Source organism: Pseudomonas sp. MF7453, assembly GCF_016405455.1.
Lineage (GTDB): Bacteria > Pseudomonadota > Gammaproteobacteria > Pseudomonadales > Pseudomonadaceae > Aquipseudomonas > Aquipseudomonas paralactis.
The window spans coordinates 56463-171542 of record NZ_JAEKCN010000009.1; the positions used below are offsets into that span (position 1 = coordinate 56463).

General features: G+C 60.4%; 100 protein-coding genes and 2 pseudogenes (1 of these 102 cut by a window edge). 48 read left to right on the forward strand and 54 right to left on the reverse strand.

Annotated features, from left to right (window positions below; all coding sequences use genetic code 11):
• On the reverse strand, positions 1 to 762 hold the 5' portion of the coding sequence (miaB, locus tag JFT63_RS15520; protein WP_057703220.1) for a tRNA (N6-isopentenyl adenosine(37)-C2)-methylthiotransferase MiaB. The gene continues 567 nt to the left of window position 1, outside the view; only the first 762 of its 1329 coding nucleotides appear in the window; the start codon lies at positions 760 to 762; its stop codon lies off the left edge, out of view.
• A 129-nt stretch (positions 763 to 891) separates the two neighbouring features.
• Between miaB and JFT63_RS15525 the strand changes: the two genes are divergently transcribed.
• The gene (locus JFT63_RS15525; protein ID WP_003236992.1) at positions 892 to 1218 is read left to right on the forward strand and encodes a DUF1820 family protein; all 327 of its coding nucleotides are present in this window, start codon (positions 892 to 894) and stop codon (positions 1216 to 1218) included.
• Between the two features lie 128 nt (positions 1219 to 1346).
• On the opposite strand, the gene JFT63_RS15530 is transcribed toward JFT63_RS15525, so the two are convergent.
• From JFT63_RS15530 to JFT63_RS15545, 4 genes are all read right to left on the reverse strand, one after another.
• On the reverse strand, positions 1347 to 1901 hold the full coding sequence (locus JFT63_RS15530; RefSeq protein WP_057703221.1) for a tetratricopeptide repeat protein: 555 nt from the start codon (positions 1899 to 1901) through the stop codon (positions 1347 to 1349).
• Between the two features lie 225 nt (positions 1902 to 2126).
• Positions 2127 to 3410, reverse strand: coding sequence for a glutamate-1-semialdehyde 2,1-aminomutase (gene hemL / locus JFT63_RS15535; RefSeq protein ID WP_057703222.1), 1284 nt, complete (start codon positions 3408 to 3410; stop codon positions 2127 to 2129).
• Positions 3411 to 3429: 19 nt separating this feature from the next.
• Positions 3430 to 4053 (reverse strand): thiamine phosphate synthase, encoded by a 624-nt coding sequence (thiE, locus tag JFT63_RS15540; RefSeq protein WP_198706944.1) that lies wholly within the window; start codon positions 4051 to 4053, stop codon positions 3430 to 3432.
• Positions 4054 to 4083: 30 nt separating this feature from the next.
• Positions 4084 to 4881, reverse strand: a complete 798-nt coding sequence (locus JFT63_RS15545) for a hydroxymethylpyrimidine/phosphomethylpyrimidine kinase (protein WP_057703224.1) — start codon at positions 4879 to 4881, stop codon at positions 4084 to 4086.
• 275 nt (positions 4882 to 5156) lie between these two features.
• Between JFT63_RS15545 and JFT63_RS15550 the strand changes: the two genes are divergently transcribed.
• The 4 genes from JFT63_RS15550 (at position 5157) to JFT63_RS15565 (ending at position 11640) form a co-directional block, all read left to right on the forward strand.
• The gene (locus JFT63_RS15550; RefSeq protein WP_198844254.1) at positions 5157 to 7556 is read left to right on the forward strand and encodes a hybrid sensor histidine kinase/response regulator; all 2400 of its coding nucleotides are present in this window, start codon (positions 5157 to 5159) and stop codon (positions 7554 to 7556) included.
• Positions 7557 to 7624: 68 nt separating this feature from the next.
• Positions 7625 to 9277 (forward strand): acyl-CoA dehydrogenase family protein, encoded by a 1653-nt coding sequence (locus tag JFT63_RS15555; RefSeq protein ID WP_198844255.1) that lies wholly within the window; start codon positions 7625 to 7627, stop codon positions 9275 to 9277.
• Positions 9278 to 9460: 183 nt separating this feature from the next.
• Positions 9461 to 10933: an AMP nucleosidase gene (amn, locus tag JFT63_RS15560; RefSeq protein ID WP_167346940.1), complete on the forward strand. Its 1473-nt coding sequence runs from the start codon at positions 9461 to 9463 to the stop codon at positions 10931 to 10933.
• Between the two features lie 71 nt (positions 10934 to 11004).
• The gene (locus tag JFT63_RS15565; RefSeq protein WP_057703227.1) at positions 11005 to 11640 is read left to right on the forward strand and encodes a pseudouridine synthase; all 636 of its coding nucleotides are present in this window, start codon (positions 11005 to 11007) and stop codon (positions 11638 to 11640) included.
• Here the strand turns inward: JFT63_RS15565 and JFT63_RS15570 are convergent.
• Positions 11635 to 11844: a DUF2788 domain-containing protein gene (locus JFT63_RS15570; protein WP_025858220.1), complete on the reverse strand. Its 210-nt coding sequence runs from the start codon at positions 11842 to 11844 to the stop codon at positions 11635 to 11637. The genes JFT63_RS15565 and JFT63_RS15570 overlap by 6 nt on opposite strands.
• Before the next feature lie 228 nt (positions 11845 to 12072).
• Positions 12073 to 12552, reverse strand: coding sequence for an Lrp/AsnC family transcriptional regulator (locus JFT63_RS15575; protein WP_003194418.1), 480 nt, complete (start codon positions 12550 to 12552; stop codon positions 12073 to 12075).
• 425 nt (positions 12553 to 12977) lie between these two features.
• Here JFT63_RS15575 and JFT63_RS15580 point away from each other — a divergent pair, with 425 nt between their 5' ends.
• Positions 12978 to 13934, forward strand: coding sequence for a DUF6515 family protein (locus JFT63_RS15580; RefSeq protein ID WP_198844256.1), 957 nt, complete (start codon positions 12978 to 12980; stop codon positions 13932 to 13934).
• Here the strand turns inward: JFT63_RS15580 and JFT63_RS15585 are convergent.
• Both JFT63_RS15585 and JFT63_RS15590 read right to left on the reverse strand, forming a co-directional pair.
• On the reverse strand, positions 13931 to 14824 hold the full coding sequence (locus JFT63_RS15585; RefSeq protein ID WP_057703229.1) for a cation diffusion facilitator family transporter: 894 nt from the start codon (positions 14822 to 14824) through the stop codon (positions 13931 to 13933). The two genes, JFT63_RS15580 and JFT63_RS15585, sit on opposite strands and share 4 nt — an antisense overlap.
• A gap of 9 nt (positions 14825 to 14833) precedes the next feature.
• Positions 14834 to 15253, reverse strand: coding sequence for a hypothetical protein (locus tag JFT63_RS15590; RefSeq protein WP_057703230.1), 420 nt, complete (start codon positions 15251 to 15253; stop codon positions 14834 to 14836).
• Positions 15254 to 15506: 253 nt separating this feature from the next.
• On the opposite strand from JFT63_RS15590, the gene hrpB reads away from it, so the two are divergent.
• A complete protein-coding gene (gene hrpB, locus JFT63_RS15595) occupies positions 15507 to 18017 on the forward strand; it encodes an ATP-dependent helicase HrpB (protein ID WP_198844257.1) in 2511 nt (836 codons plus the stop codon).
• Positions 18018 to 18102: 85 nt separating this feature from the next.
• Here hrpB and JFT63_RS15600 read toward each other — a convergent pair whose 3' ends face one another.
• The 4 genes from JFT63_RS15600 to JFT63_RS15615 form a co-directional block, all read right to left on the reverse strand.
• Positions 18103 to 19059 (reverse strand): TauD/TfdA family dioxygenase, encoded by a 957-nt coding sequence (locus JFT63_RS15600; RefSeq protein ID WP_198706950.1) that lies wholly within the window; start codon positions 19057 to 19059, stop codon positions 18103 to 18105.
• 31 nt (positions 19060 to 19090) lie between these two features.
• Positions 19091 to 19828 carry a TSUP family transporter gene (locus tag JFT63_RS15605; protein WP_198844258.1) on the reverse strand — a complete coding sequence of 246 codons (738 nt, stop codon included), beginning with the start codon at positions 19826 to 19828 and terminating at the stop codon, positions 19091 to 19093.
• 296 nt (positions 19829 to 20124) lie between these two features.
• Positions 20125 to 22581 (reverse strand): membrane-bound PQQ-dependent dehydrogenase, glucose/quinate/shikimate family, encoded by a 2457-nt coding sequence (locus JFT63_RS15610; protein WP_198844259.1) that lies wholly within the window; start codon positions 22579 to 22581, stop codon positions 20125 to 20127.
• Between the two features lie 373 nt (positions 22582 to 22954).
• Entirely contained in the window at positions 22955 to 23857 is a 903-nt protein-coding gene (locus JFT63_RS15615) for a GntR family transcriptional regulator (protein WP_057703234.1), read from the reverse strand.
• A gap of 190 nt (positions 23858 to 24047) precedes the next feature.
• On the opposite strand from JFT63_RS15615, the gene JFT63_RS15620 reads away from it, so the two are divergent.
• Positions 24048 to 24803 carry a hydroxypyruvate isomerase family protein gene (locus JFT63_RS15620; RefSeq protein ID WP_186559446.1) on the forward strand — a complete coding sequence of 252 codons (756 nt, stop codon included), beginning with the start codon at positions 24048 to 24050 and terminating at the stop codon, positions 24801 to 24803.
• A gap of 3 nt (positions 24804 to 24806) precedes the next feature.
• On the opposite strand, the gene JFT63_RS15625 is transcribed toward JFT63_RS15620, so the two are convergent.
• Entirely contained in the window at positions 24807 to 25895 is a 1089-nt protein-coding gene (locus JFT63_RS15625) for an endonuclease/exonuclease/phosphatase family protein (RefSeq protein ID WP_186559448.1), read from the reverse strand.
• A gap of 41 nt (positions 25896 to 25936) precedes the next feature.
• On the reverse strand, positions 25937 to 26596 hold the full coding sequence (locus JFT63_RS15630; protein ID WP_198844260.1) for a YciC family protein: 660 nt from the start codon (positions 26594 to 26596) through the stop codon (positions 25937 to 25939).
• 182 nt (positions 26597 to 26778) lie between these two features.
• Here JFT63_RS15630 and JFT63_RS15635 point away from each other — a divergent pair, with 182 nt between their 5' ends.
• From JFT63_RS15635 to JFT63_RS15645, 3 genes are all read left to right on the forward strand, one after another.
• Positions 26779 to 27501 (forward strand): DUF2076 domain-containing protein, encoded by a 723-nt coding sequence (locus tag JFT63_RS15635; RefSeq protein ID WP_198844261.1) that lies wholly within the window; start codon positions 26779 to 26781, stop codon positions 27499 to 27501.
• A gap of 120 nt (positions 27502 to 27621) precedes the next feature.
• Complete coding sequence (locus tag JFT63_RS15640) at positions 27622 to 28098, forward strand: LabA-like NYN domain-containing protein (protein WP_003194396.1); 477 nt, start codon at positions 27622 to 27624, stop codon at positions 28096 to 28098.
• Between the two features lie 25 nt (positions 28099 to 28123).
• Positions 28124 to 28735, forward strand: coding sequence for a 3'-5' exonuclease (locus tag JFT63_RS15645; RefSeq protein ID WP_003194395.1), 612 nt, complete (start codon positions 28124 to 28126; stop codon positions 28733 to 28735).
• A gap of 140 nt (positions 28736 to 28875) precedes the next feature.
• Here JFT63_RS15645 and JFT63_RS15650 read toward each other — a convergent pair whose 3' ends face one another.
• The 4 genes from JFT63_RS15650 to JFT63_RS15665 all read right to left on the reverse strand — a co-directional run bounded on the left by JFT63_RS15650 (position 28876) and on the right by JFT63_RS15665 (position 32280).
• Entirely contained in the window at positions 28876 to 29187 is a 312-nt protein-coding gene (locus JFT63_RS15650) for a DUF3077 domain-containing protein (protein ID WP_148854026.1), read from the reverse strand.
• Positions 29188 to 29617: 430 nt separating this feature from the next.
• Entirely contained in the window at positions 29618 to 30259 is a 642-nt protein-coding gene (gene ptuB, locus JFT63_RS29895) for a retron Ec78 anti-phage system effector HNH endonuclease PtuB (protein ID WP_197883740.1), read from the reverse strand.
• Between the two features lies 1 nt (position 30260).
• Positions 30261 to 31718, reverse strand: a complete 1458-nt coding sequence (locus tag JFT63_RS15660) for an AAA family ATPase (protein WP_232104144.1) — start codon at positions 31716 to 31718, stop codon at positions 30261 to 30263.
• Positions 31719 to 31818: 100 nt separating this feature from the next.
• Complete coding sequence (locus JFT63_RS15665; protein WP_198844262.1) at positions 31819 to 32280, reverse strand: Lrp/AsnC family transcriptional regulator; 462 nt, start codon at positions 32278 to 32280, stop codon at positions 31819 to 31821.
• Positions 32281 to 32440: 160 nt separating this feature from the next.
• On the opposite strand from JFT63_RS15665, the gene yedA reads away from it, so the two are divergent.
• Together yedA and JFT63_RS15675 are read left to right on the forward strand one after the other, a co-directional pair.
• A complete protein-coding gene (gene yedA / locus JFT63_RS15670) occupies positions 32441 to 33337 on the forward strand; it encodes a drug/metabolite exporter YedA (protein WP_057703241.1) in 897 nt (298 codons plus the stop codon).
• 48 nt (positions 33338 to 33385) lie between these two features.
• Complete coding sequence (locus tag JFT63_RS15675) at positions 33386 to 34720, forward strand: DEAD/DEAH box helicase (protein ID WP_198844263.1); 1335 nt, start codon at positions 33386 to 33388, stop codon at positions 34718 to 34720.
• 120 nt (positions 34721 to 34840) lie between these two features.
• Here JFT63_RS15675 and JFT63_RS15680 read toward each other — a convergent pair whose 3' ends face one another.
• Both JFT63_RS15680 and JFT63_RS15685 read right to left on the reverse strand, forming a co-directional pair.
• Positions 34841 to 36067, reverse strand: coding sequence for a TIGR03862 family flavoprotein (locus JFT63_RS15680; protein WP_198844264.1), 1227 nt, complete (start codon positions 36065 to 36067; stop codon positions 34841 to 34843).
• 171 nt (positions 36068 to 36238) lie between these two features.
• Positions 36239 to 37159, reverse strand: a complete 921-nt coding sequence (locus JFT63_RS15685) for a histone deacetylase family protein (protein WP_057703244.1) — start codon at positions 37157 to 37159, stop codon at positions 36239 to 36241.
• Positions 37160 to 37235: 76 nt separating this feature from the next.
• Here JFT63_RS15685 and JFT63_RS15690 point away from each other — a divergent pair, with 76 nt between their 5' ends.
• From JFT63_RS15690 to JFT63_RS15700, 3 genes are all read left to right on the forward strand, one after another.
• Positions 37236 to 37805 (forward strand): GNAT family N-acetyltransferase, encoded by a 570-nt coding sequence (locus tag JFT63_RS15690; RefSeq protein ID WP_057703245.1) that lies wholly within the window; start codon positions 37236 to 37238, stop codon positions 37803 to 37805.
• A 159-nt stretch (positions 37806 to 37964) separates the two neighbouring features.
• Entirely contained in the window at positions 37965 to 38834 is an 870-nt protein-coding gene (tesB, locus tag JFT63_RS15695; protein WP_005791655.1) for an acyl-CoA thioesterase II, read from the forward strand.
• The gene (locus JFT63_RS15700; RefSeq protein ID WP_186559468.1) at positions 38831 to 39418 is read left to right on the forward strand and encodes an HAD family hydrolase; all 588 of its coding nucleotides are present in this window, start codon (positions 38831 to 38833) and stop codon (positions 39416 to 39418) included. Before tesB ends, JFT63_RS15700 begins: the two co-directional genes overlap by 4 nt.
• 117 nt (positions 39419 to 39535) lie before the next feature.
• On the opposite strand, the gene JFT63_RS15705 is transcribed toward JFT63_RS15700, so the two are convergent.
• Genes JFT63_RS15705 through JFT63_RS15715 form a run of 3 tightly spaced genes read right to left on the reverse strand, consistent with a single transcriptional unit; the run spans position 39536 to position 41854 of the window.
• Positions 39536 to 40510, reverse strand: a complete 975-nt coding sequence (locus JFT63_RS15705; protein ID WP_198844265.1) for an alpha/beta hydrolase — start codon at positions 40508 to 40510, stop codon at positions 39536 to 39538.
• Complete coding sequence (gene ypfJ, locus JFT63_RS15710) at positions 40511 to 41398, reverse strand: KPN_02809 family neutral zinc metallopeptidase (RefSeq protein WP_198844266.1); 888 nt, start codon at positions 41396 to 41398, stop codon at positions 40511 to 40513.
• 45 nt (positions 41399 to 41443) lie between these two features.
• Positions 41444 to 41854 carry a lipoprotein gene (locus tag JFT63_RS15715; RefSeq protein ID WP_198844267.1) on the reverse strand — a complete coding sequence of 137 codons (411 nt, stop codon included), beginning with the start codon at positions 41852 to 41854 and terminating at the stop codon, positions 41444 to 41446.
• A 184-nt stretch (positions 41855 to 42038) separates the two neighbouring features.
• Here JFT63_RS15715 and JFT63_RS15720 point away from each other — a divergent pair, with 184 nt between their 5' ends.
• The gene (locus JFT63_RS15720; protein ID WP_057703250.1) at positions 42039 to 42917 is read left to right on the forward strand and encodes a DMT family transporter; all 879 of its coding nucleotides are present in this window, start codon (positions 42039 to 42041) and stop codon (positions 42915 to 42917) included.
• A gap of 1 nt (position 42918) precedes the next feature.
• On the opposite strand, the gene JFT63_RS15725 is transcribed toward JFT63_RS15720, so the two are convergent.
• A complete protein-coding gene (locus tag JFT63_RS15725; protein ID WP_057703251.1) occupies positions 42919 to 44253 on the reverse strand; it encodes an MFS transporter in 1335 nt (444 codons plus the stop codon).
• A 225-nt stretch (positions 44254 to 44478) separates the two neighbouring features.
• Here JFT63_RS15725 and quiC point away from each other — a divergent pair, with 225 nt between their 5' ends.
• Together quiC and JFT63_RS15735 are read left to right on the forward strand one after the other, a co-directional pair.
• Positions 44479 to 46380: a 3-dehydroshikimate dehydratase QuiC gene (quiC, locus tag JFT63_RS15730; protein ID WP_057703252.1), complete on the forward strand. Its 1902-nt coding sequence runs from the start codon at positions 44479 to 44481 to the stop codon at positions 46378 to 46380.
• Positions 46381 to 46457: 77 nt separating this feature from the next.
• Positions 46458 to 47123, forward strand: coding sequence for a TetR/AcrR family transcriptional regulator (locus JFT63_RS15735; RefSeq protein WP_014720036.1), 666 nt, complete (start codon positions 46458 to 46460; stop codon positions 47121 to 47123).
• Between the two features lie 141 nt (positions 47124 to 47264).
• On the opposite strand, the gene JFT63_RS15740 is transcribed toward JFT63_RS15735, so the two are convergent.
• Positions 47265 to 48113, reverse strand: coding sequence for a shikimate dehydrogenase (locus JFT63_RS15740; protein WP_420875838.1), 849 nt, complete (start codon positions 48111 to 48113; stop codon positions 47265 to 47267).
• On the reverse strand, positions 48113 to 48559 hold the full coding sequence (gene aroQ, locus JFT63_RS15745; RefSeq protein ID WP_057703254.1) for a type II 3-dehydroquinate dehydratase: 447 nt from the start codon (positions 48557 to 48559) through the stop codon (positions 48113 to 48115). Before aroQ ends, JFT63_RS15740 begins: the two co-directional genes overlap by 1 nt.
• Before the next feature lie 205 nt (positions 48560 to 48764).
• Here aroQ and JFT63_RS15750 point away from each other — a divergent pair, with 205 nt between their 5' ends.
• The 9 genes and pseudogenes from JFT63_RS15750 (at position 48765) to JFT63_RS15790 (ending at position 59464) form a co-directional block, all read left to right on the forward strand.
• Complete coding sequence (locus JFT63_RS15750) at positions 48765 to 49286, forward strand: RNA polymerase sigma factor (protein WP_198706961.1); 522 nt, start codon at positions 48765 to 48767, stop codon at positions 49284 to 49286.
• Positions 49287 to 49349: 63 nt separating this feature from the next.
• Positions 49350 to 50348, forward strand: coding sequence for a FecR family protein (locus tag JFT63_RS15755; protein WP_198844268.1), 999 nt, complete (start codon positions 49350 to 49352; stop codon positions 50346 to 50348).
• Between the two features lie 214 nt (positions 50349 to 50562).
• Entirely contained in the window at positions 50563 to 53220 is a 2658-nt protein-coding gene (locus tag JFT63_RS15760) for a TonB-dependent receptor (protein WP_198844269.1), read from the forward strand.
• Between the two features lie 81 nt (positions 53221 to 53301).
• Positions 53302 to 53922, forward strand: a complete 621-nt coding sequence (locus tag JFT63_RS15765; RefSeq protein ID WP_057703258.1) for a heme acquisition protein HasA — start codon at positions 53302 to 53304, stop codon at positions 53920 to 53922.
• 119 nt (positions 53923 to 54041) lie between these two features.
• Positions 54042 to 55790, forward strand: coding sequence for a type I secretion system permease/ATPase (locus JFT63_RS15770; RefSeq protein WP_198844270.1), 1749 nt, complete (start codon positions 54042 to 54044; stop codon positions 55788 to 55790).
• A pseudogene (locus JFT63_RS15775) lies at positions 55787 to 57113 on the forward strand (HlyD family type I secretion periplasmic adaptor subunit). The gene JFT63_RS15770 and the pseudogene JFT63_RS15775 overlap by 4 nt, the downstream one beginning before the upstream one ends.
• The gene (locus JFT63_RS15780) at positions 57110 to 58438 is read left to right on the forward strand and encodes a TolC family outer membrane protein (RefSeq protein WP_198844271.1); all 1329 of its coding nucleotides are present in this window, start codon (positions 57110 to 57112) and stop codon (positions 58436 to 58438) included. Before JFT63_RS15775 ends, JFT63_RS15780 begins: the two are co-directional and overlap by 4 nt.
• Positions 58439 to 58571: 133 nt before the next feature.
• Positions 58572 to 59000 (forward strand): DUF4160 domain-containing protein, encoded by a 429-nt coding sequence (locus tag JFT63_RS15785; RefSeq protein ID WP_198844272.1) that lies wholly within the window; start codon positions 58572 to 58574, stop codon positions 58998 to 59000.
• The gene (locus JFT63_RS15790; RefSeq protein ID WP_044268845.1) at positions 58997 to 59464 is read left to right on the forward strand and encodes a DUF2442 domain-containing protein; all 468 of its coding nucleotides are present in this window, start codon (positions 58997 to 58999) and stop codon (positions 59462 to 59464) included. The genes JFT63_RS15785 and JFT63_RS15790 overlap by 4 nt, the downstream gene beginning before the upstream one ends.
• Before the next feature lie 125 nt (positions 59465 to 59589).
• Here the strand turns inward: JFT63_RS15790 and trmA are convergent, their stop codons facing one another.
• Complete coding sequence (trmA, locus tag JFT63_RS15795; protein WP_057703264.1) at positions 59590 to 60669, reverse strand: tRNA (uridine(54)-C5)-methyltransferase TrmA; 1080 nt, start codon at positions 60667 to 60669, stop codon at positions 59590 to 59592.
• Positions 60666 to 61961 carry an NCS2 family permease gene (locus JFT63_RS15800; protein ID WP_005791636.1) on the reverse strand — a complete coding sequence of 432 codons (1296 nt, stop codon included), beginning with the start codon at positions 61959 to 61961 and terminating at the stop codon, positions 60666 to 60668. Before JFT63_RS15800 ends, trmA begins: the two co-directional genes overlap by 4 nt.
• Before the next feature lie 188 nt (positions 61962 to 62149).
• Between JFT63_RS15800 and JFT63_RS15805 the strand changes: the two genes are divergently transcribed.
• The 4 genes from JFT63_RS15805 (at position 62150) to JFT63_RS15820 (ending at position 66383) form a co-directional block, all read left to right on the forward strand.
• The gene (locus JFT63_RS15805) at positions 62150 to 62596 is read left to right on the forward strand and encodes a DUF4879 domain-containing protein (protein ID WP_005791635.1); all 447 of its coding nucleotides are present in this window, start codon (positions 62150 to 62152) and stop codon (positions 62594 to 62596) included.
• Positions 62597 to 62692: 96 nt separating this feature from the next.
• The gene (locus JFT63_RS15810; protein WP_057703265.1) at positions 62693 to 63214 is read left to right on the forward strand and encodes a (2Fe-2S)-binding protein; all 522 of its coding nucleotides are present in this window, start codon (positions 62693 to 62695) and stop codon (positions 63212 to 63214) included.
• On the forward strand, positions 63214 to 64203 hold the full coding sequence (locus JFT63_RS15815; protein WP_198844273.1) for an FAD binding domain-containing protein: 990 nt from the start codon (positions 63214 to 63216) through the stop codon (positions 64201 to 64203). The genes JFT63_RS15810 and JFT63_RS15815 overlap by 1 nt, the downstream gene beginning before the upstream one ends.
• Entirely contained in the window at positions 64200 to 66383 is a 2184-nt protein-coding gene (locus JFT63_RS15820) for a xanthine dehydrogenase family protein molybdopterin-binding subunit (protein WP_198844274.1), read from the forward strand. The genes JFT63_RS15815 and JFT63_RS15820 overlap by 4 nt, the downstream gene beginning before the upstream one ends.
• 137 nt (positions 66384 to 66520) lie before the next feature.
• On the opposite strand, the gene JFT63_RS15825 is transcribed toward JFT63_RS15820, so the two are convergent.
• On the reverse strand, positions 66521 to 67759 hold the full coding sequence (locus JFT63_RS15825; protein WP_186559484.1) for an MFS transporter: 1239 nt from the start codon (positions 67757 to 67759) through the stop codon (positions 66521 to 66523).
• Positions 67760 to 68076: 317 nt separating this feature from the next.
• Here JFT63_RS15825 and JFT63_RS15830 point away from each other — a divergent pair, with 317 nt between their 5' ends.
• Genes JFT63_RS15830 through JFT63_RS15840 form a run of 3 tightly spaced genes read left to right on the forward strand, consistent with a single transcriptional unit; the run spans position 68077 to position 70705 of the window.
• Positions 68077 to 69516, forward strand: coding sequence for a cytochrome ubiquinol oxidase subunit I (locus JFT63_RS15830; protein ID WP_198844275.1), 1440 nt, complete (start codon positions 68077 to 68079; stop codon positions 69514 to 69516).
• Position 69517: 1 nt separating this feature from the next.
• Positions 69518 to 70525, forward strand: coding sequence for a cytochrome d ubiquinol oxidase subunit II (gene cydB, locus JFT63_RS15835; RefSeq protein WP_005791627.1), 1008 nt, complete (start codon positions 69518 to 69520; stop codon positions 70523 to 70525).
• Between the two features lie 12 nt (positions 70526 to 70537).
• On the forward strand, positions 70538 to 70705 hold the full coding sequence (locus tag JFT63_RS15840) for a DUF2474 domain-containing protein (protein WP_005791626.1): 168 nt from the start codon (positions 70538 to 70540) through the stop codon (positions 70703 to 70705).
• Between the two features lie 119 nt (positions 70706 to 70824).
• On the opposite strand, the gene JFT63_RS15845 is transcribed toward JFT63_RS15840, so the two are convergent.
• Both JFT63_RS15845 and JFT63_RS15850 read right to left on the reverse strand, forming a co-directional pair.
• A complete protein-coding gene (locus JFT63_RS15845) occupies positions 70825 to 71949 on the reverse strand; it encodes a methyltransferase (protein WP_198844276.1) in 1125 nt (374 codons plus the stop codon).
• 144 nt (positions 71950 to 72093) lie between these two features.
• Positions 72094 to 72804 carry a helix-turn-helix transcriptional regulator gene (locus JFT63_RS15850; protein ID WP_198844277.1) on the reverse strand — a complete coding sequence of 237 codons (711 nt, stop codon included), beginning with the start codon at positions 72802 to 72804 and terminating at the stop codon, positions 72094 to 72096.
• Positions 72805 to 73253: 449 nt separating this feature from the next.
• Between JFT63_RS15850 and JFT63_RS15855 the strand changes: the two genes are divergently transcribed.
• Positions 73254 to 74030 (forward strand): ferredoxin--NADP reductase, encoded by a 777-nt coding sequence (locus tag JFT63_RS15855; RefSeq protein ID WP_057703272.1) that lies wholly within the window; start codon positions 73254 to 73256, stop codon positions 74028 to 74030.
• Positions 74031 to 74070: 40 nt separating this feature from the next.
• Here JFT63_RS15855 and mscL read toward each other — a convergent pair whose 3' ends face one another.
• Positions 74071 to 74490, reverse strand: a complete 420-nt coding sequence (mscL, locus tag JFT63_RS15860; protein ID WP_057703273.1) for a large-conductance mechanosensitive channel protein MscL — start codon at positions 74488 to 74490, stop codon at positions 74071 to 74073.
• A gap of 287 nt (positions 74491 to 74777) precedes the next feature.
• On the opposite strand from mscL, the gene katB reads away from it, so the two are divergent.
• From katB to radA, 3 genes are read left to right on the forward strand one after another with little or no spacing between them, the layout of a single operon-like run.
• On the forward strand, positions 74778 to 76319 hold the full coding sequence (gene katB / locus JFT63_RS15865; RefSeq protein ID WP_057703274.1) for a catalase KatB: 1542 nt from the start codon (positions 74778 to 74780) through the stop codon (positions 76317 to 76319).
• A gap of 57 nt (positions 76320 to 76376) precedes the next feature.
• The gene (locus JFT63_RS15870; RefSeq protein ID WP_198844278.1) at positions 76377 to 76916 is read left to right on the forward strand and encodes an ankyrin repeat domain-containing protein; all 540 of its coding nucleotides are present in this window, start codon (positions 76377 to 76379) and stop codon (positions 76914 to 76916) included.
• Between the two features lie 35 nt (positions 76917 to 76951).
• On the forward strand, positions 76952 to 78319 hold the full coding sequence (radA, locus tag JFT63_RS15875; protein WP_198844279.1) for a DNA repair protein RadA: 1368 nt from the start codon (positions 76952 to 76954) through the stop codon (positions 78317 to 78319).
• Positions 78320 to 78444: 125 nt separating this feature from the next.
• Here radA and JFT63_RS15880 read toward each other — a convergent pair whose 3' ends face one another.
• Positions 78445 to 78813 carry a PilZ domain-containing protein gene (locus JFT63_RS15880; protein ID WP_198844280.1) on the reverse strand — a complete coding sequence of 123 codons (369 nt, stop codon included), beginning with the start codon at positions 78811 to 78813 and terminating at the stop codon, positions 78445 to 78447.
• A gap of 174 nt (positions 78814 to 78987) precedes the next feature.
• Between JFT63_RS15880 and JFT63_RS15885 the strand changes: the two genes are divergently transcribed.
• The 3 genes from JFT63_RS15885 (at position 78988) to yjiA (ending at position 82382) form a co-directional block, all read left to right on the forward strand.
• A complete protein-coding gene (locus JFT63_RS15885) occupies positions 78988 to 81054 on the forward strand; it encodes a carbon starvation CstA family protein (RefSeq protein WP_057703277.1) in 2067 nt (688 codons plus the stop codon).
• Positions 81055 to 81068: 14 nt separating this feature from the next.
• Complete coding sequence (locus tag JFT63_RS15890; protein WP_003194308.1) at positions 81069 to 81266, forward strand: YbdD/YjiX family protein; 198 nt, start codon at positions 81069 to 81071, stop codon at positions 81264 to 81266.
• Positions 81267 to 81422: 156 nt separating this feature from the next.
• On the forward strand, positions 81423 to 82382 hold the full coding sequence (gene yjiA, locus JFT63_RS15895) for a GTPase (protein WP_198844281.1): 960 nt from the start codon (positions 81423 to 81425) through the stop codon (positions 82380 to 82382).
• Between the two features lie 126 nt (positions 82383 to 82508).
• Here the strand turns inward: yjiA and glyA are convergent, their stop codons facing one another.
• The gene (glyA, locus tag JFT63_RS15900) at positions 82509 to 83762 is read right to left on the reverse strand and encodes a serine hydroxymethyltransferase (protein WP_057703280.1); all 1254 of its coding nucleotides are present in this window, start codon (positions 83760 to 83762) and stop codon (positions 82509 to 82511) included.
• A 231-nt stretch (positions 83763 to 83993) separates the two neighbouring features.
• Positions 83994 to 87845 (reverse strand): sensor domain-containing protein, encoded by a 3852-nt coding sequence (locus JFT63_RS15905; protein ID WP_198844282.1) that lies wholly within the window; start codon positions 87843 to 87845, stop codon positions 83994 to 83996.
• Positions 87846 to 88129: 284 nt separating this feature from the next.
• On the opposite strand from JFT63_RS15905, the gene ettA reads away from it, so the two are divergent.
• Both ettA and gdhA read left to right on the forward strand, forming a co-directional pair.
• Positions 88130 to 89794 carry an energy-dependent translational throttle protein EttA gene (gene ettA, locus JFT63_RS15910; RefSeq protein WP_057703281.1) on the forward strand — a complete coding sequence of 555 codons (1665 nt, stop codon included), beginning with the start codon at positions 88130 to 88132 and terminating at the stop codon, positions 89792 to 89794.
• Between the two features lie 348 nt (positions 89795 to 90142).
• Positions 90143 to 91480: an NADP-specific glutamate dehydrogenase gene (gene gdhA / locus JFT63_RS15915; protein WP_057703282.1), complete on the forward strand. Its 1338-nt coding sequence runs from the start codon at positions 90143 to 90145 to the stop codon at positions 91478 to 91480.
• Here the strand turns inward: gdhA and JFT63_RS15920 are convergent.
• The 4 genes from JFT63_RS15920 to JFT63_RS15935 form a co-directional block, all read right to left on the reverse strand.
• Entirely contained in the window at positions 91477 to 91974 is a 498-nt protein-coding gene (locus JFT63_RS15920) for a GreA/GreB family elongation factor (protein ID WP_057703283.1), read from the reverse strand. The genes gdhA and JFT63_RS15920 overlap by 4 nt on opposite strands.
• A 70-nt stretch (positions 91975 to 92044) precedes the next feature.
• Entirely contained in the window at positions 92045 to 92401 is a 357-nt protein-coding gene (locus JFT63_RS15925; protein WP_198844283.1) for a hypothetical protein, read from the reverse strand.
• Between the two features lie 221 nt (positions 92402 to 92622).
• Entirely contained in the window at positions 92623 to 94476 is a 1854-nt protein-coding gene (locus JFT63_RS15930) for an Lnb N-terminal periplasmic domain-containing protein (RefSeq protein ID WP_198844284.1), read from the reverse strand.
• 91 nt (positions 94477 to 94567) lie between these two features.
• Entirely contained in the window at positions 94568 to 95056 is a 489-nt protein-coding gene (locus JFT63_RS15935; RefSeq protein ID WP_003194274.1) for a DUF3015 domain-containing protein, read from the reverse strand.
• A 264-nt stretch (positions 95057 to 95320) separates the two neighbouring features.
• Between JFT63_RS15935 and JFT63_RS15940 the strand changes: the two genes are divergently transcribed.
• Both JFT63_RS15940 and JFT63_RS15945 read left to right on the forward strand, forming a co-directional pair.
• On the forward strand, positions 95321 to 97759 hold the full coding sequence (locus JFT63_RS15940; protein ID WP_198844285.1) for a Lon protease family protein: 2439 nt from the start codon (positions 95321 to 95323) through the stop codon (positions 97757 to 97759).
• A gap of 400 nt (positions 97760 to 98159) precedes the next feature.
• The gene (locus JFT63_RS15945; protein WP_198844286.1) at positions 98160 to 98477 is read left to right on the forward strand and encodes a PA4575 family protein; all 318 of its coding nucleotides are present in this window, start codon (positions 98160 to 98162) and stop codon (positions 98475 to 98477) included.
• A 6-nt stretch (positions 98478 to 98483) separates the two neighbouring features.
• On the opposite strand, the gene JFT63_RS15950 is transcribed toward JFT63_RS15945, so the two are convergent.
• Complete coding sequence (locus JFT63_RS15950; RefSeq protein ID WP_198844287.1) at positions 98484 to 100307, reverse strand: hypothetical protein; 1824 nt, start codon at positions 100305 to 100307, stop codon at positions 98484 to 98486.
• A 162-nt stretch (positions 100308 to 100469) separates the two neighbouring features.
• Between JFT63_RS15950 and JFT63_RS15955 the strand changes: the two genes are divergently transcribed.
• A complete protein-coding gene (locus tag JFT63_RS15955; protein WP_014719996.1) occupies positions 100470 to 100958 on the forward strand; it encodes a TIGR00645 family protein in 489 nt (162 codons plus the stop codon).
• A 15-nt stretch (positions 100959 to 100973) separates the two neighbouring features.
• Here the strand turns inward: JFT63_RS15955 and JFT63_RS15960 are convergent, their stop codons facing one another.
• The 7 genes and pseudogenes from JFT63_RS15960 to JFT63_RS15990 all read right to left on the reverse strand — a co-directional run.
• On the reverse strand, positions 100974 to 102407 hold the full coding sequence (locus tag JFT63_RS15960; protein ID WP_198844288.1) for an ArnT family glycosyltransferase: 1434 nt from the start codon (positions 102405 to 102407) through the stop codon (positions 100974 to 100976).
• Between the two features lie 116 nt (positions 102408 to 102523).
• Positions 102524 to 103549 (reverse strand): hypothetical protein, encoded by a 1026-nt coding sequence (locus JFT63_RS15965; protein ID WP_057703289.1) that lies wholly within the window; start codon positions 103547 to 103549, stop codon positions 102524 to 102526.
• A 106-nt stretch (positions 103550 to 103655) separates the two neighbouring features.
• Positions 103656 to 103910: a DUF6124 family protein gene (locus JFT63_RS15970; protein WP_057703290.1), complete on the reverse strand. Its 255-nt coding sequence runs from the start codon at positions 103908 to 103910 to the stop codon at positions 103656 to 103658.
• Between the two features lie 418 nt (positions 103911 to 104328).
• Positions 104329 to 104862, reverse strand: coding sequence for a hypothetical protein (locus JFT63_RS15975; RefSeq protein WP_057703291.1), 534 nt, complete (start codon positions 104860 to 104862; stop codon positions 104329 to 104331).
• Between the two features lie 128 nt (positions 104863 to 104990).
• Entirely contained in the window at positions 104991 to 105242 is a 252-nt protein-coding gene (locus JFT63_RS15980; RefSeq protein WP_057703292.1) for a DUF6124 family protein, read from the reverse strand.
• 622 nt (positions 105243 to 105864) lie between these two features.
• A complete protein-coding gene (locus JFT63_RS15985) occupies positions 105865 to 106383 on the reverse strand; it encodes a cysteine hydrolase family protein (RefSeq protein WP_198844289.1) in 519 nt (172 codons plus the stop codon).
• 235 nt (positions 106384 to 106618) lie between these two features.
• Positions 106619 to 106855, reverse strand: a pseudogene (locus JFT63_RS15990) (LysR substrate-binding domain-containing protein); the annotation flags it as partial.
• A gap of 296 nt (positions 106856 to 107151) precedes the next feature.
• Here JFT63_RS15990 and JFT63_RS15995 point away from each other — a divergent pair.
• Entirely contained in the window at positions 107152 to 107889 is a 738-nt protein-coding gene (locus JFT63_RS15995; protein ID WP_057703295.1) for a hypothetical protein, read from the forward strand.
• Positions 107890 to 107953: 64 nt separating this feature from the next.
• Here the strand turns inward: JFT63_RS15995 and JFT63_RS16000 are convergent, their stop codons facing one another.
• The 6 genes from JFT63_RS16000 to tnpC all read right to left on the reverse strand — a co-directional run bounded on the left by JFT63_RS16000 (position 107954) and on the right by tnpC (position 115041).
• Positions 107954 to 108277: a YkgJ family cysteine cluster protein gene (locus tag JFT63_RS16000; protein WP_057703296.1), complete on the reverse strand. Its 324-nt coding sequence runs from the start codon at positions 108275 to 108277 to the stop codon at positions 107954 to 107956.
• The gene (locus JFT63_RS16005; RefSeq protein ID WP_057703297.1) at positions 108270 to 109904 is read right to left on the reverse strand and encodes a GTPase; all 1635 of its coding nucleotides are present in this window, start codon (positions 109902 to 109904) and stop codon (positions 108270 to 108272) included. The genes JFT63_RS16000 and JFT63_RS16005 overlap by 8 nt, the downstream gene beginning before the upstream one ends.
• Positions 109901 to 111664, reverse strand: coding sequence for a dynamin family protein (locus tag JFT63_RS16010; RefSeq protein ID WP_198844290.1), 1764 nt, complete (start codon positions 111662 to 111664; stop codon positions 109901 to 109903). The genes JFT63_RS16005 and JFT63_RS16010 overlap by 4 nt, the downstream gene beginning before the upstream one ends.
• 7 nt (positions 111665 to 111671) lie before the next feature.
• Positions 111672 to 112262: a hypothetical protein gene (locus JFT63_RS16015; RefSeq protein ID WP_198844291.1), complete on the reverse strand. Its 591-nt coding sequence runs from the start codon at positions 112260 to 112262 to the stop codon at positions 111672 to 111674.
• A gap of 11 nt (positions 112263 to 112273) precedes the next feature.
• Entirely contained in the window at positions 112274 to 113143 is an 870-nt protein-coding gene (locus JFT63_RS16020) for a GTPase (RefSeq protein WP_198844292.1), read from the reverse strand.
• Between the two features lie 371 nt (positions 113144 to 113514).
• Positions 113515 to 115041 carry an IS66 family transposase gene (gene tnpC / locus JFT63_RS16025; RefSeq protein WP_198844293.1) on the reverse strand — a complete coding sequence of 509 codons (1527 nt, stop codon included), beginning with the start codon at positions 115039 to 115041 and terminating at the stop codon, positions 113515 to 113517.
• Positions 115042 to 115080 lie beyond the last annotated feature (39 nt).

A 115080-nucleotide genomic window follows, 5' to 3' on the forward strand; every position in this document is an offset into this window, starting at 1 on the left:
CTCTGCGTGGGCCTGGATCAGGCTGTCGGAGAACTCCAGCGGATGCGAAGTGGTGTAGCGGATGCGCTCGATGCCATCGACAGCGGCGACCACCCGGATCAACTCCGCCAGGTCGGCCAGGCGCCCGTCGTGGGTCAGGCCGCGGTAGCCGTTGACGTTCTGGCCCAGCAGGGTCACTTCGCGCACGCCGTTTTCAGCCAGGTGGATGATTTCTGCCAGCACATCGTCAAATGGCCGGCTGACTTCTTCACCGCGGGTGTAGGGCACTACACAGAAAGTGCAGTACTTGCTGCAACCTTCCATCACCGACACGTAGGCGCTCGGGCCGTCGATACGCGGCTCGGGCAAATGGTCGAATTTCTCGATTTCGGGGAACGATACGTCCACCTGCGGCAGCTTGGTGACGCGTGCGGCGTCGATCATTTCCGGCAGGCGGTGCAAGGTCTGCGGGCCGAATACCACGTCGACATACGGCGCGCGGTCGCGGATCGCGGCGCCTTCCTGGCTGGCCACGCAACCGCCGACGGCGATCACCATGTCCGGGTTGGCCAGTTTCAATTCACGCCAGCGGCCCAGCTGGGAGTACACGCGGTCTTGGGCCCGTTCGCGGATCGAACAGGTATTGAGCAGGATCACGTCGGCATCTTCGGCGCGGGCGGTGACTTCCAGGGCCTGGTGTTCGCCCAGCAGGTCGACCATGCGCGAGCTGTCGTACTCGTTCATCTGGCAACCGTGGGTTTCGATATAAAGCTTCTTGGCCATGGGAATCGTCAACTGGTGGTAAAGAACCGCGCATTATAGGGGTCATGCCCATCGGTTCCTAGCGCTGTGCATCGGGTGCCATGCTATAGTTCGCGCCCTCTTTATATCCCCATGTGTTCCCCGCCCACCATGACCAAACGCGAAGCTCCAATCTACAAGGTGATTTTCCTCAACCAGGGCCAGGTGTTCGAAATGTACGCCAAGCAGATCTATCAAAGTGATCTGTGGGGCTTCCTGGAAGTGGAAGAATTCGTCTTTGGCGAGCGCACCCAGTTGGTGGTCGATCCGGGCGAGGAAAAGCTCAAGGCCCAGTTCGAAGGCGTGGTGCGCAGCTTTGTGCCGATGCATTCGATTGTGCGCATCGATGAGGTTGAACGCCTGGGTACGCCCAAGATCAGTGAAGCTCGGGGCGTGAGCAACGTGATGCCCTTTCCGATGCCGATGCCTGAGAAGTAGGGCTTTAGACCGAGGTGTGCCTATCGCAGGCAAGCCAGCTCCCACAGTTGACTGCATTCCAGCATTGAAACGCGGTCGAATGTGGGAGCTGGCTTGCCTGCGATAGCGACGTAAGGTCTACAACAAAATCAGGGCAGGGGAGAGAACGGCGAGCGCCCATCGGCACTCTGCAATTCCTGCAGGTAATTACGGAAAATCTGCCCCAGCACCTGGGTCGCCACTTCCAGTTCATCGCGTTGCATGTGCTCGGCGACTTCGTCGGCGGTGTCCAGTGCATCTTCAGCGCCATTGACTGCAGCCATTTTCAGCACGATGTAGGCCTGCACGTTATTGGCCGGCACACCTTCGCCCTTGAAGAACATATTGCCGAGCTGGAATTGCGCCTGGGCGTGGCCCTGTAGCGAAGCCTTTTCGAAGTAGCTCAACGCTTTGTTGAGGTCGACGGCCGGGTTCTTGCTGTCATGGTAGAACTCGCCCAACTCGTATTGCGCTTGCGCATCCCCTTCCTCAGCCTGTTTCTGGCACGCGCTCAGGGCCTCGGCCTGGCTGTCTGGCTGGGTATTGAGGGTGCAACGACCCATCGCTGGGATTAACAACGAGTTGCCGCCTGCCTGGGCATGTGCCAGCAGCGGCTGAAGGAGCAACAGGCAGCCCAGAACCAGGGTGCGGCCGGTGCGTTTCATGGGAATCGACTTACCTCTGACGGGGCGCGCGGACCCTCGGGGAGTCCAATAAGCGCGCATTATGAAATAAGCAGGCCTCTGCTTACAAAGTCTTTACTCGTTTTTATGCTGCTTGGGCAAGTTATCTGCCGGATTGCAGGGCAATTCTCGAAAAAACCAGGAAATTTCTGTAAGCAAGGTAGCAAATCTGACGCTGCCTGGGGGCAACGTCAGAGCGTGCGTCACTTATTTCAGGGCCGCAAAGGCGCGTTCGGCAGCATCCAGGGTCAGTTTCAGCTCGGCGTCGCCATGGGCGATCGAGGTGAAGCCGGCTTCGAAGGCGCTTGGCGCCAGGTACACGCCGCCTTCAAGCATCAGGTGGAAGAAGCGCTTGAACAGGTCGGCATCGCTGCCCATCACGTCATCAAAGGTGACGATGTCGTCGGCGCCGCTGAAGTACAGGCCGAACATGCCACCGGCCTGGGTGGTGACAAACGGGATACCGGCGGCGTCGGCGCGCTGTTGCAGACCATCCAGCAGGCGGGTGGTGTAGTCGGTCAGTTCGGCGTGGAAGCCCGGGCGGCTGATCAGGCGCAGGGTGGTCAGGCCGGCTGCCATTGCCAGCGGGTTACCCGACAACGTGCCGGCCTGGTACACCGGGCCCAGCGGGGCGATGTGCTGCATGATCTCGCGCTTGCCGCCGAAGCAGCCTACTGGCATACCGCCACCGATGATTTTGCCGAAGGTGCTCAGGTCCGGCGTGACGCCATAGTGTGCCTGGGCGCCACCGAGGGCGACGCGGAAGCCGGTCATCACTTCGTCAAAGATCAGCACCACGCCGTGCTTGTCGCACTGTTCGCGCAGGCCTTCGAGGAAGCCCGGGGCCGGCGGTACGCAGTTCATGTTGCCCGCCACCGGCTCGACGATGATGCAGGCCACGTCCTGGCCAACTTCGCTGAGCATTTGCTCGACGGCGGCGATGTCGTTGAACGGCAGGGTCAGGGTGTGCTTGGCGAAGGCCGCCGGTACACCGGCAGAGTTGGGTACGCCCTGAGTCAGCGCGCCAGAGCCGGCCTTGACCAGCAGGCTGTCGGAGTGGCCGTGGTAGCAGCCTTCGAACTTGATGATGTTGTCGCGGCCGGTGAAACCCCGGGCCAGACGGATTGCGCTCATGGTGGCTTCGGTGCCGGAGCTGACCATGCGCACCATTTCCATCGATGGCACGATCGAGCAGACCAGGTCGGCCATCTCGGTTTCCATGGCGGTCGGCGCGCCATAGGACAAGCCGTGTTGCAGCTGCTGGCGCACCGCGTCCAGTACGTCCGGGTGGCTGTGGCCGAGGATCATCGGGCCCCAGGAGCCCACGTAGTCGACGTAGCGCTTGTCATCTTCGTCGGTGACGTAGGCGCCTTCGGCATGTTTGAAGAACAACGGCGTGCCGCCCACGCTCTTGAACGCACGCACGGGGGAGTTCACACCGCCGGGGATGTGCTTTTGGGCATTGGCAAACAGGGTTTCGGAACGGGACATGATGGGCGTCTCTCTGAAATCAGATTTTAAGAAGGGCGTTGAAAGCACGGGCGCGGCGCGTGACTTCCTGAGTGCTGTCGGCGCCGAATAAACCGTGCACCACGGCCAGCAGGTCGGCCCCGTGGGCCACCAGCGGTTCGGCGTTGTCCAGGGTCACGCCGCCGATCACGCAGATCGGCAGCTGCAAGCGCGTGCGGGCCTCGGCCAGCATTTCAACAGTGGCGGCAGGTGCGCCGGGCTTGGTGGTGGAATTGAAGAAGCGGCCGAAGGCGACATAACTGGCGCCTTCCCTGGCGGCCTGTTCGGCCAGTTCGATCTGGCTGTGGCAGGTGGCACCGATAATCGCCCTGGAGCCGAGCAGCGCACGGGCCGGGGTCAGCGGGCCGTCGGTCTGCCCCAGATGCACGCCGACGCCCAGGCGCGCCGCGAGCTCTGCATCATCGTTGATGATCAATTGAGTCTTGTAGCGCGAGCACAGTTCATGCAGCTTTTCGGCCTCACGCAGGCGCCGTGCCTCGTCGCTGCTTTTGTCGCGGTACTGCAACAGGGTGACGCCACCGTCCAGCGCCGCCTCGACGTAGGCGAGGAATTTGCCGGCCAACAGCTGGCTGTCGGTAATGGCGTAAAGGCCGCGTAGTTTCATCGGGCAAACCCCTTGCTGACGAGCGATAAGTTACGAGCAGAAATCCAGCGGCAGTCGGCGCGGCACGAACTGGCCCTGGCCCAGCTGTTCGGCGTCACGCAGGGTGCGCCAGGTGTAATTGAGGGCCGATTGCACCGCGCTGGCCAAACCTTCGCCTTGGGCGAGGCGCCCGGCCAGGGCACTGGCCAGGGTGCAGCCCGAGCCGTGATAACTGCCAGGCAAGCGCTGGCAGGTAAAGGTATGGCGCGTGCCGTCGCGGCTGTAGAGGCGGTTGTGCACTTCGTGTTCGTCGCCATGGCCGCCGGTGATCAGCAGGTGCTTGATGTAGGGCAACAGTTTCTCGGCGCATTCGTCGGCAGTGCCCTCGGGCAATTCGGCGAGGATCCGCGCTTCCGGCAGGTTGGGTGTGGCGATCAGCGACAGGGGCAGCAGCCGCTCGCGCATCGCATAGCCGACTTCGTCCTTGCCCAGGCTACCGCCGCCGCCGGCGCGCAGCACGGGGTCGCAGACTACCGGCAGATGCGGGTGCGCCTGCAGCAGTTCGACCACCGTATCGACCATGGCGGTGGAGCCGAGCATGCCCAGCTTGATTGCCGCGACTTCGGAGTCGCCGAGCACGGCATTGGCCTGGGCCATAACCCACTCACGGTCGAGCACGCGGAAGTCGCTGACATTGACGGTGTTCTGCACGGTCAACGCTGTGACGGCCGGGGCCGCGTGGCAGCCTTGGGCGAGCAGGGCTTCGATATCTGCCTGCAAGCCGGCGCCACCACTGGGGTCGTGGCCGGAGAGACAGAGGACAACGGGGCGAGAGCTGTAGATATTCATGGTGCGCGAGCTTACCACCAAACGCTTTTTGCGTGGCCGTCTGACGAGGGTCGAAGTGTGAGCGCTTGAACGGCGCTTCTCTGGCAATTGAAACAGCCTGAAAATGCGCTGAAAACCACGATTTAGAGCCTTTCAAAAAAATAGTTCAATGGTGTCCAATGGCCTCTAATGGCTATGCTAAAGTGCATTCAAACAACTTACTGTATCGCCGGTGTACGTCTTCTCAAAAGGATGGGGGGCTTTTGACATAACCGGACAGGCCACGCTGGGGCTCTATGCGCTATTTGCTGATCTTTATATTGTGCGGGCTACCCTTGCTCGCCGGCGCCGTCGAGTTCAACCAGGACACGCGAAGCCTGCCGTTGGGCCGGGTCATGCAAGTGCTTGAAGATCCAACCGACGCCCTCACCATCGCCGATGTCAGTTCCCCCGCCTACGCCGCCCAGTTCAAGACCCATGACAAAACCACCCTCAACGCCGGCTATTCGCGCTCGGTGTTCTGGCTCAAGGTCGACCTGCATTACACCGCCCAGGACGCCCGCGCACCGCGCACCTGGTTTCTGGAGCTGGCTTACCCGCCGCTCAATCGCCTGGACCTGTACCAGAGCGACGGCACCGGGCACTACCGCCTGAGCGCCCGCACCGGCAGCGCCTTGCCGTTTTCCAGCCGTGAGGTGAGCCAGAGCAATTACCTGTTCAAGCTCAACTTCCTGCCCGACCAGCAACAAACCGTCTACCTGCGCTTGCAAAGCCAAGGCTCGATCCAGGCGCCGTTGACGCTGTGGGCGGGCACGGCGTACCTGGAAGAGCAACCGCTGCGCTTGTATGTGCTCGGGGCTATTTATGGTGTGTTGCTGGGTATGCTGATCTACAACCTGTTCATTTACCTCAGCGTGCGCGACACCAGCTACCTCTATTACATTCTCTATATTGCATCGTTCGGCTTGTACCAGCTGTCGGTCAATGGCGTCGCGGTGCAGTACTTCTGGCCCGACAACCCGTGGTGGGCGAATGCGGCGGTGCCGTTCCTGATCGGTTCGGCGGCATTGTTCGGCAGCCTGTTTGCCCGCAGCTTCCTGCATACCGCGCAGCACAGCCGTTGGATCGACCGGATCCTGCTGGCGCTGGCGGCCTGCGGCGGCGTGGTGATGGCGCTGGCGCTATTGACCAGCTACGCCGTGGCCCTGCGCCTGGCCACCGGCCTGGCCCTGGTGTTTACCGTGACCATCTTTGTCGCCGCGATCAAGGCCTGGTACTGCGGGCAGCGCATGGCGCGCTACTTCATTATTGCCTGGTCGGCATTCCTGCTGGGTGGGGTGGTCAATACGCTGATGGTGCTGGGCTACCTGCCCAACGTGTTCCTGACCATGTACGCCAGCCAGATCGGCTCGGCCATTGAAGTGGCGCTGCTGTCCCTGGCCCTGGCCGACCGCATTAACGGTATGCGCGAACAGCAGGCGCAGATCCTCCTTGACGCCAGCCAGAAGCTCGAAGCGCTCAACCAGCAACTGGCCCGCAGCAACCGCCTCAAAGATGAATTTCTCGCCACCCTGACCCACGAACTGCGCACGCCGATGAACGGAGTAATTGGTTCCCTGGAACTGATGCAGACCGTGCCGTTGGGCGAGGACCTGGCGCAGTACCAGCAAACCGCCGCGGGCTCGGCGCGGGACATGATGCGCATGGTCAACGGTATCCTCACCCTGACCGAGTTGCAGGCCGGTCGCATGACTGCCCAGCCGCAAGCGTTCAGCCTGCGCAGTGTGCTCGACACCTTGCGCCAGCAGTTCACTCCCAGCGCGCAGAGCAAGGGCCTGGCGTTTTCCATTGATGTTGCCGATGAGTTGCCGGACCGGCTGATCGGCGATGCCGACAAACTGCTCCAGTGCCTGGATTGCCTGCTGGACAATGCCTTCAAATTTACCCAACTCGGCGCTGTGCGCTTGCGCGTGGTCGGGGTACCCGAAGGGGAGGATGCATTGCACCTGAGCTTTATTGTCACCGACACCGGTATCGGCTTTGCCTTTCTCGACGAGGCCACGCTGTACCAGCGCTTCTTCCAGCTGGATGGCTCGATGACCCGCGAGTACGGCGGCCTGGGCATTGGTTTGGCGATTTGCCGGCAGTTGATCGAGCTGCTGGGTGGGCGCCTGACCCATCATTCGGAACCGCGCAAGGGCAGCCGTTTCCAGTTGGAGCTCGACGTCCGCGCGGTGCCTGCGCAGGCCAGGCCGAACGGGCAAAACCAGCTCAGGCAACGTGCGCCCCAGGATTGCACGGTGTTGCTGGTGGACGACAACAGCGTCGGCCAGTTGGCGGTGCGAGGCATGTTGCTCAAACTCGGCTACCGGGTGAAAACCGTGGATAGCGGCCCGGCGGCACTGGCGGCATTACAAGGCAATAGCTTCGATGCCGTGCTGCTCGACGTGCCCGAGGGCGGCTTCTCGTTGTGCTGTCAGATTCGTGCATTGCCCGACTGCGGCGAGTTGCCGGTGATCGCCTTGAGTGGCTCAAGTGATGGACCAGAGCGTGAACGCTGCCATGGCATCGGCATGACCGATCGTCTGGCCAAGCCCGTACGATTCGAAGCCTTGCAGGCGGTACTGGAGCGCCGCGTGTTGCGCTTGGGTGAGGGCGAAAGCGCCGGGCATTCGGCGGGTATGCCACTGTTTTAAGCGTGAGGTCGGTGCTTAACTGAATTCAAGGCCCCTCTTTCACGTGGCCTTTTTCCAGGAGGCCCGTCATGAACCTGCATCAGTTTGCCGAAACCCACGACGTCACCAATCAGCCACCGTCCCTGGACGGCACCAACCTGTATCGCATCGACTTGCCTTTGCAGGAATGGTCACGCCGCTTTGGCGCCGGCTGGGCCCAAGCGCGAATTGATGCCTACGGCGCGCTGGCTGGTGGGCCGTTGATGGAAGCCGGGTTCCTGGCCAACCAGAACAAGCCGGTGTTCAGCAGCCATGACCGCTATGGCCATCGCATCGACCTGGTGGAGTTTCATCCGGCTTATCACGAACTGATGCGCACCGCCGTCGAGCATGGCCTGCCGTCGCTGCCCTGGGCGCATCCGCAGTCCGGCGCCCATGTGGCCCGTGCGGCAATGACCTACCTGCACAGCCAGGCCGAGGCCGGCACCGGTTGCCCGCTGACCATGACCTTCGCCTGCGTCCCGGCCCTGCGTCTGCAACCGGACCTGGCAGATCGCTGGTTGCCGAAAATCCTCGCTACCCAATATGACCCACGCAACGTCGGCATTGCCCACAAGGCCGGCGCCACCATCGGCATGGCCATGACCGAGAAGCAAGGTGGCACCGATGTGCGGGCCAACACCACCCGCGCTTATCCGGTGGGCGCCGGTGGGCCCGGCCAGGCCTATGAGCTGGTGGGCCACAAGTGGTTCTGCTCGGCGCCGATGTGCGACGGCTTTCTGACCCTGGCCCAGACCGACAAGGGCCTGACCTGTTTCCTGCTGCCCCGGCACCGACCGGACGACACGCGCAACGAGTTCTATATCCAGCGCTTGAAGAACAAACTCGGCAACTGCTCCAACGCGTCCAGCGAAGTGGAGTTTCGCGGCGCCCTGGCCTGGATGGTCGGTGAAGAAGGCCGCGGTGTGCCGACCATCATCGAGATGGTTGCCATGACCCGCTTCGATTGCATGGTCGGCTCCAGCGCCTTGATGCGCCAGGCACTGACCCAGGCCAGCCATCACTGCGCCCACCGCCTGGTCGGTGGCCGCGTGCTCAACCAGCAGCCGCTGATGCAGAACGTGCTGGCCGACCTGGCATTGGAGAGCGAAGCGGCCCTGGCCTTGAGCCTGCGCATGGGGCGCGCGCTGGATCATCTTGATGATGAACAGGAAGCCAAGTTCGCCCGGCTGGTCACGGCGGTGGGCAAGTATTGGATCTGCAAGCGTGCGCCGGCGATGATCAACGAAGCTGCCGAATGCATGGGCGGGGCCGGGTATGTGGAAGACAGCATCCTGCCGCGTCTTTACCGTGAGGCGCCGGTGAACTCGACGTGGGAAGGCTCCGGCAATGTGCAATGCCTGGACGTGCTGCGTGCGTTGTCCAAAGAGCCGGGCGTGCTGGAGGTGCTGTTTGTGGAGCTGGGGGATGGTCATGGCGACAAGCAGCTGGCGCGGCAGATCGAGCAACTGAAGTCGGCGTTTATGGATACCCAGGACATCCAGTATCGGGCGCGGCAACTGACCGAGGATATTGCCGTGGCGTTGCAGGCCAAGTTGCTGTTGGAGGCGGGCAATGCGGCGGTCAGTGACGGGTTTATCGCCAGCCGGTTGGGTGAGTCGTCGGGGCGGGTATACGGCACCCTGCCGCGTGGCGTCGACGTGGAAGCAATTGTCGCCCGCTCAACCCCGCAATCCCTCTGAATAAACACAATCAAATGTGGGAGCTGGCTTGCCTGCGATAGCGGTGGTCCAACCAGCAATTATGTAGCGGATAGACCGCTATCGCAGGCAAGCCAGCTCCCACCTATAAACGCATTCCATTTCTGGTGTTTCGGTGAGGCCGGGATACAGGCAAGATAAAGGCCTGCAAGTCCAGAACACAGGATGCTTACCGTGACCGAAGCTTTTGTTGTCGTTAAAACCGCCGAAGAAGCCGTGGACCGGCTGGCGGCTCTGCATGAGCAAGCCACCGGCGCGCTCAATCAAGCCCTTAAGCAATACCTCAAGGACCGCGTCGAACCCGACGCCGCTCAACGCGCACTGTTTCGCTACCCGGAACTGCGCCTGACCTACCACTGCCACGGCGAAGTCCCACAGACCACCCGTGCGTATGCCAAGGTGCAGTTGCCCGGTACCTACAGCGTCACCGTCACCCATCCCGGCGCGTTTCGTAAGTACCTGCTGGAGCAGTTGGTGCCGCTGATGCACGACTTTACCGTCACGGTGGAAGTGGGCGTCAGCCAGCAGAACATTCCCTACCCGTACGTGGTGGAGCAGGGCGATGAACTGGCCGGCTCCGGCGTCACCGCCGCGACCCTGGCCCGCGTATTCCCCAGTACCGACCTGTCCGCCGCCACCGACGGCATTGCCGACGGCCTGTATGACTGGGAAAACACCGACCCGCTGCCCCTGGCCCTGTTCGACGCGGCGCGCGTGGACTTTTCCCTGCGCCGCCTGGTGCATTACACCGGCAGCGATTGGCGCCATGTGCAGCCGTGGATCCTGCTGACCAACTACCACCGCTACGTGGACCAGTTCATCCTGCACGGCCTGGAACAATTGCGCAGCGACCCGCGGTTTATCCGCATGGTGCTGCCGGGCAACGTGGTGATCGACAAGAGCATGGACCACGGCGAAGCCTCGGCCATTGCTGCAGGTGTGGTGTGGCACCGCTACCAGATGCCGGCGTATCACCTGCAAGCCAGTGACGGCCATGGCGTGACCCTGGTGAACATCGGCGTGGGCCCCTCCAACGCCAAGAACATCACCGACCACCTGGCCGTGTTGCGCCCGCATTGCTGGCTGATGATCGGCCACTGCGGCGGCCTGCGCCAATCCCAGACCATCGGCGACTACGTACTGGCTCACGCCTATATGCGCCGCGACGGGATTCTGGACCGTGTGGTACCGCCGAACATCCCGATCCCGGCCCTGGCCGAAGTGCAGCTGGCGCTTCAGCAAGCGGCGGCGAAAGTCACCGGCGAAAAAGGCGAAGAGCTGAAAAAACGCCTGCGCACCGGTACCGTGCTGACCTACGACGACCGTAACTGGGAGCTGCGCTGGGCCCAGGAGCGGCCGCTGATCAACCTGTCTCGCGCCGTGGCCGTGGACATGGAAAGCGGCACCATCGCCGCCCAGGGTTACCGTTTGCGCGTGCCTTACGGCACCTTGTTATGCGTATCCGACAAGCCGCTGCACAGCGAGATCAAGCTGCCGGGTTCGGCCAACGCGTTCTATGAGCGTGCGGTCAGCCAGCACTTGAAAATCGGCATTGAGGCGGTCGACCTGTTGCGCACCGAACTCAATTCGTTGCACTCGCGCAAACTGCGCAGCTTCGACGAACCGCCGTTCCGCTAAGCGGTTGGGATGGTCATTTGGCGGTCAGGCCACTAGCATTGTCGGTCCTGACCGTTAGATGTTCCTTTGCCATGTCCCGTCCTACCCGTCCCGATTCGCGCCGCCCAGGCGTGAAACCTTCGCACTCTGCCGCTCGCCGCGTTGCCAAGGCGCCACCGGCCGAGCCGAAGCTGATCCTGTTCAACAAGCCGTTCGATGTGCTGACCCAGTTCAGCGACGAAGGCGGGCGCGCGACCCTCAAGGATTTTATCGATATTCCGGGCATCTACCCCGCCGGGCGCCTGGACCGTGACAGTGAGGGCTTGCTGCTGTTGACCAACGACGGTCAGCTCCAGGCGCGCATCGCCGATCCCAAGCACAAGCTGGCGAAAACCTACTGGGTGCAGGTGGAAGGCGAACCGACTGAAGAACAGCTGCAACGCCTGCGCGATGGCGTCGAACTGAACGACGGCATGACCTTGCCTGCCGAGGCCCGGCTGCTGGATGAGCCGGCGTTATGGCCGCGCAACCCGCCGGTACGCTTTCGCAAAAGCGTGCCCACCCATTGGCTGGAATTGGTGATTCGCGAAGGGCGCAACCGTCAGGTACGGCGTATGACCGCAGCGGTGGGCCTGCCGACGCTGCGCCTGGTGCGTGTACGCATTGGTGACTGGTCTATCGACGGCCTGGATCAAGGCCAATGGAAAGCAGTACCGGCGCGCTTATAAGGCGCCGGATTCAATCAGGCCGATCACTACGCTCTTGATGATGAACGCGGCCACACCCAGGCCCAGTACGAAAAACAGGATGAACGAACCAAAGCGCCCGGCCTTGGATTTCTTTGCCAGGTCCCAAACGATAAAGCCCATGAAAATAATCAGGAGGGTGACCAGGCCGGTCATCATCCATTCTTCAAAGAGGGCGGGGTCGATGTTGTTCATGGGGCTCTTCCGGCAAGACAAGCGAGCAGTATACGACAGCGTTACAGACGCAACATTGACCTGAGTCGAAGCACAATCCAAATGTGGGGGGCCTGATGCCATTGTAGGAGCGAGCTTGCTCGCGAAAAATTCACAGACGCCGCGTTCATTCAAGGGGCACGCGTTATCGTTAACGTTTTTCGCGAGCAAGCTCGCTCCTACAGTTGAACATCGTTGTTCTCAGGTGCGCAGGTGGGTCAGGGGCAGTTCGGTGCTGTTGAGCACCTGATTCAGCACGAAGCTGGAACGCACGCTGGTCACCCCTTCAATGCGGGTCAGATGGCCCAGCAGCAGTTTCTGATAATGGTCCATGTCCGGCACCACCACCTTCAACTGATAGTCCGCATCCATGCCGGTCACCAAACTGCATTCCAGCACTTGCGGCAGGGTGCGGATGGCGGCTTCGAAATTCTCGAAGCGCTCCGGTGTGTGACGGTCCATGCCGATCAGCACATAGGCTGTAAGGCTCAGGCCGAGCATCTTGCGATCCAGCAAGGCGACCTGGCGGGCGATATAGCCGTCGTCTTCCAATTGCTTGACCCGGCGCGAGCAGGGCGAAGGCGACAGGCCGATGCGTTCGGCCAGCTCCTGGTTGGAGATCCTCGCGTCGCGCTGCAATTCCGCCAGAATACTCAGGTCGTATCGGTCAAGCTTGCTCATTGGGTTAGCCTTTGTCGTAACTATTGCGGTGAATTATCCATGAAGGGTTAAAAATTGCGCAAGCACTGTTTATTGACGCAATCTTCGCAATCATCTGCCCGCTCGGCACGCCTATGATTACCAACAGAATCACCGCCTGGACAACAGTCCACAGCAACGCGCCCAATCAGGCCCGTTGCGGCCGCCGCCCCAGCAGGGTTGAGCCGGCCTCCAGGCTGCACACTGTCCACAAGACGGCGTGAGGTGAGCCAACGTCAAAAGCGTTGAGCACGGACGAGATTCTCAAGGGGTGGCCGACGGGTCACCCCTTTTTCTTTGTGCGCGTTGCCTTCAGAAAATAGTTCTCGTGACTGATAACCTGTCTCAGAACCGGGCGAGGCTTTTCCAGTCTCATGATCAAGCCCCAATCCGCAGTGAGGAAAAGCATGAAGAGCATCTGGCGTATGGCAGGTGTTGGTTTGCTGGTGGTCAGCATCGGCTCCCAGGCGATGGCCGACGAACGCGATAACTCACCGGGCCAGGGGCAACGGCCTGAGCACAATCAGCCACGCCCACCAAACCCGCAGGGTGAACGTGGCGGCCAGCACGAGGGTGGCCAATGGCAAGGTCGGCCTCAAGGCCATGAGCCGGGGCGACCTGCGCCGCAAACTTCCAATAACCTGCCGATCCAGGGCCGGCCCGATACCGTGCGCCAGACCCAGGAGCCGCGCCAGGGTTATTACCGTGATATTCCCAGACGCGCCGATGACAACAGGCATTGGGAGGCCGGCGGCCCCGGCTCGCGTCCGGGTTACGATCGCCCCGGTGATAATCGCTGGCCAGGACGCCCCGACGGGCATGGCAATGGCTGGGGCCCGGGCCCGCAGCATCGCCCTGGTTATGTCATCGACCGTTTCCCGGACCGCAATTACCGCGTGCCTTACCGTGGCCAGGACTACTTCTTCTCCGGCGGCTACTGGTATCGCCCCCAAGGCCCGCGCTACGTGGTGGTGACGCCGCCCTATGGCATCCGCGTGCATTACCTGCCCGACTACGCGCGTGAAGTGTGGGTCGGGGGCTCACTGTTGTTCCTCGCCGCTGGCGCGTATTACGCCTATGAGCAAAGCACCCAGCAATACGTGGTGGTGCAGCCGCCGGCGCAAGTGCCATCACCCCAGCCAGCGCCGCAAGGCAACGGTTATGACGTAGTGGCATACCCGGCCAACGGCCAATCCCCGGCCCAGGTGCAGCAGGACGGCTACGACTGTTATCGGTGGGCGGTGCAACAAAGTGGCTTCGACCCGCGCACCGTCACCTACGCCCCGGACCCTGCGGTAGTACAAACCTATCGCCAGGCTCAGGGCAACTGCCTGGGCAGTCGTGGGTATCAGGTGCAGTACTAGGTTTTATTGCCGGTGACCACTTCCCGCGGGTCGGCGTGCACCAGCACTTCGGCCTTCGGGTATTCCCGGTGAATGGCATCGGCGGCCTGGTCGCTGATGCCGTGGGCCACCGACAGCGTCAACTCGCCCGGCAACTCCAGGTGCAACTGCACAAACCAGTGGTTGCCGGAAACCCGCGTGCGCAAGTCGTGGGCCCCCAGCACGCCGGGTACGCCACGGGCCAGTTCCAGCATGTGCTGGCTGACATCCGGCGGTAGCTCTTCGTCCATCAACACCGCAAAGCTTTCCCGGGCGATCTGGATCGCGCTCCACAGAATGTAGGCGGCGATACCCAGGCCAAACCAGGCATCGACCTGATGAAAGCCAAAACCGGCCAACACCAGCGCAATCAGGATGCTGCCATTGAGCAGCAAGTCTGAGCGGTAATGCAGCGAGTCGGCGCGCACCGCGTTGGAGCCGGTCTCGCGCACCACGCGGTGTTGCAGCACCAGCAAGGCCACGGTCAGTGCCAGCGACAACACAATCACGCCAATGCTCAGCCACGGCGCGCCGACCGGCTCCGGATGCTTGAGCCGTTCATAGGCCTGGAGCGCAATCAGCACCGCACTGCCGGCGATAAACAAGGCTTGGGCCATACCCGCCAGCGACTCTGCCTTGCCATGCCCATAACGGTGATCGTCATCGGCCGGGCGCAAGGCGTAATGCACGGCCAGCAGATTCAGCAACGACGTCACACCGTCGAGCAACGAGTCGGTCAGCCCGGCGAGCATACTCACCGAGCCGCTGAGCCACCAGGCGATGGCCTTGGTGATAATCAGCACACAGGCCACGGCCACTGAGGCGCGGGTGGCCAGGCGCAAGAGCCGGGCGTGTTCGGGGCTGCTGGTCATGAGCTGTCCTTACGCGGCGGGTTGCAGGCCCAGGGACGCAAGTTGCTGCACGCTGCCCTTGAACTGGATCAGGCGCGGGTCGTCCAGCGGCAAGGTGCGGCCGGTTTCCTTCTCAATGATGCTTTGCAGCTTGGCATTGTCGACCTTGCCGTCGGCGCCGATGGCTTCGTGCAGTTTCTCCGGCGCGACCTGGGCGGTCTTGCCCGGTTCGTAATAGATGGCGCCGGTGGCGAAGTCGACCCCAAACGCGATCAGGCCGGGGATTACGTAGAACAGCAGGCCGACGGCATCAAGCACGGCAATGGCCGGATCGATCTTGCCGTCGATCTGACCACGGCGGTCGGGGTAGAAAATCGAGCCGCAGGCGGTGAGTTGGCTCAGCAGGGTAACGGCGAGGACACCGCCGATGACGCGAGAAGCGATACGCATGAAAAAGTCTCCTGAACATGTTTAAGGGTGACTATAAGCCAGATCGGCCAGACGCCGATGATCCAATGTGGGAGCTGGCTTGCCTGCGATTGCGACGGTTCAGGAAATACAGCGGCAACTGTCACACCGCTATCGCAGGCAAGCCAGCTCCCACCTTCGACTGCATTCACAGTGCAAAGCGTGGGTGTTTTTAAGACCCGCATCGGCACTCGGCAGTTCGCCGTTATACTCGCCGCTCTGCTTTGGAGCCAGTATGAATTCGTTGCCGATCGATGATGTTTTACCCGCCCTGCGTGACGCCTTGGCGCATCGCCATGAAGCCGTGCTGGAAGCGCCGCCCGGTGCCGGTAAGACTACCCGCGTGCCCTTGGCTTTGTTGAATGAACCGTGGCTCGCCGGGCAAACCATCCTGATGCTCGAACCCCGGCGCCTGGCCGCGCGTGCTGCTGCCGAGCGGTTGGCCAGTGAGCTGGGTGAAAAGGTCGGTGAGACCGTGGGCTACCGCATTCGCCTGGACAGCAAAGTCGGCCCCAACACGCGTATCGAGGTGGTGACCGAAGGCATCCTCACCCGTCGCCTGCAGGACGACCCGGCGCTGGACGGCGTGGGCCTGTTGATTTTCGACGAGTTCCACGAGCGCAGCCTCGACGCCGACCTGGCGCTGGCCCTGAGCCTTAACGGGCGCGAGCTGTTTCGCGACGAGCAGCCGCTGAAGATCCTGTTGATGTCGGCCACCCTCGAAGGCGAGCGCCTGGCGGGCTTGCTGGATGACGCGCCGATCCTGCGCAGTGAAGGGCGCATGTTCCCGGTGCAAATGCGCTGGGGGCGGCCCTTTCAGGCCGGGGAGTTTATCGAGCCGCGCGTGGTGCAAACTGTCCTTGAGGCCCTGCATGACGAGACCGGCAGTGTGCTGGTATTTCTGCCGGGGCAAGCGGAGATTCGCCGGGTCAACCAGCAACTGGCCGAGGCCTTGGGTGATCGCCCTGATGTGCTGTTATGCCCGTTGCACGGTGAGCTGGACCTCAACGCCCAGCGCGCCGCCATCGACCCGGCGCCGGCCGGCAAGCGCAAAGTGGTGCTGGCTACTAACATCGCCGAGACCAGCCTGACCATCAACGGCGTACGCGTGGTGATCGACGCCGGGCTGGCGCGGGTGCCGCGCTTTGACCCGGGCAGTGGCATGACGCGCCTCGACACCCAGCGCATCTCCCGCGCCAGCGCCACCCAGCGCGCCGGTCGGGCAGGGCGGCTGGAACCGGGGGTGTGTTATCGGTTGTGGTCCGAAGACCAGCATGACGGTCTGGCCGCTTATGGCAGCGCGGAAATCCTCGCCGCCGATCTGGCGGGGCTGGCCTTGCAACTGGCCCGTTGGGGCGTGACGCCCAGCCAGTTGGTGTGGCTGGACATCCCACCGACTGCCGCCTATGCCCAGGCTCAGGATTTGTTGCAACGCCTCGGCGCATTGAACGACGAAAACCTCACCGCCCATGGTCAGAAAATGGCCGAGTTGCCGGCGCACCCACGTATCGCTCATCTACTGCTACGCGGGCAAGACCTGGGGCTCGCCGCCACCGCCTGTGACGTGGCGGCCCTGTTGGGCGAACGCGACATCCTGCGCGGCGGCGGCGCCGACTTGCACAGCCGCCTGGCGCTGATGTCCGGCGAGGAGCGTGCACGCGGCACCCAGGGTGGCGTGCAGCGCGCCAAGCAACTGGCCCGGCAATACCGTGGCTACCTGCGCGGCAAGGCGACCCAGCCGGTGGACAATCCCGACCACCCGCGCTGGCTCGGCGCCTTGCTGGCACTGGCCTACCCGGACCGCGTCGCCCAGCAACGCCGCCCCGGTGGCGCTGAATATCGCCTGGCCAATGGCCGCGCAGCGCTGTTTGCCGAAGCCGACAGCCTGATGAAACAACCCTGGCTGGTGATCGCCGATTTGGGCAGCCGCCAGGGCCAGCGCGAAGAACGCATCTACCTGGCGGCGGATTTTGACCCGACGCTGTTCGACACGGTGCTGGCCGAGCAAGTGCGCAACGTCGACCAACTCGACTGGGACGAACGCGAAGGCGTCTTGCGCGCCGAGCGCCAGCGCAAAGTCGGTGAACTGGTGCTCAGCCGCGAGCCCCTGACCGGCCTTGACGAATCCGCTCGCAGCCAGGCGCTGGTCAACCTGGTGCGCCGCAAAGGCCTGGAACTGCTGCCCTGGACGCCGGAGCTGCGTCAGTGGCAAGCCCGTGTGATGCTGCTGCGCCAACTGGATACCGGCAACACCAGCGAGTGGCCCGACCTCAGCGACAAGGCCCTACTGGCCAGCCTGGAGCATTGGCTGATGCCTTACCTGGGCAAGGTCTCGCGCCTCAGCCATTTCGCCAATCTGGATATTTCCAGCTACTTGCACAACCTGCTGCCCTGGCCCTTGCCCCAACGCCTGGAAGAACTGGCGCCGCAGCATGTGAAAGTGCCGTCGGGGTCGTCGGTACGCCTGGACTACAGCGAGCAGCCGCCGATTCTGGCGGTGCGCTTGCAGGAACTGTTCGGGCTGGCAGACACCCCGCGCATTGCCGGCGGGCGCCTGGCCGTGAAGTTGCACCTGCTGTCCCCGGCGCGGCGGCCGGTGCAGGTCACGCAGGATCTGGCGAACTTCTGGCGCAGTACCTACGCCGAGGTGAAGAAGGATCTCAAGGGGCGCTACCCCAAGCATTACTGGCCGGATGACCCGTTGGTGGCTGAAGCAACGGCGCGAATCAAACCCAGAAAGCCTTGAGTATCAGTAACGCCCCAGTCTTTTTTGATGACTGGGGGGTTACCTGAAAGGGTGTAATCACCGCAAGAAGGTTGCCTTGAAGGACTTAAAGCGCTTCAAGTGCGCTATCGAATTGCTTATGCGCGTTCAGCAACGACTGGCTCGATTGAGCGTGGATGCCGCAGGTGTACTCGATGAACGAATGTTCGGCCGTTTCAGACTGGGCGATATTGTAGTTCTGAAAGGGCAGCATGGCCCTGCGCACCGGTGACTGATCCAGGATGTTCTTGAATGTGGTGCTTGTATCATCGGCGATCCACAGCCTTCTGACTTTTCTCTGCTGGTTGCCATCGACGAACTTATGCCGTGCATGGAGGACCCGCAGGTTATCCATCACCAGAATATCCCCCGGCTCAAGGCTGACAGGGGTGATGTAGTGCTCGTTGGTGGAGTAGTGGGTCTGGATGTATTTGAACGCAGCGTTGGCCCACTCGGGGATAAACGCGGTGCTGTCGTACCGGTAGCGAATTCTTAACTTTTGGTCGTCGATCTTTTCGAAGACGGCGCAATCGATGGACAACAAATCGTCGCGGCAGTAGGTGACACTGCCGCTGGTCATCAATATGTTTAACGTCTCGGTATTATTGGCAAGCAAGTCGTTGTAGATTTTCTGCCCATCCACCAGGAAGTTGTCGCCGCCAAATTCAGGCTTTGAAACGCACTGAAGAATGACAAACTTGGGGGGCGTGATTTTTTTCGCCGTGCCCTCGACGTAGGCGATGCCATTCAAGAATGATCCATCGGTATGCGGGAAAAAATCGCTCGACAGTTCACCATGATAATCATCCTTGAACCGTTGCCAGTCCTTGTTGATCGGTTCGCCACCGCCCACCACACCATGTTCATCGGACTTGGTATGAAACTGAATCAGCCCGAACTTTCCGGCGGCCTCTCTAAAGGCTTCCAGAGAGTGGTCTCGAGGTTTGATGATGCAATAGCCATGCTCTTTCAGAAAGCTCGAGATTTCTTGGGTCTCAAAAAAATCAAACTTACGTGTGCTCATTTCACGCTCCTTGTTTTATTGGAAGAACTTTTTATAGGCGGTTGAAAAAATGATCGAAGATCATCTTCAAACCAAAAAACGTCACCCCTGCCTTTAACAGCATTGCGCCGACACGCTGCGATATACGGTCTCTGAGAAAGCCGCCCAGGTAAGAACCCAATGTGGAGGCGGTAATCATGATGATGATCAGGTTGGCGTAATCCATGAACGCAAAACCTGCAATCACAAAGGCGGCGACCTTGAGCCCGTGCAGTACGCTCATTTGCATGGCGTGGGTGACAATGACTTCGTTTTTATTAATATTCATCTTCATCAGGATGGGCTGCGATATCAAACCGGTTACGGCCACGAACAGCGAAAGGAAAGTTTGAAAGAAGCCCACCAGGGCAAAGTTTTTAAATATAAAACCCAGGCGCGCGACGATCTTGGTCCACGTGATGGCCAGAATGAAGACGCCGAGAATCAGTGATAAGTATTGCTCGGGGAATTTGCCGATGAAGAAGTAGCCGATGAAGGCGCCGACCAGGCAACCTATTACGTATTTGGGCAGGATTTCCACTTTTGCACTTTTGAAGTCAAACGCGAATCGACTGGCGTTGCTGACCATTTGAATCAAACCGTGAACCGGTACGACCGCAGAGATAGGGATAAATTGAGGCATGACCGCCAGCAGTCCAATCCCGCCGCCCACACCAATGGCAGCCGTCATGAATGAAGTGATAAAACTGACGCCCACCAATAGATACAAACCATCAGAAAGTTCGAGCATTATTAATTCCTGTCCCATTTTATAAAGTATAAAACGTATATATCGATGCGCTGGCTTCTCACGGGGTGAATAAGCCGGGCGCAATCGCCTGCGAGCGCGCTGAGAGTCAGGCGCTTTAAAACTTGCGTAGAAGTGAGTGTTGAAGCGTGTTTAAAGGGCAGCCGTGATAGTCGTTACTTGTAACCTTCCCGCAATAAGTAATGAGAACTGCATCACGCCAGACGCTACGCCATGACTTACGGGATAGAACATGTCTACCCATATGGTCATAGCGAGCCTCTCAAACAGCACGCGATTTATTGCGCGGGCAAGGCCCAGGCGATGATGCTGTCGCCCAACTTGGTTGGGATCCGGTCATGACCGCCAACCACCGCCACGACGTACTGTCGACCCTGGCTCATGTAGGTCAAGGGCGACGCCTGATTGCCTGCCGGAAGGCGCTCTTCCCAGAGCAGTTCGCCCGTTTCGCTGTTGTAAGCCCGCATGAACCGGTCGATAGCGGCACCGATGAACGTCACGCCGCCGGCGGTTGTCACGCCCGTTGCATCACTCGGTGTACCGATTTCGAAGCGCATCCGGGAGGCGATCCCCCAAGGTCCACTGTCATAGCCTGTGCCGAACGGGCGACTCCACACGACATCGCGAGTGCGCAGGTCGATACCGGCGATAAAGCCCCAGGGCGGCGCAATGCAAGGCTGGTCAAGGGATGACATCCACGGATCTTTAATCGCGCCGTAAGGCAAACCGGCCTGGACGCGAAAGCCCTGGGCATTGCCCGGCGACTCCTGGAACGACTTGGCATTGATGGCATCGAGTTCTTCGCGAGGCACCAGCCCCTGCATATAAGGGAGGCGCTGGTTATTGATGATCAGCAGCCCTCGCTTGAGGTCTACCATCACCCCGCCCCAGTTCAAGCCGCCATGATGGCCGGGGAAGATCAGACTTTGCTGGCCCACGACCGGCGGAGTGAAGATTCCTTCGTAGCGTGCCTGGCGAAATTCGAGGCGACATTGCATCTGATCGAAAGGCGTCAGGCCCCAGGCGTTGGCTTCGGTCAGTACTTCCGGTGTTTTCGATGGGCGCCCCATGGTGCTCGGCATATCGGGGGACAGTGGTTGGGTGGCTGCGGTGTAGTCGCCCGGGGCGGTGCCCTGTGGAACGGGAGCTTGCACGACATCTACCAGCGGTTCGCCGGTGGCGCGGTCAAGCACGAACAACTGGCCGGATTTGGTCGCCTGAATCACGGCCGGGCGTGGCCCGGTAGCCGTCGGAAAATCAATCAGGCTGGGTTGCGGGCTCAGGTCGTAGTCCCATAGATCATGGTGGACTGTCTGGAAGTGCCAGCGGACCTTACCGGTGGTGGCGTCCAGTGCGACCAAAGAAGAGCTGAACGTGTCTTCTTGTTCTGTGCGGGTGCCGCCATAGAAATCGCCCGCTGCGTTGCCGGTGGTGACATACACCAGGCCCAGTTCATCGTCGGCCGACAGCGGTGCCCACGAGTTGGGGGTGCTGAGGGTGTAGGTCTCGTTGTCACGCGCGGGGGCGTTGCTGTCTGGCCGGCCCAAATCCCAGGCCCACTTCTGTTTGCCGGTCACTGCATCGTAGGCGCGTACCACGCCCGAGGGGGCAGGGCGCACATCCGAGTCGAGTACTCGGCCACCGGTGATCACCACTCCGCGAATGACCAGAGGGGCAGATGTGATGCCGGTCGAGCCTTTTCTGAAGGTGCCCAGCCCGTCTTTCAAATCCGCAAAACCTGCGTTGCCGAAGTCGGGGCACGCCTGGCCGGTCAGGGCGTCTACCGCGCCGAGGCGAATATCATTGGTGCCCCAAATGATGCGCGAGGCGCACAAGCCACTGGCATTGGGGACTTCGAAATAAGAGACACCACGGCAATAGGCACCGCCATTGGCGAAGTAGTCCGGGTCGACTTTGGAGTCGAATCGCCAGTTCTCCTTCCCGGTAGTGGCATCCAGGGAAATGATGATTTGCTTGGGGGTGCAGGTGTAGAGCGAGTTACCCACCTTGATCGGCGTGGCTTCGTTCAAGTACTTGGTTTTCTCACCGGGTTGCTTCACGTCGCCGTGGTGGTATTCCCAGGCTTTGACCAGGCCCGACACATTCGAAGGCGTGATTTGCGACGCGGCTGAATAGTGGTTGCCCAAGTTGGAGCCTGCATAAGCGGTCCAGTTGGTCTCGGTGTGTGACGCGGCAATATTGCCGTCTGGAGAGGCCACGGTACTGCGGCTGAACGTTGCGGTGGGGCGTGTGGTGGCGAGCGCCGAGTCGGCAAGGTGAACGCTTTTCGGGAAGAACAGCGGCACCAGGATGGTAGCCCCCATCACCAGCGGCAGCACACCCATGATGGTGAAGTAATGACTTTTTCTGGCGTTGACAAAATCACGCCGTACCACGGGCCAGAACGCCAGGAACGGCACGCTGAGAACCGCCAGCCACGCCAGGCGTGGAATATAGGCCCAGCCATCGTAACCAGACTCCCACACCGCCCAGGCATAGGTGGCCACAGAGGCCGCGCCATAAAGGTAGAGGCCGAGGGGCTTTTTCAGGCCCATGAGGATGGCCGATAACAACAGCGCGGTGCCCATCATCGCGTAATAGGGTGACCCGCCTGCGGCCATCAGCACGCCGCCTTTATAGGCCAGCATCACGCCTAGCAGGGCAACCACTGTGTTGTACCCCCCGAACAGGAGGTTTGAGACTCCCGCTGCGCTACCCAACGTCCTTTCGTTCATGGCAACCATCCCTGTGCGATTTCGATGCGGATCCGTGTCCGAGCGGCGCGCATGATTGCCTATTGTTGTAACGAAATACAATATGTAGTGAAAAAATTAACTGTTTGGTGATTTTTTTGTATTGTGTTTCGATTAGAAACAATTGTGCTAGGCTGATTGGCCCTTTATCGGGCGGGGGATGGCGAAGCTGCGGCACTGGCGTAATGCCGTGCAGTTAAGCGTATAGCGCCCTCTGTAGGAGCGAGCTTGCTCGCGAAAAACATCAACGATAACGCGTGTTTCCTGTTTTAACGCGGCGCCTGTGATTTTTTCGCGAGCAAGCTCGCTCCTACAAAAAGCCTTAAAACGCACGGCATTACGCCAATGACGTGCTCTAGATTTGGCTTTCTTCTGGCACTGCGCGTTGATCAGTCTTGAGTCGACCGACTTGATCCAAGTGGCGCCAGAGAAACTGTGCGGCTTCTTCACGCCGATCAGACTCGATGAGGTCGAGCAAATGGATGTGTTCCTGGCATTGCGCCTTAAGACGCGTGCGATCGATGTTGGCCTTGTAGCCCATAAAGCGCCTGAGCTGATTCTGGTGGCGTATGGCGTCGATGAAAAAAACATTGCCGGAACACTGCACGATCATTTCGTGAAACTGAGCGCCCACCTGGAACAGTTGCGCGCGGGACAGGGTCTGGATCTCGCCGTCGATCAGGGCCTGTTGCTGTTGCCTGGCCTGCGCAAACGCGGCGTGATTGACCTGATAACCCGGCTCAAGCAGCGCCGCCGGTTCGATGGCCATCCGGAAACGGTAGCTTTGAATGTGCGCCTGCGTGTTATGCACGAAGTCCTTGAGGCCCCACCCTTGGCCCGGCTTACGCTCCACCATCGCTTCGCTGGCCAGCCGGTTCAGCACCTTGAGCAACTGCCCCCGCGGCACCTCGTAACGCCGCAACAACTGCGCTTCGAAAAAGTGCGCAGGTATTTCACCGCCCAGAATGTCATCGACCACACGCAGGTAAAAGTCCTCGAAAGGATCGCTCGCGCACGGCACTGCGGCCTCCTGAATCTGCCCGGCACCTTGTTTGAGGAAGTAGCCACGATTGGGCTCTTGAATGGCAAGGTCCCATTCGGCGAGCAAGGCAAAAACCCGCCGAATCGGCGAGCGCGACACCCCGAGCGCTTGGGCAAAGGTCTGCTCGCGCAAGGGCTCACCGGCTTTCATCGAACGGGCGCGAACCAGGTCGATGACGCGGGGGGCCAACTGCAGGGCGAGGTCTTTCTTGATCACAGGTTCTATTCCGAATGGTTAGCTTCAGTCCGTTCCCGTCGGGGCAGATGCCCCCACCGCACTGGAGTGGGAAAATACCATACGAAGAGCATGAGTATTTGCACTGACCACTTTCGATAGCGTGGCGCTGGAGCCGCGAAGGAGGCTCCAGGCTGATGATTTGTTTATTCCCAGGATGGATAGGTACCCAATGCTCAAATTCAATGCTCACCTCGGTTTTCAATTCAACGAATTGCCTTTTCTGCAACGCATCGAAGCCGCGGCCGCTGCCGGTTTCAGGGCAGTGGAGTTCCCGTCCCCCTATGAATTCGACGCCAGCCTGCTCGCCGACCACCTGGCCCAATACAACCTGCCGTTGATTCAGTTCGCGGCGCCGGCGGGTGTGACCAAAGGCATCGCTGCCTTGCAGGGCAAGGAGCAGGAATTTCGCGATGGGCTGCGCGAAGCGGCCCGCTATGCGAAGGCGCTGAACTGCTCGGATGTGCACATCATGTCGGGCGTGACCACGCCTCAGGATGAGAGCGCGGTTGCCTACACCAATAACCTGGAATACGCGGTCAAGTACCTCGAAGATCAGGGTTTGCGAACGCTGATTGAAGTGATCAGCCCGCAGGCGATGCCAGGCTATTACCTGTCTGACTTCAGCAAGGCCCAGCAGGTGCTGGAAACCTTTACGAGTGTCGGGCTGATTCTGGACCTTTACCATGCCCAGCTGTTGACCGGCGACGCCGCCGGGGTGCTGGCGCAGTTTTACGACAGGACCGTCCATGTACAAATCGCCGACAACCCGGGGCGTCATGAGCCGGGCACCGGGACTATGGACTTTGCTGGCTTGTTCGCGGCGCTGGAGCAGCGTGGCTACCGGGGATGGATCGGCTGTGAATACCGCCCATCCGGCACCACGGTTGCCAGCCTTGAGTGGCTTAAGCCGCTGCTGAAACCCTAGGGCTTATTGCGCGGCAGGCAGCAGGAAGCGGGCGATCACCGGCAGGTGGTTGGAAATGCGCAACGTATCTTCCTGGCGCACCTTGGCTTCCACGCGTTTGATCCGCGAGCTGTAGAACAGGTAATCCAGCGTGCGATCCGGGCCATCAAGGCCTGGATCGTTGGGGAAGTGCGTCAGCCATTTCTCACGGTCGATGCCACTGGATTGGCTGTTGCTGGGGATCATCGGGTATTTGTCCCACAGCAGATGCAACTCACTGTCCGGCGAATACTGGCCACGCTTGCCAGCGTCCAGGCGCAGGAACTGGCCCAGTGGCAGCAGGTTGAAATCCCCGCCAATCAACCAGGGGGTGCCGCGACCTTCGAGTTTATCCAACAGTTTTACCGTACTCGTCACTTGCTCACGCACGGCACTGCGCCCAGGCGCACCGGCGTCCAGGCGGGTGTTGAGCACCGCCAGTTGGCCTCCGTCGCTCAAGGGCAGATACGTCAGCAGCAGGGCCGGCTTGGGTTGGAACTGACGGCTGATGAAGTTGGCATCGGCGGTTGGCAGTTGCAGGCGTTCGGCGTGTTCGATCTGGTAGCGGCTGAGCGTAGCGAGCTTGCGCCCCACGCTACCGAAGATGTGCAGGCTGGGCACAAAGTCGGCTTTCCAGTCGAAGGCCTGGGCGCTGCACGGGTAGAGGTCGACCAGACGCTCCTGCAACAGTGCAAGCTGGTCCTGATAGTGGGACGGTTTGGCGCCTTCATCGATTTCCTGCAACAGCAGGATGTCGGGTTGTTCGTCGCGGATCACCCGCGCCACTTCGTCGAGGCTAAAGGCCATGTCTTCGACGGTGGGGCGATCGTCCGGGCCGCTGCCGTCCGGGGTGTCGTACCAGAACACGTAGTTCTTGCCGGCCAGGTATTGCACATTCCAGGTCATGACTTTGAGCGCCTGCCCCGGCAGCAGCGTCGGCGCGCGGGGTGCCACGCAGCTGACGGGCAGGGTTTCTTTGTCGGCGGGGCGCCAGGTCAGGCTGTAGATCAGCGCCGCCAGCAGGCCGGCGATGACCAACAGGCTCAACAGGGTGATGCGCAATAAACGGGTCATCGGCTCGGCTTATATGCGTGTCAGAGGAGGCACGGAGCATATCACCGCGCGTCGGCGTCGCCACCGATCAACATGAATAAACGGAACAGCACCACGCTGGTAAACAACTGCAAAAAGCTGTGGGCGCTGTCCATCAGCAGCCCCAGCAGCGGCGCGGGCTCGGGATACGCCGCCACGCTGGCGCCCTTGAGCAGCCACAACGGCGTCATCACGCACAGCAGGCATACCAGGATCCGCCAGAAATGCCCTCGGGTCAGGCGAAAACTCTCCTTCATCGCCGCCAGCGCCGGCATACCGCGCAGCACCAGCAGGTATTCGGCAAACGCCAGCACCACCATCAGCCATAAGCCCGGCAGGAAATACAGCGACAGCCCCAGCAGAATCAGCAAGGTGCTCATCGCCGTCAGCAGGGCAAAACGCGGCCACAGGCTCAGGGCCATGGCCCATACATCCTTGGTGCGCGGCGATTCGCCCCGGGAGCGGGCGTCGAGAAACAGGATCAAGGCGCCGGTGTACAGCGGGTACACCAATAAACCCACGACCACGCTGTAGCCGGGAAACGCATCCGGGCCCAGCGTGTGGTCCAGTATTTGTTGCAGCAGGGCTTCGAGGATCACCAGCGGCAGGCACAACTGCACGATGGCGCCCAGGTTGCGCTGGGTAAAACGCAAGGAGTCGCGCAAAACGTCTAACGGATTCATCAGGGTCATCACAGGCCTGGAAGCAGAGGGCCACACTTTAACCGATCAGGGTCCAGGGGGCGCAAACGTAAACCTTGAGTAAAGACCATTGAAACAACTCGTAACATCCCCATAACTGGAAAGCCCCCGGCCTGATCACAGGCGGGACCGGAATTTTTTATCGGCAATCTAACGAGGTCGCCATGAACAGCGAAGAGCAAACCCTGATCGATGGACTGTTTTCACGGTTGCAGCAAGCCGAAACGGACTCAGCCCCCCGCGACGCCCAGGCCGAAGCGCGGATCAAGGAGCACATGACGCGCCAACCCGCCGCCGGGTACTACATGACCCAGTCGATTCTGGTGCAGGAACACGCGCTGCAGAGCCTGGACGCGCAGAACAAGCAACAGGCCCAGCAGATCCAGCAATTGCAGGATGAACTGCAACGGGCCAAGGCCACGCAACCGGCGCCGGCCAGCGGCGGTGGGTTTTTGTCGAGCATCTTTGGCGGCGGCTCCCGCGAGCCACAGCCTGCGCCGAACAACTCCGGTGGCGGCTGGCGTGAGCCGGCGCGGCCCGCTTTTGGCCAGCCAGCACCGCAGCAGAACTATCAACAGCCGCAAGCACCGGCCGCCGCGCCAGCTGGCAGCGGCTTCCTCGGTGGCGCCATGAAAACCGCCGCCGGTGTGGCCGGGGGCGTGTTGCTGGCCGAAGGCATCAGCAGCCTGTTCCATCACAACCAGCAGCCGCAGGTGGTCGAAGAAATCATCGAACAACCTGCACCGGCCAGTGACCAGGGCAACTGGGGCAACGATGACCAGAAGTTTGCCGGCAATGACAGCTGGGGCAGCAACGCTGACAACTTCGCCGACAGCGATTATTCCGACGATTCCTCTTCCTTTGGCGACGACGATTCCTTCGTCTGACACACCCAGGCCCGGAGCGCTGTGGCGCTCCGGTCTGATTTTTTCCCGGCAACACTCCCTTGGCTGGCATACTGGCGCCCTTTCCGGGCGCTGGCGCCTGGCTGTCCATGAGGAAGTGCGGTGAAAAAAATTGCAGTGTTCGCCGATGTGCAAAACCTCTACTACACCGTGCGCCAGGCCTACGGTTGCCACTTCAACTATGCCGCCCTGTGGGCTGACATCAGCGCGCGCGGGCAGATTGTCGAGGCGTACGCCTATGCCATCGACCGTGGCGACAGCAAGCAGCAGCAGTTCCAGCAGATCCTGCGCAACCTTGGCTTTACGGTAAAACTCAAACCGTATATCCAGCGTAGCGACGGCTCGGCCAAGGGCGACTGGGACGTGGGCATCACCCTCGACATCATGGACGCCGCCGACCATGTCGACGAAGTCGTACTGGCCTCCGGTGACGGTGATTTCGACATGCTGCTCGAACGCATCATCCACAAGCATGGCGTGCGGGCCGTGGCCTACGGCGTGCCGGGGCTGACGGCCAACTCATTGATACGCGCCGCCAGCCACTACGTGCCGATCGAAGGCGCGTTGTTGCTCAAATAGATCGTAGAACGGAGTTGGAACAGGTTTGGAACGTATAGCGGTCATCGACTTTGAAACCACCGGCATCACCCCCAGCAGCCACTGCCGGGCCACGGAGATTGGCGTGGTCATCCTCGAGCGCGGGCAAATCGTGGACCGCTACCAGAGCCTGATGAACGCCGGCGTGCGCATACCGGCGTTTATCGAACAGCTCACCGGCATCAGCAACGCCATGCTGCGCAGCGCGCCACCGGCTGAACGGGTGATGAACGAAGTCAATGAGTTCGTCGGCACCACGCCCTTGATGGCGCACAACGCCGCGTTCGACCAGAAGTTCTGGGACTTCGAACTGGGCCTGATCCGCCGCACCCGCCTGCAGAAATTCGCCTGCTCCCTGCTGCTGGCCCGCCGCCTGATGCCGGCTGCGCCCAACCACAAGCTCGGCACCCTCAACGCCTACGCCAAATTGCCCCACACCGGCCAGGCTCACCGGGCGCTGGCGGATGCGGAAATGGCCGCCAACCTCACGGCGCACCTGGCTCAGGAACTGCGCCAGACCCACGGCCTGCGCGAACTGTCCCATGACCTGTTGTGCACCTTGCAGAAAGTGCCTGCCGCCAAAATCAATGAGCACCTGAAAAAGCATCGCGGGTTCTAAACCAGCCACCCTCTCAAGCACACCAAAGATCCAAATGTGGGAGGGGGCTTGCTCCCGATAGCAGTGTGTCAGCTAAAAATAAGCTGGCTCATACACCGCCATCGGGAGCAAGCCCCCTCCCACATTTAGTGATGCGGCGCCTATCGAGGCTGTGTGCACGCCAACGCCTGGTCCACCACTCCCTTCGCCATCTCCACCAAATGCATCACCGCCCGCTGCGGCGCCTTCATCACTTCGCCCGACCCATGGGCCGTCTCCACCGCGCAATGCAACAAATCCGCCGCATGGGCCAACGCGTCTTCGAAGCTCAGGTTGTCATTCAGGATAAAAATCGGCGCATCCGGGGCGGAGGCCTTGAGGTAGTAGTCGATGGCGCGACGGTGGAGCAGGGCGTCTTCGCTGAGGAAGTCGGTTTTGGACTTGGGTGGGTCGGGGGTGACTTTTTTGGCCATGGTGAAACTTCTCCGTCAGGTAAGAAGCTGCAACCGTTCGCTTGCACACGAATTAGGGTGGCAGCAGTACGCAGGTGTGCAAGACCGAGACGGAGTCCGGTAGATCCGAAGATCTCCCGCGTACAGCTGCCATAACGCATAACGCGTGGACTAAAACCAGGCGTTGGGAGCTAGGGCTGTTGCGTATTACCGTCGTCGGACTTGCACGTCCGTTCACCGAACATTCGATGAAGCAGCGAGACTAGCTACTTGATGCGACGGAAACAAGGCCGTGGGATTCTCTAGGAAACGTCCTGCAAATGAAAGGGATCGGACTTGCTGGCCACTTAAAAGTCAGGCGTTTGAGAGGGTCTTTACAAAATCTTGGAGCAGTCAGTAGGTTGAGTCTTGTCGCTTCGTCAGACCCTTCTGACTTGCACAATTTTTCCCATTACTCACTCTGTCGAGTAAGAACATGTCTGATCGCAGTCGCGTACGGTAAATGCGCTGCATTGCTCACCTCCTGGTGCAACTCCTGTATCCATTCCTCTTCGGGAAAAGCGTCGGCGATTTCAACAAAATACTCGAGGGTCTGGAGGTAGCCGCTAAGCTCCGCGCGCCGAATTTCATTCAGCGCGCCGTCCAGCCCGAGAATGCGGATCGTCTCGCTTGCACGAAGATGATCGCGTGCGCTCAAGCCTGCCCTTGGTTCCACCGTTCCACCGGGTGTGAACACTAAAAAAGCATCAGGGTCTTCTACATCGGGTTTAATCAGAACTTCAGGTGGGTAGATTCCACATCGGTCCTTGGCCTTCCCGCAGGTACTGGCGCGCTCGCATGAGCCGAACAGATTGTTCCAGTCATAAGTCCCTTGCGGATACCGATCCCGTTGGCGAAAGTGCTCGATATGACGGTTTCCTAGGCTAATTGGTCCTTCACAGTAGGCACACCGTGGACCTTGCATAAGCTCTAAAGATGCCCAAATACCATCGCGTTCCTCTTGCGTTGGGCAGGTGCGGGACCATCTATCTCGCCCGTGTCGGTAACGCTTCAGTCCCGGGGGAGTTTCATCCTGCCGATGTAGACGACGCATCTCAATACTCCCGCTTGCTGAGGTCGCGCGGAAGACGCTGCTTGATGACCTGCAACCGAATTTGCCGCTCACATTCGCGAATAACTGGATGGTCAGCGCCAAAATGAGATTCCAGCTTTGTTCTCAACGCGAGTCCGGCATTCTGCTCGTGGAGGTTTTGCTGGATCAGCGCCTGATAGTCAGAAACCCATGATGCCTCAGGCACATCAGGAACTGGGTCCACACCCATGATACGAGCGAGCAAGTCGGAACTGGCGACCCCTCGGGTCTGCCACTGTGGCTCGCTGACGCTGGTAATTCGACTAGAGGTCTCAGGATCGATTTCGGTACGCAGAATTCGGACGCTGTCCGAGGATACTGTGCTCAACACCTGAGGACTGTGGGTAGTAACGATAAGCTGCATGGCCGGAAATGCTTCGGTCAGGTTGAGCAACACCACTTGCTGCCATTCCGGATGCAGATGCATGTCGACTTCGTCTATCAGCAACACGCCTGGAGTCGCCTGAGCTGCCTGCGCACCAAGGTGCCCGTTGAGCTTGGTCGCGCGGAACGCGATATCGGCAACCATGCCAATCATATTGCGAATGCCGTCGCTAAGCCATTCGACCGGCAACTCTCCAAACTGCTCATGGCGAGCGACCAAAGCGTCACGAGTGAACGAGTATTGAATGTCGCTCCAACCTGCTGGTTGGATACAAGCATTCACCGCACGACTAACTGACTGGATGTAGTCGTCGAATTCAGTCTTGGCAATGCTGACCCCAGCTTCAAGAGCTTTGAGTTGGGCCTCCTTGGCATTCAGGCTCCAGTAGCGAAACCACTGCACAAACGATTTATAGCTGGAAGCCGGATCCAGGCAATCGGTATAGCCCACGGTTCTGGATGTGCGTTGAATGTTCTTTGCGTCTGTCAGTTTCTTCTGCTGCCAGAGCCGCCCTGTACCGTAATACGCGATTAGTGGCAAAACAACTTCAGTGTCCGGAGTGCGTGCGGCTTCCTGCATGCGTTTGCCGTAGCTCACCAGTTCCTTGGCATCCTTGATCGAGGTCTTGGTCTTGGTAGTGCTTGATAAATGACGGCGCCAAATGGTGGGTAACAGCTCATCGGACAACTGGTCCATCAAGCTTCCAGGAATGATCCCTGTCGCCTCGATACGAGCGCCTTGGGGCGCATATTCCATTTCATTAGTTGTGGTTCGCCTGGCACGAAACTGGCGGATATCGCTAGGTTCAAGGTGTTTGCCCACGGCCTCGTCGAACGCTCCCACGTAGGGGCCGAAGGCGACTGCGATGGCATCCAGGATGGACGTCTTACCCGTACCGTTGGCCGCAACCAGCACGGTCAACCGCGGATGGAAGTCTATATCCATTGTTTCGAAACAGCGGAAATCACGTAGCCGCAACCGCGAAAGCCGAAGCGAATTTATTCCGGCACTCGCCATATTTTTCTGCGTGCCCATGAGATCTCCAGACCGGCGCCTAAAGTCCTAGTCTACCTGTTGACCAACGCCCAGCGTAGCTACTAGAGGAAATCCTGAATAGACTTTTTGATTCGGTAGTTCAGCCACCATTTTTCCCATTGGCCTCCAACTGCCCCAACGGCACCCGCCGCTCTATGGCGCTGGACAAAATAATCGAGGTCTTGCTGAACCCGAACTTCGCGACCCTGTTAATCAGGTTCTCCAACTCGGGCATCGAGCCCACCGCCGCTTGCATGATCACGCACGGGTCGCCCGTGACGCGGTGGCATTCGGTCAGTTCGGGAATTTGCGCCAGGGCGTCGTACACCTTCTGGCTGCCATGATTGGTCAGCCGCAGTTCGATCACGCATTGAATCGGCAACCCGACCTTGGATAAATCCACTTTGGCCTGGTACCCGGTGATCACTCCGCTGGCCTCCAGCTTGGCCACGCGTTCGGCCACGGCGGGGGCGGAGAGGTTTACGGTGCGTGCCAGCTGCGCGTAGGAAGCACGGCCATCTTCAAGCAGGGCGCTTAGGAGCATTCGGTCGTATTTGTCCATGGTAAGGCTCCGGTTGCGCGTGGCTTTCGAAAGCACGGGTTATAGCCCTCATAACCATGGTTTGAAAAGTGTACGGGCGGTTTAAACAGGTTTTGTAACTTAAGTTTATCCAGCTTCGTTTCTAGAATAAGTCTCCCTTTACCTGCCATCGAGCCGCCCCATGCCTGGCCCACGTCGCTTTCCCTTACCGTTGATCGCCGCCTTTTTTGCGTTGTATGTGATCTGGGGTTCCACCTATCTGGTGATCCGTATCGGCGTGGAGTACTGGCCGCCGCTGTTGCTGGCGGGGATTCGGTTTTGCACGGCGGGGGTGTTGATGTATGCGTACCTCAGGTGGCGCGGGGTGCCGGCGCCGACCTGGCCGCAGTGGAAGGCAGCCGGGATGATCGGCATTTTGTTGCTCACCGTGGGTAATGGTGGCGTCAGTGTGGCGGAACATATGGGTGTGTCGTCCGGCGTGGCCGCGCTGGCGGTGGCGACGGTGCCGCTGTTTACCTTGCTGTGTGGGTTTTTCTGGGGCGCGCGTAATACGCGGCTGGAATGGGCCGGGGTGATTCTGGGCATCATCGGCATCGCCATGCTCAACATGGGCAGTACCTTGCAGTCGAGCCCACTGGGTGCGGTGTTGCTGTTGATGGCGGCGGCGTCCTGGGCCTTCGGCTCGGTGTGGAGCCGCCACTTGCCGCTGCCTCAAGGCGCCATGGCCAGTGCCGCAGAAATGCTCGTGGCCGGCGTGGCGCTGCTGATCGTCAGCGCGTTGTCCGGCGAGCACTTGCAGGCCATGCCGCCGTTGGAAGGCTGGTTGGCCCTGGCGTACCTCACGGTGTTCGGCTCGATCATCGCCTTCAACGCCTACATGTACCTGCTCAAGCACGTACGCCCGGCGGCGGCGACCAGTTATGCCTACGTAAACCCGGCAGTGGCCGTGTTGCTGGGGATTGTGTTCGTGGGTGAGAGCATCGGCCTGGAAGAAGCTCTGGCAATGCTGGTGATCATCAGCGCGGTGTTGCTGATCAGCCTGCCCCAATGGCGCAAGCCCAAACCCGAAATAAGGTAAACTGCCGCGCATTACGCCCTTGCGCTGAATTTTTCCTACGGTAACTACATGACTTTCGCCACCCTTGGCCTGATCGAACCCTTGCTGCGCGCCCTTGAGACGCTTCGCTACCAGACCCCGACGCCGGTGCAGGCCCAAGCTATTCCGGCCGTGCTGGCCGGTCGCGACCTGATGGCCGCGGCCCAGACCGGCACCGGCAAGACCGCAGGTTTCGCTTTGCCGCTGCTGCAACTGTTGACCATGGAAGGGCCGAAAGTCGCCGCCAACTCGGCGCGTGCGCTGATCCTGTGCCCCACTCGCGAGCTGGCTGAGCAGGTTCACGCGAGCGTTGCCGAGTACGCCCAACACCTGCCGCTGACCACTTACGCGGTGTACGGCGGCGTGAGCATCAACCCGCAGATGATGAAGCTGCGCAAGGGTGTGGACATTCTGGTCGCCACCCCTGGCCGCCTGATCGACCTGTTCCGCCAGAACGCGCTGAAGCTCAACCAGCTGCAAACCCTGGTGCTGGATGAAGCCGACCGTATGCTTGACCTGGGCTTCTCCGAAGAACTGGCGAACATCTATCGCATGTTGCCGAAAAAGCGCCAGACCCTGCTGTTTTCCGCGACCTTCTCCGATGACATCCGCCTGCTGGCCGGGCAGATGCTCAACGACCCGCTGAGCATCGAGGTCAGCCCGCGCAACGTTGCCGCCAACACCGTCAAACAGTGGGTGGTGCCGGTAGACAAAAAGCGCAAGCCGGAACTGTTTGTGCACCTGATGCGCAAAGGCCGCTGGAAGCAGGTGCTGGTATTCGCCAAGACCCGCAACGGCGTAGACGCCCTGGTGGACAAGTTGCAGGGCCTGGGGATCAACGCCGACGGCATTCATGGCGACAAACCCCAAGCCACCCGCCAACGCGCACTGGACCGCTTCAAGGCCAGCGACGTGCAAATCCTGGTGGCCACCGATGTAGCGGCCCGTGGCCTGGATATCGAAGACCTGCCGCTGGTGGTCAACTTTGACCTACCCATCGTGGCCGAAGACTACATCCACCGTATCGGCCGTACCGGGCGTGCGGGCAACACCGGTGAGGCGATTTCCCTGGTGTGCGCCGATGAGGTGAACATGCTCTCGGCCATCGAGATGCTGACCCGTCAGACCCTCACCCGCAAGATGGAACCGGATTTCGAACCGGAGCACCGCGTGCCGGACACCGATGCCAGCGGGCAGGTGGTGAAGAAACCGAAAAAGCTGAAGAAGCCTAAAGCGTCCGGTGGTGGCGGTAAGCGCAACTTGGGTAAATGGGTAGACAGTGGGGACGTAGCCCCGGCCGAGCCTTCGATCAAGCCGGTGCGCAAGGTGCCGGTTTTTAACACTGGGCCGCGTAAGAAGAAGTGATTTTCGCGGTGGCTGATGGCCTCATCGCAGGCAAGCCAGCTCCCACCTTTTGAATTGTGAACACAGTCAAAGGTGGGAGCTGGCTTGCCTGCGATGGCGGCCTTAAGTCCACCGCAGCGCTCAGCGGTTAAGCCACTCCAACATCCCCAGCCCAGCCGCCCGGCCACTGGCAAAACACCCGGTCAGCAAATACCCACCGGTCGGCGCTTCCCAATCGAGCATTTCCCCCGCACAAAACACCCCAGGCAACGGCTTGAGCATCAACCGCTCATCCAGCGCTTCAAACGGCACACCCCCCGCCGTGCTGATCGCCTCATCCATCGGCCGCGTTTTCACCAATGTCAGCGGCAACGCCTTGATATCCACCGCCAATTGCGCCGGATCGGTGAAGTGTTCAGCGGGCGTCAGCTCGCGCAACAACGCCGCTTTCACGCCATCCAATCCCAACTGACTGTGCAAATGCTTGCTCATCGAACGCGAGCCACGGGGCTTGGCCAATGCGGCCTGCACCTTGTCCAACGGCTTGCTGGGCAGCAAATCGATATGCACCGTGGCCGCACCGTCGCGGTTGATCGCTTCGCGAATCGGCGCCGACAAGGCGTAAATCAAACTGCCTTCAATGCCGGTGGCGGTGATCACGCATTCGCCCAGCCGAGGCTTGTCATCCCCCAGGCCAATGGCGACGTTTTTCAACGGTGCGCCAGCGAATTTGCTGACCATCAACTCGCTCCACGCCGACACTTCAAACCCGCAGTTGCTCGGTTGCAGCCGCACATAGGGCAGGCCTTTGCCTTCAAACAGGTTGAGCCATGCACCGTCGGAGCCCAATCGCGACCAGCTGCCGCCGCCCAGGGCCAGCAGCACGGCGTCGCTGTGGACAACTTTTTCGCCATCCGGGCTGTGGATAAGTAAATCGCCCTCGGCATTCCAACCCGTCCAACGATGACGGGTGTGGATAACCACACCGTGCTCCCGCAGGCGCTTGAGCCAGGCCCGCAGCAGCGGTGCAGCTTTCATGTCGGTAGGAAATACGCGGCCGGAGGTGCCGACAAAGGTCTGGATACCCAGGCCATGGATCCATTCGCACAACGCTTCGGCGCCAAAGCTGCGCAGTAACGGCGCCATGTGCGGCGCGCGTTCGGCATAGCGCGACAGGAACGCCGGGTACGCCTCGGAGTGGGTGATGTTCATGCCGCCCACGCCTGCCAGCAGGAACTTGCGCCCCACTGAAGGCATGCCGTCGTACAGGTCCACGCGCACGCCCGCTTGGCTCAAGACTTCAGCGGCCATCAGCCCGGCGGGGCCGCCGCCGATAATGGAGACGTGGTGGGCAGAAGTCTGAGGCATGGGCAGGGCTACGGTGGTTTGAATAGGCCGAGCATTCTACCCGACCACGACGCCGCTGCCTGATCAAAAAACGTACACTTTCCTACAGGCCATACGGCTACTCGCTTGCAGCCGCTTACGCTCAAGTTATCCACAGGCCGTTCCACAGGCATTGTGGGTAACGCTCACACTTCAATGACAGCCTGATGACGTCCATACCCGTTGCGCGCTGTGGTGCAAGATGCCGTGGCGGCGGGCTAGGGCGGGGCGGTCCTTGCTGTAACCGCCGCCGATCACGCCCATCACCGGAATGTCGCGGCCCAGGCAGTGGCGCATTACGCTTTCATCACGGGCGGCGACGCCTTCGTCTGTCAGCTTGAGGTAACCGAGGGCGTCGTCCTTGTGCACATCCACGCCGGCGTCGTACAGCACCAGGTCCGGCTGGTAGAGCGGCAGCAGGTAGTTGAGCGCATCATCCACCACCTTGAGGTAGTCGGCATCGCCCATGCCCATGGGCAGCGGGATGTCCCAGTCGCTTTGGGCCTTGCGTGCCGGGAAGTTCTTTTCGCAATGCAGCGACACAGTGATGGCCTCCGGCGTGTCGTGCAGGATGCGTGCGGTGCCATCGCCCTGGTGCACGTCACAGTCGAAGATCAGCACGCGATTGACCCGGCCGCTGGCCAGCAGATAGCGGCTGATCACCGCCAGGTCGTTGAAAATGCAGAAACCCGCTGGGTAATCGTAATGGGCATGGTGGGTGCCACCGGCCAAATGGCAGGCCAGGCCATGTTCCAGGGCCTGCTCGGCCGCGAGTATCGAGCCGCCCACCGCCCGCACCGTACGTCGGGCCAGGGCTTCGCTCCAGGGCAGGCCGAGGCGGCGCTGGTCTTCGCGGGACAGTTCGCCGCCCATGTAGCGTTCGATATACCCAGGTTCATGGGCCAGGGCCAATATATCTGCCGGGCACAACTGCGGGCGCAGCAATTGGCTGTCCTGGGTCAGGCCGGTGTCCACCAGGTGGTCACGCAACAGGCGAAACTTGTCCATGGGGAAGCGGTGGTCGGCCGGGAACTCAGGGCTGTAGTCTTCGTGGTAGATCAATGGCAAGGGCATGGGATTTTCTGACGGGAACCTGCGAAGGATCTTAACAGCGCTGTACACTCACGCACATGGCAAGGCAGGGGGACCCATGGAGCCGATACTGGAATTGGAAAGTGCACGCTTGGTGCTGCGCCAATGGCGCGACAGCGACCTGCCGGACTTTGCGCGCATGTGCGCCGACCCGCAGGTGATGCGCTACTTTCCGGCTCAATTGAGCCACTTGGAAAGCGCCGCGTTGATCGGCCGGATTCGCGGGCATTTCGCGGAATACGGCTTTGGTTTTTGGGCCTTGCAGCGCAAGGACACCGGCGAATTTATCGGCCTGACGGGGCTGGCGAATGTCAGCTTCGAAGCCGGCTTCACCCCTGCGGTGGAAATCGGCTGGCGCCTGGCCCGTGAGCACTGGGGCCTGGGTTATGCCAGTGAGGCCGCCTGGACGGCGCTGCGCTGTGGCTTTGATCGCTTGCAGCTGGATGAAGTCGTCGCCTTCACCACTGAAGCCAATCTGCCTTCACAAAAGGTCATGCAGGCCATCGGTATGCATTACGATCCGCAGGCAGATTTTGAACACCCGAAAGTCGCAGCCGGTGACCCGCTGCGCCCGCATGTTTTGTACCGCATCACCCGCGCCCAATGGTTGGACACGCTGCACGGATAAGCAGGCGGTCATGCTCAATAGAAACCTGTAGGAGCGAGCTTGCTCGCGAAGGTCGTTAACGATGACGCAGTGCTTCTGGTTTACCGCAGCGCTCTTGCGTTCTTCGCGAGCAAGCTCGCTCCTACAGGTGGATACCGTTTTGCTTTGAGGAGAGTTTGAATGAGCCAAGTATTGGAAGATCTGGTGGACTTGCTGACCCTGGAGCCGATCGAGGAGAACCTCTTTCGCGGCCGCAGCCAGGACCTGGGCTTTCGCCAGTTGTTCGGCGGCCAGGTGCTGGGGCAGTCGTTGTCGGCGGCCAGCCAGACCGTAGAAGAAGCGCGGCATGTGCATTCCCTGCACGGTTATTTCCTGCGCCCTGGCGATGCCGCGTTGCCGGTGGTGTATTCGGTGGACCGCGTGCGCGATGGCGGCAGCTTCAGCACGCGTCGTGTCACGGCGATTCAAAAGGGCCATCCGATTTTTACCTGCACCACTTCGTTTCAGTACGACGAAGCAGGCTTTGAGCACCAGACCACCATGCCGGTGGTGGTGGGCCCGGAGAACCTGCCCTCGGAGCTGGAACTGACCCAGCAGCGTGCGCACCTGATCCCCGAGCACATGCGCGACAAGTTGCTGTGCCCCAAGCCCATCGAAGTGCGCCCGGTCACCGAAAAAGACCCGTTCAACCCGCAGCCGTCCGACCCGGTCAAGTACGTGTGGTTTCGTGCCGACGGCGCCCTGGCGGACTCGCCGGCGCTGCATAAGTACCTGCTGGCCTACGCCTCGGACTTTGGGCTGCTGACCACCTCATTGCTGCCCCATGGCAAGACCGTGTGGCAGAAAGACATGCAGGTCGCCAGCCTGGATCACGCGCTGTGGTTTCACGCCGACCTGCGTGCCGATGACTGGTTGCTGTATGCCATGGACAGCCCATGGGCCGGTAACTCCCGAGGTTTCTCTCGCGGCAGTGTGTACAACCGCGCCGGGCAACTGGTGGCGTCGGTGACCCAGGAAGGTTTGATCCGCCATCGCAAGGATTGGGCATGAGCCTGTCGGACGTTAAACACTGGGTGTTCGACATGGACGGCACGCTGACGGTGGCGGTGCATGATTTTGCCGCTATTCGCGTGGCCCTGGACATTCCACCTGAAGACGACATCCTCACGCACCTGGCGGCCTTGCCGGCACCGGTTGCCGCGGCCAAGCACGCCTGGTTGCTGGAGCACGAGCGTGAGCTGGCCCTGGGTTCGGTGGCGGCGCAAGGCGCGGTGGAGCTGGTACGCGAATTGGCCGGGCGCGGTTATCGCTTGGGGATCCTGACCCGCAATGCGCGGGAGCTGGCCCATATCACCCTGGAGGCGATAGGCCTGGCGGACTGCTTTGCCATTGAGGATGTGCTGGGGCGTGATGATGCGCCGCACAAGCCGGATCCGGGTGGGTTGCTGAAACTGGCGGCGGCTTGGGACGTAGCACCCAGCGAAATGGTGATGGTGGGGGATTATCGCTTTGACCTGGATTGTGGTCGGGCAGCGGGCAGCAAGACGGTGTTGGTGAACTTGCCGGAGAACCCTTGGCCGGAATTGGCGGATTGGCATGCCGAGGATTGTGCAGCGCTGCGCCGAATGATCTAACCCTGGCGACGGAGATCAAATGTGGGAGCTGGCTTGCCTGCGATAGCGGTGGGTCAGTTGACACTCTGTCATCGCAGGCAAGCCAGCTCCCACATTTTTATTGGGTTTCTTCAGTGACTACTGCGTGAACAGCACCTTTTCTCCCTCTGGCGAGGTAAACATCTTATCCCCGTCATGCCCCACCCCGGGCACTTCTACCAGCCTGTGAGCCAACTGCGGATGACGCAGCTTGAGGTAGTCAAAGTAGTTGTGCCCACGAATCAGCCGATACGCACCCTGGGTTTCGGCCTCGCAGTTTTTATCCAGTGCAGGGTGGTTGGGGTCGGTGTCTTGCTGGCCCAACAGGTAGGTGATGTCGCGTGAGACGTAGGCCTGTTCCAATTGCTGGGCGCCTCGGTCACCTACGTAATCCGGCAGTTTTTGCATGCCGTATTTCCAGTCGTTGAAGCTTGGGCAACGGGTGGTATCGAACGGCACCGGCCGCTGCGGGCTGAAGTAGGCGTAGGACGAGGGGTTGGCCACCACGTACCGCAGGCTGATGCCTTCGGTTTTCAGCAGTGGGTGATCGTGGCCGGCAAGGGCGAAACGTTGCACGACCTGGCCGCCACCGGAATGCCCGGCGATCACGATTTCGTTCAGCACCGGGAAGAGTTTGCGGTTGCCCAGGTGCTTGATGATCTGGTCGAGTGCGCCGTAAGAGCTGATCTTGCCAGGGCCGGTGGACGGTGCGCCCGCCATCCAGTCATCGACCTTCCAGCGCAGTAGCTGTTTATCCAGAAGGTCGTGATTCATATCCGACTCATCCAGAAATTGCGGCGCGATTACCAGTGTGCTGACAGCAACCCCTGCGTGCTCAGCGGCGTGTTCACCACTGTGCAGGTAGGTCTGTGCATTGCGCAGGCGACCGTGCACGATGATCAACGCACGTGTAACCTTTGGCAGCGGCTTGGCCCAGTCCTGGCTCAAGCCCAGACTAAGGTCGCCCTGTGCCAGGTGGAAGCGATCAAGCCCGGCCACCTTGGTGCCAGGTGTGGCAGCCAGGGTCGAGCAGGACACGCACACCCCCAGCAGTAACCCCCATCGTTTGATCATTCAGAGACTCTTGGCCGCGAAGGTATCGCATTGAGTGATCTGGCCCTGGGCGAAGCCGGTCTTGAACCAGCGTACCCGCTGGGCCGAGGTGCCGTGGGTGAAGGAGTCCGGCACCACGCGCCCTTGCCCCTGTTGCTGCAAGCGGTCATCGCCAATGGCGTTGGCGGCGTTCAGGGCTTCTTCGATATCGCCAGGCTCCAGCCAGTTCAGGCGTTTTTGCGCCCGGTTGGCCCACACACCCGCAAAGCAGTCGGCTTGCAGTTCCTGGCGTACCAGCAGGCCGCCATCGCCTTCCATCTGCCGACCCTGTTGGCGCGCCGCCTGGATCTTGGACGAGATGCCGAGCAGGGTTTGCACGTGGTGCCCGACTTCGTGGGCAATCACGTAGGCCTGGGCGAAATCGCCGGCGGCCTGGAAGCGTTGCGACATTTCACGGAAGAAATCCAGGTCCAGGTAAACCTGCTGGTCAGCCGGGCAATAGAACGGGCCGCTGGCCGAGGTGGCGCCACCGCAGGCGGAGTTCACCCGGCCACGGAACAGCACCAGCTTGGGGTTCTTGTAGGCCAGGCCGTTTTCCTGGAACACCTGGCCCCAGGTGTCTTCGGTATCGCCCAGCACCGCGCGTACAAAATCGGCGTGCTCATCATTGGCCGGTGGTGCCTGGCGCGATTGCGTACTCACCGACGGTGCCTGTTCCATCTGGCCGGTCAATTGGCCGAGGATCTGCATCGGGTCCTGGCCGGTCAGCCAGCCAATGCCGACGATCAGCACAATGGCCGTGAGGCTCAGGCCTTTGCCGCCGCCAAAGCGCATACCGCCACCGCCGCCGCCAGTGTCATCGCGGGCATCCACCACGTTGTCGCTGCGTCGGCCTTTTTTCCATAGCATGTGAGCATTCCTCTGTGTGCTAACCGTGATTGATTATGGTCGGTATTAACGGCAATAGCCTTCGCCGGTGGTCACGATCAGGCAGTCTTTTTTATCCGCCAGCCATTTCAGGCCGGTGGCGGCACCGTCGCCGGCGCGTAAAAGTTGCGGGCCGTCGGGGCGGGTGAAGGCGATACCGTCTTCGGCGGCCTCACCTTTAAAGGTGCCGGAGCTGTCGGCGTCGAGGCCGTATTGCATGGTCAGAAGGTAGTGGCCGCGGCCGATGCTGTCGTCTTTGGCAATGGTCAGGTGCAAGCCTTCCACGCCGATCCATTTGCCGACCCACTGATCGGTGGGCGGCGTTTGCGGCACCAGGGTCGCCTGTACAGACGGCGGCGCGGGCTTGGGGGCTTCCTTGGCTTTATCGCAGGCGGTCAGCAGGGCGACGGCAGACAGAACAAAGAGGATTTTTTTCATAGCGGCAAGGCCTTGATTAAAAAGTGTGCAACGCCTGGGCGAGCGTGCAGGGTTGGACTCGATTCCGGTGATTTAGTGCGCTGTTCGCCCGCTGTTTGGTTATGCTCTTGGAGCAGGCGCTGGCCCGGCTGCTAGATTACCGGGTTGAGTACCATCGCGTTCAGCCCGCCAGCAAGAGAATTCCATGACTGTCAGTACCCCCCTCTCAGGCGTCAACCATCCCTTCAAAGGCATTTTGCTGATTGTGGTGGCGACGTTCCTGTTCTCCAGCCACGACGCCTTGTCCAAATACCTGGCCGGGTTCTACCCCATTGTGATGGTGGTATGGGCACGCTATATGGTGCACACCCTGCTGATGGCCGGGATTTTCCTGCCGCAGTCGGGGCTGCGCGTGCTGCGCAGCAAGCGCCCGGGTATGCAGGTGGTGCGGGCCTTGTGCCTGTTGGGCACCAGCCTGTTTTTCACCGCCGCATTGCACTACATCCCATTGGCCGAAGCCACGGCGGTGAACTTCCTTGCGCCGATCCTGGTGACGGCGCTGTCGGTGCCGCTGTTGGGCGAACACGTGACACGCGGCCAATGGCTGGCGGTGATCTGCGGTTTTATCGGGGTGCTGGTGATCATCCATCCCGGCGGCGAACTGTTCACGCCAGCAGTGCTGTTGCCGTTGTGTTCGGCGACGTTCTTCTGCTTTTACCAGCTGTTGACGCGCATCCTCAGTAAGGTTGATACGCCGACAACCAGCAATTTCTTCGCCGGGCTGTGCAATACCCTGGTCATGAGCGCCATGGTGCCGTTCTTCTGGCAGGTGCCGAGCCTGTGGCACGGCGTGTTGATGCTGGCGCTGGGCACCTGCGGGATGACGGCGCACCTGATGCTCACCCAGGCGTTCCGCTTCGCGGCGCCGGCCTTGCTGGCGCCGTTCGGCTATTGCCAGATCGTGTTTGCGGGGTTGTTGGGCTGGCTGGTGTTCAGCCATACCCCCGATATGACCACGGTGGTGGGTATCGGGGTGATCTGCATGAGCGGGTTGGCCGCTGCCTGGCAGCAGCGGCGCAGGTAGATCAAACGTCTACGGTAGGAATCTTGCGCGGTGCCATGAAGTACATCCAGGTCAGCGCGATGAAGTACATCGCCGGGATCAGGGTGAACAACACGGTGTAGTTGTTGTGGGTCACCGTGAGGATGTGGCCGACGATCTGGGTCATGAACATGCCGCCGATGGCCGCGCACATGCCGCCGAAGCCGAACACCGTGCTCATCATGTGCTTGGGCGTGTAGTCCATCACCAGGCTCCAGATGTTGGCGGTCCAGGCCTGGTGTGCGCCGATGGCCAGGGAGATGGCGAACACTGCGACCCACAGCTGGCTGGAGCCGGCCGCCATGATCACGCCGACAATGCAGCAGGCGAACAGCAGCATCGACAAGAGCCGCGCCTTGATCGGGTTCATCCCGCGGCCAATCAAAAATGACGACAGAATCCCGCCCCCCACGCTGCCGAAGTCGGCAGTCAGGTAAATGATGATCAGCGGAATGCCCATCTGCGTCACGTTGATGCCCAGGTTGTATTGCTGGTTCAAAAACGGCGGCAGCCAGTACAGGTAGAACCAGAACACCGGCGCGGTCAGCGCGTAGGCGATGGCGAAGGCCCAGGTGCCGCGCATACGCAGGATGCGGCTGAACGGCACGCGGGGCTGTTCGGGCTCGACTTCCTGTTGCACGTAGTCCAGTTCCGATTGTTTAACGCTTGGGTGGTCTTCCGGGTTGTAGTACTTCAACCCCCAGAACACCAGCCAGATCGCACCCAGTGCCGACATGCACAGGAACGCCGCTTGCCAGCCCCACACATGCAGGATCAACGGCAGCAGCATCGGCGTCATCATCGCGCCGACGTTGGTACCGGCGTTGAAGATGCCGGTGGCCACCGCACGTTCGCCCGCCGGGAACCACAAACGTGTGGTCTTGACGCAGGCGGGATAATTGGCGGCTTCGGTCAGCCCGAGGATAAACCGGCAGACCATAAAGCCGACCGCCGAAGTGGCCAACCCGTGGGCACCGGTGGCCAGGCTCCACAGCAGCACGGCGCAGAAGAACACGCGCTTGACGCCGACTCGGTCGATCAAGCGGCCTTGCAGCACAAAGCCGATGGCGTAGCCGACCTGGAACCAGAAGTTGATGTTGGCGTAGTCCATCGCCGTCCAGCTCATTTCCTTGGCCAGGATCGGTTGCATCACGCCCAGGGCGGCGCGGTCGATGTAGTTCAGGGTGGTGGCGAAAAACACCAGGGCCAGCATGCCCCAGCGCGTTTTACCCACGGCCAGGGCACCGCGGATCTTGTCGCCGATGCCGGCGTGCGGGTTGCCCGGGCGCGTGGCCAGGGCGGGATTTTGCAGAGGCATGAGGTCGTACCCGTTTTTTGAAATTCTTATGGTGTGTTCTGGGTCTTTGTTACATGAACGAATTGCCCGGTCGATGGTGCGCAGTGGTTAAAAAGTCGTCAATTCGCCAAAGGGGCATAGTGTTCGATAATCGCACCAAAAACTAACCGGTTCGTACATTTTAATTGCTGCCTGTAGGCTGGGGGCGAATAATTTGCCACAAACAACAATGGCCGGGAGTCTTCCATGCAACGTTCTATTGCCACTGTGTCCTTGAGCGGCACCCTGCCGGAAAAGCTTGAGGCTATCGCCGCCGCCGGGTTTGATGGGGTGGAAATCTTCGAGAACGACTTGTTGTATTACGACGGCAGCCCCCGGGAAGTCCGGCAGATGTGCGCCGACCTGGGTATTGCCATCACCCTGTTCCAACCGTTTCGCGACTTCGAAGGCTGCCGCCGCGATCGCCTGGCGCGCAACCTGGAGCGCGCCGAGCGCAAGTTTGACTTGATGCAGGAGCTGGGCACTGACCTGGTATTGGTGTGCAGCAACGCCTCGGCCGACAGCGTGGGCGACGAGCGTATTCTGCTCGATGACCTGAGCCTGCTGGCCGAACACGCGGGCAAGCGCGGCCTGCGCATCGGCTATGAAGCGTTGGCCTGGGGCAAGCATGTGAACACTTGGCAGCAGGTGTGGAACCTGGTGCGCCAGGTCGATCACCCAAGCCTGGGCGTGTTGCTCGACAGCTTTCACACCTTGTCGCTCAAGGGCGACCCGAGCGGCATCGCCCAGATCCCGGGCGACAAGATTTTCTTCGTGCAAATGGCCGACGCGCCGATCCTGGCCATGGATGTGCTGGAGTGGAGCCGGCATTTCCGTTGCTTCCCAGGCCAGGGCGAATTTGACCTGGCGGGCTTTCTCGCGCCGATTATCAAAAGTGGCTACACCGGGCCCTTGTCCCTGGAAATTTTCAATGACGGTTTCCGCGCTGCGCCGACCCGCGCGAATGCGGCGGATGGCTTGCGTTCGCTGTTGTACCTGGAAGAAAAAACCCGTCAGCGCCTGGCTGAAGAAGCCCCCGCTGCGCCCGTGGATATTCTGTTTGAAACCCCGGTGGCCAGCGAATACGACGGTATCGAGTTTCTTGAATTTGCCGTGGACGAAAACCTCGGCGCCAAGCTGACCCACTGGCTGGAGCGTCTGGGTTTCGCCAAGGCCGGTCAGCATCGCTCCAAGAATGTGAGCCTGTTGCGCCAGGGTGACATCAACCTGATCCTCAACTGCGAACCGTACTCCTTCGCCCACAACTTTTTCGAGGCCCACGGGCCATCCCTGTGCGCCACGGCAATTCGGGTCAAGGACAGTGCCAAGGCCCTGGAGCGGGCGGTGGCCTACAAGGGCCAGCCATATCGTGGCCTGGTCGGCCCCAACGAGCTGGAACTGGCTGCGGTGCGTGCGCCGGACGGCAGCCTGATCTACTTGGTGGACCCCAGCGAAGGCGGGCTGTACGACACCGATTTCAACCTGCAAACGGCCGCACCCGCCAGCGGCGGCTTGCTGCGCATTGACCATATGGCCATGGCGCTGCCGGCCGACAGCCTCGACAGTTGGGTGTTGTTCTACAAAAGCCTGCTGGATTTCGAAGCCGATGACGAAGTGGTCCTGCCCGATCCCTACGGCCTGGTGAAAAGCCGTGCGTTGCGCAGCCGTTGCAGTTCGATTCGCCTGCCGCTGAATATCTCCGAAAACCGCAACACGGCGATTTCCCACGCGCTCTCCAGCTATCGCGGTTCGGGCGTGCACCACATTGCCTTCGATTGCGCGGATATTTTCGCCGAGGTACGCCGGGCCAAAGAGGCCGGTGTGCCGTTGCTGGATATCCCGCTCAACTATTACGACGACCTGGCGGCACGCTTCGATTTCGACGATGAGTTCCTCAGTGAGCTGGCGTATTACAACGTGCTGTACGACCGCGACGCCCAGGGCGGTGAGTTGTTTCATGTGTACACCGAGGCGTTCGAGGGGCGGTTTTTCTTCGAGATCATCCAGCGCAAGAATGGCTATGCCGGCTACGGCGCGGCCAACGTGGCGGTGCGTCTGGCGGCGATGGCCAAGTCGCGCAGTGGGGCGGTACGCCAGGCTCGGCTATAACCGCAAGGCAGGTGCTTCCTTCGGGGAGCGCCGCGGCCCATAATCAGCGCCTGCACAACAATGGCCGTGAGCGCACCATGACCTCAAGTCCCGATCTCCCCGCGGTAGCTGACGCACCGCGCAAGAGTCGCAAGAACAATCCGGAAAAGACCCGGGAGAATATTCTCCAGGAAGCCATTGTCGAGTTTGTTCAACAGGGCCTGGCCGGCGCTCGCGTGGACGCCATCGCCGAGCGCATCCACACTTCCAAGCGCATGATCTATTACTACTTCGGCAGTAAGGAGCAGTTATACGTCGAGGTATTGGAGAAGCTCTACGGCGATATCCGCAACACCGAAACCCGCATGAACCTCACGGCCCTGGAGCCGCGTGAGGCGATTCGCCGGTTGGTGGAATTCACCTTTGATCACCATGACCAGAACGTGGATTTTGTGCGCATCGTCAGCATCGAAAATATCCACAACGCCGAGTACGTCAAACGCACCGAGACCATCAAGGCGATGAACAGCAAGATCCTCGAAGGGCTGGGCGAGACCTTGCGCCGTGGCGCCGAATTGGGGTTGTTTCGCGAAGGGCTGGAGCCGTTGGACGTGCACTTGTTGATTAACTCGTTCAGCTTTTACCGAGTGTCCAACCGGCATACCTTCAGCGAGATCTTCCAGATCGAACTGTCGGACGAGGCGATCAAGCAGCGGCACCGGGAGATGATCTGCGAGTCGGTGCTGCGCTACCTGCAAGCCTGAGAACACCCGTTTTCATGGCTGAACCCAATCAATGTGGGAGCCGGGCTTGCCCGCGATAGCGGTCTGTCAGTGCCCCATAGGTTGACTGGCCCACCGCTATCGCCGGCAAGCCAGCTCCCACATTTTGATGGGGTTGCATCCCTAGATATTCATGCTCTGGAAATGCGCCAGCATCCTTTCTGCATCCGCCACTTCACCGCTGAACAACTCAAACGCCTTCACCGCCTGAAACACCGCCATATTGCCGCCGTCCAACGTACGGCAACCCAAGGCGCGAGCGTCACGTAGCAGTTGGGTTTCCAACGGGAAGTACACGATCTCCGCTACCCACAATTCGGCCCGTAATAACGCGGCTGGCACCGGCGTGCCGGGTAACTTGGCCATGCCCATCGGCGTGGTGTTCACCAGGCCATCGGCTTCGGCCATGGCGTTTTCCAAGTGGCTGCCGACTTGAGCGCTACCGGCACCGAACTGCCGGGCAAGGTTATCCACAAGGTCCTGGGCGCGGGTGCGGTCGACGTCGAAGATGCTCAACTGCTCCACACCTTCTGCCAACAGCGCATGGGCCACTGCCGCGCCCGCGCCACCGGCGCCCATCTGCACCACGCGTTGGCGCGGTACGTTGTGCAAGTTGCGCCGAAAACCTTCGGCGAACCCCAGGCAGTCGGTGTTATGGCCGATGCGCTTGCCGTCCTTGAACACCACGGTATTGACCGCGCCAATGCCCCGGGCCTCATCGGAGAGTTCATCGAGCAGCGGCAGGATCGCCTGCTTGCACGGGTAAGTAATGTTCAGCCCGGTGAAGTGCATCAGCTCGGCGGCCCGCAGGAGTTCCGGCAGGGCGTTGAGGTCCAGGTGCAGCGGCTCCAGGTCGATCAGGCGATACAGGTAGCGCAAGCCCTGGGCATCGCCTTCCTGTTCGTGCAGTGCCGGGGTGCGTGAGGCCTGGATACCGGCGCCGATCAGGCCGGCGAGAATGCGCGGTTTCATCAGGCGCGTCCCTTGAGTGTCTGGCTGAAATGCTCCAGCGCCAGGTGGTAGCCGTGGCTGCCAAATCCGGCCAGCACGGCCTTGGCGATCGGTGACACAAACGAGTGATGACGAAAGGCTTCACGGGCATGCACGTTGGATAAATGCACTTCGATCACCGGCACTTCACTGGCCACCAGCGCATCGCGGATTGCGATCGAGGTGTGGGTCCAGGCGGCCGGGTTAATCACAATACCTGCGCAACGGTTACGGGCGCCGTGGATCCAGTCGAGCAATTCGCCCTCGTGGTTGGTCTGGCGAAATTCGATTTTCAGCCCGAGTTCATCGGCGCTGCGGCCACACAGGGCGGCGATGTCGGCCAGGGTTTCATGGCCATAAGTGGCCGGCTCGCGGGTGCCGAGCAGGTTGAGGTTGGGGCCGTTGAGCACCAGCACGATGGGCGGCATAGCGGGATCTCCACAGTTCTTATTGGTTATGTGGACAAAATGTACTGGTTGGTTAGTTTGGTCAATTGATCGTTGCGGATCTGTGCGGTTATCGAACTGTTATCAACATCCTCTTGCCGCCCGATCAGATTAGATATCAATTGAAAATCATTCTCGACAACGCTTAAGATGCCCGCCTGTTTCCTATACATTCCAGGGAGTCGGTTTGTCGGACGTGGATCTCAAGGGCCTGTTTCTCAAGCACGCCGATACCCTGCGCGGGTATCTGGCTCGCAAGGTACGGGACCCGCAATTGGCCGCAGACCTGGTGCAGGAGAGCTTCCTGCGCCTGGCGGAAAAACCGGCCGGTGAGCGCATCGACAACTCCCAGGGCTATCTATATCGAACGGCGAGCAATCTGCTGATCGACCATATTCGTCAGGAAGCACGGCGCAAGACCGACACCGTGCCCCATGAGGCGCTGGCCGAGATTGAAGATGACGTGGCCGGGTTGGAGGCTCAGGCAATGGCCCAGCAACAGCGACAGGCATTGAAGCAGGCACTGGCGCAATTGCCGGAGCGCACCCAGCAGATTTTCCGCTTGAACCGTATCGAAGGCATGACCCACGCCCAGGTCGCCCGGCACCTGAATATTTCCGACAGCTCGGTGCAAAAGCATTTGGCCAAGGCGTTGTCCTATGTGATGCAGCGCTTGCAGGAAGGTGAGGGGATGCCATCCGACGAATGAATTACCGAAAAGTACCAGGCCAGACGTCAGAGCGTCTATATAACGAAAAATCGAGATTCACACGTGAATAGCCAGGGTCCGCAACAGCACAGCATTACCGAGGCGGCTGCCGAATGGGCGGTGCGCCTGCACGCCGGTGCCCTGAGCGAACAGGAGCAGGCCGAGTTGCGTCAGTGGATCGCCCGTGACAGCCGTCACGAAGGGGCGCTGCGGTTTGCCGAGCAAACCTGGGCAGCGCTGGGTGAAGTGCACAAGGATGATCCCGTACACCGACAGCGGCCCGCCACGCCGACCCCGCCCGTGCGTCGCTCCAAACGCCGAAGGCCGTGGCAACGTGCGGCCGCCGTGGCGCTTATTGTGGTGGTGGCGGGCGTGGGCTGGGTGCGCGGGCCCGATGTGTTGCTGCACCTGCAGGCCGACTACGTCACGCAAAAGGGCGAAGTGCGCACAGTGCAGCTGGCGGACGGCAGTAAGGTGGAGCTGGATTCCGCCAGCGCCATTCGCCTGGATTACGATGGCGTGCAGCGCGGCATCAGCCTGCTCCAGGGCTCGGCGGTGTTTGATGTGGCACCGATGAAGGGCGAAGAAACCCGACCGTTCGTGGTGCGCAGTGCCGGGGGGCAGACCCGGGCGCTGGGTACGCGGTTTGTGGTCGAGCGTGAGGGCCAGAGCCAGGCCTGGGTCGGTGTGTTGCAGCACAGTGTCGAGGTGTCCATGCAGGCATCACCGACCACAGGCCCCGCCGAGCGCGTTGTGCAGCAAGGCCAGGCTGCGCGTTACAGCCCCGATGACGGTGTGGTCAGCCTTGATCAGTTTGATGTGGATCGCGCCACCAGTTGGCGGCGCGGTGTGTTGATCTTCGACCGTCAGCCGTTGGCCAAGGTTATCGAGCAACTCAACCGTTACCGCCCCGGGCGCGTGGTATTGGCTGACGCGGCTTTGGGTGAGCGCGAAGTCAGCGGCGTCTTCCGCCTGGACATGCTCGACAGCGCCCTCGCTACCCTGACCCAGGAACTTCAAGTGCAACGCTTGGACCTGGCCGGCCTCAGCCTGATCTATTGACCTGTCCCCGCTAAAAGCCGCTGTTCTGTAGGAGCGAGCTTGCTCGCGAAAACCCCAAGGGCACCGCGTTTTCGTTGACGTTCTTCGCGAGCAAGGGCTAGCCGCCCGCTTCGCTCCTGCAAAAAAATATTACTGACTTCCCGTGCCTCACACGTCTTGCTAGGTGAGAAGCATTCGCATAAACAAAAAACGCTTAGCGCAGGGATAACCACACATGTCAGCACTCACCAAGGGGCGTATCACCGGCAGTCGGTTGGCCCTGGCCATTCACTTGGGATTGTTTGCCCTCGCCGCGCCGGTGCATGCCGTGCAACCTGCAACTGGCGCAGCTCAATCCGCGGTGTTGAGGTTCGACATCCCTGCGCAATCCCTGGGCAGTGCGGTGCTGGCGTTCGCCGATCAGGCGGGCCTGCAAGTGTTGTTCGACAGCCAGCGCCTGCAAGGGTTGAGTAGCGCCGCGCTCAAGGGCAGTTTCGACGTGCAGGAAGGTCTTGGCCGCCTGCTCGGTGCCGCACCGGTTGAATATCGCTTTACCGGCGAACGCCAGGTCACCTTGACCCGCGTCGAGCAACAGGCCGGAGCGCTGGCCTTGGGGACCACCACCATCACCGGCCTGCACAAGCAGGACTGGGTGTATTCAACGCCACGTTCGGTCAGCGTGGTCGATCGCGAACAACTGGACCGCAACCCGCCACGCCATGCCGCCGAGATGCTCGAAGAGGCGCCAGGCGTCTATTCCGCCGTCAGCCAGCAAGATCCCGGTTTGTCGGTGAATATCCGCGGTATCCAGGACTATGGCCGGGTCAATATGTCGGTCGATGGCATGCGCCAGAATTACCAGCAGAGTGGTCACCAGCAACGCAACGGCACGCTGTATGTCGACCCCGAATTGTTGTCCGAAGTCGTGATCAAAAAGGGGGCGACCTCCACCCAGGGCGGGGCGGGCGTGATTGGCGGGGTGGCTAACTTTCGTACGGTGGAGGCCGCCGACCTGCTCAAGGATGGCAAGCAAATCGGCGGGCGCATTCGCCTCACCACCGGCCTGGGCGGGCGCAGCAACGGCACGCACTTTATCGGCAGCTCGGCGTTTGCCGTGGGGACCGACGTGTGGGACATGCTGGTGGCGGCCAGTGAGCGTCATTTGGGCGACTACAACCCCGGCACCAAGGGCAGCATTGGCGAGCTGCGTACCGGTGCGGCGTATATGCCGGCCAGTGAAGAGCGCATCAAGCACAGCACGGTTGCCTATTCAGGCTCGGTGATGCGCTCGCGCCTGCTCAAGCTGGGGCTCAACCTGCCGGTTGATCAGCGTCTGCAACTGAGCTACCTGGTCACCGAGGTCGACTACGACGACGTCAACATGATGACCGCCGAAAAGCCCCAGCTGTGGGAAAAGCTGGGCAGCAGCAACGTCAAGGCACAGAACTTCGCGCTGGATTACAGCTACGCACCGGACAACCCGCTGATCGATTTCAAGGCCAAGCTCTACCACGTGGATACGCGCAATGATCAATCCACGCTGGCCCGGGGTATCAGTAAGGGCTATGACGTTACCTATCAAACCAATACCTATGGCGTGCAGGCGCAGAACATCTCGACCTTTGCCCTGACCGAGCTTGCCGCACTCAAGGCCAACTACGGGCTGGAGTTTTTTTACGACAAGGTTCGGCCCGATTCCAACCAGGCCGTAGAGGCCGGCTCGGCGCTGACGGCCTCGGCGGCGGAAAGCATCACGCCCAAAGGCGACCGCGCGATGGGCAGCCTGTTCGGGCGCCTGGATTTCGATTACGACGGTTGGCTGAACCTCAACGCGGGTTTGCGTTATGACCGCTATCGGCTGCGCGGCGAAACCGGCTTGAACACCCGCACGTTCATCCTCGGCACCACCCGCCAGATCGGCGTACCGGTCAATTACGACGTGGACCGCGAGGAAGGCCGTTTCTCCCCGACCTTCGGCCTGTCGATCAAGCCCGGTGTCGATTGGCTGCAGCTTTTCGCCACTTACGGCAAGGGTTGGCGTCCGCCGGCGGTGACCGAAACCCTGGTCAGCGGCCGGCCCCATGGCGGTGGTTCGGAGTCGATTCTCCCCAACCCCTATCTCAAGCCTGAGCGATCCACCGCGTGGGAAGTCGGTTTCAATGTACTCAAGCAAGACCTGCTGTTCGCCGATGATCGCGCGGGCATGAAAGTGTCGTACTTCAACACTCGGGTCGATGACTTTTCCTATATGGCCCTGGGCGTGCAGCCGCCCGGTTATGGCAACGTCAATATCGGCAGTGCGGCCTACGTCAACAACCTGGAAACCACGCGTTTTCGTGGCCTTGAATACCAGCTCGATTACGACGCCGGTTTTGCCTACGGCCAGTTCAACTACACGCGGATGCTGGGCAGCAACAAGTTCTGCAGCAAAACCGCCTGGCTCGGCGGCGTGACCAAAACCCAAAAGAGGCCCGGCAACCGGGCGCCGGTGGACGCCATGGTGCCCGACGATGCGGCCAATGCCGGCGTGGGTTGCAGCGCGATCCTGGGCTCCTCCGAACACATGCCCATGGACCGTGGCACCGCAACCCTGGGCGCACGCTTCCTTGAGCGCAAGCTGGATGTAGGCGTGCGCGCCCGCTACAGCGCGGGCTACTACGTCAAGGGTGCCGCCGGGGTGACCACCGCGCAAACCGGCGTCTACCCCGCCGACTGGAAGCCCTACACCGTCTACGACCTTTACGGCAGCTACCGCGCCACCGACCAACTGACCCTGCGCCTGGCCATGGAAAACGTCACCGACCGCGCCTACCTGGTGCCGCTGGGCGATGTACTGGCCTTCACCCTGGGCCGTGGGCGCACGTTGCAGGGCACCGTTGAATATCAGTTCTGACCGCTTTTGCCCAGTGACGGGCAAAACCACAGCAGGCACTGGCTTGCTGCGGAGTGACCACCCAATGACTTGGAGTTTTGCATGAGCATTTCTATTTCATACAGCACGACCTACGCCGCTAGCACCGTCGCCCAGTACCTGAGCGATTGGTCGGCCTACTTCGGTGATCTCAACCACCGTGAAGGTTCGGTCAAAGAGGGTGTGAACACCGGTGGTTTCAATCCAGGGCCGTTCGACGGCACCCAATATGGCGTATCGAGCAGCGTCAGTGATGCGGCAGTGGTTGCCGAAGGCAGCCTGCATTACACCTTGTTCAACCCGCCGACCCACACGCTGTGGGGTTCGCTCGATGGCCTGACCCTGGGCGACACCCTCGCCGGTGGCGCAACCAGCGGTGGCTACTCCATCGCCAACCAGGAAGTCAGCTTTACCAACCTGGGCCTGTCGAGCCTGCAGTCCGAAGGCCGTGACGGCCAGGTGCACAAGATCGTGTACGGCCTGATGAGTGGTGACAGTTCGGCACTGGCCTCGGCGATCGACACCTTGCTCAAGGGCATCGACCCAAGCCTGTCGGTCAACTCCACCTTCGATCAACTGGCTGCTGCCGGTGTGGCACATCAGGATTCGGCTGCGTTCGCCGCTGCCGATGTGGGCCTGGTGGGGATTCAGGACGCGCCGCACGACTTCGCCCTGGCTGCCTGATGCAAAAAAGCCGATGGAGGATCACGCCTTCATCGGCCTTGCGAATCCTGTGGGTGCGCCGCAGGTGCTGTCAACGCACCGGGCGGGCCCTTGCTTGACTCTTCAATGGGACAACCTTCATGACTCGGCCCGGTGCCAAGCGCGCGAATGAGATGCTGGCTGCACTCACGGCCTATAAAAGTGCCTTCTTCAACATCGGCCTGTTTTCGGCAGTGATCAATCTGTTGATGCTGGCTCCGGCGCTGTACATGTTGCAAGTGTACGACCGGGTGCTGGCCTCGGGTAATCAGATGACCCTGCTGATGCTGACGCTGATGATCCTCGGCCTGTTCGCCTTGATGGGCGCGTTGGAGTGGGTGCGCAGCCAAGTGGTGATTCGCCTCGGCACGCAGATGGACATGCGCTTGAACCAGCGCGTATTCGACGCCGCTTATGAAGCCCAGCTCAAGGGCGGCACCCAGGCTGCGGGCCAGGCTCTGCACGACTTGACCACCTTGCGCCAGTTCGCCACCGGCCAGGCGCTGTTCGCCTTTTTCGATGCGCCGTGGTTTCCGGTGTACCTGTTGGTGATCTTCCTGTTCCATCCCTGGCTGGGCCTGCTGGCGTTGGGTGGCGCGTTGTTGCTGATGGCATTGGCGTGGGCCAACCATCATGTCAGCCAGGCGCCGATGGCCCTGGCCAGCCAACTGTCGATCAGCGCCAGCCAGCAGGCCACGGCCAATCTGCGCAACGCCGACACCATTGAGGCCATGGGTATGCTCGCCACATTGCGCGGGCGCTGGTTCAGCCAGCACCAGGCGTTTCTGGTGCAGCAGAACCTGGCCAGTGAAAAGACTGCGGTGGTCACGGCCTGGTCCAAGGGCGTACGCCTGGCCCTGCAATCGCTGGTGCTGGGCCTGGGCGCCTGGTTGGCGGTCAACGGCGACATAACGCCGGGGATGATGATTGCCGGCTCGATCCTGATGGGACGTGTGCTCAGCCCCATCGACCAATTGATCGGTGTGTGGAAGCAATGGGGCTCGGCGCGTCTGGCCTACGAGCGTTTATCGTTGATGCTGCAAGATAACCCGGCGCGACCGGCGCGCATGAACCTGCCCGTGCCCAAGGGCCAGGTCAGCCTGGATCAGATCAGTGCCTGCGCCCCCGGCAGCCGTCGGCCTGCGCTGGCCAATCTGGGTTTCAGCCTGCCGGCGGGTGATGTGCTGGGTGTGATCGGCCCGTCGGGCTGCGGCAAGTCCACCCTGGCGCGGGTGCTGGTGGGGGCCTGGGCCCCGCTGGCCGGCAAGGTGCGCCTGGATGGCGCCGACCTGGCGGTGTGGGACAAACAGCAACTGGGCCCGCATATCGGTTACTTGCCCCAGGACATCCAACTGTTCGCCGGCAGCATTGCGCAAAACATCGCGCGCTTTGAAACGGTGGAGGCCGACAAAGTCCTCGCCGCAGCGCAAATGGCCGGCGTGCACGAACTGATCCTGCAACTGCCGCAAGGCTACGACACGCAACTGGGTGAGGGCGGCGCGGGCTTGTCCGGCGGGCAAAAACAACGGGTGGCCCTGGCGCGTGCGCTGTACGGCCTGCCGGCGCTGATTGTGCTGGATGAGCCCAATGCCAACCTCGACGAAGTGGGCGAGCAGGCGCTTTTGCAAGCCATCGCCCAACTCAAGCAACAGCGTCGCACCCTGATTCTGATCACCCACAAACCCAACGTGCTGAGCCTGACCGACCAATTGCTGATTCTCAAGGACGGCCAGATGCAGGCGTTCGGCCCGACGGCGCGGGTGTTGGAGGCGCGGCAAAAAACGGTGGCGAGCAAGCCGGTCTCGACCATGAGCATGAGCTACCGCTTCGGTGAAGGAAAACCCGCATGAGCCAGAGCAAACCTGCGTTGGTCAGCGACCAGCCACACAACGTGCTGGCGCTGGATGATAAAAAATATTCACGCCTGGGGTGGTGGCTGGTGCTGGGAGGCTTTGTCGGGTTTCTTGGCTGGGCGGCACTGGCGCCGTTGGACAAGGGCGTGGCGGTGCCGGGCAAGGTCATGGTGTCGGGGCACCGCAAGACGGTGCAACACCCGGCGGGCGGGATCGTCGAGCGTATCGAGGTGCATGACGGTGACCAGGTCAGCGCAGGCCAGGTGTTGTTGCGTTTGAAGCAAACCCCGTTGCGCGGGCAGATGCAGTCACTGCGCAGCCAATACCTGGCGTCGCTGGCCAGCGAAGCGCGCTTGAGCGCCGAGAGTGAAGGCTTGCCGACCATTGTATTTAGCCCCGAGCTGCTGGCCGATCCCGACGCCGCGACCACCCTGAGCCTGCAACGCCAGCTATTCAACAGCCGTGCCCAGGCATTGGCCACCGAGCAGGGGGGGCCTGCGTGAAACTATCGCCGGCGTTGAGGCGCAGTTGCGCGGCACGCGGGCCTCCCAGGCGAGCAAGGTTTTGCAGCGTGCGGCGTTGAATGAGCAGCTTCAGGGGCTGCGCGAGTTGGCGCGCGACGGCTACATCCCGCGCAATCGCCTGCTCGACAGCGAGCGGTTGTATGCGCAAATCGACGGCGCCATTGCCGAGGATGTCGGGCGTATCGGCCAGTTGCAGCGCCAGGTGCTGGAGTTGCGTTTGCGCATCCGCCAGTTGGGCGAAGATTTCCAGAAAGACCTGCGCAGCCAGTTGGCCGAAACCCGCACCCGCAGCGACGACTTGCGCAATCGCCTGGCCTCCGCCGAGTTCGAACTGGCCAACAGCCTGGTGCGTGCACCGGCATCCGGCGTGGTGGTGGGGTTGCAGGTGTACACCGAGGGCGGGGTGATCAAGCCCGGGGAGGCGCTGATGGACATCGTGCCCCAGGGCGAGCCCTTGTTGGTGGAGGCGCGGGTGCCGGTACAAATGATCGACAAGGTGCACCCGGGCTTGCCGGTTGAGTTGATGTTTTCGGCGTTCAACCAATCCACCACGCCACGGGTGGCAGGCGAAGTCACGTTGGTCTCTGCCGACCGCCAGGTCGATGAGCGCACCGATGAGCCGTATTACACGCTGCGGGCCCAGGTCAGCGCGGCGGGTATGCAACAACTGGACGGCGTGCAGATCCGTCCGGGGATGCCGGTGGAAACCTTCGTCAAGACCGGCGAGCGCTCGATGCTCAACTACCTGTTCAAACCCTTGCTGGACCGCACCCATATGGCCCTGGTGGAAGAATGAAGGCGTTGTTGTTCACCCTCTGTTTAAGCTGCACACCGACGGCGTATGCCCTGGGTTTGTTGGACGTTTATGATTTGGCGCTCCGCAACGACCCGACCTTTCAGGCGGCGATTCAGGAGCGCGAGGCCGGTGAAGAAAACCGCGTGATCGGTCGGGCCGCATTGCTGCCTAACCTGTCATGGAGCTACAACAATTCGCGCAATGAGTCCGAAGTCACCCAGAGCACGGCAATCGGAAATGTCAGCAGCGACCGCAATTACCGCAGCTACGCCTCGGCCCTGACCTTGCAGCAACCGTTGCTTGATTACGAAGCCTATGCGCGTTTTCGCCAAGGCACCGCCCAGGCGTTGATGGCCGACGAGCGCTTTCGCGGCAAGAGCCAGGAACTGGCCGTGCGGGTGCTGAGCGCCTACAGCCAGGCATTGCTGGCACAAGAGCGCATCGCGTTGAGCCGTGCCCAGAAACGTGCGTTTGCCGAGCGCCTGCAACTCAATGATCGCCTGCTCAAAGGCGGTGAGGGCACGCGGACCGATGTGCTCGAAACCCAGGCGCGCCTGAGCCTGGCCCAGGCCGAAGAAATCGAAGCCATGGATGCCCAGGACACTGCCTTGCGTGAGCTGGAAGCTATTGTCGGCCAGCCGCTGCACATCGAAGAGCTGACGCCCCTGGCGCGTCAATTCGAGATCGCGCCGCTTGAGCCCCATCGTTTTGAAACCTGGCGTGAACTGGCCATGGCCAATAACCCCGAACTCAAGTCCCAGCACCACGCGCTCGACGTGGCCTCGTATGAGGTGGAGCGCAAGCGCGCCGGGCACCTGCCCAAGGTCAGTCTGTACGCGACCAGTCGCAAGACCAGTTCCGATTCAGAAAGCAGCTACAACCAGAAGTACGACACCAACAGCGTCGGCATCCAGGTCAGCCTGCCGCTGTTTGCCGGTGGCTCGGTCTCGGCCTCCACCCGTCAGGCGGCCAACCAACTGTCTCAGGCCCAATACGAGCTGGACGCGCAAACCGCTGCGACCTTGGTGGAGTTGCGCAAGCAATTCAACCTCAACACCAGCGGCGCGGCCAAGGTGCGCGCCTATGAAATGGCAGTGAGTTCCGCCACGGCGCTGGTGAGCGCCACGAAGAAAAGCGTCAGCGGCGGTGAGCGGGTCAACCTCGACGTGCTCGACGCCGAGCAGCAACTGTTCACCGCCCGCCGTGACCTGGCCAATGCGCGTCATGCGTACCTGCTGGCGCGCATTCAGTTGAAGTATTACGCGGGGTTGCTGAGCGAGCAGGACTTGCGGGCGCTGGCCGCGTATTTCCAACCCTCGGCATGAGTGGTTACAACCCGGCATTCGCCGGGTTTTTTATGGTTACTAATCTGTGAAACAGCTTCGGGATAGGAGCCGGTTGTCGGGTGACAGAGGGAAATTGTTACCTGGCGGAAAATAACCTAACGGATGGGTTACGATGAGAGTAGGTGCTTACAAAGGCTACGTGATTTCGGTGTTTATCAGGGATGAGCATTGCCCGCCCCATGTGCATGTCAGGGGCAAGGGGTGGGATGCGCGTTTTCGCTTCAGTTTTCTGGATGGGGATGTTGAGTTGTGGGACGTAGAGCCTGAACGGAGGCGGCCGCCCATAGCACTTCTGAAGGAGATACGCGGGGCGATCATGCAGCGGCACTACTTGGCGCGGGCACGCAGGATCTGGTGGGAAAAACTGCAGACGGTTTGCCTGGAGAATCATTCCTGGAATTGGGAAACGGATGAGCTCATTCCTGGATTGGTCATTCGGCGTGGTGTTTACGTGATTGCACGTGCCCGACACGATGTCGTACGGCAGAAAACAATTTTGAATCTGGTCAGAGCCCCAGGTTTTGTGGAGATCGATTTATGAAAAAGATCATAAAAGCCAAAGTCACACCTTATGTACCTCTCACTGAAGCCGACGTTGACAAGGCAATCGCCCGTGGGCGCAAGTTGAAACGCCTATACGCCAACGCCAGCAACGTACGTTATGAAAACGACTGCCTCTCCATTGGCTTCTCCGATGGCAGCCGCGTCGTGTTGCCGGTGGCTGGCCTGCCGGAGTTCGAAGGGTTTTCAGCGAAGGATTTCCAGCAGTTGGAAGTGACGTTCGGTGGCAAGGCGATTAGCTGTGAGGCTCAGGACCTGGATGTTTCCATCACAGGCCTGATCGCTACAAGCCAGCCGCTGATGGACCTGGCAACCAGCCTGGTGGCATCGCGCAATGGTCGCAAAAGCAGCGCGGCCAAGACCGCAGCGGCCCGGGCCAATGGCAAAAAGGGGGGCCGGCCACGCAAGGAAGTCCCGCAGCCCCCAGAGACAACAGACACTTGAATAAACTGTAGGAGCGAGCTTGCTCGCGAAAACCTCACAGGCACCGCGTTCATCCAGGAAGGACGCGTTATCGTTGACGTTTTTCGCGAGCAAGCTCGCTCCTACAATGCCCAGGCCCCGCAGGCTTATCGGCGGGTCAGCAACACACCTGATTCCATATGGTGCGTCCACGGGAACTGGTCAAACATTGCACACTGGGTAATCCGGTGTGTGTCATGCAGTTGCGCAATGTTGGCCGCCAACGTCTCCGGGTTGCAGGAGATGTACAGGATATTGTCGAAACGCCGGGTCAGTTCGCACGTGTCCGGGTCCATGCCAGCGCGGGGCGGGTCGACGAAGACGCTACCGAACTCGTAGCTTTTCAGGTCGATGCCGTGCAGGCGGCGGAACGGGCGCACTTCATTCAGGGCTTGGGTGAGTTCTTCGGCGGAGAGGCGCACCAGGGTGACGTTATCCACGCCATTCTCATCCAGGTTGCTCAGGGCCGCATTCACCGAGGTCTTGCTGATCTCGGTGGCCAGCACCTTGCGCACGCGGGTCGCCAGCGGCAAGGTGAAGTTGCCGTTGCCGCAATACAGCTCCAGCAAATCGTCCGGGCGATCGCCCAAGGCTTCATATGCCCAGTTGAGCATCTTCTGGTTCACCGTACCGTTGGGCTGGGTGAAGGCGCCTTCGGGCTGGCGGTAGCTGAAAGTGCGGCCACCGACGTCGAGTTTTTCCACCACGTAGTCCTGGCCGATCACATCGCGCTTGCCCTTGGAGCGGCCGATGATGCTCACATTCAGCTCGGCTGCCAGCTTGTTCGCAGCAGTGTGCCAGTGCTCGTCCAGCGGGCGGTGATAACACAGGGTGATCATCGCGTCGCCGGCCAGGGTGGTGAGGAACTCCACCTGGAACAGCTTGTGGCTCAGGGCGGCGCTGGCTTGCCAGGCAGCCTTGAGTTGCGGCATCAACTGGTTGATGCGCTGGCTGGCAATGGGGAACTCTTCGATCAGGATCGGCGTGCGCTTGTCGTCCTGGGAAAACATTGCGTAATGGCGATCACCACCTTCGCGCCACAGGCGGAACTCCGCGCGCAGGCGGAAGTTCTGCAACGGCGAATCGAAGACCTGCGGCTCGGGCGCGTCGAAGGGTGCCAGCAGGTCACGCAAACGCGTGACCTTGTCTTGCAGTTGAGCGGTATAGCTTGCGGCGTCGAAAGTCATGCGTTGAACCAGCCCAGCTTGATCACAAACAGAATCGACAGGATCACCAGTGCCGGGTTCAGCTCACGGTAGCGGCCCGAAAGCAGCTTGATGGCGGTCCAGGCGATGAAACCGAAGGCGATGCCGTTGGCGATGGAGTAAGTGAAGGGCATCGCCAGGGCGGTGATCACCACCGGCGCTGCAACAGTGATGTCATCCCAGTCGATTTCGGCCAGGCCCTGGCTCATCAGCACCGCCACAAACAGCAGGGCTGGCGCGGTGGCATAGGCGGGCACGCTGGCGGCCAGCGGCGAGAAGAACAGCGCCAGTAGAAACAGGATAGCGACCACGATGGCCGTCAAACCAGTGCGGCCACCGGCGCTCACGCCCGCCGCCGATTCGATGTAACTGGTGGTGGTGGAAGTACCCAGCAGCGAGCCAGCCATGGCGGCGGTGCTGTCGGCGATCAGCGCACGGCCCATTTTCGGCATATGACCGTCTTTGCCCATCAGGCCGGCGCGCTTGGCGACGCCGATCAGGGTGCCGGAGTTATCAAACAGGTCAACGAACAGGAAGGCGAAGATCACGCTGACCAGGCCGATATCCAGCGCGCCCTTGATATCCAGCTGCAGGAACGTCGGGGCCAGGGACGGTGGCACCGAAGTCACGCCGATGAAAGGCGTGAAGCCCAATACGATGGAGGCGATGGTCACTGCCAGAATACCGATCAGCACCGCGCCGCGTACCGCCAGCGCTTCAAGCGCGACGATCAGAACGAAACCCAGCGTCGCCAGGATTGGCGCCGGTTGTTTCAAGTCGCCCAGGCCCACCAGGGTGGCCGGGTTGGCGACCACGATCCCGGCGTTATGCAGGGCAATCAGCGCCAGGAACAGGCCGATGCCGGCAGCAATTGCCGAGCGCAGAGGCAGCGGGATGGCATTGATGATCCACTCACGAATGCGGAAGATCGACAGCAGGAAGAACAGCACCGCCGAAATGAACACCGCGCCCAGTGCCACCTGCCAGGTGTGGCCCATGTGCAGGACCACGGTGTAGGTGAAGAACGCGTTGAGGCCCATGCCCGGCGCCAGCGCAATCGGGTAGTTGGCGATCAGGCCCATCACGGTGGAACCGATGGCCGCCGCCAGGCAGGTCGCGACAAACACCGCGCCTTTGTCCATACCGGTCTCGCCGAGGATGCTCGGGTTCACGAACAGGATGTAGGCCATGGCCAGGAAGGTGGTGATCCCCGCAAGAATCTCGGTGCGCACATTGGTGTTGTGGGCTTTGAGTTGAAACAGCTTTTCCAGCATGCCGGCTCCCTGTGACGCGAGTGTGCGTCGTTATTTGTTGACCTCTAAGTCAAAGCACAAACTGCGCCAAGCGCCTGTGGTTTCAGAGAGGATCGGAAAAAGCGGCGCATCATACCAGCAGCCGAGGCTGTGTGGCGCATGGCCTTGAGGCATACTGCGCCGACGTTCAATACCGGGTCATTGCCAGCATGAAAAAAGCCAACGCGTGGAGTCTAGCTCTGATCGCCAGTATCAGCCTGTGGCTGGGCGCAGCACCGGCGTGGGGCGCGGCTGCACCGGCGTTGAGCGAGGTGCGCGTGTTCAAGGTGGAATCGGCAAAATGCAGCGAAACCATCCCCGAGCGGGTGAACACCACCCAGATGTGCGAACACCGTGGGCCCACCCAGGTGTCGGTGATGGAAGTCGGCCTGGGCAACAGCCCCATGGGCCGCTTCAATGGGGCAGAGTTGAACGGGCAACGCACCGCGGTGTGCCAGGTGGGCAACATCAGTGAGGCGTGCAACGGCGTGGGCACCTTGATGGGCTACATCTATGTGTTTGACCTGAACGTCCAGGCCCAGGGCTGGTTCGAATTCACCAATACCTCGATCAATCCTCCGCAAAACACCTTGAAAGCCCAGCTCAATATCCGCTGATCAATCATCTTGAACGCTCAAAAACCCGGGAAGTCGTACCCCTGAGACGGCGATTTTCCTGAACGCCGCGGATGTACTTCAACCCGTGAGGTGTTTATGAGCGCAAACCCCAATGGCGCGGCGGCCCAGCCGTTTGCCCGCCACCCGATACGCATGACACTCAACGGCCAGCCGCGCCAACTGGATGTGCTGCCCTGGACCACCTTGCTCGACCTGCTGCGCGAACAGTTGGACCTGGTCGGCAGCAAAAAGGGCTGCGACCACGGCCAGTGCGGCGCCTGCACCGTGTTGCGTGACGGCAAGCGCGTAAACGCCTGCCTGACCCTGGCCGTGATGTGCGACGGCGCCGAGTTGACCACCATCGAAGGGCTGGCCGACGGCGACCAGTTGCACCCGATGCAGCAAGCCTTCATCAAACATGACGCCTTCCAGTGCGGCTATTGCACCCCCGGCCAGATCTGTTCCGCCGTGGGCCTGGCCAATGAAGGACGCGCCCACGACGGTGCGCAGATCCAGGAACTGATGAGCGGCAACCTGTGCCGCTGCGGTGCCTACAGCAATATCCGCGACGCCATTGAAGAAGCACTGCCGGCGTGCCGCCGTTCGGGGGGTGAATAATGAACCCCTTTCATTACAGCAAGCCTGTCGATGTTCAAGAGGCGGTGCACCTGAGCAACGCCGCCTCGCGCTTTATTGCCGGCGGCACCAACCTGCTCGACCTGATGAAAGAAAACATCAGCCGCCCCGAGCACCTGATCGATATCACCGGCTTGCCCTTGCACGAAGTTGAAGAAACCGCCGACGGCGGCGTACGCATCGGCGCGCTGGTGAGCAATGCCGACCTGGCCTGGCACCCGCTGATCGAGCAGCGTTACCCGTTGCTGTCCCAAGCGATCCTGGCCGGGGCTTCGCCGCAATTGCGCAACATGGCCAGCACCGGTGGCAACCTGTTGCAGCGTACCCGCTGTTATTACTTTTATGACGCCACGGTGCCGTGCAACAAGCGCGAGCCCGGCAGCGGCTGCCCGGCGCGTACGGGGTTGAATCGCATCCATGCGATCCTCGGCGCCAGCGAGCAGTGCGTGGCCACGCATCCCTCGGACATGTGCGTGGCCCTGGCGGCACTCCAGGCGCGGGTGCATGTAGAAGGGCGGGGCGGTGCGCGGGTCATCGAGTTTGCCGATTTCCACCGTCTGCCCGGCGATGCGCCGCAGCGCGACAACCAACTGGCCGATGATGAACTGATCACCGCCATTGAACTGCCTGTCGACCACTTGGCCCGGCACAGCCACTACCTGAAAATCCGCGACCGGGCGTCCTATGCCTTTGCTTTGGTGTCGGTGGCTGCGGCGCTGGAACTGGACGGCGACACCATCATCGATGCGCGCCTGGCCCTTGGCGGCGTGGCGCACAAACCCTGGCGCGACCGCGCAGTGGAAACGGCATTGATCGGTCAGACCGTCAGCCGCGAAACCTTCAGCACTGCTGCCGACGCCTTGCTACAGGATGCCGAGCCGCTGGAACACAACGGCTTCAAGATCAAACTGGCACGACGCGCAATCATCCGTGCCCTGAGCGACGCCGCCGTCGCAGGAGAACAGCCATGAGTGCCATCGGCAAACCTCTGGACCGTGTCGACGGTCTGCTCAAGGTCACAGGCCAGGCGCGCTACGCCGGTGAATTCCCGGAGGACGGCCTGCTGCATGGCAGCGTGGTCTCCAGCACCATCGCCAAAGGCCGTGTTATCAAGATCGATGCCTCCAAGGCCCTGGCCTTGCCCGGCGTAGTCGAGGTCATCCATCACCTCAATCGACCCCGAATCGCCAGCTACGACGACGCCTTCCAGGATGCTGACGCTGCTGACGGCTCGCCCTTTCGCCCGTTGTACAACGACCGCGTGCTCTACAGCGGCCAGCCCCTGGCCCTGGTGATCGCCGATAACCTGGAACTGGCCCGGCACGCCGGTTCACTGGTGCAGATCGAATACGCGCCTGAAGCGTTCGAAACCGACCTGCTCACCCAGCAGGAACGCGCTCACCCTTCGCCGCAGACACCGCCCAAGCCACGCGGCAACTTCCAGGCCGAGTGGGCCGGCGCGGCGATCAGCCTTGATCTGCATTACAGCACCCCCATCGAACACCACAACCCCATGGAGCCCCATGCCAGCACCGTGCTGTATCAGCCGGACGGCACGTTGCATATCCACGACAAAACCCAGGGCCCGCAAAACTGCCAGGCCTATGTGCAAAAAGTGTTCGGCCTGGATAAAAGCCAGGTGCGCATCTTTGCCGCTTTCGTCGGTGGCGCCTTCGGTTCGGGCCTGCGCCCGCAGTACCAGTTGCCATTGGCAGTGATGGCGTCGCTGGCGCTCAAGCGCTCGGTGCGCGTGACCCTGACTCGCCAGCAGATGTTCACCTTCGGCTATCGCCCACGCACCCTGCAGCGTTTGCAGATGGGGGCCGCCGCCAATGGGCGTTTGCTGGCCCTGGGGCATACCGCGATTGGCCAGACCTCGCGCTTCGAGGATTTCAGCGAACACGTGGTGGAGTGGAGCGGCATGCTCTATCACTGCGACAACGTGCAACTGACCTACAAGCTGGTGCCGCTGGACGTCTTTACCCCGCTGGACATGCGCGCGCCCGGCGCGGCACTGGGCGTGATCGGCCTGGAGTGTGCCATGGACGAACTGGCCTGCGCCCTGGCCATCGACCCGGTGCAACTGCGCCTGATCAACTACGCCGAGCGCAACCAGAACGAAGACAAACCCTGGTCGAGCAAAGCCCTGCGCGAATGCTACAGCGAAGGCGCCGAACGCTTCGGCTGGAGCCGGCGCAACCCGGAACCACGCAGTATGCGCGACGGCCGCCAATTGATCGGCTGGGGCATGGCCGGTGGGGTGTGGGAAGCCATGCAGATGAAGGCCAGCGCCAAGGCGCGCATCGATAGCAACGGCAAACTCACCGTCAGCAGCGCCACCACCGACATCGGCACGGGCACCTACACGGTGATGACCCAGATTGCCTCCCAGGCCAGTGGCGTGGCGATGGCCGATATCAGCTTTCTGCTGGGGGATTCGTCATTGCCCACGGCGCCGTTGCAGGGCGGTTCGTTTACCGTGTCGTCCGTCGGCACCGCCGTGCAGCAAGCGTGCGAAGCGCTGAATGCCAGGTTGCTGGAGATCGCCCGGCAGACTTACCCGGTATTCAAGGATGCCGATTCGGTTCGGTTTGAAGACGGTCAGCTACACAGCGGTGATGTGAGCGTGTCGTTGGCGCAACTGGTCAAGGACAGCGGTGAAGACGCCTTGCAGGTGCAGGTCGACAGCCAGCCCGATAAAAAGCGCGAGGGCTATGCCAGTGCCACTCACTCGGCGGTGTTCGTTGAAGTGCGGGTGGATGAAGACCTGGGCACCATCAAGGTCAGCCGTGTGGTCAGCGCGGTAGCCGCCGGGCGCGTGGTCAACCCGAAGATGGCCCGCAGCCAGATCCTTGGCGGGGTGGTGTGGGGCATTGGCATGGCGCTGCATGAAGAGACTCAGATTGACCATCAACTGGGGCGCTACATGAACCACAGCCTGGCCGAGTACCACATCCCGGTGAACGCCGATATTGGCGAGATTGACGTGCTGTTTGTTGAAGAACATGACGAGATCGTCAATGCGCTCGGGTCCAAGGGCGTGGGGGAAATCGGCATTGTCGGGGTAGCGGCGGCGGTGGCGAATGCGGTTTACCATGCCACCGGCAAGCGGGTGCGGGAGTTTCCGATCACCTTGGATAAAGTGCTCTAGCACAGGTCTTCCAAACACCGAAGCTCCAACTGTGGGAGCTGGCTTGCCTGCGATAGCGGTGCCTCAGCCACCAGAGAGTTGCCTGATACACCGCTATCGCGGGCAAGCCCGGCTCCCACAGGGTATGGCGGTGAAGCCTATGGCTTGGTTTCTTCCACCGGCACATGCATGCGATCCCGGTTGGCCAGGGTCGGAAACAGCTTGATCCACACCCCGGTCACCACCAGCGTGCCAACCCCGCCCATCACCACCGCAGGCACGGTGCCAAACCAATGGGCGGTTATCCCGGATTCGAATTCGCCCAACTGATTCGATGCACCGATAAACAGGCCATTGACCGCGCTGACCCGCCCGCGCATCTCATCCGGTGTTTCCAGCTGCACGAACGACGCGCGGATCACCATGCTGATCATGTCCGCCGCACCGAGCACTACCAGCACCGCCAGGGAGAACCAGAACGAGGTCGAGAGACCGAAGGCAATGGTCGCCACGCCGAATACGCCGACGGCGGTGAACATCACGCGCCCGACCTTGCGGTCTACCGAGAACCGCGCCAGCCACAGTGACATCAGCAAGGCGCCCACCGCCGGTGCCGAGCGCAGCAGGCCCAGGCCCCAGGCGCCGGTCAGCAGGATGTCCTTGGCGAACACCGGCAGCAACGCGGTGGCGCCGCCCAGCAGTACGGCAAACAGGTCCAGGGAGATGGCGCCGAGGATGTCCGGGCGGCTGCGGATAAAGCGGATGCCGGCCAGCAGCGAGTCCATCGTGGCTTTGGCTTTGTTGAGCGGCGTCTGGCGGGCGGGCAGGTTCAGGGTCAGCACGCAGGCAATCAGGTACAGCGCCACGGTTGGGCCGTACACCCACACGCTGCCAAACGCATAGAGCAAACCGCCCACGGCGGGTGCGACGATGGTCGCCAGTTGCTGGGCCGATTGCGATGCCGCCACGGCCCGGGGGAACAGCGCGCTGGGCACGATGCTCGGCAGCAGCGCCTGGGTGGTGGGCATTTCAAATGAGCGCGCAGCGCCGAGCAGGAAGGCGAGGATGAAGATCATCTCGCGAGTCACGTTGCCGGTCAGGCCGCCAATGGCCAGGGACAGGGCAATCAGCGCCTGTAACGTCTGGCAAATGGCGGCGACCTTGCGGCGTTCATAGCGATCGGCCACATGCCCGGTGTGCAGCATGAACAGCACGCGTGGTACGAATTCCACCAGGCCAACCAGGCCCAGGTCCAGCACGTTGCCGGTCAGTTGGTAGAGGTTCCAGCCGATTGCCACGGTGAGCATCTGGAAGCCGCTGGCGGTAAAGATACGTGCCAGCCAGAAGGCGATGAAAGGACGGTGGTGACGTAGCAGCAACGCAGGTTCACTGGGCATCGGAAATTCAGGTCAGGAGCGGGGGAATGGCGAGATTAGCATCAAGCTGTAACAAATAGTTGCAAGAACAGGGCTGAGGCAAGCTGTCACGCGGCAAAAGACCACACAGTCCTACAGCAAAAATGGGACTACTCTTTCAACGATGCTTGATCCAGATCAAAACCTGCCCCGGAATTGCTCTGGCGGCCGCAAGGCCAGAATCCCCACGAGATGGGTAAAAAAAGAAACGAATTGAAATTCGCCACACTCCATATCCGTGGGGGCAGTGGGTGCAGGCTCCCAGCCAGCAGCCGGTATTACCTGACAGAGGAAGACTTATGTTCGGTTTGGAGGCGCTAGATCTCGCCCGAATTCAATTTGCGTTCACCATCTCGTTTCACATCCTGTTCCCGGCGATCACCATCGGCCTGGCCAGTTACCTTGCGGTGCTGGAGGGCTTGTGGCTCAAGACTCATAACGATACCTACCGTGACCTCTACCATTTCTGGTCGAAGATCTTTGCCGTCAACTTCGGCATGGGCGTGGTCTCCGGCCTGGTCATGGCCTACCAATTCGGCACCAACTGGAGCCGTTTTTCGGACTTCGCCGGCGCCGTCACCGGGCCGTTGCTGACGTACGAAGTGCTCACCGCCTTCTTCCTTGAGGCTGGCTTCCTGGGCGTGATGCTGTTTGGCTGGAACAAGGTGGGGCGCAAGCTGCACTTTTTCTCTACGGTGATGGTGGCCGTGGGTACGCTGATCTCGACGTTCTGGATTCTCGCCTCCAACAGCTGGATGCAAACGCCCCAGGGCTTTGAAATCATCGACGGCCGAGTGATTCCCACCGATTGGCTGGCGGTGATCTTCAACCCTTCGTTCCCTTACCGCCTGATGCACATGGCCACGGCTGCGTTTGTTGCCACGGCGTTCTTCGTCGGCTCGTCGGCGGCCTGGCATTTGCTGCGCGGCAAGGACAACCCGGCGATCCGCAAAATGCTCTCGATGGCGATGTGGATGGCCCTGATTGTCGCGCCCATCCAGGCCGTGATCGGTGACTTCCATGGCCTCAATACCCTCAAGCATCAACCGGCAAAAATCGCCGCGATTGAAGGCCACTGGGAAAATATCGGCAACGAGCCAACGCCGTTGATCCTGTTCGGCTGGCCGGACATGAAAGCCGAGAAAACCAAATACGCCGTCGAGATTCCGTATCTGGGCAGCCTGATCCTGACGCACTCCCTGGACAAGCAGGTGCCGGCCCTCAAGGAGTTCCCGCCTGAAGATCGCCCCAACTCGACCATTGTGTTCTGGTCATTCCGGGTCATGGTCGGCCTGGGGTTCCTGATGATCTTCACCGGTCTGTTCAGCCTGTGGCTGCGCCGGGGCGACAAGATGTACACGTCCAAACCGTTCCTGTACCTGGCGCTGTGGATGGGCCCGTCTGGCTTGATTGCGATTCTCGCCGGTTGGTTCACCACCGAAATCGGTCGCCAGCCGTGGGTGGTCTATGGGTTGATGCGCACGGCAGATGCCTCGTCCGGGCATAGCCTGGCGCAGATGACCATCACCCTGGTGTTGTTTGTGGTGGTGTACTTCGCGCTGTTCGGTGCCGGCCTGGGCTACATGATGCGCCTGGTGCGCAAAGGGCCTCAGGCTCACGAAGGTTCCGAGCCTACCCATGGTGGCCCTGGCCAGAAACGCACCCCTGCGCGTCCGCTGTCTGCAGCCGACGATGGCAGCGATAACGACCACGACCACATCCAGCACAAGGGGAATTGAGATGGGTATTGATCTTCCGCTGATCTGGGCCGTGATCATCATCTTCGGCATCATGATGTACGTGGTCATGGACGGCTTCGACCTGGGTATCGGCATCCTCTTTCCGTTTATCCCCGGCAAAGTCGACCGTGACGTGATGATGAACACCGTGGCCCCCGTTTGGGACGGCAACGAAACCTGGCTGGTCCTCGGCGGCGCGGCGTTGTTCGGCGCGTTCCCGCTGGCCTATTCGGTGGTGTTGTCGGCCTTGTACCTGCCGCTGATCCTGATGCTGATCGGGCTGATCTTTCGCGGCGTGGCCTTTGAGTTCCGCTTCAAGGCCAAGGACCACAAGCGTCACCTGTGGGACAAGGCGTTTATCGGTGGCTCGCTGGCGGCGACTTTCTTCCAGGGAGTGGCGCTGGGGGCGTTTATTGACGGTATTCCGGTGGTGGATCGTCAGTTTGCCGGCGGCTCACTGGACTGGCTCACACCGTTCACCATGTTCTGCGGCGTGGCGCTGATCGTGGCGTATGCCTTGCTCGGCTGCACCTGGTTGATCATGAAGACCGAAGGCAAGTTGCAAGAGCAGATGCATAACCTGGCGCGGCCGTTAGCGTTCGTGGTGTTGGCGGTGATCGGTATCGTCAGTATCTGGACGCCGCTGACCCACCCGGAAATCGCTTCGCGCTGGTTCACCTTGCCGAATCTGTTCTGGTTCCTGCCCGTGCCGGTGCTGGTATTGGTCACGATGTACGGACTGTTCCGCGCCGTGGCCCGTCATGCGCACTACACGCCGTTCCTGCTGACGCTGGTGCTGATCTTCCTCGGCTACAGCGGCCTGGGCATCAGCCTGTGGCCCAATATCATCCCGCCGTCCGTATCGATCTGGGACGCTGCGGCGCCACCCCAAAGCCAGGGCTTCATGCTGGTGGGCACGTTGTTCATCATCCCGTTCATTCTGGGGTACACCTTCTGGAGCTACTACGTGTTCCGCGGCAAGGTCACCCACGAAGACGGCTATCACTAGGAGGGTTGAAACATGTCCGGTAAACCTTCGTTGCACGAGATTGAACAGGCCGAGAAACAACCATTGTGGCGGCGCCTGGGATGGCTGGCGATGATTTGGGTCGGCAGCGTGCTGGCCCTGTTCGTCGTGGCCAGCCTGATGCGCATGTTCATGAATGCGGCGGGCCTGACCACGCATTGACACTGTAGGAGCGAGCTTGCTCGCGAAAAACGTCAACGATAACGCGGGGTGCCTGACGCCCCGCGGTGTTCTCAGGTTTTTCGCGAGCAAGCTCGCTCCTACAATAAGCAGGGCTTTTTTTATTTGCGCGCTTTGAGGATGACAAACTTTGGCGTGGCCGCCACTTGCTCGACGCCACGGAACAATCGCGCCAATTTGCTGTGGTAGCCCAGGTGACGGTTACCGACGATATACAACGCGCCGCCCACTACCAGGGCTTCCCGCGCCTGCTGGAACATGCGCCAGGCGAGGAAGTCACCGACCACTTGTTGTTGATGAAACGGTGGGTTGCACAGCACCACGTCCAACGATTGTGCCTCCTGCCCGGCCAGGCCGTCATCGGCGCGTACGCTGACGTCGCGATCGCCCAGGGCGGCCTGCCAGTTTTCAGCCGCCGATTGCACGGCCATGTAGGACTCATCCACCAGCGTGTACTGTGCGTCGGGGTTTAGCAGAGCGCTGGCAATTGCCAATACGCCATTGCCGCAGCCCAGGTCTGCCACGCGAGCGCTGCCAAGGTTTTTCGGCAGGTGCGGCAGGAACGCGCGGGTGCCGATGTCCAGACCTTCGCGGCAGAAAACGTTAGCGTGGTTGAGCAACTCGATCGCCGGCGTGTCCAGCCTGTAGCGGGTGGGGTGGGGCGAGACGGCGACAGGACGATCTGCCATGGTGGCGATCAGCAATCGCGCCTTTTTGACCGCAAGCGTAGCGTGCATCGGCCCGATGTAACGCTCCAGCAGCTCACCGGCGGCGCGGGGCAAGTGCTTGACCATCGCCCCGGCGATCACCTCGGCGCCCGGCGCCAATTGCCCTTGCAGGCGGATCAACTGTTCTTCCAGCAGCGCCAGGGTTTTTGGTACGCGGATCAGCACCCGATCAAAGGGCCCCACCGGCGCAGTGCTGGCGGGGATGAATGGCACGGCATCAAACGCCTTGCCGTTGCGCACCAGGTTTTTCTCCAGGCCTTGGGCGGCGAGGAACGAGTCGCCGCTGGAGGTCACCTGCACCTGGCCCGCAAGGCTGGCCGCGAGGGCACCGAAGCTGTCATTGAGTACCAGCACACGGCTCAGCGTATCGGGTTGCTGTGCGCCAAGGTGGTTGAGCAGGTATTCGTCGGCGGCATCGAAGGCTTGCAGCGGATCATTGTGTTGCTCTGGCTGACGAATCAGATCGAGCTGGGCGAAGGGGCTGTCAAGCAGGGGCATGGGGGAGGAGTGCTCTGGGTAATCGACGGAACCGTCTGAGTGGACGGCGACGCGACCCGCTAAAGGGGGCGGCATCAACACTCAGAATTGGCCGTAAATGTTACGTTTTTTTTAACGCAATGACATGGGGTGTTTAATTGACGGTTAGAGCATTCCGGCTTTGGCGAGGCAGAGCACAGCCTGGATCTTACTGGTGACCTTCAATTTGCTGAGTACTCTGCCGACATGAAAACCCACCGTTAGCTCTGACAGACACAGAATGCGAGCAATCTCCGCGGCGGTCTTGCCCATGGCGCACCATCTGAGAATTTCCGTTTCGCGGGCGGTTAACTTGAACGGCACCTCGTCGACGGGCTCACAGGCGTATTGATGTGCGACTACCGCATGCATCGCATGGCAAAGCCACAATACCTGACCGGCTTTTTCGTAAAGCTCTTCAGGGCTGACCTCACCCTTGTCACGCACCAGGGTCAGCATACTGAATACACCCTTGAAATCATGCACCGCCTGGGACCAGCCCACATGCACCCCGAATGACTGAGCCAAGTCCCACAGTTCGGGTGCGTTACTGAAGGCTTTTTTCTCCCAGAGAATGGGCAGTACAGAGTGCTTGCAGTGGACTACAGCCGGATCCTTGTCGAAGAAACCTGCTTGTTGATAAATCCTGTTCCACTCATTTGGGTAGTTGTTGCAGTTGAATGGCTTGGTTTGGGTGCTTTCGGATTGGGTACTCATTGTGAACGAGCAATATTTGAAGCCCATTTCCTGAGTGCGGTTAATCACCATTTCATACACGGTGGTGATTTCGCTCTCGCCTTCCAGCTTGGGCAGCCGTGAATTGCGCCAATTGACCATCGGTAACTCTCCATGGGTTTCTTTGTGACTTGGGTACTTCCTGATCCCCAATGCAGCACGAAAACAAGTGTAGGACACGTCGTACAAGCTAGTCTGAAAAAAATTTCATCAGCGAGTCCAGCTACAGTTTCCAGACTTGTACAACTGTAGATAAGTTGTATGAAAAAAACGGTGGGAATGTTTTTTTTACACTGGTTTTAATAGTTTGTGGGTAATATCAAAATGATGCCTAAGAGCGTCCCAGTTTCATCTTGTGGCGCATTCTGGTGGGATTAATAGCCAAATGATTAGTGTGAGTGGGTGGCGCCTTGATTTTTCTCGATTGCCTGAGGGCCGATGGTCACTGACAGCCCACGTACCCTGGGATATTGCAATGCCAGTACAAATCAGCGGTGTTTGCGTCATCCGCTTTGAGAGACACTAACGGCCTGTGCAAAACGGAGCCTCCCATGACGGCCAGTGCTGAGAAATTTACCCGCCAGACCTTGCTCGACGTGCAATCGCTGACCCCCAGCCTCTTCACCCTGCGCACCACTCGCGACCCAGGCTTTCGATTTACCGCCGGGCAGTTCGTGCGCCTGGGTGTGACCAAGGCCGATGGCAGCACCGTGTGGCGTGCCTACTCGGTGGTGTCATCGCCTTTTGATGAGCACCTCGACTTTTTTTCCATCGTTGTCCCAGGCGGCGAGTTCACCAGTGAGCTAAGCCGGCTGCGGGTCGGCGACACCTTGCTGGTAGAACGCCAGGCCACCGGCTTCCTGACCCTCAATCGCTTCGTCGACGGGCGCGACCTGTGGCTGCTGGGCACCGGCACAGGGGTCGCGCCTTTCCTGTCGATTCTGCAGGACTTTGAGGTTTGGGAAAAATTCGAACGCATCATCCTGGTGTACAGCGCGCGTGAAGCGAAAGAGCTGGCCTACCAGGCGCTGATCAAGGAACTGGGGGAGCGCGAGTACCTGGCCGAATACGCGCATAAACTCACCTACATCCCCATCGTCACTCGCGAGCAACATCCGGGTGCGCTCAACGGGCGCATTACCACGCTGATCGAAAATGGCGAACTGGAGCGTGCCGCCGGCCTTGAGTTAACGCCGGAACACTCCCGCGTATTGATTTGCGGTAATCCGCAGATGGTCGATGACACCCGCCAGCTACTCAAGCAACGGGACATGCAACTGAGCCTGAGCCGACGCCCTGGTCAGGTTGCAGTAGAAAATTACTGGTAGAAAAAAGGCGCCTCACGAGGCGCCTTTTTGCAATCGCTGATTAAAGCGGTTTGTTGTTGTTTTGAGCCTTGAGCAGATCGCGGATCTCGCCCAGCAGCACTTCTTCCTTGGTCGGTGTCGGCGGCAAGCTAGGGGCTACGGCCTCTTCTCGCTTCAGGCGGTTGATGGCCTTCACGCCCATGAATATCGCAAAAGCGACGATTACGAAGTCGATGATGCTCTGGATAAACTTGCCATAGGCCAGCACCACCGCCGGTACATCACCTTGCGCGGCTTTGAGCGTTATCGCCAGGTCGCCAAAATCCACACCCCCGATCAACAGACCGATAGGCGGCATAATCACGTCGCCCACAAACGAGGAAACAATTTTGCCGAAGGCGGCGCCGATGATGATACCGACGGCCATGTCGACCACATTACCTTTGACCGCGAAGGCCTTGAACTCACTGATCACGCCCATAGGTTATTCCTTGTTACAGTTGAGAAGGGTGGAGGTCAGTGTAATTCAGTCGTACAAGGCTTGCTCGACACAACTGTTAACACTGTCGGTTTTTATCGACACATTAAAACGCAAATAGTTTGCAAAGTGCCACCAGTCGCGCGCGAATTACCCGTCCTTTCAGCCAGTTACCAGATTATTTTCTTAATCGGACCTGTGGTGTTTTTCTATTTATCTTCTGACTCGCAGGTCACTAGCCTCTGACAAGCACAACAGAATGTGCGCTAAAAAAACCAGAGGAAACCTCGATGAACACTCCAATCAGCCGTAGGCCCGTGTCCGCGCGCCATGCGCTGGCACTGGTGACCGCCAGCCTGCTGTCCCTCTCCGTGCAAGCCGCCAACCTGACCCGGGATAACGGCGCCAACGTCGGCGACAATCAGAACTCCCAAACGGCCGGAGCGAACGGCCCGGTGTTGTTGCAGGACGTTCAACTGATTCAGAAGTTGCAGCGTTTTGACCGCGAACGTATCCCCGAGCGCGTGGTACATGCCCGCGGCACCGGCGCCCATGGCACTTTCACGGTGACCGACAACCTCAGTGACCTGACCAAGGCCAAGGTGTTTGCGGCGGGTGAAACCACCCCAGTGTTCGTACGCTTTTCGGCGGTCGTCCACGGCAATCATTCCCCGGAAACCCTGCGTGACCCACGGGGCTTTGCCACCAAGTTCTACACTGGCGAAGGTAACTGGGACCTGGTCGGCAATAACTTCCCGACGTTCTTTATCCGCGATGCCATCAAGTTCCCGGATATGGTCCATGCCTTTAAACCCGACCCACGCACTAACCTGGATGACGACTCACGCCGTTTTGACTTCTTCTCCCATGTTCCCGAGGCCACACGTACGTTGACCGAGTTGTACTCGGACTCCGGCACTCCGGCCAGTTACCGCGAGATGGACGGCAATGGCGTACACGCCTACAAGTTGATTAACGCCAAGGGCGAAGTGCACTACGTCAAGTTCCATTGGAAGAGCCTGCAAGGCATCAAGAACCTTGATCCCAAGCAAGTCACCGAGGTGCAGGGGCGTGACTACAGCCATATGACCAATGACTTGGTCACCCATATCAACAAGGGCGACTTCCCCAAGTGGGACTTGTATGTGCAAGTGCTCAAGCCCGAGGACTTGGCCAAGTTTGATTTCGACCCTCTGGATGCCACCAAGATCTGGCCAAATGTGCCCGAGCGCAAAGTTGGCCAAATGGTGCTGAACCGCAACCCCGGCAATGTGTTCCAGGAGACCGAGCAAGTCGCGATGGCGCCTGCCAACCTGGTGCCGGGCATCGAGCCGTCGGAAGACCGCCTGCTGCAAGGCCGGGTGTTCTCCTATGCCGATACGCAAATGTACCGTCTGGGCGCTAATGCCCTGCAACTGCCGATCAACGCCCCACGGGTCACCGTCAACAACGGCAACCAGGATGGCGCGATGAACGTCGGCAAGACCACCACCGGCGTGAACTACCAGCCAAGCCGGCTGTTGCCACGCGAAGAGCCGCAAACCGCGCGCTACAGCCAGTCGCCGCTGTCGGGCAGCACCCAGCAGGCGAAGATCCAGCGCGAGCAGAACTTCAAACAGGCCGGTGACCTGTATCGCTCCTACACCAAGAAAGAGCGTCAGGACTTGATCGACAACTTCGGCGGCTCGCTGGCCACCACCGATGACGAGAGCAAGCACATCATCCTGTCGTTCCTTTACAAGGCTGATCCGGAATACGGCACCGGCGTGACCAAGGTTGCCAAAGGTGACCTGGCTCGCGTGAAGGCGCTGGCGGAAAAACTGACTGACTGATTTGTTGGTTGCGGTCGGCGCCTGGATGGGCGTCGGCCTTTGGCAGGAGAAGCCCCGATGCGTATCTCTATTGGTTTACTGATGGCCATGCTGGCCTTTGTCGCCCAGGCGGAATCTCCCGACCCGGTGGCGCTCAAAGCGCAGCTACAGGATTACTACTTTGACGCCGCTCGCCGTGGCGACCTCGACATGCTCAACACCTTTATCGAATCCGGCTACAGCCTTAACACCCAGGATGAAAAAGGCTATACCGCACTGATCCTCGCCGCTTATCACGGCCAGGCCCCTTACGTGGAGCGCCTGCTCAATGCCGGTGCCAACGCCTGCGTTCAGGACAAACGCGGCAACACCGCGCTGATGGGCGCCATCTTCAAGGGCGAGCTGAAAATCGCCCAGCGCCTGCTGGCCACCGACTGCAACCCCGACCAACGCAATGGCGCGGGGCAGACCGCCGCCATGTACGCCGGGTTGTTCAAACGCGTCGAGTTGCTGGGTGAACTGCAAGCCAAAGGCGCGGACCTGAACGCCGAGGACCCCGTCGGTAACAGTGCTTCACGTTTGGCCAGTGGCGAAATCCGGACCCCGGCGTCGCGCTGAGCTATCATCGCGGTTTTTCGGTTGGAGGTTCTCACATGGCAAAGGCCAAGCGCATGTACGGCTGCACGGAGTGCGGCGCGACCTTTCCCAAATGGGCGGGCCAGTGCTCCGAATGCGGTGCGTGGAACACCCTGACTGAAACCATGATCGAAAGCGGTGGTGCCGCAGCGCCGACCGGCCGCGCCGGCTGGACCGGGCAACAGGCACAGATCAAGACCCTGGCCGAAGTCAGTGTCGAAGAGATCCCGCGTTTCTCCACCGCCTCCGGCGAACTGGACCGCGTACTTGGCGGTGGCCTGGTCGATGGTTCGGTGGTGCTGATTGGCGGTGACCCGGGTATCGGCAAGTCGACCATCCTCTTGCAAACCCTGTGCAGCATCGCCAGCCGTATGCCGGCGCTGTATGTCACCGGCGAAGAATCCCAACAGCAAGTGGCCATGCGCGCCCGCCGTTTGGGCCTGCCCCAGGATCAGCTGCGGGTCATGACCGAAACCTGTATCGAAAGCATCATCGCCACGGCGCGGATCGAAAAACCCAAGGTCATGGTGATTGACTCGATCCAGACGATTTTCACCGAGCAACTGCAATCGGCGCCGGGTGGCGTGTCCCAGGTGCGTGAAAGTGCGGCGCTGTTGGTGCGCTACGCCAAGCAGAGTGGTACGGCGATCTTTCTGGTTGGTCACGTGACCAAGGAAGGCGCGCTGGCCGGGCCACGGGTGTTGGAGCACATGGTGGATACCGTGCTGTATTTCGAAGGTGAGTCCGATGGCCGCCTGCGTTTGCTGCGGGCGGTAAAAAACCGCTTTGGCGCTGTGAACGAGCTGGGTGTGTTCGCCATGACTGACCGCGGGCTGAAAGAAGTCTCTAACCCCTCGGCGATTTTTCTCACCCGCGCCCAGGAAGAAGTCCCCGGCAGTGTGGTGATGGCGACGTGGGAAGGCACCCGGCCCATGCTGGTGGAAGTTCAGGCGCTGGTGGATGACAGCCATTTGGCCAACCCGCGCCGGGTCACGCTTGGCCTGGACCAGAACCGTTTGGCGATGTTGCTGGCGGTATTGCACCGTCACGGCGGCATTCCGACCCATGACCAGGATGTTTTCCTTAACGTAGTGGGCGGGGTCAAGGTACTGGAGACCGCCTCCGACCTGGCGTTGATGGCGGCGGTGATGTCCAGCCTGCGTAATCGGCCGCTGCCCCATGACCTGCTGGTGTTTGGTGAGGTCGGCCTGTCGGGCGAAGTCCGCCCGGTGCCCAGTGGGCAGGAGCGGTTGAAGGAGGCGGCCAAGCATGGCTTCAAACGGGCGATTGTGCCCAAGGGCAATGCGCCCAAAGAAATGCTGGCAGGTTTGCAGGTGATTGGGGTGACGCGCCTGGAGCAGGCGCTGGATGCACTGTTCGAATAATCAACAACACAATTCAAATGTGGGAGGGGGCTTGCTCCCGATAGCGGTGTACCTGTGACATATAAGTGCCTGACACACTGTCATCGGGGGCAAGCCCCCTCCCACATTTGGAGCTGTGTTGGATTTTAGATTTCCAGCAGCGTCGCTAACTCGCGATGCAGTTCGTCCTCATCCCCCAGATTCAACTCAACAAACCGCCGCAAATGGCTGATCGAATCCAGATCGATGTGTTGGCACACGAATCCCAACTGGCCTTTTTCCTCATGGGTCAGCCGTACCTGCATCTTTATATGCGCTTTCGGATCCAGGCGTATGTCTATGTCGAACGGCAGCGCCTTGTTCCCCTTCCAGTCTTCGGGGCGCTCGACCAGTAGACCCTTTAGCGAGAGATCCACCAGTTTCACCGGAAAATCCCATCCGTTTTGCCGAATTTCGGTTTTGGCATCAAAAGCAATCCGGCGAAAACGGCGGCGTTCAGACGGGTGTTCGGTCATGGTGAAGCCCTCAGTGGATAGGAGGATTGTAGCCGTGGGCCATCAGTCGGCATTTATTTCGGCTTTTTTTGCTGCCAGAAGGCTCTAGACCAACGTAGGGGGCTGGTCTTTGAAGCCAACAGCGCTAAACTCGGGCTGGCTGTCCTTTCTGTCCACCCTGGCTGGAATACAAAAATGAAAAATAATAATAGCCTGCTACGCCACCTACCCTGGCTGGTGCTGGCAATCCTGGGAGCGTGCGCCCTGGGCGTAGTGGCCTTGCGCCGCGGCGAGGCGATCAACGCCTTGTGGATCGTGGTCGCTGCTGTGGCCATCTATCTGGTCGCGTACCGTTACTACAGTCTGTTCATCGCCAATAACGTGATGCAGCTCGACCCACGGCGGGCCACCCCCGCAGTGGTCAATAACGACGGTCTGGACTACGTGCCGACCAACAAACATATCCTTTTCGGTCACCACTTTGCGGCGATTGCCGGTGCAGGCCCGCTGGTCGGTCCGGTCCTGGCGGCACAGATGGGCTACTTGCCCGGCACGCTGTGGCTGATTGCCGGTGTGGTGCTGGCGGGGGCGGTGCAGGACTTCATGATCCTGTTCCTGTCTACACGCCGTAACGGGCGTTCCCTGGGCGACATGGTGCGCGAAGAGATGGGCCGCATTCCCGGGACCATCGCGCTGTTTGGCTGCTTTTTGATCATGATCATCATCCTCGCGGTGCTGGCGCTGATCGTGGTCAAGGCCCTGGCCGAGAGCCCGTGGGGCATCTTTACGGTGATGGCGACCATCCCGATTGCGATGTTCATGGGCATCTACATGCGCTACATCCGCCCGGGCCGCATCGGTGAAATTTCGATCATCGGCGTGCTGTTGCTGCTGGGTTCGATCTGGCTGGGTGGGCAAATTGCCGCTGACCCGGTGTGGGCCAAAGCCTTTACCTTCACCGGGATCCAGATCACCTGGATGCTGATCGGCTACGGCTTCGTTGCCGCTGTGCTGCCGGTATGGCTGATTCTGGCACCGCGTGACTACCTGTCGACGTTCCTGAAAATCGGCACCATCATCGCCCTGGCGATTGGCATCCTCGTCACCATGCCTGACCTGAAAATGCCGGCGCTGACCCAGTTCATCGACGGCACTGGCCCGGTGTGGAAGGGCGGCCTGTTCCCGTTCCTGTTCATCACCATTGCCTGTGGCGCGGTGTCGGGCTTCCATGCGCTGATCTCCTCGGGCACCACGCCCAAGTTGCTCGCCAATGAAAGCCACGCCCGTTACATCGGTTACGGCGGTATGTTGATGGAATCGTTCGTGGCCATCATGGCGATGGTTGCCGCTTCGGTGATCGAGCCAGGCGTGTACTTCGCCATGAACAGTCCGGCGGCGATTGTCGGTACCGACGTGGTCACCGTGGCGCAAACCGTCAGCAGCTGGGGCTTTGCAATTACCCCTGAGGCGCTGTCGGCCGTTGCCCACGATATCGGTGAAACCACCATCCTGGCGCGTGCCGGCGGTGCGCCGACGCTGGCGGTAGGTATCGCGCAGATCCTGCACAGTGTGCTGCCAGGTGAAAACACCATGGCGTTCTGGTACCACTTTGCGATCCTGTTCGAAGCGTTGTTCATCCTTACGGCAGTAGATGCCGGTACCCGCGCCGGTCGTTTCATGCTGCAAGACCTGCTCGGCTCCTTCGTGCCTGCGCTCAAACGCACCGAGTCCTGGACCGCCAACCTGATCGCGACGGCCGGTTGCGTGGCGATGTGGGGTTACCTGCTGTACCAGGGCGTGATCGACCCACTGGGTGGCATCAATACCTTGTGGCCGCTGTTCGGTATCTCCAACCAGATGCTGGCGGGTATCGCGTTGATGTTGGCAACCGTTGTGCTGATCAAAATGAAACGTCAGCGCTACATCTGGGTGACCATGTTGCCGGCTGTCTGGCTGCTGATCTGCACCACCACCGCAGGCTTCATCAAGCTGTTCGACGCCAACCCGGCGATCGGCTTCCTGTCGCTGGCCAAGAAATACAGCGATGCCCTGGCTAACGGCCAGATCCTGGCTCCGGCCAAGAGCATCGACCAGATGCAGCACGTGATCTGGAACGCCTACACCAACGCAACGCTGACGGCGCTGTTCCTGTTCGTGGTGTTCAGCATCCTGTTCTATGCGCTCAAAGTCGGCGTCGCCGCCTGGGGCAACAAAGAGCGTACGGATAAAGAAGCCCCGTTCCAGGCTGTACCGGACGCATAACGAGGATTGCAGACATGTTCAATGACATCAGTCGCCTCGGTAAATACCTCGGTCAGGCCGCGCGCCTGATGGTCGGCATGCCCGACTACGACACCTACGTCGAGCATATGCAAACCAAACACCCGGACAAGCCGGTGATGGACTATAAGGCGTTCTTCCGCGAACGCCAGGAGGCCCGTTACGGCGGCAAGGGTGGGCCCAAGTGCTGCTAAGTTGGTAAAACGGCTGTACCTGTAGGAGCGAGCTTGCTCGCGAAAAACCCAAGGACACCACGTGCATCCAGACAGCACGCGTTATCGTTGACGTTCTTCGCGAGCAAGCTCGCTCCTACAGTTGTTTTTGCGCCCTCATTTTTCAGGAGAATAGTTTTGTCCTCTCCCATCCCCGTCACCATCCTCAGCGGCTTTCTCGGCGCCGGCAAGACCACCTTGCTGCGCCACCTGCTCAAGGCCGAGCACGGCTTGAAAATCGCCGTGATCGAAAACGAATTCAGCGACGCCGGTATCGACACCCAGCTTTTGGGCGACGAGCCGGTGCAAGTCATGACCCTGTCCAACGGCTGCGTGTGCTGCACCATCCACACCGACCTGACCAAAGCCTTGTACCTGCTGCTTGAGCGCCTGGACAGCGGCGAGATCGCCTTTGACCGCCTGGTGATCGAATGCACCGGCCTGGCGGATCCTGCGCCGGTGGCCCAAACGTTCTTCATCGACGAAGAGCTGCGCGAGCGCTACATCCTCGACGGCATCATCACCCTGGTGGATGCGGCCCACGCCGAGCATCACCTGACCCAGACCATCGCCCAGGCCCAGATCGGCTTTGCCGACCGCCTGCTGGTGAGCAAGCGCGACCTGGTGGACGACGCCACATTCGACGCCCTCAGCCAGCGCCTGACCCGCATCAACCGGCGTGCGCCGATCCGTGTGGTGGATCACGGCAAGATTGACCTGGCCGAGTTGCTGGATGTGCGCGGCTTCAACCTCAACGCCGGCATGAGCCTGCGCCCGGTCACCGCTGCGCCATCGGTCGATCGTATTTCCAGCCTGGTGCTGCGCACCGACCAGCCGCTGGATATCGACCGCCTCAGTGAGTTCATGAACCAATTGCTGGAAGAACACGGCAAGCAGTTGCTGCGCTACAAAGGTGTGTTGAATATTGCCGGGGAGGATCGCCGCATGGTGTTCCAGGGCGTGCTGAAACTCTATGGTTTCGACTGGGATACCGAATGGGCTGAGGGCGAGGCGCGGGAGAGTGTGATCGTGTTTATTGCCGATGAGCTGCCAGAAGACAAAATTCGCCAAGGCTTTGCGCGGGTCTATCAGGCATAAAAAAGCCCACCTGTAGGAGCGAGCTTGCTCGCGAAGAACTCACAGGCAACGCGTGCACCCAGGATGCACGCGTTATCGTTGACGTTTTTCGCGAGCAAGCTCGCTCCTACAGTGGGCTTCTTTGTATTACGCGCCGTATACCGGCAGCTTCTTGCAGATAGCCTTGACCTTCTCGCGTACCGCGTCGATCACGGCTTCGTTGTTCAGGTCAGCCAGGATGTCGCAGATCCAGCCGGCCAGTTCCTTGCACTCTGCTTCCTTGAAGCCACGAGTGGTCACAGCCGGGGTGCCGAAGCGCAGGCCGGAGGTGACGAACGGCGAACGTGGGTCGTTCGGCACGGAGTTTTTGTTCACGGTGATGAAGGCTTTGCCCAGAGCGGCGTCAGCATCTTTACCGGAAATGTCCTGCTTGATCAGCGACAGCAGGAACAGGTGGTTTTCAGTACCGCCGGACACCACGTCAAAACCGCGCTCGATGAACACAGCTGCCATGGCCTGGGCGTTCTTCACCACTTGTTGCTGGTAGGTCTTGAACTCAGGCTGCAGTGCTTCCTTGAAGCAGATCGCTTTGGCGGCGATCACGTGCTCCAGCGGGCCACCCTGGGCGCCCGGGAAAACGGCGGAGTTGAGCTTCTTCTCGATTTCGGCGTTGGCGCGCGCCAGGATCAGGCCGCCACGTGGACCGCGCAGGGTCTTGTGGGTAGTGGTGGTGACCACGTCAGCGTAAGGCACTGGGTTCGGGTACACGCCAGCAGCCACCAGACCGGCCACGTGGGCCATGTCGACGAACAGGTAGGCACCGACCTTGTCAGCGATTTCACGGAAGCGTGGGAAGTCCAGGATCTGCGAGTAGGCAGAGAAACCAGCCACGATCATTTTTGGCTTGTGTTCGACCGCCAGGCGCTCGACTTCGTCGTAGTCGATCAGGCCGTTGCCGTCGATACCGTATTGAACGGCGTTGTACAGCTTGCCGGAGGAGGAAACGCTGGCGCCGTGGGTCAGGTGACCGCCGTGGGCCAGGCTCATGCCCAGAATGGTGTCGCCGCCTTGCAGCAGGGCCAGGTAAACGGCCGCATTGGCCTGGGAACCGGCGTGTGGCTGGACGTTGGCGTAATCGGCGCCGAACAGCTCTTTGGCACGGTCGATGGCCAACTGCTCAACCACGTCGACGTACTCGCAACCACCGTAGTAGCGCTTGCCCGGGTAGCCTTCGGCGTACTTGTTGGTCAAAACCGAACCTTGAGCCTCCATCACCGCAGGGCTGGTGTAGTTTTCCGAAGCGATCAGCTCAATGTGCTCTTCCTGGCGCACGGCTTCTTGCTCCATGGCGGCGAAGAGATCGGCGTCGTACTTGGCAATAGTCAAATCACGGCTGAACATGGCGGTCCTCAAGGATCGGGGGCAGAAAAGGAGGGCATTCTAACCCAATGGGTTTTGGATGGCATATGAAAGGACATCATGTCGCGGACAAGTGGGGCTCATCTGGGGCTGGGTGGTGTCGGTACTGGCCCCATCGCAGGCAAGCCAGCTCCCACACTTGATCGGGTTGACACAGTCAAACGTGGGAGCTGGCTTGCCTGCGATGAGGCCCTCAGACTCACCACAGCACTTTCAGTCAAACATGAACAGCGCATCATTACTGAACTGCACCTCAAACCGGTTCGCCGGCATCGGTCGCCCGAACAGGTAGCCTTGCACCTCGTCACAGCCGTGTTCGCGCAGGAAGTCCAATTGCTCATGGGTTTCCACACCTTCGGCGATCACCGCCAGGTTCAGGCTGTGGGCCATGGCAATAATCGCCCGGGCGATCTGCGCGTCCTGCTCACCCGAGGGCAGGCCATCGACGAAGGTGCGGTCGATCTTCAGCACGTCGATAGGGAATTGCTTGAGGTAGTTGAGCGACGAATAGCCGGTACCAAAGTCGTCCACCGCGATGCTCAAGCCCAGGTTTTTCAGGCTGGCGAGGATCTGCAGGGCTTCGTTGACCTCGCGCATCAGGATACTTTCGGTCAGTTCCAGCTCCAGGCACGCCGGCGGCAGGCCAGTGTCCTTGAGGATGGTGGCGATGCGCGTGCCCAGTTGGCCGTCGGAGAACTGCCGCGCCGAGATGTTCACCGATACTTTGGGCACGCGCACTTTGTTCTGGTGCCAGGTCTTGAGTTGGCGACAGGCTTCGCTGATCACCCAATCGCCCACATCCACTACCAGCCCGAGTTCTTCCAATACCGGAATGAAATCCCCCGGCGGCACCAGCCCGCGGCGCGGGTGACGCCAACGCAGCAGGGCCTCGGCACCAGTCAGGCGTTTGCCGTCGCCGCTGAATTGCGGCTGGTAATACAGCACGAATTCGTTCTGGTCCAGGGCGTGGCGCAGATCGCTTTCCAGTTCCAGGCGCTCCAGGGCGCTGGCGTTCATGTCGGCCTGGTAGAACTGGAAGTTGTTCTTGCCGCGCTCCTTGGCGTGATACATCGCCGTATCGGCGTTTTTCATCAGCTGGCTCAGCTCGTTGCCGTCTTGCGGGCTGAGGGCGATGCCGATACTGGCGGTCACAAAGAACTCGCGGCCTTCGAGCACGAATGGCTTCACCAGGCTGGCCAGGATCTGCTCGGCCACATGAATCGCGCGGTTCAGCGCCATTTCGCGGCTGACCCGTGGTTGCAACAGCAAGGTGAACTCGTCGCCGCCCATGCGCGCCACGGTGTCGTCTTCGGCTACGCAACCGAGCAGGCGCGTGGCCATTTCCTTGAGCATCCGGTCGCCCGCGGCGTGGCCGAGTGAGTCGTTGATCGGCTTGAAGCGGTCCAGGTCGAGGAACATCAGCACCACCCACGACCTCTGCCGTTCGGCCGACTGCAACGCCGTGTGCAGGCGGTCCTGGAACAGCGTGCGGTTGGGCAGGTGGGTCAGGGCGTCGTAGTAAGCCAGGCGGTGGATGCGCTGCTCGCTGGCCTTGCGCTCGCTGATATCGCTGAAGAAACACACATAGCTGGCCAGGTCGCCTTCATCGTCGAACACCGCGGTAATGCCGACCCAGGCCGGGTAATGCTCGCCGTTGCGACGCTTGAGCCACACCTCGCCTTCCCAGGTGCTGTGCTGGTGCAGTTGCTTGAGCACATAGCGCAGGTGGGCTTCCTGCTGTTCATCGACGGTGAGCATGTTCGGCAACTGGTCGAGCACATCCGCCACTTCATAGCCGCTGACCCGGCTGAACGCCTCGTTGGCCTGCACGATATAGCCGGCCGGGTCGGTGATCAGAATCGCCGAGGTGGAGTGTTCGAAGACCGTGGCCGCCATGCGCAGGTCCTTTTCGGCGCGGCGTTGCTGGCTGATATCACGGCCCACGCCGAGAATGCCTTCAAACGCGCCATGTTCATCCCACACCAGCACCAGGCGCAGTTCGATCGGCACCTTGCGCCCGTCGGCGCGCAGGCAGTCGAACAGGAACAGTTGGGTCTGCACTTCATCGCGCAAGGTGTTCAAGGCCTCGGGGTTGCCGAGGGCGCGGCTGACCTGTTCCATCAGGCTATAAATGCCGGTCAACTGTTGCGGGTTCGCGACGATCGACTGCCAGCCATTCTTGAACACCCAGTCCACGTCATAGCCCAATACGGTGTTGACCGATGGGCTGATGTAATTCAGCGCCAGTTGGCTGTCGGTGGAGCAGATCACGTCGCTGATGCTTTCGGCCAGCATCCGGTAGCGCTGTTCGCTGTCGCGCAGGGATTCGCTGGCTTCGATCTGGTCGGTAATGTCTTTGGCCACGCCGATGATCCGGGTGACCACAGTAGACGTATCGCGGGCCAGGGCCTGTTCGCGGATATCGAAGCGGCGCCACTGGTTATTGCGGTGACGAAAGCGCAGTTGGCAGTGCAATTGGGTCGTATAGCCGACCTGGCGCTGCTGTTCGCGCGCGTCATGGTAGTGCTCGGCGTCTTCGGGGTGCAGCAGGATTTCCCAGAAGTACTCACCCATTTGCTGCAACTCGGCTTTGTTGTAGCCCAGGGTGTGACCCAAATGATGGTTGCTGAAAATCATGCGCTGGCTGATCACGTCCTGCACATACAGGTGATCGGGCACGGTGCGCACCACGTCCGACCAGAAGCTCTCTCGCTCCACCAGCGACAACTCGATCAGCTTGCGGCTGGTGATGTCGCTGATGCTGAGAATCACGGCCTTGACGTCATCCTGCTGTTCCGGCAAACGCATCACCAGCCACAGGTACTGTTCGTTGCCCGCCACATCGTTGAGCTGGATTTCCAGCTCCAGCTGTTTTTGCCGGGTCAGTACGGCTTCCAGCACCTGGTAGCCAATGGAGGTGGTATTGCTCGGGCAATCATCGATCAGGCGCTCCCAGGCTTGCTCGCAAGACGCGACGTTGAGCAGGCGCACCGCCATCTGGTTGACCTCGGTGACGCGCAACTCCTTGAGCAGTTGCTTGCGCTCGGCGGGGTTGGCCTGCAACCAGGCGTGCAGCTGCTCGCGGCTTTGCACCTGGGTCTTGTTGCAAAACGCCTTGAGCCCCGCCAGGTCAAGCACGCACAAGGCCACGCCGGTGCCTTCGAAGATGTCCTGATAGCGTCGCCGGCCTTCGTTCACCTGGCGTTGGCGACGGCGCATGTTGAGCAGCACGATCACCGGGATCAGCGAAAACGCCAGGCCCAGCAGGCACTTGCCGATAAAGGCGGGCAGTAGTTGTTCCAGCACCGCGCTGCGGTCAAACATGCCGCGCAGTTGCCAATCGCTTTTGCTCAAGGGCGTGACCAGCACACTGCGGTTCAACTCTTCCGGTGTCAGGGCACCGGACCACTGCGCCGGCATCCCGCTGTCACGGCTGACCACACGATGGTTCAGGCTGTTCTCGATCGCCCACATCGGGCGCGGGCCCTGGACATCCTGGCGTGTGAGGTTGGCCAGATAGTTGGGCGCCAAGCGCAAGGCCCAGTACACCTTGGAGCCACCGCTGGGTTGGTGCAGCAACAGATAGATGACTGTGCCGTCATTATCGTTGCTCAGGTAGTAGGACTGGGCGTGACTGCGCTTGACCAGGTCTTCAAGCAGGGCACTGTCTTGGCTGCCTTCGGCAGTGTCGCTGATCAGTGCGCCGCTGGGGGCGAGCAGGGCGAAGCTGCGCAGGTCCGGTAATGAGCGCTGCAGCGTGCGCATCAGGGCCTGCTGCTGTTCGGCATTGCGCGGCGGCTCGACAATGGGCAGCAGGTTCAGGGCGATCTGCGCGCTCAGGGCCATGCTCTGGCTGATCTGCTCGGCCAGGTCGGCACTGTAGTCGATGGTGTATTGCTGCTGGTTTTTCTGGTTTTGCTGCAACTGGTCGAGCAGTTGCCAGAACAATAATGCGAGCAACATCAGGACAAGCGTCGCCAATGCGCCCTTCAAGGTACCGTGCAGGGGCGCTCCCGGCGCAATATGAGCGGCGCGCAAGGGAGTGGGCGGCGTGACTTTGGACAAGCTGTGATCCTGCGGTTGGCTGGACTGGCGCGCGACGTGCACTATAAGCCGGACGCCCGGAGGGCGGCTAGCATGCCTTGAGTTGTGGCAAAGTGCCAGTCCTGCCTGGCTGGACTGCCCCAGCGCATTCAGGTAGCTTTGCCGGTTACGCGGGGGCGTTCCAGCCCCAGACATTCAGGCTTTTTCCCCACGCAGGCATTGATGATAGTCAAAGGCCCGCGCGGCGCATGGCCTGGCACGGGCTTCGTCCGCTTAATTCATCAGTCACTGACGCTAGGTTCACCATGGCTCAATACGTCTTCACCATGCATCGGCTGGGAAAAGTTGTTCCGCCGAAGCGGGAAATCCTGAAAAACATTTCGTTGTCCTTCTTCCCAGGCGCCAAGATCGGCGTGCTCGGCCTCAACGGCTCGGGTAAGTCCACGCTGCTGAAAATCATGGCCGGCGTCGACACCGAGTTCGAGGGCGAAGCCCGCCCGATGCCTGAGCTGAACATCGGCTACTTGCCGCAAGAGCCGATCCTGGATCCGACCAAGACCGTGCGCGAAGTGGTTGAAGAAGCCGTCAGCGTGATCAAGGACGCCCAGGCGCGCCTTGACGAGGTCTACGCCGCCTACGCCGAACCGGATGCCGACTTCGACAAGCTGGCCGCCGAACAGGCCAAACTCGAAGCCATCCTGCAAGCTGGCGACGGCCACAACCTGGAGCGCCAGCTGGAAGTCGCCGCCGATGCGCTGCGCCTGCCGGCGTGGGACGCCAAGGTTGAGCACCTGTCCGGTGGTGAGAAGCGTCGTGTGGCCCTGTGCCGCCTGCTGCTGTCGGCCCCCGACATGCTGCTGCTCGACGAACCGACCAACCACCTGGACGCCGATTCCGTCGCCTGGCTGGAGCACTTCCTGCACGATTTCCCGGGCACCGTGGTAGCGATCACGCACGACCGTTACTTCCTGGACAACGTTGCCGGCTGGATCCTCGAACTCGACCGCGGCGCCGGTATCCCTTACGAGGGCAACTACTCCGGTTGGCTGGAAGCCAAGTCCGACCGTCTGGCCGCCGAATCCAAGCAGCAATCGGCCCACGAAAAAGCCATGAAGGAAGAACTGGAATGGGTGCGCAAAGGCGCCAAGGCCCGCCAGTCCAAATCCAAGGCACGTCTGCAACGCTTCGAAGAAATGCAGTCGCAGGAATTCCAGAAGCGCAGCGAAACCAACGAGATCTACATCCCGGCCGGTCCGCGCCTGGGTGACAAGGTCATCGAGTTCAAGAACGTATCCAAGGGCTACGGCGACCGCGTACTGATCGACAACCTGTCGTTCTCCATGCCAAAAGGCGCGATCGTCGGCGTTATCGGTGGTAACGGTGCGGGTAAATCCACGCTGTTCCGTATGTTGATGGGCAAGGAAACTCCGGATTCGGGCAGTATCGAGATTGGCGACACCGTGCAACTGGCCTGTGTGGATCAGAGCCGTGACGACCTCGACGGCAGCAAGACCGTGTTCCAGCAGATTTCCGACGGCTCCGACCAGATCCGCATCGGCAACTATGAAATCCCGTCGCGCACCTATGTCGGCCGTTTCAACTTCAAGGGCGGCGACCAGCAGAAGTTCGTCAAGGACCTGTCCGGTGGTGAGCGCGGTCGCTTGCACCTGGCCCTGACCTTGAAAGAGGGCGGCAACGTGTTGCTGCTCGACGAACCGTCCAACGACCTCGACGTTGAAACCCTGCGTTCCCTGGAAGAAGCCCTGCTGGACTTCCCGGGCGCCGCCATTGTGATCTCTCACGATCGGTGGTTCCTTGACCGCGTTGCGACCCACATCCTGGCGTACGAAGATGACTCCCAGGCGGTGTTCTTCGAGGGTAACTACACCGAGTACGAAGCCGACCGTAAAAAGCGCTTGGGCGAAGCTGCTGCCCAGCCGCACCGTGTGCGTCACAAAAAACTGGCCTGATTCGGGTTGGTTTAAAAAAACGGAGCCTTCGGGCTCCGCTTTTTTTTGGGGCGCTATTCAGGTGGACCGAGGCGACTTCATCGCAGGCAAGCCAGCTCCCACATTAGATCGAGTACCCCTGCTACGACACGGTCCAATGTGGGAGCTGGCTTGCCTGCGATAGCGGTTTAACTATTGGTGCATATCTCGCGTTGAAATCCCTGTTAGGGGGCAAAAAACCTGATTATTTATATCCAATGCACCATTTAAATTCACAAAAGCGACATTTTGCCCTGTCACGGTGCGAAGCGAATTGATAAAGTCCGGCTCATTCTCTGTTTAATAACAATCAATTTGCCGAGACTTTTCATGATCGAATCCGTCGAATCCTTCCTTGCACGCCTCAAGAAGCGCGACCCCGACCAGCCGGAATTCCACCAGGCCGTGGAAGAAGTCCTGCGCAGCCTGTGGCCTTTTCTTGAAGCCAATCCCCACTACCTGACCTCGGGCATTCTGGAACGTATTTGCGAGCCGGAACGCGCGATTACCTTCCGGGTGTCGTGGGTGGATGATCACGGCAAGGTTCAGGTCAATCGCGGTTTCCGTATCCAGATGAACAGCGCCATCGGCCCGTACAAAGGCGGTTTGCGCTTTCACCCTTCGGTCAACCTGGGCGTGTTGAAATTCCTCGCCTTCGAGCAGACCTTCAAGAACTCCCTGACTTCACTGCCCATGGGCGGCGGCAAAGGCGGCTCGGACTTCGACCCCAAGGGCAAGAGCGATGCCGAAGTGATGCGCTTCTGCCAGGCCTTTATGAGCGAGCTGTACCGCCACATCGGTGCGGACGTTGATGTACCGGCCGGCGATATCGGCGTGGGCGCACGGGAAATCGGCTTCCTGTTCGGCCAGTACAAACGCCTGAGTAACCAATTCACCTCAGTGCTGACCGGCAAAGGCATGACCTACGGCGGCAGCCTGATCCGCCCGGAAGCCACCGGTTTTGGCTGTGTGTATTTCGCCGAGGAAATGCTCAAGCGCCAAGGTCAGCGGGTTGAAGGCAAGCGCGTGGCCGTGTCCGGCTCCGGTAACGTGGCGCAATACGCGGCGCGCAAGGTCATGGACCTGGGGGGCAAGGTAGTTTCCCTGTCGGACTCCGAAGGCACCCTGTACGCCGAAAGTGGTTTGACCGAAGAGCAATGGTCGGCCCTGCTGGAGCTGAAAAACGTACAGCGCGGGCGTATCAGTGAATTGGCTGAACGGTTCGGCCTGGAATTTTGCAAAGGCCAAACCCCTTGGGAGCTGGCCTGCGATATCGCGCTGCCCTGCGCCACCCAGAATGAGCTCGACGCCCAGGCCGCACGCACGCTGTTGCGCAACGGCTGCATCTGCGTGGCCGAAGGCGCCAACATGCCGACCACCCTGGAGGCTGTGGATATCTTCATCGACGCGGGCATTCTGTTCGCACCGGGCAAGGCTTCCAACGCCGGCGGCGTTGCGGTGAGTGGCCTGGAAATGTCGCAGAACGCCATGCGCCTGCTGTGGACCGCCGGGGAAGTGGACAGCAAGCTGCACAACATCATGCAGTCAATCCACCATGCCTGCGTGCATTACGGTGAGGAAAACGGCCGGGTCAACTACGTCAAGGGCGCCAACATCGCAGGCTTCGTGAAAGTGGCTGACGCAATGCTGGCCCAGGGCATCGTCTAACGCTCGGGTTCAATGCTCAGCACTTCGATTAACTGATCGCCGACGGGGCGCTTCCACAGCACCTCGTCGCCCACCTGGGCCCCCAACAAGGCACGGCCCAGAGGCGAACCCCAGTTGATCAAACCCGCGTTGGCGTCAGCCTGGTCCTCACCCACCAAGTGAATGCGCTGCTGCTCGTCCTGCTCGTTGGCGAACGTGACCCAGCTGCCGATCTGTACCTTGTCGGTGGATGTCGCCGGTGCGACCACCTGTGCGCTCTGCACCCGCTGGTTGAAGTAGCGTAAATCCCGCTCAAGATCCGCCTGGCGCTGTTTATCGGCCTGCTCACCCTTGGCGGATTCGGCGCTGTACTCAAGCTGCAATTGCGCCACCTTGGCTTGCAACTGCGCCAACCCTTGCGCGGTCAGGCGGTTGGGTTGTTCGCTGACCTGACGCTCCACCGGCTGATCGGCCTGGGCGGCGGCGTTGTCCTCATTTACAAAAGCTCGGCTCATGACATTCTCCCTCTATGGAGTTTGGGCCATGTTCGCCGCGCATTAGTTTCGGTGAATGTCTGAAAACGACCTATTGCGAGCGATACGCCTTGGCCGCATCGCGGTCTTTTTCACGCTGCCACTCGCGCTCGCGGTCATTGTTGCGGTTGTCCTGATAGTCGCGCAGCTCCTCGTTTTCACGCATGGCCTTACACTGGCGAAAACCGTCTTCCCAGCCTTCGGCGTATTGCCGGTCTTTGAGGTAGCGTGGAACGTTCTTGCGAAACTCCCCGGTAATCACCCCAGCGGCCTGGCGACCGCTGCTGCAACCGTCGTCAAAGCCATCGGCGAAGGCGGGTGGATAACCTTTGGCCAGCAGGTCCTCATGGGTTGTCTGGCAACCCGCCAGCCAAACCCCTGCACACAGCATTAGCGCATACCGCCACATGGCGTACTCCCTGGCCGGTTAACGGCTGATAAGGAGAGTCTAGAAGGGGATTTGTCAGCTGTATGTGAAAGAGGTGTCAGAGGGATGTGCAGGACTTTTGTAGGAGCGAGCTTGCTCGCGAAGAACCCATAGGCGCCGCGTTTATTCGGGAAATACGCGTTATCGTTGACGTTTTTCGCGAGCAAGCTCGCTCCTACATTGGGCATTTCACCAGGCTTTAGTCAGTAGTGATACCACTTCAATTCGAGCATCACTTCATTGACTGGCGTGGACAGGTGGCTGAACTCACGCTGGGCGCTCAAGCGCAGGCCCAGGTTGCGTGACAGTTCCCATTGCTGGTTGAGGCTGATGCTGCGCCGTACTTCACCATTGGTGAAGAAGTCACCTTTGGCTTCCAGGCTCAGGTTGCCCAGCGGGTTCTTCCACAGCACGCCGGTGTTGAAGCCGGCGGCGGGGGAGATGGCTTCACTGAAGTCGTTGTTGTGCTCCACACGCACGGTGCCGAGGGCAAAACCGAGCATGTCGTCGGAGAGTTGCCAGGTGCCGCCGGCGCCGCCGTTGACGTGGGCGACCAGGGTTTCGTCGTCGTGCTTGCCCGGCACCCGCTCCAGGCCGCCGGTGACTTGCCATGACCACGGCTGCAACAGCGCATTGCGCGGCGTCAGCGAGCGGATGGTGGCCAGGTCCAGTTGCTGCAACTGCCAGTGATTGCCTTCGTACTGGCGCAGTTTCATTTGCAGGATTTCGATCTGGGCGCCCAGGGGGAAGCCTTCGGCGTTGTCGTTAAGGTCGTGATAGGCCATGCGCAGGCCATATTCACCGAAGGCTTTGTCGCCACGGGTGCCGATGCCGGCTTGCCAGGTGCGCGACTGGTGGCCGTTCTCCGGCAAGCCAGGCGGTGTGATCTTCAAGTCCGGCGCAGGGTTCTGGTTGATCGCGCGCAGCAGTTCGAAGCTGCGCTGGGAGCGTTCTGTATCACGCTCCAGGCCGTTGGCGCGGTAGCGGCCGAGGCGGTAGGCGGCGTCGATAATCAGCGCCTGGCGCTCGCGGGGCAGGGCCTTGAAGGCAGGTTCTTGCAGTTGCTTCTGGTCATCGCTGACTTTCAACACCCACTGTTGCTCATCGCTATCGAGTGGCTTGGCGCGTTCCAGCAGTTCACGTTCACGGGAGGGGCGATAGTCGATCTTCTCCACCAGCCCTGCATCTTTTACCGCTTTGACCGTGTCGGTAGGGATCGCGGTGAGTGGGAATTGCTCAGTCAAACGCAGGCCAGGGCGGGCCACTTGCAGCAGTTCGAGCAGGCGGTAGGAGCAGTTTTCGTCGAAGAAGAAGTAATCAAACTGGATCTGCTTGAGCTCCCACACGTGCTCGACCATACGCTTGGTCTCGACCTCGGTGAGGTTCAGACGGTATTCCCACAGGTCGCGGTTTTCCAGGCTGCGGTATTCCGAGAGTTTCTCCTGATAGGGCACCAGGGCGAACAGGCCGGGGTAGCCGCCCATCAGGCCCTTCCAGGCATACAGGATGCTGTTGTCGGAGCCTTCGATATAGGCGCCGAAGTTGATCGCATAGCTGAGCAGGGCGGTGTTGTTGCTTTGCACGTCAGCCTGGTCGATGCGCAGCAGGGTGTGGCCGAACATCGATGACGGGCTGTTGAGATAGGCCGCCGGGAAAATCATCACCGCGCTATGGGGCGCAACGTCCGTGAACCATTGGGTGAATTCTTTGCAGTCCAGGGCCGGCAGGTCGTTCAGGTGCAACTGATCCTTGAGCCAGCGGGTACGTGCGGGGTACACACATTGGGCGTGCTTTTCACCCAGGCTGGCCGGTGCATACAGCGCCTGCACGGTGGCCTTGAGTTCGGCGTCCGGATGCTGCGCGCCATCGGCGGCGAGGAAGAATTTCTTGTCGCTGACATAGCTGCGCCAGCCGCTGATCTTGCCGGCTTCGTAATGCCCCAGCGACAGCCAGAACGGGTCATTGGCCAGTTGCTGCAAACGTTGATCGTCCAGGTGCGGTGCCGCGTGCAGCGGGGCGCAAGCGAAGAGAGCCAGGCAAGCGAGGCGTTTGAGCATGGGGGCTACTTAAGTCGGACTGAAAAAAAGACCCAAGGGGGGCAGGTCGAAAAAATAAAACCCGCGCCTCGAAAGACGCGGGTGGTCGAGCTTAAGCCTGGGTAGCGTATTTCGCCAGACGGGCATCACTTTTCAGTACTGCAATGGTGTTGTTGTGCACGTCGTCAGCGGTCACGTCAGCCTTGCTGAAGATCTGCTGGAAGTGCTCGTGGGTCACGGCCGCGAAGTGATCGCGATCTTCCGGGGCAACACCCAGTACCACGGCATAGGTGGTCAGTGCTTCGCCGTTGCCTTTGGCCATGTCTTCGGACAGCTCGTTCATCATGCCATTCATGGCAATCCAGGACTTGCCGCCGTAGGTCAGGGCGCTGTTGGTGCTGCAACCGTTGGTGCCCGAGGTCATGCCGAAGGTGGCGTTACCCGAGGTGCCGTTGGTGGTAGACGCGAGGAAGTGAGCCGGAGTACCGCGCTGGCCTTCGAACAACATGTTGCCCCAACCGCAGTTCGGGCCACCTGGTGCTTCTGCCATTGCATTGAGGGAGACGACGGTGAAGAGAGTACCAAGAAGGATCCGTTTCATAGCTTTGTTCTCTTTGTGTGCAAACCAATGGACAAGGGTTCAGGTGCTCAGCGCACCCTAGGGGCCAGTTATTAGTCCAACCCGCGCAGTTTGGAGTTTAGGCACGTTCCCAGGGTTCCGTGTTTTTTTATAAACATTCAATCTCTGGCGATTTTTTTGTAGGACGCGTGCGGTGGCTATGCTTTCCCGAAAGCGCGCCTTGCCAGAGCGCTCAACCCGGAGCCAGAATGCCCCCATCTGCCCCGCCTGATGTAAGGAAGCCCGATGCCTGATCCTGTTGCTGCCAGCTTGCGTCTAGCGCCCGAAGCGCTGACTCGCCCTTTCTCCGCTGAACAGTTCAGCTTCTCGACCACCAATGATTTGGAGCCCTTTCGCGGTGTGCTTGGCCAGGAACGCGCGGTTGAAGCCTTGCAGTTCGGCGTGGCCATGCCACGCCCTGGTTACAACGTGTTTGTGATGGGCGAGCCCGGTACCGGCCGCTTTTCGTTCGTCAAACGCTACCTCAAAGCCGAAGGCAAGCGCCTGCAAACCCCGGCGGACTGGGTTTATGTCAATAATTTCGATGAGCCCCGCGAGCCCCGTGCCCTGGAATTGCCAGGTGGCGCCGCCACGGCGTTTATCGCCGATATCAACGGCCTGGTCGATAACCTGGTCGCCACCTTCCCGGCGGTGTTCGAACACCCCACATATCAACAGCGCAAAAGCGCCATCGACCGCGCCTTCAACCAGCGCTACGACAAGGCGCTGGACGTGATCGAGCGCCTGGCCCTGGAAAAAGACGTGGCGTTGTACCGCGACAGTTCCAACATCGCCTTTACGCCGATGCTCGACGGCAAGGCGCTGGACGAAGCCGAGTTTTCCCAACTGCCGGAAGCCGATCGCGAGCGTTTCCACAACGATATTTCAGAGTTGGAAGAGCGCCTCAACGAAGAGTTGGCCAGCCTGCCGCAGTGGAAGCGTGAGTCCAACAACCAGCTGCGCCAGTTCAACGAAGAAACCATCACCCTGGCCCTGCAGCCTTTGCTGGCCCCGTTGTCGGAAAAGTATGCAGAAAATGCCGGCGTGTGCGGCTACCTGCAAGCCATGCAGGTGTACCTGCTCAAAACCGTGGTTGAGCAATTGGTGGACGATGCCAAGACCGACGCCCAGGCGCGCAAGCTGCTCGAAGAGCAGTACTGCCCGAGCCTGGTGGTGGGCCACCCGGTCAACGGTGGTGCGCCAGTGGTGTTTGAACCGCACCCGACCTACGACAACCTGTTCGGCCGTATCGAATACAGCACCGACCAGGGCGCGCTTTACACCACCTATCGCCAGCTGCGTCCGGGCGCCTTGCACCGCGCCAATGGCGGCTTCCTGATTCTGGAAGCCGAAAAAATGCTCAGCGAGCCGTTTGTATGGGATGCGCTCAAGCGTTCCCTGCAATCGCGCAAGCTGAAGATGGAGTCGCCCCTGGGCGAACTGGGCCGCCTGGCCACCGTGACCCTCAACCCGCAAATGATCCCCTTGCAGGTCAAGGTGATCATTATCGGTTCGCGCCAGTTGTATTACGCGCTGCAAGACGCCGATCCGGATTTCCAGGAGATGTTCCGCGTACTGGTGGACTTCGACGAAGACATCCCGATGGTCGACGAAAGCCTGGAGCAGTTCGCCCAGTTGCTCAAAACCCGTACTTCGGAAGAAGGCATGGCGCCGCTGACCTCGGATGCGGTCGCGCGCCTGGCGACTTACAGCGCACGCCTGGCCGAACATCAGGGCCGTTTGTCGGCGCGTATTGGCGACCTGTTCCAGTTGGTCAGCGAGGCGGACTTTATTCGCCACCTGGCCGGTGACGAAATGACCGATGCCGGGCATATCGAACGCGCCCTCAAGGCCAAGGCCACGCGCACCGGTCGCGTGTCGGCGCGGATTCTCGACGACATGCTCGCCGGCGTCATCCTCATCGACACCGCGGGCGCCGCCGTGGGCAAGTGCAACGGGTTGACGGTGCTGGAGGTCGGCGACTCGGCCTTCGGCGTACCGGCGCGGATTTCCGCCACGGTGTACCCGGGCGGCAGCGGCATTGTCGACATCGAGCGCGAAGTTAACCTTGGCCAGCCGATTCACTCCAAGGGCGTGATGATCCTCACCGGTTACCTGGGCAGCCGTTATGCTCAGGAGTTTCCGTTGGCGATCTCCGCGAGTATCGCCCTGGAGCAGTCCTACGGTTATGTGGATGGCGACAGTGCTTCCCTGGGCGAGGCGTGCACCTTGATTTCGGCCTTGTCGAAGACGCCGCTCAAGCAATGCTTTGCGATCACCGGCTCGATCAACCAGTTTGGTGAAGTGCAGGCGGTGGGCGGGGTCAACGAGAAGATCGAAGGCTTCTTCCGCCTTTGCGAAGCCCGCGGGCTGACCGGTGAGCAGGGCGCGATCATCCCTCAGGCCAACGTCGCCACGTTGATGCTCGACGAGAAGGTGTTGCAGGCCGTGCGTGCCGGGCAATTCCACATCTATGCGGTACGCCAGGCGGATGAGGCCTTGAGCCTGCTGGTGGGCGAGGATGCCGGTGAGCCGGACGCCGAGGGGCAGTTCCCGGAAGGCACCGTAAATGCGCGGGTGGTAGAGCGCTTGCGGGCGATTGCCGAGATGATCAGTGAGGAAGATCTGAAGGAGGCGGAGAAGGAGATGGCGCAGCAGGCGTTGGCAGAAGCCAAGCCAACCTGATTGCTGTCATCACTCGGTCAAGGTGGGAGCTGGCTTGCCTTAAGGCCAGTCAGTTAAGACTTTTTTGTAGGAGCGAGCTTGCTCGCGAAAAACTTTCAGGCGCCGCGTTCATTCAGCAAACACGCGTTATCGTTGCCGTTTTTCGCGAGCAAGCTCGCTCCTACAGAAGGCGATGACCGCTTAAGCCAGCTCCCACACTGGTCCGTGGTGTTTTTGGGAACGTTTAGCGTGCCACAAAATTGACTCCACCCTCAGGGACCAACGCCCGTTGGTCCCTACAACCTTGGTTTGTCGCGTTTTTATTCTATTCTCAGAGTCAGGGATATCCACAGGAGTCGCAGGATAGAAACAGCCTCGCCTTGCGCTGGGGCTGAACACCGATCTATCGAGGGTCGCCGCCATGTCGCGCAACCTTTGCCTTACCCGCCAGTGCCTGGGCCTGGTCACCCGAATCGAATGCTCCATTCGCCCTCTCGCCGGGGATAACGGCATGTGGACGCTGTTGTTTGCCGCCGGGATGTCGGGCGAGCAGCCTTCCACGATCAAATCCCAGGGCCCGTTCCACGGGCCCTTCGTGGCCGAAAGAATGCTGGGCACCATCGTTGATAGCCTGACCATGCATGGCTACGAGCAAATGGACGAGCCGCAGATCTGGTGCCTGCACCTGCAAGCCCATCTGCGCCAACTCAATGGCGGCCAGGAGCAGTTGGCCCTTTAGCGCCAGCTATTTGCTCTCTGGCTTGTCCAACTTGACCTCAAACCCGTACTGCACGGTGCTGAGGTCGGTGCGCTGGTAACTTTCCAGCGTAGTCGGCTGGCCGTAGAAATAATGCACGTCAAACAGCGCGGTGCCGTACTCCTCGGCGCGGTGGCTGACACCGAGGATTTCCTTGAGGTAATTGCCGCTGGCGTCCTTGGCGTAGAAGCGCCAGCTGTCGGAGGGGAAGTCCTTTTGATCGACGATCAGCGCGTTGTCCTTCAGCGACAGGCCCTTGGGCAGTTTGGCTACATCAATCGTGGCTTTCTCGATAGTCGCCAGGAACAGCGGCACCGAACCCACCACAAACGCCGGGGTTTCCGGGAACAGGTTGAGGTCGTAAGTGAGTGTGCCGCTGCCCGCGTTCAGCTCGAACGCCTCGGCCGGTAACTCGATGGGCTCGCCGCGCTCGCCCTGGTCGTCGGCGGTGAAGAAGGTGATAGGCGCATCGCTGTTGTTACGCTCGGCGCCGACCAGGTCGTCGTTGAAGGTGAAAGGGTGGTCAAACACGATTTTCGCGGCGCTGGCGTCTTCGGTCGATTGGCTGATGGTGACGCTGGCTTTGAGCTGGTCCTCGGTCATGGTGGCGTCCTTGAGCCAGCCGGCGGCGCCGTCGTCATACACCGTGACCGGCATCGGCAGGGCCTGCACGGTTTGTTGCAGGCTATTCCTGTCGAAGCGTAGTACCGGCAGCTCCAGGTCTTTGTGGGTAACCGTAGCCTGGGAGAAATCCAGCACATTGACCTGCAGGTTATCGATCAGCCCGTTGAAATACACCTTGGCGTAATGACTGGTCTGCTTGTGTTCGAAGGCTTTTTGCTCATCGGTAAGCTGTTTTTCGAACGCGTCGGACCAGGCTGTTTGCTTGTGCATTTCAGCCAATTGTTTCTCGTAGAACGCCACTTGCGCGGCACTCTCATTGATCGAGCCCGAGCGGGTCAGAAACTGCCCGGTGCTGTCCCGTGCCTGCACCAACAGAGGGTTCGGTGATTCGTCGCCCACCTCAGCGGCCAGGGGGGCGCTATTGGTCAGCTCGATCTCGGCGTAGTTCTTTTCCAGCAACAGCAGGTTGAGGGTGATGTTGCCCTCGGTGCGTTTATGACCCACGTCCTTTTTGGTTAGATCGAAGCTCAGCACTTTGCCTGGCGTGATCACTTCAACCGCGCCCTTGAGGCTGACAGGCTGCGGCTGGCTCTTGTTTTCCGTCTCGATGCCTTCGATAAACGGGTAGGTCACCGTCAGGTCGTCGGGGTTGGTCAGGTTGGAACTGCTGGGGCTCAGTTGGATGCCGGGGTCGGTTTCTGACCATTCCGGCTGGAAGGGAATGACTTTGTTGTTGCTCAGGGTCACCGACTGCCATTCCAGGCCATGGGGGAAGGGGAACTGGTCAGGGGCGTTGAAGTTGAACGGGAAGACCGGCTGCAAATCCGTCAGATAGTCCGAATGGGAGGTTTTGCGCAGCACGAACAGGCCGTTGATATAGGTGTCCACCAGGGCCTGGGGCGTGGGGTAGTGCTTGAGCAAGGCCAGGGAATCTTCGCCATACTCGGCCTCGATGGGCTTGGTGGCGAGCTTGAGGCGCGCCCGTTCCAGCAACAGCAGCGAGCCGCCCAGATCCGCGATGGCATCGCGCAGCTTGGGGTCCTGAATACTGTCCAGGGACTGTTCGAACGTCGTGGTTTTCTCTTCGAGGGTCGCCTGCTTCTGCTCTTCTTTGGGGGAGCAGCCGCTGGCCATCAGCAACGCCGCGCACAGGCCGAGAGCGGCCAAAGGGGATCGCACATCCATCATCTGAGTTTTCCTGTCCGACATCATCGAGCCGAGTGAATGGCCTCGACACTAGCAGAAAAATTCTCTTACAGATGCCACTTGGGTCAGTTTTCTCGCGGTGACAGGGGCCGGGTGGCGGCTGGTATACTCGGCACCATTTTTAGCCAAGCTGTGTGAGATTCAATGGAACGCTTTATCGAAAATACGATGTACGCCTCGCGTTGGCTGCTGGCGCCGATCTACCTGGGCCTGTCCCTGGGCTTGCTGGTCCTGGCGCTGAAATTCTTCCAGGAAATCATTCATGTGATTCCCAACATCTTCACCATGCTCGAAGCAGAAGTGATCCTGTTGCTGCTGTCGTTGATCGACATGGCCCTGGTGGGCGGCTTGCTGGTGATGGTGATGATCTCCGGCTACGAGAACTTCGTATCGCAGCTGGATATCGACGAAAACAAGGAAAAGCTCAACTGGCTGGGCACCATGGACTCGTCTTCACTGAAGATGAAAGTGGCGGCGTCCATCGTGGCGATTTCCTCCATCCACCTGCTGCGCATCTTCATGGACGCCAAGAACGTCGATCCGCAACACCTGATGTGGTACGTGATCATCCACATGACGTTCGTGGTGTCGGCGTTTGCCATGGGCTACCTGGACAAACTCACCAAGCACTGATGCCGCGCGCCGGCCTTACTGCTCCACGAAGTAATAAGGCTGGCGGTTGATCGCCATTTGCTTGATCACCGTGACCGGCTCTTTCAGCCGGTCAGTGTGGTCCGTCAGCGCAACGTTGCCGGGCTTGTCGGCAAGGAAGGCGCGCAGTTCGGCTTCGGTGTTCAGGATCGGCAAGTAGGCCCGCAGGTAAAACACGCTGGCGCCGTCGATGCGCTCATTGGGTTGGTACATCGCAACCGTCCTGCCTTCGTCTTGCAGGGTCTGGATCTGACTGATCACCGGTACGAATGAATGGCGCATATCGGCTTTGGGTGCAAACCAGAACGCCGCGCTCAGGTAGCAGGCGATGGCCAGGGTGAAAACTCCACCGATGATTTGGCGGTGGTAGCGGTACAGCGTCGGCTTGCGGTCTTTGGCCCACTCCAGCAACACCCGCGCATACTCGGCAGCCAGTACCGCCGCAGCTGGCGTCAGCGCCATCAAGTAAACCGTGCGTTTGCTCGACGCCAGAGTCAGCAGGGTGAACTGCGCCACCAGCCAAACACTGAAAAATAGACGATAACGGTTTTGCACCAGGCTTTTACGGAAATGCCACAAGCCCAAGTACACCAGAATGTTCCAGGGCAGGAAGGCCTCGGGCAGTTTCGCGAGGTAATAGTAAAACGGCTCGTAATGCCCGGCTTCTACGAACGAACCGCTGAAGCGCCCGACGCTATTGGTCCATAACACTTCACCCACCGCCTGCATCCCGCCGCGCTGAAACAGAAACCCCAGCCAGATCAGCAACGGCACCAAGGCCAACAACGTGAACAGCGCCGGTTTGAGCCAGTCGCCCAGCCGCAGGCGTTTATCCATCAGGCTGGTGCTGAGCAGGTACACAAAAATCACAATGCCCGGCATCGCCAGGCCCAACACGCCCTTGCTCAACGTGGCGATGACCATCCCGGCGGTAAATAAAGCCCAGGCCCACACACTGGAGCCTTCGCGCTCGGGCCGCACCGCCTGGTAAAACCCCAGCAGGGCCGCGGTGACACCGAGGCTGAGCAACGAATCCTCACCCACCCCCCGCACATTCCCCCAGTAACTGGCCATGGTCGCCAGGATCAGCGCAGCACTGAACGCCAGCGTCTGCGGCCGCCCGAACCGCCGCAGCATCCCGTACAGCAGCATCACACTGAACAACCCGGCAAACGCCGAGGCCAAGCGCACCGCCCCGGTGCTGGCGCCAAACAGACGAATCGCCCCGGCGTCCAGCCACAGGCTCAGGGGTGGTTTTTCCAGGAAGGGTTCGCGAAACAGGCGCGGCACTACCCAGTCATTGTCCAGATGCATCGCCATGGCGATCCCGGACACCCGCGCCTCGGTAGAGCCTTGCAGCTCGTGGTTGCCGAGGGCGAAGAAGAACAACAGAGCAGCAAGCAAGAGCAGCAGGGGAGCGGGACGCGTCATGGAATCTGGCTACCGGGGCATGAGACCGATCGGGCGACCGGTCATGGGTAGTCAGGGAGTATACGAGCGCGATTCTTAACCTTTGGTGAACGGCCTTGTGGTTTTTCTCCGGCGCGTCAAGGCAGTTTCAAGCTGGGCACTGCCGCTTTGCCTTGTTCGGTCAGCACCGGCTCCAACTGCTCCCAGGTGAAGGCCAAGTCGTTGTCGCAACCGTCACCATTGGCCGGTGTCGAGAGTTGCAGGCCCTGAGTGTTGAAGCTGAGGTGAAAGTTGGAGTAATCGGTAATCGCGGGGCACCCTTCGTCGGTGGTGGTTTGTTTGGCCAGCCAGGTGCTGAAGACGGCCGGCAGCTTCAAGTGGCCGGAATAGGCGTCAGACCATTGCTGATGGCCGCCGAGCCAGGTCCAGGGGTCAACCGATTCGCCGGTTTGCAGGTTCCAGGAGTGCAGGCCCCAACTGATGCCCATCGCGCCTTGGCCTGCGGCCCAGCGGTAGAACCGCACGGTGAGAAATTGCGATGACCAATAGGCAGGCTCAACCTCGATTTCACTGGTATAGACCGAGCCGTTTCGACCCAGGTATTCACGGCGTTCATAAAAATAGTCGGTTAGATCTTCGTCATTGACGGCCAGGGCAGCGAGCTGCTGGTTGATCTTCTGCACCGCCGGGCCGTCACCCGCAAGCTTGAGCGTGACGCGTGGGCCTTGGGTCTTGAGCTGGTAGGTGTGGTTTTGGAAAGTTTTCTTCTCAGTCTTGATCGGCAGCGGCGCGGCTTCCAAGGGCGCGTTATAGGCATCACTGCCGCAGCCGTCCGTGCCAATGCGGCGCAGGGCCAGTGGCAGCGGCGTGCCGCCATCTGTTTTGCGCCAGGCACCCGAGAGGGCATCGCCCTGAGGGTTTTGCAGGGCCCAGAAACCTGTGTTGCCTTCCTCCACCCACGGGGCGTTGTCGTTGGCCTGGGTCAGTTGAATCGGGGTACGAATGCGCTGGTAGTAATAACTGCCATGCTCCCCGTCGGCGCCGTTGAAACACACGGTGATAGCGGACTTGCCCAAAGTGCCTTGCCAAACCCCGGCCAGATCGGCGGCTGTTGCGAGTAAGGGCATGACGGAGAGGGCGATGACGGCAAAGGGCTTGAACACGGGTATCTGACTTCCGGTTGTCTGATAAAGGCCGTCAGGGTAATGGGAAGTGTGAGGGGATGCCAGCGGGCGAGATGCGCTGAGGCGTCTCGCCCTTTTTTGTGTTTTAGGGTTGTGGCGGATGGGTAGTGAATGGCTGGGTGTTCAAGACCCGTTCTACTAGTAGCTCACCTAGAACGATCAATTGCTGAGCAGCCAGCAACTTGTGGCGGTACGCGCCTTCAAGCTCGAAAGCCAGGTCGGTGGTCATGGCGTTGAGGGAGGCGAGGGTTTCGCTGGCTTGGATTAGCAGGGTTTCGGGGTGGATGTTTTCGGCGAGGATGAAGAGGGTGGTTGGGGGATTGGGGGTGATTTTTTTCATGGCTCAAACTCCTTGATTGATGGAGTCGCCAGACATCGCTGCTAAACGAAAAGGGTGGCGACCGTACGCGGGTTAGCAGACCAGGAATCAAGGAACCCGGCGCACCCGAAAGTGCCCCACGCACAGCCGCCATGATACGAACCAGCGGATGCAGAAAGCATCGCCCGAACGGATGGTGGCTTTGCAGGCCTTGATATTAACCGAGCTGCTAAACCCGGTCGCTGATTTTGCAGCGACAGGGGGAAGGCTAGGCTTGTTGGTTGGGGGGCGCTAGTTCATCAATAGCGCTGCATCTTGCGGGAAAATTCCGAAGCCCGGTCCTGTTGACCTTCCCCCGTCTTCAGGCTCTGCTAAAAGATCCAGTCCTCAGCCCGAACCACCTGGCAGAACGGCCCGCACCGCCCCGGTGTTGGTGCCTTTAGTGAACGGATGGGGAAATATTGAGCGCAGGTGTTGCGTTCGTCACCACAATCCCCAAAGGCCCGCTGCGCTTTTCCACCGTCGCCCAGCCCTGATCACCGCTACCGCCCACATGACAGATCTTGATTTGCTTGTTCACTTCCGTATCGAACACCAGGATGCCCGAACAACTACGGCTGCCGCCTGTTGTGTATTCGTACTGGGTTGTGTAGGTGCGCAGCGTCGCACTTGTAAGAAGGATGACGACTGCTAGCAGGGAGATCATGGCCATGGCACTTGCGATGAACGTACCGAGAAAAAACCTCAATCGGTCCAGGGGCTTTTTACGCAGCCATTCGGTTTTCCTGACGCGCCAGACATAGAGCATCAGCACAATTGCCAGCACCGGCGACGCGATCAGGCAGATCTTCTCGGCCAACGGCTTGAAGTGCACAGACGGCCAGATAACGAATACCCAGGCCAGCACCAGCGCCATGGACACCAGCATGCCAATGGCGACCGGTATTACGAAGGCGTAGGAGTTTTTGTTCAATGGGAGTTCGTCCTTGTCATCAATGCTTTGAGGGCCGCGGCGGGGGATATGATGGCAGCGATGCGCTTGGATGTCTGAGACGCATGACAGAAAAAGGCCGAGCCGCTGAACGCGCCTCGGCCTTTTGGTTACTGGAAGGTTTGCCTGTCTTGGGTGAGCACCAGCACCCGCTCAACCAACAGCTCACCCAGCACGGTGAGTTGCTGAGCGGCCAACAGCTTGTGGCGGTTGGCGCCTTCCAGTTCGAAGGCCAGGTCGGTGGTCATGGCGTTGAGAGAGGCGAGAGTTTCGCTGGCTTGGATCAGGAGGGTTTCGCAGGGAATGTCTGGAGAGAGTGTGAAGAGGTTGGCGGAGGGGGGATTGGGGGTGATCTTTTTCACGATGAAGCTCCTACACTGTTTAAGGAGCTGCCTCCCCCTGCTGTCAAACAGAATAGGTGGCAGCTGTACGCGGGTTGACAGACCGGAAGTGTAGGAACCCGGCGCACCCGAAGATGCCCCACGCACAGCCGCCATGAACAGGGCGGAATGCGTAAGCATGCCGTCTTATCACGGGGTGTGAAAGGTTACACTTTTCGGCCTGTCAAAGCCGGACGCTGATCATCAGCGACGCAAAGAAGTTAGCGTTGTGAGGTGGCTTGCGCTAGTTCACCAACAGCGCGGCAACTTGCGGGAAAATTCCGAAGCTCGGCCCTGCGAGGTTCAAGCCTGGGTTCATGATTATTACTGGTGTGTTTTTGCCAGGCGAAAAAAAGCTCAGGACTGCTGGGCAGGTTCTAACAATTGCCTGCGCGCTGTACTGAGCTGGTAGAAGGTTTTGTTCAGTCGCTGCCTGAGCGCCAAGGACGAGATGGGGCTATCGTCGAGTCTGGCGCTGCGATTGCTGCAACAGTCGCAGGTTATTCGCGACAGGCGAGTTTGGCCAGTTCACCAACAGCGCGCCATATTGCGGGAAAATTCCGAAGCACTGCTCTGGCGACTTTCTTTCCTCCGGAAACCTCTGCTAAAAGCTCCAGTCCTCAGCCTGAACCAACTGGCAGAACGGCCCATTGAGCGTGGCATTGTGATGAGCCACGATGGCCTCGGCTTTCATCAAGGGCGTATCAGAACAGGTATGACCGTCGGCGATAAGCACCGCATCGAAGCCAAGATCACGGGCGGCACGGCAGGTGCTGTCGACGCAGTACTGCGTTTTCATCCCGGTAACTACCACGCCGGTGGCGCCGCTGGAGCGCAGATTGTCCGCCAGGTCAGTCATTGCAAAAGCGTTAGGCCGACGCTTTTCGAACACCACTTCTCCACCCAGCAACTTCAGTTCCCGTGCAATCAGCGTAAGTGGGCTGTCCGGCTCAATTGGCGAGCCAGCGGGGCCGATGTGACGCGCGAGAAAAATCGGCGCGCCTGCGCTGCGGGCCTTGTCCATCAGTGTATTGAGCGTTTCCAACAGCTCGTCGCAGCGCCAGGGCTTTTCCGGGCCATGGATGAGTCCGACTTGGATATCGAGTATCAAGAGGGCGTACATAGGTGCATCTCCTTGCGTGTGAACCAGCGACACAAGGCATAAAAAAGGCCCTGTCCATCGCTGGCGGGCCTTTGAAGTTCGTTGGTTATTGGCTCACGACACCTCGCACGCTCCGCTTTCGGCGGTCGTGGTGGTGGTTGTCGAGGTGAGGCGGTAATGAGTCATGAATCGACACTAGCAATATCACTGCGGGCTGACAAGGCCGAGCCCCCGACGACGCGGTCGCGGCATTGATTTATAACGGCGTTATACCTTGGCCGTCGTCGCCTGGAGCGGCAAATAGATGCTCGGCGGCAAAGTCCACGAATACACGGATTTTCGGTGAAAGGTGGCGGCTGGATGGCCACAGCGCCCAGAACTGCCCCTGGTCTTCACTGTAACCGTCGAGCACGGTTTCCAGGCGCCCCTGGGCGATGGCTTCGCGCGCGAGGAAGTCCGGGACAAATGCGATGCCGTGCCCGTCCACCACGGCCATTGGTGGGGGCTGCGAGGCAAAGGGTGATCCTGGCAGTGCTTCTGCTGCAGTACTTGAAGTTGTGCGAACTCTGGTAGATGGCACTGGCATGCCGCCACAACGTGCCTTGGGCGCGGATCCGGGAGATTGGAAACCGTGAGCTGTATTCGGCACGGCGATGTTTGATTTTGCCTGTGCACCGCCGTTCCACGGGGAAACGGGTTAAGATTGCGGCAATTTGCCATCATTGGCGTGGGAGAGGAATTCGCACCCCAATGGAACATGGCAAGCAATCAGAAACCAAGGAGGAATAAATGCGAACGCAGGTCATCGTGGAAGATCATGTTCTGCCACAGCTGCTCACTTCGGCTATTGAAGCTTACGAAGTGTCACATAGAGCTCATGCTCGGGGGCGAAGCAACAAGAAACTTGAGACGTTCGGGTTGCTGTGGGGATATGCGTTGCCGGTGCGTAACGGTGTGCCTGCGCGCCTGGTCGCAGTGGTCGCCACTGTGGAGACCTCGGCACTGCGGCACACCGACTGGGTGCGACCTGATTTCGAGTCCATCGCGATGAAGCGGGACTTCTTCGGAGAGTACTGGCCGCAGCTGGAGCTGATCGGCACGTTCCACTCGCACCCCTACGAAGATCTGAGCGAGGTCAACGATATCAAAGGGTGGCGCGCTTCGGAGGGTGACAGGGCGTTCTGGCCGGACTTTCACAAGTTTGTTTGCCCGGACATGGATGAATTGGCGCATCTGGTGATCGCAATCACAGGGTTGTCCCGCAAGGGGACCGCCGAACCAGATCGCCTGGCAGGCAATGAGTACACGTCGGGTTATGTCGTGAGCGCCGACAAGCGCAAGCTGTGGGTCAAGGGGTACACATCCGCGCTGTACGAAGAGATCGACGAGGATGCCCCCCTGGATGAGGCGTTCATGGTGGGAGACATCGAGATGGCGCGCTCCTACGATGTCTATGAGGATGAAGATGTGTTGCTGGAAATACCCTCGCTGGAGGCACGCTTCCGGCATCAGTTACTGCGCAAGTGAACGCAAGCTGTTCATGCTGGGAAAACACCAGCGGCTGGCTGGGGCTCATGTTGGAGCCCCTTGCCTATGTGTTGCGGTTGTCTGTAGAGGCCGGGATTGCTCGGGTGCCCTCGCCAACACCAAGAGCCTGCAATTGCTTGCACCCGGCTTCGTTGATTTGGACGAACGTCTCCCAACTCATTGCCTGGCGATAATGCAGTTCGTACTGGCGATCAATGCGGCAGGCGTCCGGCCGCTGGTCATAGATGCGGCAACCGGCGTTGTTTTCATCCAGGTGCCGGCAGACACCGTCGCCGCGGTCCATCGCGGCGGTATCAGCCAGCAGATGTACGCGTCGACAGCATTCCATGCAGCGGCTGCAGGCAAAGGCCAGGGGCGTGTCAGGCATACTCACCCATCGCGGCCTGGCACTGGACCAGGCGTTCGCGGTCCTCGCTGAGGCGGCGCTGGTCCTGGCCCAGACTGCCACGTAGGCTCTGCAGTTTGTTCTTGATCTCGGCGAAGTTGCTCTTTAGGTGGGTGTCGACCATGGTGTTCAGCGACCGCGAGAATTCCCATGCAGTCTCATCGGCGAATGCCTGGATCGCCTGGTCGCGACGCTCGCGCTCCTGGGCTTCGCGTTTGGCGTGTTCCTCCAGGCGCTGCTGGTCAGGGTCGCCGGCGAAGGCGGAGTACAGCGTGCTACCTACCTGGAACGCAATACCGATGACCGGGATGACCTTTCCGACAATCTGCTCGGCCACCTTGCCCATGGTGACCGGGCCGACGCCTTTGAACAGTGTCGGCAGCCACTGCTTGCCGACTTTCAGCACGTGGACGACATGCTCGGCCTTGAGCATACCGCTGGCCTGGCGGACGCCGGATTCAAGCAGGCTCAGGTCGATGCCCTGCGATGCGGGCGTCTGGTTCGCGGGGGCTTCAGGCGTATCGAGGTCCGGTGCGGCCTGGGCATTGTAGGCCTGTGGCTGTACCTGCACTTCTCGAATGACTTCGTCGAGCATCTCCGAAGCGTCCAGGCCCAGGCGAGTGAGTGCGTCTTCGAGCTCACTGCAGACCTGTTCGTTGGCCTGCCCGATCAGTTGCTCGATCTTGCCCTGAGCACCCTCGATGTTCTGGTTCAGCGCAGTGATCGTGCTCTTGCCGATGTAGGCGGCCTTGGCTTCGATCAGCGATTTCAAACCGTGACGAATATCGATTTCGCGACGCGCGATTTCGCCATAGAAGGCGTCCAGGCGTTTGATCGAGGCCTGGTCCTGGTGGTTGTCCAGCTCGGCTACCGTTGCATCGAGGAAGCTGCGCAATTCGGTAGCGACACGCGCGACGACGGCCTTCTGCTCCACGGATGCAAAGAAGCCGGCCAGATCGCTTTCGAACTTCGGAAAGCCCGAGCTGTTCAGCAGGTTCTGCTTGTTCTCCAGTTTCGCCTTTAGCGCGGAGCGGGCGTTGACCTCGACGATCGGGATATGCCCAAGTACTTTCTGGTTGCCGGCCTTCTGCTGAATGCGTTCGCTGAGTTCATCTTTGATGCGGGCCAGGTCGATCGGGTCGAAACGGCTCTTGCAGTTGAGCACCAGGAAGATCATCTTGCCGGCAAGCACCAGCTCAAGCAGCACATCGAGGGTTTTCTCTTCCTCGACCACGCCCAGCGGGTTGACCACGAAGATCACCACATCCGACTGCACCAGCTGCTCTCGGGTGATGGCTTCATGCTCGAGCGGCGCGTCGATGCCGGGCGTATCGAGTACTTCGAAGTCGCCCCAGCGATAGCCTTGCACACGGGCGGTTTCCGGCACATCGGCTACCGCGGCCAGCTCTTGGCCGAGCAGGGCGTTGATCAGCGTGCTTTTACCGGCGTTGTAGACGCCATACACCATGATGCTCGCGCCGGCCTGGGCCTTCTTCGCCTGGCTCAGTTCGCGAATACTGGCGACAGCCTGCGGATTGTAGGTTGCACAGAGTCCATCCACTTCGTCGTAGAGGGCCAGTAGTTGGGTCATCGGGCCTGGTTGGGTCATTGTGCGGTGCTCGTTTCTAGGGTGATGAGTGCCTGGCGCAGGCGCTCCATTTCAATGGTCAGGATTTGGCAGTGTTCGAGCATGGCGTCCCGTAGCGGGTCGTAGATGCCCCGTACCTGCTCGGTCAAATACTCTGGCAGGGCGTTGGCGTACTGCTCGATGGCTACCTGGCGTTGTTCCTCCAGGTTGTCGCCGACGACCACGTTGTGTTTGGCGCGGATGGCCTCGGCACCTCGGCCGATCATGCTCGCGGCACTCCCCATCGAGGCCCCGGCTGCGGCACCCGCGGGGCCGCCAACGAAGAAGCCAATGACTCCGCCGAGAACTGCCCCGCCTGCGCCCCAGGCGGTTTTGGTGCTGCCGCGGGTGCCGCTGGTGTATTCCTTCTCGACTGTAACTTCCCGGTAAGCAGGAATGGCGCCGAGGCGGCTGGTGTTGAACGCACGCTGCAGCGCATTTTGCTGGCTTTCACCGATGCCTTTCATGGCCTCGCCGGTCAGCTTGCCGAGCACCGTGGCCAGGCGCTCGCGCAGCTGAAGCTGCGCGTCGTCGGTGCGGGGCCCGTTGAACAGCTGGTTGACGCAACTGCGCATTTCGGTGACGCCCTTCTGGCTCAGAGTGCGCAGCTCGCGCTCTACCGCCTGCTCCTGCTTTTGGATCTGCTGGTCGAACGTATCGGTCAGCTCTTTGATCAGGCTCAAGTCGTCGCAGGTTTCAGCTATGGCCTTGCGCAGGTTGTTCAGAGGGGTGGTTAGCTTAAGATCGACACCTGGGCCTTGCGCCAACGCCTTGAGAGTTTGGTACAGGGTACCCAGGCCACTTTCCTGCAAGTTCGAGGGGTGGCGCTCGGCGAAGCGGGTCGAGATAGGCAGGATGGTGACCTGGTTGTCAGCGTCATGCTGCATCTCCACCAGGTTGCCGGTGACCTCCCGGATCTGCCGCTGCTGTGTTTCCCTGGACTTCATCAATACTTCGGTGATGAGTTGCCCATCGTCGTCTTCGTCTTCTTCGGTGATATCGCTGCCGGTGAGCAGAATCATCAACGAGCGCTTGCCATTGAGTAGGCTGCTGACCTCGCTCATGTCGGATTGGCGGCCCGGAGCTTGCGAATTCATGGTGTAGAGAATCAAGTCTGCCTGGTCGACATACTTGCGCGCCAAGTCGCCATTGGCCGTATTGGTCGAATGCAACCCTGGCGAGTCGACCCAGGTGAATCCGGGAAGCTTGAAGCCTTGAATAGAACTGGTGGCCTCAGTGGCACCGACCCTGAATTGCTTGGAAGTGTAGGCCTCGCCTTCTTTGTCGCCGCTGGCGACGTCGGTTTGCTCATGGGAGAAATACGTGGGTTTCAGCGTGGCGTCATCTTTGAGTTGCGCAGTGGGCTCACTATGGCCCCAGGCCACGTAGTTGCCCAACGAGCTCTTGCCCGACTTGACCTTGCCGTACACGAACACCAGCAGGGAGTCGTTGTAATTTTCACGAAACGTCGCGCCTCTCGCACGTATCTCGGCGCGTGCTTCCCAAACGCTGAATTGATCCGTCAGGCGTCGCGCCATCTGGGTCGCGCCTTCCTTGAGTGGGTTATTGTCGCTGACCGCGCTAGCCATGCTTTCGGTTTGCTGGCGCAACAGCGTGACAAAGCCCGTGCGCAGCGTATCGAAGCGTCGTTGGGCCTGCGCTAAGTCTTGCTTCTTACTGGAAAACTGACCCTGCAGTTGTTGAAAGACCTGCATCAACTCATCGCGAGTAACAGTGCTCATGGATCAATTACGCCTGAGAGAGAAGTTGACGTTTGAGCTGCTGCAGCCGCTCGATACGTGCCTGGGCCGCTTGCGCCTGGGCGAGCGCTGCCTGGTCGGATGCAGACGCTTCGGCAGGCGCGGTCACGGATTCGAGCAGATTCACACCCTGCATGAAATGAACGATTTGGCCGCCTTCCATGGCGGGTGACGCCTGAAGAATGGCTTTGACTGTCTTGCCGTAACTCGACGTCGACGATGCGGTGCTGCGGATGCGTTGTTCGAGCTGATCCCCCGGCACTCCTTCGAGCGTCAAGCGGGTCATCTTGCTGACACCTTCAGAGATCGGGTTGTGTTTGTCCGACGAGGCGGCCAGCGTAGAGGCCGCTCCCCGGAGCTGGGCCTTGAGTTGTTCCCGTCGGTCTCCCGCAAGTGATTGCACTCGGGCTTTCAGGTTTTCGCGTTCGCGCTTGCGCTTGGCTTCCAGCTCCTGCTGACGCCGCTCGCTGTCGTCGTGGCGCGTGGTGCTGCTCGAAGACGAAGGGCTGTCGTCACTGACCGCTTTGGCAATGGCGACAGCAGCGACTGCCGCAACGCCGATCAACCAGGGTAGAGGCATTGCAAGTCTCCTTACTTGAGGCTGTCGAGTTTGGTGCGTGCTTTTTGCATGTCGGACGTATGAGCTTTGAAGGTGCGCCGAGCGCCGTCGATGTGCTCGACGAAGGCTTGGGCCTTGACCACATAAGGCTCGGTGATTTGCTCGATCAGCTTGAGATCCCGTTTGATCTCAGCGTCGATCCGCTCGCCCAGCTTCAGGGCACGCCGTGCCAGGCGCTTGTGTCGTGCCTCTGTCAGAGACTGGGCGAGACTTTTCGAAAGCGTTTGCAGATGTTGCGCCAACTGCGGAATGCCGCTTTTCTCGCAGAGCCCTTGTTTGTTCTTCTCTACACCGCTTTTAAAGCGCGTGTTGGAGATGACGAAGCATTCAGGCGCTGTGCCCAGATGGATCAAGGCCTGGCGTTCGATGGTGTCTTTGACTGCGGCGAGGTCGGCGTCCTGCAGCTTGTCCAGTTGGCTGATCACCAGTACCACCCGCTCGCCGACATCCTGGCCATAAGCGCTGGGCAGTTGGTCGAGCAGGGCCACTTCTTCCTGGTCCAGCTCACCGGGAGGAGCATGGACGAACAGGACAATATCAGCCGCATCGAGGCCCTGGTTAGCTTGCTGAGTGTCATTCTGGTCATAGCCCAGACCTGGAGTGTCCACCAGCACGTAGTCATCCAATTCCAGAGCTTGGTTGGCACGGGTGGTACGCACATCACCGGTTTGGAAATGCTCGTCGTTGGCGTGGCCGCTGAGCATATTGAGCAGGGAGCTTTTCCCTGCCTTGACCAGGCCCCAGGCGGCAATGCGGGGCTTGCTCGGAGAGGCATTGTCGCGCTGGCTAACAAACAGCTGGTACTGCGCCTCCAGCGCCTCAAGTCGTTTGATTCGGTCCATCAGTCAGCGTCTCCTTTCGCATCACTGTTGTTTGCAGTGCATCAGCCCACTCCCAGGCTTGGGGTACTGAGTATGATGTCATACGGCCACTTAAAATGCATTTTGACTTTGATTGCCGAGCTCGATCGGTAACGAGCTGATCAGGACGCTGCGTAATGTTGGGACGAAAAATGATTCCGAAATTCCTTTCCGCCAGGACCCGTTACGCTTGTAAGGCTCAGTACTCTGGCTCTCGCCGAATTGTTAAATGCCAGCGATTGGGCAGTGGCATTGGCCAGCTAAAGGCGACGGCCGAGGATGGGCTTCGCGGTCCGGCAGGCTGTGATAAAGCTGGCAGTACCGTAAGCGTCCGGGCATCCCGCCTTGCGCAACTAAGCGAGTTGCCATCGATGCGGCAACAACTCCCCAATTTCACTTGCCCGCTGCGTCGGCAGGCGCGTGAGCACATCCTTCAAATAGGCATACACGTCATGCCCATTGAGCTTGGCCGACTGGATCAAGCTCATCAGCGCCGCCGCACGTTGACCACTGCGTAACGAACCAGCGAAGAGCCAGTTTTTGCGCCCAAGCGCCCACGGCCGTATCTGATTTTCGATGTGATTGTTATCTATGGGCACGGTGCCGTCATCCAGGTAACGACTCAGCGCCGCCCAGCGCTTGAGGCTGTAATCCAACGCTTTGGTAATCCCCAAACCTTCATGCACAAGCTCGCGCTGGGCGATCATCCAGGCATGAAACGCGGCCATCAGGGGCGCTGCTTTTTCCTGACGTATTCGTCGTCGGACGTCCGGTTCCACATCGCGGATTTCGCGTTCAATTTCATATAGGGCTGCGATATACCGCAGTGCTTGCTCGGCAAGTACGCTTTTGCCGGTGATGTGCAAGTCATAGAACTTACGGCGGGCGTGGGCCATGCAGCCGATTTCGGTGACACCGAGTGCAAAACTGGCTTTGTAGCCGCCGTAGTCGTCGCAGACCAACTTGCCTTTCCAGTCGCCTAAAAAGTTGCGGGCGTACTCGCCCGACCGGCCAGGGCTGAAGTCATACACCACGGCACTGATCGGTGCGGTGGTGGTCGTGGCATAGCCCCAGACGTACGCCCGGTGGGTTTTCTTTTCTCCAGGTGCGAGCATTTGCACCGGCGTTTCGTCGACGTGCACCACGTTGTGTTCAAGCACGACTTCGCGCAAGGCATCGACCAGCGGCTGCAATTGCACACTGCAAACGCCGACCCAACTGGCGAGCGTTGAGCGTGGTATCGCAAGACCGGCCCGACCGAAGATTTGCTCCTGGCGGTACAGCGGTAAATGATCGGCGTATTTCGCGATCATCACCTGAGCCAGCAGCCCGGCAGTCGGGATACCTTTGTCGATGACCTGAGCCGGTACCGGCGCCTGGATCAACGTTTCGCAGTCATCGCAGACCCACTTGCCACGCACATGGCGCTCAACGCTGAACACACCAGGCGTGTAGTCGAGCTTTTCGCTGACGTCTTCGCCGATGCGTTTGAGGGCGCAGCCGCATTGGCACTGGATGTTTTCAGGTTCGTGATGAATCAGCGTGCGCGGAAACTCGGCGGGCAAAGCGGTACGTTTGGGTTGCTGACGGACTGGCGCTTGCGCGGGCGTTGGTGCCAGGATTTCAAGTTCGGCTTCGATGGCGGCCAGGTCGGTCTCAATCAAGTCGTCGAGCAAGCTGGCTTGACCAGGGCTGAACGACTCGGAGCGTTTGGCGAAACGGTGACGCTTGAGCAGAGCTATCTCGTGAATGAGCTGTTGGTTGCGGGTTTTTTGGTGCAGCACTTCTTTATCAAGACGCTCGACATGTTGAAGCAACTGCGCAGCGAGGCTGCGCAGTTGTTCGGTGTCGAGCTGATCGAGAGGGGTAGTAGGACTCATGGCGATGACTCTGCCCGATCTGCTGATCGATGTATGTCA

Bases quoted from the DNA above. Each gene is read 5' to 3' on its own strand.
- JFT63_RS15765 (WP_057703258.1), top strand. From the start codon at position 53,302: ATGAGCATTTCTATTTCATACAGCACGACCTACGCCGCTAGCACCGTC.
- hemL (WP_057703222.1), bottom strand. From the start codon at position 3,410: ATGTCCCGTTCCGAAACCCTGTTTGCCAATGCCCAAAAGCACATCCCC.
- JFT63_RS15555 (WP_198844255.1), top strand. From the start codon at position 7,625: ATGAACCTGCATCAGTTTGCCGAAACCCACGACGTCACCAATCAGCCA.
- yedA (WP_057703241.1), top strand. From the start codon at position 32,441: ATGCCTGGCCCACGTCGCTTTCCCTTACCGTTGATCGCCGCCTTTTTT.
- JFT63_RS16005 (WP_057703297.1), bottom strand. From the start codon at position 109,904: ATGACCCAACCAGGCCCGATGACCCAACTACTGGCCCTCTACGACGAA.
- JFT63_RS15600 (WP_198706950.1), bottom strand. From the start codon at position 19,059: ATGAGCACACGTAAGTTTGATTTTTTTGAGACCCAAGAAATCTCGAGC.
- JFT63_RS15825 (WP_186559484.1), bottom strand. From the start codon at position 67,759: ATGCCCAGTGAACCTGCGTTGCTGCTACGTCACCACCGTCCTTTCATC.
- JFT63_RS15575 (WP_003194418.1), bottom strand. From the start codon at position 12,552: ATGAGCAAGCTTGACCGATACGACCTGAGTATTCTGGCGGAATTGCAG.
- JFT63_RS15680 (WP_198844264.1), bottom strand. From the start codon at position 36,067: ATGCCTCAGACTTCTGCCCACCACGTCTCCATTATCGGCGGCGGCCCC.
- JFT63_RS15735 (WP_014720036.1), top strand. From the start codon at position 46,458: ATGACCTCAAGTCCCGATCTCCCCGCGGTAGCTGACGCACCGCGCAAG.
- aroQ (WP_057703254.1), bottom strand. From the start codon at position 48,559: ATGCCGCCCATCGTGCTGGTGCTCAACGGCCCCAACCTCAACCTGCTC.
- ypfJ (WP_198844266.1), bottom strand. From the start codon at position 41,398: ATGCTATGGAAAAAAGGCCGACGCAGCGACAACGTGGTGGATGCCCGC.
- thiE (WP_198706944.1), bottom strand. From the start codon at position 4,053: ATGAAACTACGCGGCCTTTACGCCATTACCGACAGCCAGCTGTTGGCC.
- gdhA (WP_057703282.1), top strand. From the start codon at position 90,143: ATGATCGAATCCGTCGAATCCTTCCTTGCACGCCTCAAGAAGCGCGAC.
- radA (WP_198844279.1), top strand. From the start codon at position 76,952: ATGGCAAAGGCCAAGCGCATGTACGGCTGCACGGAGTGCGGCGCGACC.
- JFT63_RS15970 (WP_057703290.1), bottom strand. From the start codon at position 103,910: ATGAAAAAAATCACCCCCAATCCCCCAACCACCCTCTTCATCCTCGCC.
- JFT63_RS15820 (WP_198844274.1), top strand. From the start codon at position 64,200: ATGAGTGCCATCGGCAAACCTCTGGACCGTGTCGACGGTCTGCTCAAG.
- JFT63_RS15665 (WP_198844262.1), bottom strand. From the start codon at position 32,280: ATGGACAAATACGACCGAATGCTCCTAAGCGCCCTGCTTGAAGATGGC.
- JFT63_RS15920 (WP_057703283.1), bottom strand. From the start codon at position 91,974: ATGAGCCGAGCTTTTGTAAATGAGGACAACGCCGCCGCCCAGGCCGAT.
- JFT63_RS15705 (WP_198844265.1), bottom strand. From the start codon at position 40,510: ATGATCAAACGATGGGGGTTACTGCTGGGGGTGTGCGTGTCCTGCTCG.
- JFT63_RS15760 (WP_198844269.1), top strand. From the start codon at position 50,563: ATGTCAGCACTCACCAAGGGGCGTATCACCGGCAGTCGGTTGGCCCTG.
- glyA (WP_057703280.1), bottom strand. From the start codon at position 83,762: ATGTTCAGCCGTGATTTGACTATTGCCAAGTACGACGCCGATCTCTTC.
- JFT63_RS15815 (WP_198844273.1), top strand. From the start codon at position 63,214: ATGAACCCCTTTCATTACAGCAAGCCTGTCGATGTTCAAGAGGCGGTG.
- JFT63_RS15700 (WP_186559468.1), top strand. From the start codon at position 38,831: ATGAGCCTGTCGGACGTTAAACACTGGGTGTTCGACATGGACGGCACG.
- JFT63_RS15660 (WP_232104144.1), bottom strand. From the start codon at position 31,718: ATGGGCACGCAGAAAAATATGGCGAGTGCCGGAATAAATTCGCTTCGG.
- JFT63_RS15805 (WP_005791635.1), top strand. From the start codon at position 62,150: ATGAAAAAAGCCAACGCGTGGAGTCTAGCTCTGATCGCCAGTATCAGC.
- JFT63_RS15630 (WP_198844260.1), bottom strand. From the start codon at position 26,596: ATGAATCCGTTAGACGTTTTGCGCGACTCCTTGCGTTTTACCCAGCGC.
- JFT63_RS16020 (WP_198844292.1), bottom strand. From the start codon at position 113,143: ATGGACCGAATCAAACGACTTGAGGCGCTGGAGGCGCAGTACCAGCTG.
- amn (WP_167346940.1), top strand. From the start codon at position 9,461: ATGCTTACCGTGACCGAAGCTTTTGTTGTCGTTAAAACCGCCGAAGAA.
- JFT63_RS15715 (WP_198844267.1), bottom strand. From the start codon at position 41,854: ATGAAAAAAATCCTCTTTGTTCTGTCTGCCGTCGCCCTGCTGACCGCC.
- JFT63_RS15845 (WP_198844276.1), bottom strand. From the start codon at position 71,949: ATGCCCCTGCTTGACAGCCCCTTCGCCCAGCTCGATCTGATTCGTCAG.
- JFT63_RS15890 (WP_003194308.1), top strand. From the start codon at position 81,069: ATGTTCAATGACATCAGTCGCCTCGGTAAATACCTCGGTCAGGCCGCG.
- JFT63_RS15610 (WP_198844259.1), bottom strand. From the start codon at position 22,581: ATGAACGAAAGGACGTTGGGTAGCGCAGCGGGAGTCTCAAACCTCCTG.
- JFT63_RS15840 (WP_005791626.1), top strand. From the start codon at position 70,538: ATGTCCGGTAAACCTTCGTTGCACGAGATTGAACAGGCCGAGAAACAA.
- ptuB (WP_197883740.1), bottom strand. From the start codon at position 30,259: ATGCGTCGTCTACATCGGCAGGATGAAACTCCCCCGGGACTGAAGCGT.
- JFT63_RS15545 (WP_057703224.1), bottom strand. From the start codon at position 4,881: ATGAATATCTACAGCTCTCGCCCCGTTGTCCTCTGTCTCTCCGGCCAC.
- cydB (WP_005791627.1), top strand. From the start codon at position 69,518: ATGGGTATTGATCTTCCGCTGATCTGGGCCGTGATCATCATCTTCGGC.
- JFT63_RS15960 (WP_198844288.1), bottom strand. From the start codon at position 102,407: ATGACGCGTCCCGCTCCCCTGCTGCTCTTGCTTGCTGCTCTGTTGTTC.
- JFT63_RS15930 (WP_198844284.1), bottom strand. From the start codon at position 94,476: ATGCTCAAACGCCTCGCTTGCCTGGCTCTCTTCGCTTGCGCCCCGCTG.
- JFT63_RS15790 (WP_044268845.1), top strand. From the start codon at position 58,997: ATGAAAAAGATCATAAAAGCCAAAGTCACACCTTATGTACCTCTCACT.
- trmA (WP_057703264.1), bottom strand. From the start codon at position 60,669: ATGACTTTCGACGCCGCAAGCTATACCGCTCAACTGCAAGACAAGGTC.
- mscL (WP_057703273.1), bottom strand. From the start codon at position 74,490: ATGGGCGTGATCAGTGAGTTCAAGGCCTTCGCGGTCAAAGGTAATGTG.
- JFT63_RS15880 (WP_198844280.1), bottom strand. From the start codon at position 78,813: ATGACCGAACACCCGTCTGAACGCCGCCGTTTTCGCCGGATTGCTTTT.
- JFT63_RS15590 (WP_057703230.1), bottom strand. From the start codon at position 15,253: ATGCGTATCGCTTCTCGCGTCATCGGCGGTGTCCTCGCCGTTACCCTG.
- JFT63_RS15830 (WP_198844275.1), top strand. From the start codon at position 68,077: ATGTTCGGTTTGGAGGCGCTAGATCTCGCCCGAATTCAATTTGCGTTC.
- JFT63_RS15940 (WP_198844285.1), top strand. From the start codon at position 95,321: ATGCCTGATCCTGTTGCTGCCAGCTTGCGTCTAGCGCCCGAAGCGCTG.
- JFT63_RS15955 (WP_014719996.1), top strand. From the start codon at position 100,470: ATGGAACGCTTTATCGAAAATACGATGTACGCCTCGCGTTGGCTGCTG.
- JFT63_RS15530 (WP_057703221.1), bottom strand. From the start codon at position 1,901: ATGAAACGCACCGGCCGCACCCTGGTTCTGGGCTGCCTGTTGCTCCTT.
- tnpC (WP_198844293.1), bottom strand. From the start codon at position 115,041: ATGAGTCCTACTACCCCTCTCGATCAGCTCGACACCGAACAACTGCGC.
- JFT63_RS15810 (WP_057703265.1), top strand. From the start codon at position 62,693: ATGAGCGCAAACCCCAATGGCGCGGCGGCCCAGCCGTTTGCCCGCCAC.
- JFT63_RS15740 (WP_420875838.1), bottom strand. From the start codon at position 48,113: ATGAAACCGCGCATTCTCGCCGGCCTGATCGGCGCCGGTATCCAGGCC.
- JFT63_RS15605 (WP_198844258.1), bottom strand. From the start codon at position 19,828: ATGCTCGAACTTTCTGATGGTTTGTATCTATTGGTGGGCGTCAGTTTT.
- JFT63_RS15635 (WP_198844261.1), top strand. From the start codon at position 26,779: ATGAACAGCGAAGAGCAAACCCTGATCGATGGACTGTTTTCACGGTTG.
- JFT63_RS15855 (WP_057703272.1), top strand. From the start codon at position 73,254: ATGACGGCCAGTGCTGAGAAATTTACCCGCCAGACCTTGCTCGACGTG.
- JFT63_RS15995 (WP_057703295.1), top strand. From the start codon at position 107,152: ATGCGAACGCAGGTCATCGTGGAAGATCATGTTCTGCCACAGCTGCTC.
- JFT63_RS15985 (WP_198844289.1), bottom strand. From the start codon at position 106,383: ATGTACGCCCTCTTGATACTCGATATCCAAGTCGGACTCATCCATGGC.
- JFT63_RS15800 (WP_005791636.1), bottom strand. From the start codon at position 61,961: ATGCTGGAAAAGCTGTTTCAACTCAAAGCCCACAACACCAATGTGCGC.
- JFT63_RS16000 (WP_057703296.1), bottom strand. From the start codon at position 108,277: ATGCCTGACACGCCCCTGGCCTTTGCCTGCAGCCGCTGCATGGAATGC.
- JFT63_RS15620 (WP_186559446.1), top strand. From the start codon at position 24,048: ATGCTCAAATTCAATGCTCACCTCGGTTTTCAATTCAACGAATTGCCT.
- JFT63_RS15675 (WP_198844263.1), top strand. From the start codon at position 33,386: ATGACTTTCGCCACCCTTGGCCTGATCGAACCCTTGCTGCGCGCCCTT.
- JFT63_RS16015 (WP_198844291.1), bottom strand. From the start codon at position 112,262: ATGCCTCTACCCTGGTTGATCGGCGTTGCGGCAGTCGCTGCTGTCGCC.
- JFT63_RS15525 (WP_003236992.1), top strand. From the start codon at position 892: ATGACCAAACGCGAAGCTCCAATCTACAAGGTGATTTTCCTCAACCAG.
- quiC (WP_057703252.1), top strand. From the start codon at position 44,479: ATGCAACGTTCTATTGCCACTGTGTCCTTGAGCGGCACCCTGCCGGAA.
- JFT63_RS15725 (WP_057703251.1), bottom strand. From the start codon at position 44,253: ATGCCTCTGCAAAATCCCGCCCTGGCCACGCGCCCGGGCAACCCGCAC.
- JFT63_RS15785 (WP_198844272.1), top strand. From the start codon at position 58,572: ATGAGAGTAGGTGCTTACAAAGGCTACGTGATTTCGGTGTTTATCAGG.
- JFT63_RS15950 (WP_198844287.1), bottom strand. From the start codon at position 100,307: ATGATGGATGTGCGATCCCCTTTGGCCGCTCTCGGCCTGTGCGCGGCG.
- tesB (WP_005791655.1), top strand. From the start codon at position 37,965: ATGAGCCAAGTATTGGAAGATCTGGTGGACTTGCTGACCCTGGAGCCG.
- JFT63_RS15690 (WP_057703245.1), top strand. From the start codon at position 37,236: ATGGAGCCGATACTGGAATTGGAAAGTGCACGCTTGGTGCTGCGCCAA.
- ettA (WP_057703281.1), top strand. From the start codon at position 88,130: ATGGCTCAATACGTCTTCACCATGCATCGGCTGGGAAAAGTTGTTCCG.
- hrpB (WP_198844257.1), top strand. From the start codon at position 15,507: ATGAATTCGTTGCCGATCGATGATGTTTTACCCGCCCTGCGTGACGCC.
- JFT63_RS15770 (WP_198844270.1), top strand. From the start codon at position 54,042: ATGACTCGGCCCGGTGCCAAGCGCGCGAATGAGATGCTGGCTGCACTC.
- JFT63_RS15550 (WP_198844254.1), top strand. From the start codon at position 5,157: ATGCGCTATTTGCTGATCTTTATATTGTGCGGGCTACCCTTGCTCGCC.
- JFT63_RS15935 (WP_003194274.1), bottom strand. From the start codon at position 95,056: ATGAAACGGATCCTTCTTGGTACTCTCTTCACCGTCGTCTCCCTCAAT.
- JFT63_RS16010 (WP_198844290.1), bottom strand. From the start codon at position 111,664: ATGAGCACTGTTACTCGCGATGAGTTGATGCAGGTCTTTCAACAACTG.
- JFT63_RS15580 (WP_198844256.1), top strand. From the start codon at position 12,978: ATGAAGAGCATCTGGCGTATGGCAGGTGTTGGTTTGCTGGTGGTCAGC.
- JFT63_RS15780 (WP_198844271.1), top strand. From the start codon at position 57,110: ATGAAGGCGTTGTTGTTCACCCTCTGTTTAAGCTGCACACCGACGGCG.
- JFT63_RS15650 (WP_148854026.1), bottom strand. From the start codon at position 29,187: ATGGCCAAAAAAGTCACCCCCGACCCACCCAAGTCCAAAACCGACTTC.
- JFT63_RS15925 (WP_198844283.1), bottom strand. From the start codon at position 92,401: ATGTGGCGGTATGCGCTAATGCTGTGTGCAGGGGTTTGGCTGGCGGGT.
- JFT63_RS15870 (WP_198844278.1), top strand. From the start codon at position 76,377: ATGCGTATCTCTATTGGTTTACTGATGGCCATGCTGGCCTTTGTCGCC.
- JFT63_RS15850 (WP_198844277.1), bottom strand. From the start codon at position 72,804: ATGGTCAATTGGCGCAATTCACGGCTGCCCAAGCTGGAAGGCGAGAGC.
- JFT63_RS15720 (WP_057703250.1), top strand. From the start codon at position 42,039: ATGACTGTCAGTACCCCCCTCTCAGGCGTCAACCATCCCTTCAAAGGC.
- JFT63_RS15685 (WP_057703244.1), bottom strand. From the start codon at position 37,159: ATGCCCTTGCCATTGATCTACCACGAAGACTACAGCCCTGAGTTCCCG.
- JFT63_RS15585 (WP_057703229.1), bottom strand. From the start codon at position 14,824: ATGACCAGCAGCCCCGAACACGCCCGGCTCTTGCGCCTGGCCACCCGC.
- JFT63_RS15885 (WP_057703277.1), top strand. From the start codon at position 78,988: ATGAAAAATAATAATAGCCTGCTACGCCACCTACCCTGGCTGGTGCTG.
- JFT63_RS15625 (WP_186559448.1), bottom strand. From the start codon at position 25,895: ATGACCCGTTTATTGCGCATCACCCTGTTGAGCCTGTTGGTCATCGCC.
- JFT63_RS15945 (WP_198844286.1), top strand. From the start codon at position 98,160: ATGTCGCGCAACCTTTGCCTTACCCGCCAGTGCCTGGGCCTGGTCACC.
- katB (WP_057703274.1), top strand. From the start codon at position 74,778: ATGAACACTCCAATCAGCCGTAGGCCCGTGTCCGCGCGCCATGCGCTG.
- JFT63_RS15565 (WP_057703227.1), top strand. From the start codon at position 11,005: ATGTCCCGTCCTACCCGTCCCGATTCGCGCCGCCCAGGCGTGAAACCT.